This is a genomic window from Nodosilinea sp. LEGE 06152, from assembly GCF_015207525.1.
GTDB lineage: Bacteria > Cyanobacteriota > Cyanobacteriia > Phormidesmidales > Phormidesmidaceae > Nodosilinea.
Genome location: NZ_JADEWR010000007.1, coordinates 21821 through 136723, shown reverse-complemented (window position 1 = coordinate 136723; position 114903 = coordinate 21821). Strand labels below are relative to the sequence as shown.

At 57.6% G+C, this 114903-nt stretch carries 102 protein-coding genes and 2 tRNA genes (1 of these 104 running past the window's edge); 47 read left to right on the top strand and 57 right to left on the bottom strand.

All coding sequences use genetic code 11. The features are described 5' to 3' along the window. The 6 genes from IQ265_RS11700 to IQ265_RS11675 form a co-directional block, all read right to left on the bottom strand. Positions 1-328, bottom strand: partial view of an ABC transporter ATP-binding protein gene (locus IQ265_RS11700; protein WP_194053625.1) — the 5' end (the start) only. It extends 488 nt beyond the left edge of the window; only the first 328 of its 816 coding nucleotides appear in the window; its start codon is at positions 326-328; its stop codon lies off the left edge, out of view. A gap of 134 nt (positions 329-462) precedes the next feature. Then, positions 463-1509 (bottom strand): iron ABC transporter permease, encoded by a 1047-nt coding sequence (locus IQ265_RS11695; protein WP_194053915.1) that lies wholly within the window; start codon positions 1507-1509, stop codon positions 463-465. Positions 1510-1639: 130 nt separating this feature from the next. Further along, positions 1640-2635 (bottom strand): iron ABC transporter permease, encoded by a 996-nt coding sequence (locus tag IQ265_RS11690; protein ID WP_194053623.1) that lies wholly within the window; start codon positions 2633-2635, stop codon positions 1640-1642. A gap of 44 nt (positions 2636-2679) precedes the next feature. Next, positions 2680-3084, bottom strand: coding sequence for a biopolymer transporter ExbD (locus IQ265_RS11685; RefSeq protein WP_194053621.1), 405 nt, complete (start codon positions 3082-3084; stop codon positions 2680-2682). Between the two features lie 167 nt (positions 3085-3251). Further along, positions 3252-3899 carry a MotA/TolQ/ExbB proton channel family protein gene (locus IQ265_RS11680; RefSeq protein ID WP_194053619.1) on the bottom strand — a complete coding sequence of 216 codons (648 nt, stop codon included), beginning with the start codon at positions 3897-3899 and terminating at the stop codon, positions 3252-3254. Between the two features lie 143 nt (positions 3900-4042). Then, on the bottom strand, positions 4043-5968 hold the full coding sequence (locus tag IQ265_RS11675) for a TonB-dependent receptor (RefSeq protein ID WP_228037817.1): 1926 nt from the start codon (positions 5966-5968) through the stop codon (positions 4043-4045). A gap of 473 nt (positions 5969-6441) precedes the next feature. Between IQ265_RS11675 and IQ265_RS11670 the strand changes: the two genes are divergently transcribed. Further along, positions 6442-7947 carry a TonB family protein gene (locus IQ265_RS11670; RefSeq protein WP_194053617.1) on the top strand — a complete coding sequence of 502 codons (1506 nt, stop codon included), beginning with the start codon at positions 6442-6444 and terminating at the stop codon, positions 7945-7947. A 268-nt stretch (positions 7948-8215) separates the two neighbouring features. On the opposite strand, the gene IQ265_RS11665 is transcribed toward IQ265_RS11670, so the two are convergent. Next, positions 8216-8428 carry a hypothetical protein gene (locus tag IQ265_RS11665; RefSeq protein WP_194053615.1) on the bottom strand — a complete coding sequence of 71 codons (213 nt, stop codon included), beginning with the start codon at positions 8426-8428 and terminating at the stop codon, positions 8216-8218. Positions 8429-8916: 488 nt separating this feature from the next. Here IQ265_RS11665 and IQ265_RS11660 point away from each other — a divergent pair, with 488 nt between their 5' ends. From IQ265_RS11660 to IQ265_RS11645, 4 genes are all read left to right on the top strand, one after another. Beyond that, positions 8917-9204: a hypothetical protein gene (locus IQ265_RS11660; RefSeq protein WP_194053613.1), complete on the top strand. Its 288-nt coding sequence runs from the start codon at positions 8917-8919 to the stop codon at positions 9202-9204. A gap of 209 nt (positions 9205-9413) precedes the next feature. Further along, positions 9414-10262 (top strand): hypothetical protein, encoded by an 849-nt coding sequence (locus IQ265_RS11655; RefSeq protein ID WP_194053611.1) that lies wholly within the window; start codon positions 9414-9416, stop codon positions 10260-10262. Positions 10263-10381: 119 nt separating this feature from the next. Further along, the gene (locus IQ265_RS11650; RefSeq protein ID WP_194053609.1) at positions 10382-10666 is read left to right on the top strand and encodes a hypothetical protein; all 285 of its coding nucleotides are present in this window, start codon (positions 10382-10384) and stop codon (positions 10664-10666) included. 49 nt (positions 10667-10715) lie between these two features. Next, positions 10716-11339 (top strand): Uma2 family endonuclease, encoded by a 624-nt coding sequence (locus tag IQ265_RS11645; protein WP_194053607.1) that lies wholly within the window; start codon positions 10716-10718, stop codon positions 11337-11339. A 54-nt stretch (positions 11340-11393) separates the two neighbouring features. Here IQ265_RS11645 and IQ265_RS11640 read toward each other — a convergent pair whose 3' ends face one another. The 4 genes from IQ265_RS11640 to IQ265_RS11625 form a co-directional block, all read right to left on the bottom strand. Next, complete coding sequence (locus IQ265_RS11640; protein ID WP_194053605.1) at positions 11394-11672, bottom strand: UPF0175 family protein; 279 nt, start codon at positions 11670-11672, stop codon at positions 11394-11396. A gap of 43 nt (positions 11673-11715) precedes the next feature. Next, positions 11716-11787 (bottom strand) — tRNA-Gly (locus IQ265_RS11635). A gap of 52 nt (positions 11788-11839) precedes the next feature. Continuing rightward, positions 11840-14986, bottom strand: a complete 3147-nt coding sequence (locus IQ265_RS11630) for an efflux RND transporter permease subunit (protein WP_194053603.1) — start codon at positions 14984-14986, stop codon at positions 11840-11842. A 249-nt stretch (positions 14987-15235) separates the two neighbouring features. Then, positions 15236-16492 (bottom strand): efflux RND transporter periplasmic adaptor subunit, encoded by a 1257-nt coding sequence (locus IQ265_RS11625; RefSeq protein ID WP_194053601.1) that lies wholly within the window; start codon positions 16490-16492, stop codon positions 15236-15238. A 427-nt stretch (positions 16493-16919) separates the two neighbouring features. Here IQ265_RS11625 and IQ265_RS11620 point away from each other — a divergent pair, with 427 nt between their 5' ends. From IQ265_RS11620 to IQ265_RS11610, 3 genes are all read left to right on the top strand, one after another. Next, the gene (locus tag IQ265_RS11620) at positions 16920-17768 is read left to right on the top strand and encodes an Npun_R2479 family HD domain-containing metalloprotein (RefSeq protein ID WP_194053599.1); all 849 of its coding nucleotides are present in this window, start codon (positions 16920-16922) and stop codon (positions 17766-17768) included. 7 nt (positions 17769-17775) lie between these two features. After that, on the top strand, positions 17776-18819 hold the full coding sequence (locus IQ265_RS11615) for an ABC transporter permease (RefSeq protein ID WP_194053597.1): 1044 nt from the start codon (positions 17776-17778) through the stop codon (positions 18817-18819). 70 nt (positions 18820-18889) lie between these two features. Continuing rightward, positions 18890-19360, top strand: a complete 471-nt coding sequence (locus tag IQ265_RS11610) for a hypothetical protein (protein ID WP_194053595.1) — start codon at positions 18890-18892, stop codon at positions 19358-19360. A 15-nt stretch (positions 19361-19375) separates the two neighbouring features. Here the strand turns inward: IQ265_RS11610 and dtd are convergent, their stop codons facing one another. Genes dtd through IQ265_RS11590 form a run of 4 tightly spaced genes read right to left on the bottom strand, consistent with a single transcriptional unit; the run spans position 19376 to position 21966 of the window. Further along, complete coding sequence (gene dtd / locus IQ265_RS11605; RefSeq protein ID WP_194053593.1) at positions 19376-19828, bottom strand: D-aminoacyl-tRNA deacylase; 453 nt, start codon at positions 19826-19828, stop codon at positions 19376-19378. Further along, positions 19816-20319 (bottom strand): diadenosine tetraphosphate hydrolase, encoded by a 504-nt coding sequence (locus tag IQ265_RS11600; protein WP_194053591.1) that lies wholly within the window; start codon positions 20317-20319, stop codon positions 19816-19818. Before IQ265_RS11600 ends, dtd begins: the two co-directional genes overlap by 13 nt. Before the next feature lie 59 nt (positions 20320-20378). Continuing rightward, entirely contained in the window at positions 20379-20804 is a 426-nt protein-coding gene (locus IQ265_RS11595; RefSeq protein WP_194053590.1) for a Rieske (2Fe-2S) protein, read from the bottom strand. 7 nt (positions 20805-20811) lie between these two features. After that, on the bottom strand, positions 20812-21966 hold the full coding sequence (locus tag IQ265_RS11590) for a GTP-binding protein (protein ID WP_228037816.1): 1155 nt from the start codon (positions 21964-21966) through the stop codon (positions 20812-20814). A gap of 179 nt (positions 21967-22145) precedes the next feature. Here IQ265_RS11590 and IQ265_RS11585 point away from each other — a divergent pair, with 179 nt between their 5' ends. The 3 genes from IQ265_RS11585 to IQ265_RS11575 all read left to right on the top strand — a co-directional run bounded on the left by IQ265_RS11585 (position 22146) and on the right by IQ265_RS11575 (position 24868). Then, positions 22146-22727 (top strand): DNA-3-methyladenine glycosylase I, encoded by a 582-nt coding sequence (locus IQ265_RS11585; RefSeq protein ID WP_194053589.1) that lies wholly within the window; start codon positions 22146-22148, stop codon positions 22725-22727. Positions 22728-23242: 515 nt separating this feature from the next. Then, on the top strand, positions 23243-24448 hold the full coding sequence (locus IQ265_RS11580; protein ID WP_194053588.1) for a sodium-dependent bicarbonate transport family permease: 1206 nt from the start codon (positions 23243-23245) through the stop codon (positions 24446-24448). Between the two features lie 87 nt (positions 24449-24535). Beyond that, on the top strand, positions 24536-24868 hold the full coding sequence (locus tag IQ265_RS11575) for a hypothetical protein (RefSeq protein WP_194053587.1): 333 nt from the start codon (positions 24536-24538) through the stop codon (positions 24866-24868). 306 nt (positions 24869-25174) lie between these two features. On the opposite strand, the gene IQ265_RS11570 is transcribed toward IQ265_RS11575, so the two are convergent. The 5 genes from IQ265_RS11570 to IQ265_RS11550 all read right to left on the bottom strand — a co-directional run bounded on the left by IQ265_RS11570 (position 25175) and on the right by IQ265_RS11550 (position 28070). Beyond that, positions 25175-26065 carry a nucleoside monophosphate kinase gene (locus tag IQ265_RS11570; protein ID WP_194053586.1) on the bottom strand — a complete coding sequence of 297 codons (891 nt, stop codon included), beginning with the start codon at positions 26063-26065 and terminating at the stop codon, positions 25175-25177. Positions 26066-26258: 193 nt separating this feature from the next. Next, the gene (locus tag IQ265_RS11565; protein ID WP_194053585.1) at positions 26259-26564 is read right to left on the bottom strand and encodes a hypothetical protein; all 306 of its coding nucleotides are present in this window, start codon (positions 26562-26564) and stop codon (positions 26259-26261) included. Positions 26565-26695: 131 nt separating this feature from the next. Next, entirely contained in the window at positions 26696-26995 is a 300-nt protein-coding gene (locus tag IQ265_RS11560; protein ID WP_194053909.1) for a hypothetical protein, read from the bottom strand. Between the two features lie 68 nt (positions 26996-27063). Further along, entirely contained in the window at positions 27064-27804 is a 741-nt protein-coding gene (locus IQ265_RS11555; protein ID WP_347404951.1) for a Ycf66 family protein, read from the bottom strand. Positions 27805-27947: 143 nt separating this feature from the next. Next, complete coding sequence (locus IQ265_RS11550; RefSeq protein ID WP_194053584.1) at positions 27948-28070, bottom strand: photosystem II reaction center X protein; 123 nt, start codon at positions 28068-28070, stop codon at positions 27948-27950. A 214-nt stretch (positions 28071-28284) separates the two neighbouring features. Here IQ265_RS11550 and IQ265_RS11545 point away from each other — a divergent pair, with 214 nt between their 5' ends. Further along, the gene (locus IQ265_RS11545; RefSeq protein ID WP_347404950.1) at positions 28285-28569 is read left to right on the top strand and encodes a YggT family protein; all 285 of its coding nucleotides are present in this window, start codon (positions 28285-28287) and stop codon (positions 28567-28569) included. Positions 28570-28705: 136 nt separating this feature from the next. On the opposite strand, the gene accC is transcribed toward IQ265_RS11545, so the two are convergent. Then, complete coding sequence (accC, locus tag IQ265_RS11540; RefSeq protein WP_194053582.1) at positions 28706-30055, bottom strand: acetyl-CoA carboxylase biotin carboxylase subunit; 1350 nt, start codon at positions 30053-30055, stop codon at positions 28706-28708. 266 nt (positions 30056-30321) lie between these two features. Between accC and IQ265_RS11535 the strand changes: the two genes are divergently transcribed. Then, positions 30322-30403: transfer RNA gene (locus tag IQ265_RS11535), tRNA-Leu, on the top strand. A 179-nt stretch (positions 30404-30582) separates the two neighbouring features. Here the strand turns inward: IQ265_RS11535 and IQ265_RS11530 are convergent. Next, positions 30583-31137: a phycobiliprotein lyase gene (locus IQ265_RS11530; protein WP_194053580.1), complete on the bottom strand. Its 555-nt coding sequence runs from the start codon at positions 31135-31137 to the stop codon at positions 30583-30585. Positions 31138-31442: 305 nt separating this feature from the next. Here IQ265_RS11530 and IQ265_RS11525 point away from each other — a divergent pair, with 305 nt between their 5' ends. After that, entirely contained in the window at positions 31443-31979 is a 537-nt protein-coding gene (locus tag IQ265_RS11525; RefSeq protein ID WP_194053578.1) for a phycobiliprotein lyase, read from the top strand. Positions 31980-32197: 218 nt separating this feature from the next. Here IQ265_RS11525 and IQ265_RS11520 read toward each other — a convergent pair whose 3' ends face one another. Beyond that, positions 32198-33211, bottom strand: a complete 1014-nt coding sequence (locus tag IQ265_RS11520) for a two-component regulator propeller domain-containing protein (protein WP_194053576.1) — start codon at positions 33209-33211, stop codon at positions 32198-32200. Positions 33212-33704: 493 nt separating this feature from the next. On the opposite strand from IQ265_RS11520, the gene IQ265_RS11515 reads away from it, so the two are divergent. From IQ265_RS11515 to IQ265_RS11505, 3 genes are all read left to right on the top strand, one after another. After that, positions 33705-35135, top strand: a complete 1431-nt coding sequence (locus IQ265_RS11515; RefSeq protein WP_026072509.1) for a form I ribulose bisphosphate carboxylase large subunit — start codon at positions 33705-33707, stop codon at positions 35133-35135. Between the two features lie 188 nt (positions 35136-35323). Beyond that, positions 35324-35752 carry a chaperonin family protein RbcX gene (locus IQ265_RS11510; protein WP_194053574.1) on the top strand — a complete coding sequence of 143 codons (429 nt, stop codon included), beginning with the start codon at positions 35324-35326 and terminating at the stop codon, positions 35750-35752. Between the two features lie 80 nt (positions 35753-35832). Continuing rightward, positions 35833-36180 (top strand): ribulose bisphosphate carboxylase small subunit, encoded by a 348-nt coding sequence (locus tag IQ265_RS11505; protein ID WP_106921642.1) that lies wholly within the window; start codon positions 35833-35835, stop codon positions 36178-36180. Positions 36181-36270: 90 nt separating this feature from the next. Here IQ265_RS11505 and IQ265_RS11500 read toward each other — a convergent pair whose 3' ends face one another. Continuing rightward, a complete protein-coding gene (locus IQ265_RS11500; RefSeq protein WP_228037814.1) occupies positions 36271-36903 on the bottom strand; it encodes a TetR/AcrR family transcriptional regulator in 633 nt (210 codons plus the stop codon). Positions 36904-37201: 298 nt separating this feature from the next. Between IQ265_RS11500 and psbA the strand changes: the two genes are divergently transcribed. Further along, the gene (gene psbA, locus IQ265_RS11495; RefSeq protein ID WP_194053572.1) at positions 37202-38302 is read left to right on the top strand and encodes a photosystem II q(b) protein; all 1101 of its coding nucleotides are present in this window, start codon (positions 37202-37204) and stop codon (positions 38300-38302) included. Positions 38303-38386: 84 nt separating this feature from the next. On the opposite strand, the gene IQ265_RS11490 is transcribed toward psbA, so the two are convergent. After that, positions 38387-39022 carry a Uma2 family endonuclease gene (locus tag IQ265_RS11490; protein ID WP_194053570.1) on the bottom strand — a complete coding sequence of 212 codons (636 nt, stop codon included), beginning with the start codon at positions 39020-39022 and terminating at the stop codon, positions 38387-38389. Between the two features lie 108 nt (positions 39023-39130). Next, a complete protein-coding gene (locus IQ265_RS11485; protein WP_194053568.1) occupies positions 39131-39625 on the bottom strand; it encodes a hypothetical protein in 495 nt (164 codons plus the stop codon). A 124-nt stretch (positions 39626-39749) separates the two neighbouring features. Here IQ265_RS11485 and IQ265_RS11480 point away from each other — a divergent pair, with 124 nt between their 5' ends. Continuing rightward, positions 39750-40463: a histidine phosphatase family protein gene (locus tag IQ265_RS11480; RefSeq protein ID WP_194053566.1), complete on the top strand. Its 714-nt coding sequence runs from the start codon at positions 39750-39752 to the stop codon at positions 40461-40463. 62 nt (positions 40464-40525) lie between these two features. Here IQ265_RS11480 and IQ265_RS11475 read toward each other — a convergent pair whose 3' ends face one another. After that, positions 40526-41350 carry a photosystem II manganese-stabilizing polypeptide gene (locus IQ265_RS11475; RefSeq protein WP_194053564.1) on the bottom strand — a complete coding sequence of 275 codons (825 nt, stop codon included), beginning with the start codon at positions 41348-41350 and terminating at the stop codon, positions 40526-40528. Between the two features lie 40 nt (positions 41351-41390). Further along, positions 41391-41585 (bottom strand): hypothetical protein, encoded by a 195-nt coding sequence (locus IQ265_RS11470; protein WP_194053562.1) that lies wholly within the window; start codon positions 41583-41585, stop codon positions 41391-41393. A gap of 182 nt (positions 41586-41767) precedes the next feature. Here IQ265_RS11470 and IQ265_RS11465 point away from each other — a divergent pair, with 182 nt between their 5' ends. From IQ265_RS11465 to IQ265_RS11455, 3 genes are all read left to right on the top strand, one after another. Beyond that, the gene (locus IQ265_RS11465; RefSeq protein ID WP_228037813.1) at positions 41768-42136 is read left to right on the top strand and encodes a hypothetical protein; all 369 of its coding nucleotides are present in this window, start codon (positions 41768-41770) and stop codon (positions 42134-42136) included. Between the two features lie 59 nt (positions 42137-42195). Continuing rightward, a complete protein-coding gene (locus IQ265_RS11460) occupies positions 42196-43746 on the top strand; it encodes a hypothetical protein (protein WP_194053560.1) in 1551 nt (516 codons plus the stop codon). Between the two features lie 226 nt (positions 43747-43972). After that, entirely contained in the window at positions 43973-44587 is a 615-nt protein-coding gene (locus tag IQ265_RS11455; protein ID WP_194053558.1) for an antibiotic biosynthesis monooxygenase, read from the top strand. Between the two features lie 19 nt (positions 44588-44606). On the opposite strand, the gene treS is transcribed toward IQ265_RS11455, so the two are convergent. Beyond that, entirely contained in the window at positions 44607-48140 is a 3534-nt protein-coding gene (treS, locus tag IQ265_RS11450) for a maltose alpha-D-glucosyltransferase (protein ID WP_194053555.1), read from the bottom strand. 436 nt (positions 48141-48576) lie between these two features. On the opposite strand from treS, the gene malQ reads away from it, so the two are divergent. Next, the gene (malQ, locus tag IQ265_RS11445) at positions 48577-50085 is read left to right on the top strand and encodes a 4-alpha-glucanotransferase (protein ID WP_194053547.1); all 1509 of its coding nucleotides are present in this window, start codon (positions 48577-48579) and stop codon (positions 50083-50085) included. Between the two features lie 83 nt (positions 50086-50168). On the opposite strand, the gene IQ265_RS11440 is transcribed toward malQ, so the two are convergent. Beyond that, positions 50169-51005, bottom strand: coding sequence for a lysophospholipid acyltransferase family protein (locus IQ265_RS11440; RefSeq protein WP_228037811.1), 837 nt, complete (start codon positions 51003-51005; stop codon positions 50169-50171). Positions 51006-51274: 269 nt separating this feature from the next. Between IQ265_RS11440 and IQ265_RS11435 the strand changes: the two genes are divergently transcribed. Continuing rightward, positions 51275-52471 carry a sensor histidine kinase gene (locus IQ265_RS11435; RefSeq protein ID WP_194053543.1) on the top strand — a complete coding sequence of 399 codons (1197 nt, stop codon included), beginning with the start codon at positions 51275-51277 and terminating at the stop codon, positions 52469-52471. Between the two features lie 531 nt (positions 52472-53002). After that, positions 53003-54085: a hypothetical protein gene (locus IQ265_RS11430; protein WP_194053541.1), complete on the top strand. Its 1083-nt coding sequence runs from the start codon at positions 53003-53005 to the stop codon at positions 54083-54085. A gap of 139 nt (positions 54086-54224) precedes the next feature. On the opposite strand, the gene IQ265_RS11425 is transcribed toward IQ265_RS11430, so the two are convergent. The 5 genes from IQ265_RS11425 to IQ265_RS11405 all read right to left on the bottom strand — a co-directional run bounded on the left by IQ265_RS11425 (position 54225) and on the right by IQ265_RS11405 (position 61320). Then, positions 54225-55865, bottom strand: a complete 1641-nt coding sequence (locus tag IQ265_RS11425) for an alpha-amylase family protein (RefSeq protein WP_194053539.1) — start codon at positions 55863-55865, stop codon at positions 54225-54227. A gap of 496 nt (positions 55866-56361) precedes the next feature. Further along, on the bottom strand, positions 56362-57432 hold the full coding sequence (locus tag IQ265_RS11420; protein ID WP_194053537.1) for a 3-deoxy-7-phosphoheptulonate synthase: 1071 nt from the start codon (positions 57430-57432) through the stop codon (positions 56362-56364). A gap of 100 nt (positions 57433-57532) precedes the next feature. Then, positions 57533-58030, bottom strand: coding sequence for a GNAT family N-acetyltransferase (locus IQ265_RS11415; protein ID WP_194053535.1), 498 nt, complete (start codon positions 58028-58030; stop codon positions 57533-57535). A gap of 377 nt (positions 58031-58407) precedes the next feature. Next, positions 58408-59013: a CPBP family intramembrane glutamic endopeptidase gene (locus IQ265_RS11410; protein ID WP_347404949.1), complete on the bottom strand. Its 606-nt coding sequence runs from the start codon at positions 59011-59013 to the stop codon at positions 58408-58410. Positions 59014-59199: 186 nt separating this feature from the next. Beyond that, on the bottom strand, positions 59200-61320 hold the full coding sequence (locus IQ265_RS11405; RefSeq protein ID WP_194053533.1) for a PAS domain-containing protein: 2121 nt from the start codon (positions 61318-61320) through the stop codon (positions 59200-59202). A gap of 260 nt (positions 61321-61580) precedes the next feature. On the opposite strand from IQ265_RS11405, the gene IQ265_RS11400 reads away from it, so the two are divergent. Both IQ265_RS11400 and IQ265_RS11395 read left to right on the top strand, forming a co-directional pair. After that, positions 61581-62297: a response regulator transcription factor gene (locus IQ265_RS11400; RefSeq protein ID WP_106921913.1), complete on the top strand. Its 717-nt coding sequence runs from the start codon at positions 61581-61583 to the stop codon at positions 62295-62297. 135 nt (positions 62298-62432) lie between these two features. Next, entirely contained in the window at positions 62433-62834 is a 402-nt protein-coding gene (locus tag IQ265_RS11395) for a DUF2294 domain-containing protein (protein ID WP_194053527.1), read from the top strand. A 169-nt stretch (positions 62835-63003) separates the two neighbouring features. Here the strand turns inward: IQ265_RS11395 and IQ265_RS11390 are convergent, their stop codons facing one another. Further along, positions 63004-63456: a response regulator gene (locus IQ265_RS11390; RefSeq protein WP_228037810.1), complete on the bottom strand. Its 453-nt coding sequence runs from the start codon at positions 63454-63456 to the stop codon at positions 63004-63006. A 584-nt stretch (positions 63457-64040) separates the two neighbouring features. On the opposite strand from IQ265_RS11390, the gene IQ265_RS11385 reads away from it, so the two are divergent. From IQ265_RS11385 to IQ265_RS11375, 4 genes are all read left to right on the top strand, one after another. Continuing rightward, positions 64041-65525, top strand: coding sequence for a TldD/PmbA family protein (locus IQ265_RS11385; RefSeq protein WP_194053525.1), 1485 nt, complete (start codon positions 64041-64043; stop codon positions 65523-65525). A 40-nt stretch (positions 65526-65565) separates the two neighbouring features. Then, entirely contained in the window at positions 65566-65766 is a 201-nt protein-coding gene (locus tag IQ265_RS11380; RefSeq protein WP_194053523.1) for a hypothetical protein, read from the top strand. A gap of 1 nt (position 65767) precedes the next feature. Further along, entirely contained in the window at positions 65768-65977 is a 210-nt protein-coding gene (locus tag IQ265_RS30100; RefSeq protein ID WP_278002740.1) for a hypothetical protein, read from the top strand. 126 nt (positions 65978-66103) lie between these two features. After that, positions 66104-67447 carry a TldD/PmbA family protein gene (locus IQ265_RS11375; RefSeq protein WP_194053521.1) on the top strand — a complete coding sequence of 448 codons (1344 nt, stop codon included), beginning with the start codon at positions 66104-66106 and terminating at the stop codon, positions 67445-67447. Here IQ265_RS11375 and IQ265_RS11370 read toward each other — a convergent pair. Further along, a complete protein-coding gene (locus tag IQ265_RS11370) occupies positions 67431-67967 on the bottom strand; it encodes a hypothetical protein (RefSeq protein ID WP_194053519.1) in 537 nt (178 codons plus the stop codon). The two genes, IQ265_RS11375 and IQ265_RS11370, sit on opposite strands and share 17 nt — an antisense overlap. Positions 67968-68050: 83 nt before the next feature. On the opposite strand from IQ265_RS11370, the gene IQ265_RS11365 reads away from it, so the two are divergent. The 4 genes from IQ265_RS11365 to IQ265_RS11350 all read left to right on the top strand — a co-directional run bounded on the left by IQ265_RS11365 (position 68051) and on the right by IQ265_RS11350 (position 72752). Next, the gene (locus IQ265_RS11365) at positions 68051-69040 is read left to right on the top strand and encodes a hypothetical protein (RefSeq protein WP_194053517.1); all 990 of its coding nucleotides are present in this window, start codon (positions 68051-68053) and stop codon (positions 69038-69040) included. 15 nt (positions 69041-69055) lie between these two features. Beyond that, positions 69056-70177, top strand: a complete 1122-nt coding sequence (gene cbiD, locus IQ265_RS11360; protein ID WP_194053515.1) for a cobalt-precorrin-5B (C(1))-methyltransferase CbiD — start codon at positions 69056-69058, stop codon at positions 70175-70177. Positions 70178-70526: 349 nt separating this feature from the next. After that, positions 70527-72074 (top strand): glutamine-hydrolyzing GMP synthase, encoded by a 1548-nt coding sequence (gene guaA / locus IQ265_RS11355; RefSeq protein ID WP_194053902.1) that lies wholly within the window; start codon positions 70527-70529, stop codon positions 72072-72074. A 105-nt stretch (positions 72075-72179) separates the two neighbouring features. Further along, positions 72180-72752: a Uma2 family endonuclease gene (locus tag IQ265_RS11350; protein ID WP_194053513.1), complete on the top strand. Its 573-nt coding sequence runs from the start codon at positions 72180-72182 to the stop codon at positions 72750-72752. Between the two features lie 97 nt (positions 72753-72849). Here IQ265_RS11350 and rpe read toward each other — a convergent pair whose 3' ends face one another. From rpe to IQ265_RS11330, 4 genes are all read right to left on the bottom strand, one after another. Beyond that, complete coding sequence (gene rpe, locus IQ265_RS11345; RefSeq protein ID WP_194053511.1) at positions 72850-73560, bottom strand: ribulose-phosphate 3-epimerase; 711 nt, start codon at positions 73558-73560, stop codon at positions 72850-72852. 152 nt (positions 73561-73712) lie between these two features. Next, entirely contained in the window at positions 73713-74894 is a 1182-nt protein-coding gene (locus IQ265_RS11340) for an aldo/keto reductase (RefSeq protein WP_194053510.1), read from the bottom strand. Positions 74895-74975: 81 nt separating this feature from the next. After that, positions 74976-76646, bottom strand: a complete 1671-nt coding sequence (gene ctaD / locus IQ265_RS11335; RefSeq protein ID WP_194053508.1) for a cytochrome c oxidase subunit I — start codon at positions 76644-76646, stop codon at positions 74976-74978. Positions 76647-76759: 113 nt separating this feature from the next. Continuing rightward, positions 76760-77719: a cytochrome c oxidase subunit II gene (locus tag IQ265_RS11330; RefSeq protein ID WP_194053506.1), complete on the bottom strand. Its 960-nt coding sequence runs from the start codon at positions 77717-77719 to the stop codon at positions 76760-76762. A gap of 418 nt (positions 77720-78137) precedes the next feature. Here IQ265_RS11330 and IQ265_RS11325 point away from each other — a divergent pair, with 418 nt between their 5' ends. Further along, positions 78138-78992 carry a manganese catalase family protein gene (locus tag IQ265_RS11325; protein WP_194053504.1) on the top strand — a complete coding sequence of 285 codons (855 nt, stop codon included), beginning with the start codon at positions 78138-78140 and terminating at the stop codon, positions 78990-78992. 484 nt (positions 78993-79476) lie between these two features. Here the strand turns inward: IQ265_RS11325 and IQ265_RS30665 are convergent, their stop codons facing one another. From IQ265_RS30665 to IQ265_RS11300, 5 genes are all read right to left on the bottom strand, one after another. Next, positions 79477-82527: an ATP-binding protein gene (locus IQ265_RS30665; protein WP_194053502.1), complete on the bottom strand. Its 3051-nt coding sequence runs from the start codon at positions 82525-82527 to the stop codon at positions 79477-79479. Positions 82528-82683: 156 nt separating this feature from the next. Then, the gene (locus IQ265_RS11315; protein WP_194053500.1) at positions 82684-84327 is read right to left on the bottom strand and encodes an MFS transporter; all 1644 of its coding nucleotides are present in this window, start codon (positions 84325-84327) and stop codon (positions 82684-82686) included. A 15-nt stretch (positions 84328-84342) separates the two neighbouring features. Beyond that, on the bottom strand, positions 84343-86175 hold the full coding sequence (locus IQ265_RS11310; protein ID WP_228037808.1) for a mechanosensitive ion channel family protein: 1833 nt from the start codon (positions 86173-86175) through the stop codon (positions 84343-84345). Between the two features lie 236 nt (positions 86176-86411). Beyond that, positions 86412-87119 (bottom strand): ribose-5-phosphate isomerase RpiA, encoded by a 708-nt coding sequence (gene rpiA, locus IQ265_RS11305; RefSeq protein WP_194053499.1) that lies wholly within the window; start codon positions 87117-87119, stop codon positions 86412-86414. A 105-nt stretch (positions 87120-87224) separates the two neighbouring features. Then, complete coding sequence (locus tag IQ265_RS11300) at positions 87225-87887, bottom strand: TetR/AcrR family transcriptional regulator (protein WP_194053496.1); 663 nt, start codon at positions 87885-87887, stop codon at positions 87225-87227. 137 nt (positions 87888-88024) lie between these two features. Here IQ265_RS11300 and IQ265_RS11295 point away from each other — a divergent pair, with 137 nt between their 5' ends. Together IQ265_RS11295 and IQ265_RS11290 are read left to right on the top strand one after the other, a co-directional pair. After that, positions 88025-88993: an NAD(P)-dependent alcohol dehydrogenase gene (locus IQ265_RS11295; protein WP_194053494.1), complete on the top strand. Its 969-nt coding sequence runs from the start codon at positions 88025-88027 to the stop codon at positions 88991-88993. Positions 88994-89234: 241 nt separating this feature from the next. Beyond that, on the top strand, positions 89235-90167 hold the full coding sequence (locus tag IQ265_RS11290; protein WP_228037807.1) for an alpha/beta fold hydrolase: 933 nt from the start codon (positions 89235-89237) through the stop codon (positions 90165-90167). Between the two features lie 101 nt (positions 90168-90268). Here the strand turns inward: IQ265_RS11290 and IQ265_RS11285 are convergent, their stop codons facing one another. The 3 genes from IQ265_RS11285 to IQ265_RS11275 form a co-directional block, all read right to left on the bottom strand. Continuing rightward, on the bottom strand, positions 90269-91354 hold the full coding sequence (locus IQ265_RS11285; protein WP_194053492.1) for a serine/threonine-protein kinase: 1086 nt from the start codon (positions 91352-91354) through the stop codon (positions 90269-90271). 405 nt (positions 91355-91759) lie between these two features. After that, entirely contained in the window at positions 91760-93487 is a 1728-nt protein-coding gene (locus IQ265_RS11280; protein WP_194053490.1) for an ATP-binding protein, read from the bottom strand. A 202-nt stretch (positions 93488-93689) separates the two neighbouring features. Beyond that, on the bottom strand, positions 93690-94232 hold the full coding sequence (locus IQ265_RS11275) for a hypothetical protein (protein ID WP_228037806.1): 543 nt from the start codon (positions 94230-94232) through the stop codon (positions 93690-93692). A 279-nt stretch (positions 94233-94511) separates the two neighbouring features. On the opposite strand from IQ265_RS11275, the gene IQ265_RS11270 reads away from it, so the two are divergent. The 3 genes from IQ265_RS11270 to IQ265_RS11260 are packed head-to-tail and all read left to right on the top strand — an operon-like array spanning position 94512 to position 95591. Further along, positions 94512-94931 carry a nucleotidyltransferase substrate binding protein gene (locus IQ265_RS11270; RefSeq protein WP_194053488.1) on the top strand — a complete coding sequence of 140 codons (420 nt, stop codon included), beginning with the start codon at positions 94512-94514 and terminating at the stop codon, positions 94929-94931. Then, the gene (locus tag IQ265_RS11265) at positions 94928-95299 is read left to right on the top strand and encodes a nucleotidyltransferase domain-containing protein (RefSeq protein ID WP_228037805.1); all 372 of its coding nucleotides are present in this window, start codon (positions 94928-94930) and stop codon (positions 95297-95299) included. Before IQ265_RS11270 ends, IQ265_RS11265 begins: the two co-directional genes overlap by 4 nt. After that, positions 95286-95591 (top strand): transcriptional regulator, encoded by a 306-nt coding sequence (locus IQ265_RS11260; RefSeq protein WP_194053486.1) that lies wholly within the window; start codon positions 95286-95288, stop codon positions 95589-95591. Before IQ265_RS11265 ends, IQ265_RS11260 begins: the two co-directional genes overlap by 14 nt. Before the next feature lie 63 nt (positions 95592-95654). Here IQ265_RS11260 and IQ265_RS11255 read toward each other — a convergent pair whose 3' ends face one another. From IQ265_RS11255 to IQ265_RS11240, 4 genes are all read right to left on the bottom strand, one after another. After that, positions 95655-96008 (bottom strand): VOC family protein, encoded by a 354-nt coding sequence (locus tag IQ265_RS11255; protein WP_194053484.1) that lies wholly within the window; start codon positions 96006-96008, stop codon positions 95655-95657. A gap of 233 nt (positions 96009-96241) precedes the next feature. Further along, entirely contained in the window at positions 96242-96475 is a 234-nt protein-coding gene (locus IQ265_RS11250) for a hypothetical protein (RefSeq protein WP_228037804.1), read from the bottom strand. A 31-nt stretch (positions 96476-96506) separates the two neighbouring features. Next, positions 96507-99626, bottom strand: a complete 3120-nt coding sequence (gene ppc, locus IQ265_RS11245; RefSeq protein WP_194053479.1) for a phosphoenolpyruvate carboxylase — start codon at positions 99624-99626, stop codon at positions 96507-96509. Positions 99627-99910: 284 nt separating this feature from the next. Next, positions 99911-100144, bottom strand: coding sequence for a hypothetical protein (locus IQ265_RS11240; protein WP_194053478.1), 234 nt, complete (start codon positions 100142-100144; stop codon positions 99911-99913). Between the two features lie 348 nt (positions 100145-100492). Between IQ265_RS11240 and IQ265_RS11235 the strand changes: the two genes are divergently transcribed. The 4 genes from IQ265_RS11235 to IQ265_RS30090 all read left to right on the top strand — a co-directional run bounded on the left by IQ265_RS11235 (position 100493) and on the right by IQ265_RS30090 (position 106415). Continuing rightward, entirely contained in the window at positions 100493-103654 is a 3162-nt protein-coding gene (locus tag IQ265_RS11235; RefSeq protein ID WP_194053477.1) for a DUF1574 domain-containing protein, read from the top strand. After that, the gene (locus IQ265_RS11230; RefSeq protein WP_194053476.1) at positions 103651-105132 is read left to right on the top strand and encodes an MBOAT family protein; all 1482 of its coding nucleotides are present in this window, start codon (positions 103651-103653) and stop codon (positions 105130-105132) included. The genes IQ265_RS11235 and IQ265_RS11230 overlap by 4 nt, the downstream gene beginning before the upstream one ends. Before the next feature lie 53 nt (positions 105133-105185). Then, the gene (locus tag IQ265_RS11225) at positions 105186-105764 is read left to right on the top strand and encodes a GNAT family N-acetyltransferase (RefSeq protein WP_194053475.1); all 579 of its coding nucleotides are present in this window, start codon (positions 105186-105188) and stop codon (positions 105762-105764) included. Positions 105765-106226: 462 nt separating this feature from the next. Then, positions 106227-106415 carry a DUF2283 domain-containing protein gene (locus IQ265_RS30090; protein WP_194053894.1) on the top strand — a complete coding sequence of 63 codons (189 nt, stop codon included), beginning with the start codon at positions 106227-106229 and terminating at the stop codon, positions 106413-106415. 58 nt (positions 106416-106473) lie between these two features. On the opposite strand, the gene IQ265_RS11215 is transcribed toward IQ265_RS30090, so the two are convergent. Continuing rightward, positions 106474-108189 (bottom strand): RluA family pseudouridine synthase, encoded by a 1716-nt coding sequence (locus IQ265_RS11215; protein ID WP_194053474.1) that lies wholly within the window; start codon positions 108187-108189, stop codon positions 106474-106476. A 274-nt stretch (positions 108190-108463) separates the two neighbouring features. Between IQ265_RS11215 and treZ the strand changes: the two genes are divergently transcribed. Both treZ and treY read left to right on the top strand, forming a co-directional pair. Beyond that, on the top strand, positions 108464-110299 hold the full coding sequence (treZ, locus tag IQ265_RS11210) for a malto-oligosyltrehalose trehalohydrolase (protein ID WP_194053472.1): 1836 nt from the start codon (positions 108464-108466) through the stop codon (positions 110297-110299). 71 nt (positions 110300-110370) lie between these two features. Next, positions 110371-113163 carry a malto-oligosyltrehalose synthase gene (gene treY, locus IQ265_RS11205; RefSeq protein ID WP_194053470.1) on the top strand — a complete coding sequence of 931 codons (2793 nt, stop codon included), beginning with the start codon at positions 110371-110373 and terminating at the stop codon, positions 113161-113163. A gap of 95 nt (positions 113164-113258) precedes the next feature. Here treY and IQ265_RS11200 read toward each other — a convergent pair whose 3' ends face one another. From IQ265_RS11200 to urtE, 3 genes are all read right to left on the bottom strand, one after another. After that, on the bottom strand, positions 113259-113537 hold the full coding sequence (locus IQ265_RS11200) for a hypothetical protein (RefSeq protein ID WP_194053460.1): 279 nt from the start codon (positions 113535-113537) through the stop codon (positions 113259-113261). Positions 113538-113711: 174 nt separating this feature from the next. Continuing rightward, complete coding sequence (locus tag IQ265_RS11195; RefSeq protein WP_194053458.1) at positions 113712-113939, bottom strand: hypothetical protein; 228 nt, start codon at positions 113937-113939, stop codon at positions 113712-113714. A gap of 199 nt (positions 113940-114138) precedes the next feature. Then, entirely contained in the window at positions 114139-114891 is a 753-nt protein-coding gene (urtE, locus tag IQ265_RS11190; RefSeq protein ID WP_228037803.1) for an urea ABC transporter ATP-binding subunit UrtE, read from the bottom strand. Positions 114892-114903: the final 12 nt, after the last annotated feature.

Genomic DNA, 114903 nt, shown 5'->3' with positions numbered 1-114903 from the left:
AGCGGCCCTGGGCCACCAGTTCGCGCACGGTTAGCCCTTCGGGGGCAGCGGGGCTTTGGGGCAAAATGCCCAGGCGCTTGGCCAGTTCTTTGGTGGGCAGATGGGCGATCGCATCCCCATCCAAATACACCGTACCGCCCTGGGGCTTGAGCAGCCGCGCCAGCCCCCGCAGCAGAGTGGACTTACCGCAGCCGTTTGGCCCCACCAGCGTGGTGACCTGTCCCTGGGGAATGGCGAGATCGAGCCCTTGAATGATCACATTGCCGTCGTAGGCCAGCGTGAGCTTGCGGGCGGTGAGGGCGATTTGAGTGGCGGTATTGGTGAGCATGGGGGAGGGGGGGAGGGGTGGATGGGTAGGTGGGTGGATGGGTGGGAGAGTTGGGGTTTCGGGTTTCAGGTTTCGGGTTTACGGTTCTGCCTTGCACCTTGCACCTGACTTTTTTGCCTTCTGTCTTCTCTGGATTACTGGTTACGGTCGCGGTACAGCAGCCACAGGAAATAGGGCGCGCCGACGACCGCTGTAATCACCCCGCAGGGTAGCTCAATGGGGGCAAAGGCCAGTCGCCCCACCAGATCGGCCAGCTCTACGATGCATGCCCCGGTCAGCGCCGCCACCGGAATTAACCCCGCGTGGGATGGCCCTACCAACTGCCGCCCCAGGTGCGGAGCCATCAGCCCGACAAACCCGATGGTGCCCGCCGTGGCCACTGATGCCCCGGCCAGAGCTACGGTGCAGAGCAGCAGCAGGCTGCGGGTCCACTCCACCCGGCTGCCCAGCCCCTGGGCCAGGCTGTCGCCCAGATTCAGGCTGTCCAGATCCCGCGCTAGCACCAGGGTCAGGGGCAGAAAAATGATCAGCCAGGGCAGCAGCGGCCAGAGGTGCTCCCAACTGCGGCCGTAGACGCTGCCGGTGAGCCACACCAGGGCTTGGCTGACATCGTAGATGTTGCCGAAGGTGATCATCAGGGTGGTGAAGGCTCCGGTGAGCGAAGTCAGGCCGATGCCGATCAAGATCAGGCGCATGGGCGAGCTGCCGCCGTTCCAGGCCAGCAGGTAGATGGCGATCGCCGCCCCCAATCCGCCCAAAAACGCGGCGATCGGTAGCCACCCCACCGCCACCTGCGGGAACAGCACGATCAGCGCCACCGCCACCAAACTCGCCCCTGAATTAATGCCGATGATTTCTGGAGCCGCCAGCGGGTTGCGGGTAATGCCCTGCAAAATTGTCCCCGCCGTCGCCAGCCCCATGCCCACCAGCAGCGCCACCAGGGCGCGGGGCAGCCGCAACGTATTCACCACAAAGGCGTAGTCGGGGCTGGCCGGAAAGCCCAGAATGGTTTTGACCACCTCCAGCGGCGGCACCGGGTACTCTCCCTGGCTGACGTTGAAGATGAGGGAGAGCAGGGCGATCGCCACTAGCGCCACCAATACCGCAGGCACGCGGCGATCGACCCGTAGGGAGACTGGGAATTGGCGGGGACGGATGGAGAGCCAGGGTTTGGTGGGCATGGTGGGCGGGTAGGCGGGTGGATGGGTAGATGGGTGAGGGGGTGTAGGGTGCATCCGCGTAGCGATGCACCATTCCAATGCTGTTTGCTGCCTCTCGTAGGGTGGGCACTGCCCACCATTAACCTGCGCCTCACCGTTTGATCTTCGACCGCGCCAAATAGATAAAGAACGGTGCCCCCACGATCGCGGTCATGATCCCCACCGGCAGCTCCTGGGGGCGAATCACCAGGCGAGCGGCGGTATCGGCCACCGAGAGCAGGATGGCCCCAGCGATCATGGAGTAGGGCAAAATCCAGCGGTAGTCGACGCCGACGGCGAAGCGCACCACGTGGGGCACCACCAACCCGACGAAGCCGATGGGGCCAGCCAGGGCCACGGCGCTGCCCGCTAGCAGAACGACGGCGATCGCCGATCCCACTTTCACCCAGGCGGTTTGCAGCCCTAAGCCCTGGGCCACGTCTTCGCCCAGGCTCATCAGCGTTAGCTGTCGCCCCAGGGCCAGCGACGCTGCTAGCCCCACGGCGATGTAGGGCAGCACCGGCAGAATAGACGCAATATCTTGCCCGGCCAGCGACCCGGCCAGCCAAAAGCGAATCTCATCCAGCGTGCGCTGACTGAGGATGAGAATGCCCGTGGTGAGGGAGCTGAGCAGGTACGACAGGGCGGCTCCGGCGATCACCAACTTGAGGGGCGTGAGACCGCTGCGACCCATAGAGCCAAGCCAGTAGACGGTAAGGGCTGCGATCGCCGCTCCCCCAAAGGCAAACCCCACGTAGCTGCCGCCGCTGCCCCGCAAAAACACCGCCAGCACCATCGCCAGCGCCGCCCCGACATTGATGCCCAAAATATCAGGCGCGGCCAGCGGGTTGCGGGTCAGCCCCTGGGTAATGGCTCCAGCCACCGCCAGCGCCGCCCCCACCACCACCGCCAATACCGCCCTAGGCAGCCGCACCGTGCGAATAATCAAATGCTCCGTCGAGCCATCAAATTGAAAGATGGCTTGAAACACCGTATCGGGTGCAATATCGGCGGCCCCCAGCAAAATGCTCGTCAAAAGACAGACCAGCAGCACCAAACCGCCCAAAAATAGCCCCAACACCAGCGACAGAGGCGACTGAGACAACATTGGAGAAAGCTTTGGCCTGTCTGACTGAAGGGATGACACTAGTGCTAATTCTCCCGTTGCGTTGCAATCCCCAGGGTGGCTCCCTCGATCGCCCGCAGTTCGTCCATCACCGCAATCACGCGACCGTGGTTGACGGCTTCATCGGCGTTGATCACAATCACCGATTCCTGGGTGGTACCCATCAGGTCGCGCACACTCGATTGCAGGTTGTCTAGCGCAATGGATTCTCGATTCAGCGCGATCGCACCAGAATCCTCAACCGAGACCGTAATCTGCGTGCGCTGCTGCACCTCGGAGCTATCGGCCTTGGGCAAATTTACCGGCAATGACTCAGAACGAGTGAGAAACAGGCTAGAAATAATGAAAAACGTCAAAATCGCAAAGATGACATCGATCATCGGCACGATGTTGAGTTCAAACTCTTCTTCGGGTTCTTCGGGGAAGTACATGGTGGGAGGGTGGATGAGTGGGAGGGTGGATGAGTGGGAGGGTGGATGAGTGGGAGGGTGGATGAGTGGGAGGGTGGGCGAGTGGGAGGGTGCAGTCCATGCGCTATGAATAGACCCATCTACCCATCTACCCATCTACCCATCTACCCATCCACCCATCTACCCATCTACCTCACCAAAGACTCTTCCCTAAGCTGGCTCTGCCGCTCGTAGTGGGTTTCGTACAAAATCTCAAACTGGCCGCCGTACTCCTGAATCAGCGCGATCTGGCGTTTGTAGAAGCCGCGAAAGAGGTTGGCAAATAGCAGCGTGCCAATGGCGACTACCAGCCCGGCGGCGGTGGATACTAGGGCTTCGCTGATGCCGCCGGTAACGGCGTTGGCATTGGAGCCAATGTCGCCGAGCTGAATGGCGGAAAAGGAGGCGATCAGGCCAAGAATAGTGCCGAGCAGGCCGAGCAGCGGCGCGACGCTGATGATGGTGGCAAAGACGGTGTTAAACCGACGCAGGTGGGGCAGCTCAGCCTGCATGGCGCTGGCCAGGGCCAGGTGAAACTGCTTGGGGCTGGCCCCTTCGATGTCCAGCGCTTCGAGAAAAATGCGGGCAATGGGCAGGTTGACGTTCTGCCGCAGCTTGGGGTACACATCCACAGGCGCTTGCCGATAGGTGCGCAGAATGTCTTGCATCACCGGGCGCTGGCGGCGGTTGATGCGAAACCAGAAGAGGGAGCGCTCGATGATGAGCGCGATCGCTAGGATTGAAAACCCTAGCAGCGGCCACATCACAATGCCGCCCGCCGCAAAAATAGTACCCATAGACCTAGTTGCAAATTGGTGTCATTAGATTAACCCTTGTTTGCGGTGCCCTGTCAAGACAAATTTGACGGCAGCCCCTGCCTCAGCAACCCACTGCTCAGCTAGCGTCTCCGCTCCTCAGGCCGAGGGCGGCGGGGCTGAGCCTAAAAAATAGACTCCACGCCAATGCGAAACGCTGTGCCGGGGTGGTAGATGCGGTTTGACTTTTCGTACTGGCGATTGGCCAAGTTCTCGACATAGATCACCAGCCCCAGGTTTTGCAGCACGGGCACCCGCGCCGTGAAATCGAGGTTGAGCCAAGACTCCGTGAAATCTAAACTAGTGTCGCCGGGGTTCACAAAAAAGGCCCGTCGCGCGCCGCTGTTGTAGCTGGCCAGCACGGCGGCCTGCCATCCGTTGTGGCGATAGCCCACGCCCATCTGCCCCACCGAAAATGGAATCATCCCAAGCTGTAGCCCTGCCTCGGGGCCGTCTTTAATTTGGGCGCTGGTGTAGGTGTAGTTTAAGAACGTGTTCCACTGAGGGCTAACCTGCCAGTTGAGGGCCAGCTCTAGGCCATTGGTGCTGACCAGGCCAATGTTTTCCCAGCGACCGGTCCGAATGCCCAGGCGGTTGTTGAGCTGGCTGCCGAAGTAGGTTACCTGGCCGCTCAGGTTGGGGGCTAGCTGCGTATCGACCCCAATCGTCCAGGCTGAGCCTTGCTCGGGCACCAGATCGGGGTTAGCCAGCCAGTTGTGCACCGTATCGAACAGATAGAGCTGGTCAAGGCCGGGGTTGCGCTGCACCGAAACCCAGCTGCTGCGAAAGTTTACCCCTGGGGTGGCGGCCCAGTTGAGGCCCAGGCTGGGGTTGGTGTAGGCTCCAAATTCGCTGGTCAGGTTTTGGCGCAGCCCCACCTCGGTTTGCAGGGTGTCGGTGAGGCGCAGGGTGCCGAGGGCAAACACCGCCCCCTCAAACCGGCTGCGATTTTCAACGTCGTTGAGCGGGGCCAGGGCCGGGGCGGTGGAGCTGGCTTCGCCGCTAAACCAGGTCTGTCTGAGGTCGCCCCCCCACTGCAACTGTAGGCGATCGCTCAGCTGCCAATCGTGCTGCACTCGGCTGAGCAGAGTTTTGGTATCGAGCACGCCCGTGCGCGAGAACACCCCCTGGGTGGGGCCAAAGGTGTTGAAGTAATCGCTGTTGTAGCCTACCGAGACTGCCAGCTGCGAGTCATCCCCAGCGCCCAGCGCCGCCTCCCAGGTGAGGCCCAGATTGAGGCCATCGTGGTGGAGGCGATCGCGCTGGAGCGGAAAGCCAAAGTACAACAGCCCCTTGCGGCTGCTGAGGTGGCTGGCGCTAAAGTCGAGCTGGTTGCGATCGTCGATGGCAAACCCCAGCCGTCCATAGATATTGTCCACCGCTGTATCGCCGTTAAAGAGGCGGCCATCGGGGCCACGGTTGGCCGCTCCCACGGGTACGACATAGTTGTTCTCGGCCCGGGCGCGTTCGTAGCCCAGACTAAAATCTACATCGTTAAAGCTGCCTCCAAATCGCCCCCGATAGTTCGATAGCCCGTAGGAACCCAGCTGCGCCGCCCCCGTAAAGCGGGGTATGCCCGTGCCTAGCCGCGTCACAATATTTACCACGCCGCCAAAGGCTTCAGACCCGTATAGGGTGGCCGCCGTGCCGCTAGACAGCTCCACCCGCTCAATGGCGTCGGTGGGAATGCTGTTGAGATCGGTGCCGCCGTGGTAGGTGCTGATATTGGTATTAAAGGGCCGCCCGTCGATCAGAAAGACCGACTGATTGATCGAGTGCCCCCGGTAGGCCGTGCCCGTGTGAATATCGGCCCCAAACCCCACATCGTTGATGGCAAAGCCGGGCAAACCGCGCAGAATCTCTGACAGCGTATCGGCCCCCGACTGCTGAATCTGCTCAGCGTCGATCACATAGACCGGCGTAGACTGCACCGGCATGTCTTCGGTGACAATAATCCGTAAAATGCCCTCATCATCGGGTTCAGCCGACCCCGGCTGCTGAACTATCAGGTCGCTGGCGGAGCCGCAGGTGGTACAGGCCAGCTTCGGCAAGGCAGCGGACGCAGCTGGGGCAGGGTCTGCTCGAACAGGGCGCAGGTCAACCAGTCCAGTACTGCCAATACAGCTCCCCAACGCCAGAGCCGCGAACCACTTCAACCCACTCCTGTTCACTGTGCGCCCCTCGGATATGGCTTTAAGACTCAGCTATTTGCCTGGTCAATATGGCAGGGGGGATAGCGGCCTGTCTAAAGACAAGCCGTCTTTCTACCCCAGGGTGGCGGACACCTGCGCCCCTGATTGACCGACAAAACTCACGAAATCTTGATCAACTGGGTGGGTAGGTGGCGCGATCGCAGAACCCGCCCACCCTAGCTCTGGCGCTAGGTTCACTGCGTTTCAACCCAACCTCTAAAGCGCTGTCAGTAACCTAACTTGAGCACTTCAGTTTCCCCAGCTAAATGCTATTGACTGTCAATTGTGTAATATGATTAAAACCGTTTTGCCGTTTCCCTGGGCAAGTGCCAATGAGCCTTTCAGAAATCTGCGTCCAACAGCATGAGCACGAGCAGAAAAAGCTGAAACGACTTCTGCTTTGGGGCCTGTTGGGCTCCCTGGGTGCCCACGGGGTGGGGCTCAGCCTGAGCCAGTTCAACTTTTGGCAAGCCGCCACCGATGAGCTAACGCCCATCGAGCTGATCATCACCGAGTCGGTAACCGAGCCGCTGCCCGACGAGCCCGAGGTCTTGCCCGACCCCACCCAGCCCGCCGAACTCAGCACCCAGACCAATGACCCCGCTCCCGCCCCAGCGGCCCCGGCCCCACCCCCTCCAGCCGCCATTGTTGCGGCACCCCAGCCAGTTGCGGTAGCCGAGCCTGAGCTTCCAGAACCGGTCGAGCCCGAACCCCTGGTCGAAACCGAAGTCGAGTCAGAGCTAGAGGTGCCAGAAGAGGAGGAAGAAACCCCCGAGGCCGATCTACCGCCCGAAACCGTTGAACCCGAAGAGGCCGTCGCCGAAGCCGAAACCGAAGCCGAGCCGACAGAGCCCGACCTAGCCACTGCGGCAGAGGAGTCCTCCCAGTTCGAGCGCCTGCGCGACTTTCTACAGCAGCGGCGAGAGGCCGAGGGTGAGGTTGCCGCTGGCACTTCAGCAGATGGTAGCCCTGACTCAGCTGGGCCTCCCGCTTCTGACTCAGCGGGGGCTGGCGAAACTACCGCTGCCCGCCCCGGCACTGGCACCACCAATTCCTCTGGCGGCAACGGCCAGGGCCAGGGCTCGCGCACGGTGGCCTGCCAAAATTGCGTGCGTCCCAGCTATCCCCAAAGCGCCCTAGATGCCGGGGCCGAAGGTCAACCCATGGTCAGCGTTGACATCAACCCCGACGGCAGCGTTCGCAGTGTGACTCTGACCCGCTCCAGCGGTAACCCGGCGATCGATCAGGCCGCTATTCAGGCCGCTCGAAACTCACGGTTTCAGCCTGTCAATGGCGGAGCCAGCGTTCCTATTGAGTATGACCTGACCATTGAAGGCTCACGCCGAAACCGCGATGCTCGCCGTCGGGGCGAGCGCCAGGCAGTAGAGCTGCCATCAGAACCAACCCCAGCGACTGAATCGGCCGCAGAGCCCAACCCCACGCCAGAATCAACGGCTGCCCCTACCGAACCCACTGAACCCGCCGAGACTGAGCCACCGGCATCTGCTGAAACCGATTCAGAACCCGCCAGTGCTCCCGCCGATCCCCTCATTCCCGAGCCTGAGAATGCAGCACCTGAATCTTCACCAGAACCTGCGGTAGCCCCACCAACGCCAACCCCAACCCCAACGCCGACACCAACCCCATCATCCCCAGCCCCAACCCCGACGCCATCATCGCCACCGCCAACCCCAACGCCAGCGCCACCAGTCGTGGCTCCAACCCCAGCGACCCCGCCCCCTCAGCCTGCTCCGGCAGCTCCCCCAGCTCCGGCGGCTCCCCCCCCGGCGGCCACCCCGCCCCAGCCAGAAGCCCCCGCTAGCGAAGAAGCCCCTTAACCATGATCAGCCTCGGTTTTGGCAGACTCGGCCAAAGTGGTGTCCGTATCAGAGCTAAGCTTTAGCGCCTCACCCAGGTAATCCAAAGATTTGCTGGGCGGATTGATAATGATCTGCATGGGCGAAAGAAGCTTACCCGAAGTCAAAAGAATGACCTGCGGGAGTGAAGGAACCTTACCCGAGGTCAAAAGAATGATCTGGGGGGGTGGAGGAACCTTTTGGTTGGGCAAAGGCAAGATCGTAGCGAGCTGAGGCTTTTACCGAGCGCTCAGAAGAACTTTGCAGCAGGTGAAATAAAGGTTTCACGGGGGCGAAGGAAGGTTTGCCGGGGTTGATGAGGGTTTTGGCGTTGCGGATGAACCTTACCAGTGGCGAAAGCAAGGGTATGGAGCCGGAAACCGGGTTTCTCTCGGGCAGTAAAGGAGTTAATACCAATCGTCCATGCTGCTAGCGCGGCACCCCCAAAGATAAAAATAGCCATAGCCGGTCCCTGAGCGAAGTCGTTGGTGAAGCCGCCCCAAAGGGGCTAGGGACGGCTATTTATAGAGCAAATCCGAGTCACACAACCCCGATTCATAACCGGTACCTCGTAGGGGCATTGCACTGCAATGCCCCTACAAATAGGGGGTATATAGACAGGATTTAGTATAAATACCCCCAGGCAAAGAAATCCGGTTTCTAAATCCAGAGTTTCGACCAATGGTAACAATTCTTACTTGCGCCCGGTGCGCGATTGGACTAGATTACTGAGCTAAGGCTGTGTGCGTGCAGTCTGAACGTCCCAAAAATTTAGTCAAACGCCACTGGAAGGAGATTAGGCCCTCCAACCAGCGGCTAACCCCTTCGACAGGTCTGAGCTGTCTCGGAGGCTAGGGCTATTATTGCCCAGGCCGCCCCGAACTGCACAACGTCAGGGCGGCTAAATTTTTGGGTTTCTTCCCCATCGTTTCATTGGAAAGGAACCCGATTATGTTGTGTTTTACCCGCCAAGATCCCCAAGTTCTTCAAGAACTCGGGGATCTGAGTCCCCTACGCCTTGCAAACCCTAGCCCCCAGCCGGGGCGCGAGCGTTTGCGTCATTTGGTAATCGGCTCGCCGGAGGGGGTGCGAGCGACGATCAACCTGCTGCATGTGCTGACCTATGCCGAGCAGCGGGAGTGGAGCCGGTTGGTGACGATACCACCATCTGGGATTTTGATTACCCCAGAGCAAGGCGAGGTGTTTAGTCTACTGAGGCGCGATCGGCAGCTAGATTGACGCCACGTCTAGGGGGTCAGCCGTAGATTGGGTTAGCGATAGCGTAATCCAACGAAACCATTGCTGCTGTTGGGCTTCGTTACCTCAACCCAACCTACGAGGACTGGCATTACAAAAACCCCGGTATCATTCAGCGAGTGCTTAAGGCTATACCAAAATAATTAGAAAGAGGGTAACTTAGCGGTAATCAACTTTTCGAGCTTATTATCGTGTGGCAACAGATATTAAACTTTCTAAACCAGGGTTGGGTGGGATCCTTACTCGGTATTTTAGGAATACTTACAGGCTTATATTTTTATTTGGCTTCTACAAAACGTAAAATCCTAAAATACCAAATATATTCTGAGAAGCTTATAGAAGATTTCCAGAATGAAGTAGATGGGCTAAAGATAACTTATTACGCTCAGCCTATTAGTAATCTAGCAATTTCCCATGTGTATGTCTGGAATGCTGGAAGAGATGTCATTCGTAGAAATGACATCTCAGAATTTGAACCAATAGAGATTCTGGTTAACGGTAAATTGATGGGTGCCATAAAGCTGCTTTCTTTGAGAAACGGCAAAAATAACGGATTCCTTCCGGAAAGGGCCGAGGATAAAATTTTGATAAACTTCTCATATATTGGTCATCGAGATGGTTTTAATATTAGATTTTTTCACACCTGGAAAGATTCCATTATTGTTAATGTGAGAGGAGATGTTATAGGTGAGCAGAAACCAAGCAGAGGGGACTATTACAGGTTGCATAAAATATTTGAAGCTGTTTTCGGTTTCTCTGCATTTATTCTGATTGCTTTTATTCTACCTTCCTTTTCACTTGTTTCAGTGCAAGTATTAGTTTTTGAAATTTTTGATATTAGTGACGGTGTTAGCAATTCCCCCAGTTCGCCAGAGTTTTCTCTTCTGCACTTCTTTATAACGTATTCTTTTTTAATAGTTGGCTTAATATACTTTTTCCTTGTATTGCCAAGACTAGATAGATTCCTCTCTAGCAATGAAAATATGATTCGCCTCAGAAAAAAGGCTGTCATTTTTTTTGCACGGCTTTTTGGTCATTGAAAAACATTGTCATACTTCACCGTGACGGGAAACCACGATGAATAAGACTTGGTGCTACACTAAACTGTCCAATGATACCAATTGAGTTGGCCTAATGATAGGAGAGTTGAATCTAAAGCATGAGTGACATAATACAAGAAATGCCTGAAAAGCATGTAAGAGCTATTCAATATAAAAATAAAGAAATCAGAAAGCAAAGCTATGTTATAGCTGGTTTGGTTTTGTTTTCTCTTTGGATGATTTTATTGTGCCAACGCTCAAGCGTTGACACAGCCTCCTCTGACGCTCCAGCGTCTCCTCAATATGGGGCGCAGGAGTACCATCGTGGGCATTCCACGCGAAGCGTAGGAACAATAAAAGACAAACCGTTGATCGCCCTGCATCAGACGATCGCGATAGACTGAGCAAAGCTAACCTTCGCCCACAACATTACGCAGGGGAGCCAGAGCAACTATGGCACTCGCAAACGATCGCCCCTTACAACTGATTTTCCTGAATTTTGAGGAGTTTCTCGCTCAGTACGGCGATGATAGTCGCTACGAACTCATTGATGGAGAACTCTTTGACTTGGAACCGACGGGGCCTCATGAGGAAGTGGCGGCGACCATTGCCCGCTGGCTCAATTACGACATCGTGCAGCAAGGGGCCGATTACTTCATCCCCCATCGCTGCTTAATCAAACCCCTGGCCAACCAAACCGGGTTTCGCCCCGATGTGATCGTCCTAGACCGCACCGCCCTCTCCCAAGAGCCGCTGTGGGCCAGCCAGCCTGTTGTCACCCTCGGCAGCACCATCAAATTTGTGGCGGAGGTCGTCAGCAGCAACTGGCAAAACGACTACGCCCGCAAACTCGAAGACTACGCCCTGCTAGGCATTCCGGAATACTGGATTGCCGACTATCAGGGGCTTGGCGGCGAATTCTTCATTGGTCGGCCTAAACAACCTACGCTAACTCTCTGTACCTTGAATCCAGAGGGGCGTTACGACCGGCAATTGCTGCGCGGCGACCAGCGCATTACGTCTTTTGTCTTTCCCAATTTGAATCTGACCGCCAAAGCCATCCTGAGGGTTGAATGAGATCGATCCCCAATTTTGGCAAATGCAATCAGGGGTGTGGCATTGCAGATTATGTCAGTCACGGTCTACCAGTTCAGCAATGCCAGCTAAATCTGTTGTAGGGGCAAGCTTATCGTAGTCAAACACCACAATGCCCCGTTGAGCTAAAAGATCCATAAACGTCAGGCGATTTAACCCTGCCAGCTCAGCAGCCTTGCCCAAAGAGAGCTGCTTCTCCTGAAAAAATGCGATCGCAGCCAACAACCGAATCCGCTCACCCAAGTCAGTTGCCCCCATCTTGAGAGCTGCCAGCATATCCTGTGAAACCTCAAGAGTAATTGTTTCTGTACTCATGAGTTTCACCTTCTGTAATCAAACCTGGGTCTTTATGTTTTAAAGCGGGTGATGAGACTCGAACTCACGACATTCAGCTTGGGAAGCTGACGTTCTACCACTGAACTACACCCGCAGAGGTGCCGCTGGGCAAGCACGTTGCCAACGGACTCCCATTATACGGCTATTTATTTGCTCAACGTATATTCCTTCGGCGAAGTTTCTGGGGCAGAGGGCGGGGTGGGGCCGCCGTCGTGGCCCCTAAAGCGGGCAAACAGCTTGGCGATCGCGCCATTTAGCCCAGCAATGTAGGTAAACAGCACCGGCACCACCACCAGAGTCAGCAGGGTGGAGGTGGTAAAGCCGCCCAGCACCGCGATCGCCATTGGGCTGCGGGTTTCGCCTCCGGCTCCTAGCTCTAGGGCGATCGGCACCATCCCCGCCATCGTCGAAATCGACGTCATCAAAATTGGCCGCAGGCGGGTTGTCCCCGCTTCTATCACCGCTGCTTTAGACGATTTGCCCTGCTGCTGAGCCATCAGGGCATAGTCCACCAGCAGAATGGCGTTTTTTGTCACCAGGCCCATCAGCAGCACAATACCAATTAGAGCAAACAGGCCCAGGGGCTTTTGGGTAATCAGCAGCCCCATCAGCGCCCCGCCTACCGAGAGGGGCAGGGCCGCCATTACCGCCACCGGGTAAATAAAGTTGTTGTAGAGCAGTACCAGCACTGCAAAAATCATCAGCACCGCCGTCCCCAGGGCGAGGGCAAAGCGGCTGAAAATGTCGCGCATAATTTCGGCGTCGCCGGCGGGTTGTTGGGCTACGCCAGCCGGAAGGTTTTGCATGGTTGGCAACTCGCCTACAATCTCTAGGCCTTGCCCCAGGGTTAGGCCCTGAAGGTTGCCGCCAATGGTGACCTGGCGAGCGCGATCGAAGCGATCGATCTGGGCTGGGCCACTGCCGTAGCGCACGTCGGCGACAGCGACCAGGGGCACTAACCCATCGGTCTGGCTGGGTACGCGCAGGGTTTGCAGAATCTCTGGGTCATCGCGAAAGGCGGGATCAATCTGCACGCGAATGGGAATTTGGCGCTGGCCTCCGGCTGCTCCTTCAGCATCACCCAGGTTGAAGTCTGCTAGGTTTGCGTCGGTATCGCCCAGGGTGGCCAGGGAGGCGGTGGCCGCGATCGCCTGTACCGTCACCCCCTGGTCGGCGGCGCGGGCAATGTCTGGAATAATCTGCACCTCAGGCCGCACCAGGCTCGCGCTAGAGTTGACATCCACAAACCCCGTAACTTCGCGCATTTCGCGGGTCAGGGCATCTGAAGCCGCGCGCAACGCTGCCGGGTCCTCACTTTTTAGCACTACGGTTAGGTCTTTGCCTTCGCCAGAGGCACCCTGGCTCTGCACACTAACCCGCGCCCCAGGCACTTGCTGAAAGATGTCGCGAGCCTGTTGCTCAAATTCGGCTTGGGAAAGATCGCGATCGCCCTTCGGCAGCAGACGGGCGTAGAGCGTTGCCGTATTCACGCCACTGTCGCCCCCTTCCGTCGCCAAAACTGCATCCACCGCTGGGTTCGCCAACAGGCCCTCGGTTACCTGAGTCGTGGCGCGCTCAGTATCGGCCAGGGTAGCCCCCGGCGGCAGCTCCACAGAAATAGTCGAAAGGCTGGAGTCGCTGCTGTCGAACAGGTTGGTGGGAATGTAGGGCACCAACTGCAGGCTGCCCACAAAGAAAATCAGCGCCAGGGCCATCGTTAGCCCCCGGTGCCGCATCGCCCAGCCCAGCAGAGAGCGATAGGGGCCACGTCGCGGCCCTCTGCCGTGGCCATTTAAGGAGTCGTCAGCAGCCGACCCGATCGGCTTGAGCAAGTAGGCCGCCATCATCGGCGTCACCAGGCGCGCCACAACGGTCGAAAACACCGTCGCCGTGGCTACCGTCACGCCAAAAGGCTGAAAAAACTGGCCCGGAATGCCTCCCATAAAGGCCACGGGCAAAAACACCGCCACAATCGTCGCCGTCGTGGTCAGCACCGCCAGCCCCACCTCAGCCGTCGAGTCTAGCGCCGCCTGAAACGGGCGCTTGCCCATGCGCATGTGGCGCTCAACGTTTTCAATTTCTACGATCGCATCGTCCACCAAATTCCCCACCGCCAGGGTGAGCGCCAGCAGGGTCATGCTGTTGAGGGTGTAGTCAAACCACTGCAGCACCAAAAAGGTCGGAATAATCGACAGCGGCAGAGCCGTAGCGGTAATCAGCGTTGCCCGCCAGTCGCGCAGAAATACGCCTACCACCACGACCGCCAGCACGCAGCCCAAAATCAGCGAGTCAATCGAGGCCTGGTACGAGTCACGAATTTCGTCGGCGCGGGTAAAAATCAGCTCAATGTCAATGTCGTCAGGCAGGGTTTCTTGGAGCCGCGCCACCGCTGCCCGCACCCCATTTTCCACCGAGACCAAAACGCTGCCCGTGCTGCGATAAACCGAAAAGGCCACCACCGGCTCATTGTTGAGCTGAGCCGAGCGACGGGCCTCCCCAAAGCCGCTTTCGACCGTGCCCAGGGTGCTGAGGGGTACCGTGCTGCCATTGGGTAAGGCAATGCGGTAGGCCTGCAGCGTCTCTACCGTAGCGGCGCTGCCCAGGGTGCGAAAGCTCTGCTCCTGCCCGCCCAACGTAGCCCGACCGCTGGGCAGGTTGACGTTTAGCGCCCGAATCTGATCATTCACCTGGGTAGCGGTAATGCCCAGGGCATTGAGCTGGGCCGGGTCAAGGTCAACGCGCACCTCAGGGTCAACGCCCCCCACCCGGTCCACCCGCGCCACCCCTTCTACCGTGAGAATTTCTTGGCTGATGGCCCGATCGACCAGGTCGCTAAGCTCTTCTACCGATCGCTGCTCAGAGTTGACGGCGTAGGTCATGATCACGCCGCCGCTAAAGTCTAGCCGCTGAATCACCGGCTCCTGAATGCTGCCGGGCAGATCCTGGCGAATGCGGGTAACGGCATCGCGCACGTCGTTGGTGGCCCGGTCTACGTCGGTGCCCAACAAAAAGACAATCGATGTCGTAGACGAGCCATCCCGCACGGTAGAGCGCAGCTCGTCGATATTGCCCAACCCGGCTACAGCATCCTCGATCTTTTTGGTCACCTGGCTTTCCAGTTCCTCAGGCCCGGCCCCGGTCTGGGTCACGGTCACGCTGACCGCAGGTAGGTCAATATTAGGGTTTTCATCGATTCCCAGCTGCCCAAAGGCAATCAGCCCCCCCAGGGTCAACACCAGGAAGAGCACGATAACGGGAATGGGGCGACGAATGGACCAGCCGGAGAGGTTCATGGAGGGGAGGGGTAGTTGGGTGGGCGGGTGGATGGGTAGGCGGGTAGGCGGGTGGGTGCGTCGGTAGGGTGCATTAGGCCCTAAGCCAATCAATACTCTAGGCAATGATTCTGGGGCTGGCCGTAATGCACCGCTGCGAGGATGGGGAGCATAAGGTATAGGTCACGTCATGGGTGGGCGGTGCATTGGCGGGCGGGGGTTGAAAGAGATGGAGCAGAGGTGAGGGGCCGCCGAATGCACCCTACGGGATCATTCCACTACGGTGACGACGTCGCCGTCTTGTAAGAACCCGACGCCGGAGGTCACCACCTGTTCCCCGGCTTGCAGTCCCTGAAGAATTTCGACCCGGGCAACCGCATCCCCGCCCGCAGTGATGCGGTTGCCGACTTCTACCGTGCGTGCCGTAACCTGGTTGCCTTCACCCAGCACAAACACCTGGGTGTCGCCGTCGGGCTGAGGCTGTAGCGCCGCAGCCGGAATGGTCAGCCCCTGGCGCGAGCTGGTGGTAATTGCGCCGCGCAAAAACATGCCGGGCTTGAGCAGTTCGCTGGTTGGCAGAGAGATATTCACCGTCGCCACTCGGGTGGCCGCATCGACGACCGGGTCGATGGAGGCTACCGTGCCCTGGAGCTGAATCCGGCTGTCGGTGTTAGAGGTAATCGCTACCGGGGCTCCGATCGCGACCTGGTTGAGCTGGGCCTGGGGCACCTCACCGGCCAGCTCCAGCTGGTTGTTTTGAATCAGCGTCACGATGGGCGTACCCGGCGACGAGACATCGCCCACGGTGGCCAGGCGCTCGGCAACCACGCCCGCGACGGGAGCCCGCACGGTGGTCTGGCTGAGCTGGGTTTGCAGTCGCTCAATGGCCGCCTGCTGCGATCGCACCCCCGCCTGGGCGCTCTCCACCTCGGCGCGGGCCAGCGCCACCGATTCGCCAGCATTGACGGTCTCAGTGCGCTGACGAGTCAGCTCCTGCTGGCTGACCGCCCCGCGATCGGCTAAAGACTGAATGCGATCGAGGTTGGACTGGGCCTCGGCCAGGCTGGCCTGGGCCTGGGCTAGCGAAGCCTGCTGCTGGCTGACCTGGGCCTGCGATACCGTCAGCTGGGCTTGGGCCTGGCGCAGATCGGCCTGCAGGGTGGCGTCGTCTAGGGTGGCGATCGCCTGCCCAGCGCTGACGGCATTGCCCTCGCGCACTAAAATTTGGCGAATCTGTAAACCGCTGGCCTGGGGCGCGATCGAGAGCAGATCAATCGCTTGAACCGTGCCGTCAACGGCCAGCTTATCGGCAACGGCAGCCGGTGTGGCAGAGTCTACCGTCACCGTTTGAGTAGCCACTGCGGCTGTCTCAGCCGGTTCTGGCGGGGCCGCCTCTCGCCCACCCAGCAGGCGAGTTCCGGCCAGGGTCAGCAGTACCCCCGCCCCTAAGCCCAGCAGTATTCCCGACCATCGGGCCGACTTTTGCGGTGGTGTGCGGCCCGCAGCGGTCTCGCTATAGTGAGTCATATCCTTCTCGGCAGATGAACCAGTCGTCTCCAAAGACGTTTCCAAAGGGTCAGAATAAGGGAGTTGCGGCACGAGTACACCCTCAGGAACAACGCCTGGATAGGTTACAAAATGTTTATTTTCCCATTATGGCTTAAACCCTTCCACGGTTGGGATCGCTTGATTTGTCAAGGAAGTTGCCCCTTTCCTCGGGTTTGTGCGACTAATCTCATCATTTCTACTGACTCGAATCACACCCCTGAATCGGGAAGGTTTGGTCTAATAGCAGGATGTACCAAGTTCAGCTCGGGATTTAGTAGTTTTCCCACCGGCAAAACTTCACTGCTGGACTTGGATTTGATTCATCTACCGCGTGAGCTTTGTTTAGCCCAGTCGTCACTGCTCCCTCACGCCATCGGCTCGACTCTCAAAAAGGCAGGTCTTGGGAATGTTTAACGCTACGGAAATCCTCATCAGTGACTTTGTAGAAAAACTGCGGACTGGGTATCACCGCACCTACGGTGGCCAAAATCCAGACTACGAAGACATCATCGCCTGGGCGGGCAGCATGGCGCTCGAAAATATCGCCAACAGCGATGCGCTCTACCACAACGTTGAGCACACCGTCCTGGTGGCGCTGGTGGGCCAAGAAATTCTGCGGGGTAAGCACATCCGCGAGGGCGGCGTCACCTGCAAAGACTGGATGCACTTTATTATTTCCCTGGTCTGCCACGACATTGGCTATGTCAAAGGCGTCTGCCGCAGCGACCAAGACCGCAACCACCTCTACTCCACGGGCAAGGGCGACGAAATGGTGCCGCTCAAGCCCGGAGCCTCCGACGCGGCGCTCACGCCGTACCACGTTGACCGGGGCAAGCGGTTCATCGAAGAACGCTTTGGCAACAACCCCGTGATTGATGCCAGCGTGATCAAGTACAACATCGAGCTGACTCGCTTTCCGGTGCCCAAAGAGGAAGACCACCAAGATACCCACAACTTTCCCGGACTGGTGCGGGCCGCCGACCTGATTGGGCAGCTCAGCGACCCCCGCTACCTGAAGAAAATTGGGGCCTTGTACTACGAGTTTGAGGAAACCCGCCAAAACGAGTATTTGGGCTACGAGCACCCCGGCGATCTGCGGGCCAACTACCCCAAGTTCTACTGGAACGTGGTGCATCCCTACATTCAAGATGCTTTGCGTTATCTGTCGCTGACCCAGGAAGGTAAGCAAATTATTGCTAACCTCTATTCAAATGTGTTTATGGTGGAGAACGAGCAAACCGTAATCCACACCTGATGTAGCTATGACCTGGTGGCGCAAGCTTAAAACCAATCGCCTGGCCCAAATCGGCGCAATCTTGCTGATCGGCCTCTATGGCGTGGCGCTGGGGGCCGACTTTTTTGCCCCCTACAGCCCCTACGAATCTCAGCTGAATGGGTCGCTACTGCCGCCGACCCAGGTGTACTGGCGCGACGGTGAAACCGGCAGGTTCTTTCCCCACGTCTACCCCACCACCCAGGGGCCAGTAGATATCAATACTGGGGAGCGTAAAATTGTGGTCGATCGCAGCCAGCCCTCTGCCCTCCGCATTTTTCACCGCAACGACGACGGTCGGCTCACCCTATTTGATACCGCTGGCCCCGCCCGCATCAACCTGCTGGGCACCGATGAACAGGCCCGCGACCAGTTTAGTCGCCTTATCCACGGCAGTCGGGTCAGCCTCAGCGTGGGGCTGATCGGCATCGCCATTTCGTTTCCGCTGGGCATGCTGGTGGGGGGGCTGGCCGGGTATTTTGGCGGCGCGGTCGATGCCGTGCTGATGCGCTTTGTCGAAGTGCTGATGACGATCCCCAGCATTTACTTACTGGTGGCCCTGGCGGCGGTGCTGCCTGCGGGCATCTCCAGTACCCAGCGGTTTTTGCTGATCATCTTAATTACTTCGCTGGTGGGCTGGGCCGGGCTGGCGCGGGTGATTCGCGGTCAGGTGCTGTCGATTAAAGAGCAGGAGTTTGTGCAGGCCAGTCGGGTGATGGGCGGTCGGCCGTTGTACATCATCACCCGCCACATTCTGCCCCAGACGGCAACCTACGGCATTATTGCCGCCACCCTGGCGATTCCTGGCTTTATTCTGGCCGAGGCGGTGCTGAGCTTCATTGGCCTGGGTATTCAGCAGCCCGATGCCTCCTGGGGCAACATGCTCACCCTGGCGACCAACGCGTCTATTCTGGTGCTCCAGCCCTGGCTGGTGTGGCCCCCGGCCATTTTGATCGTGGTGACATCGCTGGCTTTTAACCTGCTGGGCGACGGCCTGCGCGATGCACTAGATCCGCGCACGCTGAAGCATTAGCTTGATTTGGCTTTCTCAGCGTCCCCGAAAGCAGTAGCCTGAAGGTAGGGGCTTGAGCAGGATGTGCCGAATGGCAATGTTAACCTTCAAAAAACTGGGGCGACTCGTCGCGATCGCAGTGCTGTGCCTGTCACTGTGGAGTTGCGGCCTGGTGAACCCGCGACCGCCGAGGGCCGTGGTCGAAATGGCGATCGCCCAAAAGCTCTCCCAAACCCAGGCGGTGCTCTACCGCCAGTTAGAGTCTGCTATTAGCTCCAGCGAACTGGCCCAGGTGGGCAGTATTCGCATCGCCGACCACCACTGGACTACCCTGGCCAACCAGCCAGCGGTGGAGGTTGCGGGCACCTATCACCTCAAAGGGGGGCAGCTCACCGCCGCTCAGCGCCGCCAGACCAGGGCCTTTGACCTCTACCTACGGCGCGGCGACAGCAAAGACCAGTGGCTGATGCTAGAGCCTGTGCTGGGGCGATCGGGTGAGGCCTTGCGGTGGCAGTCGACGCCGTTGACTCAACCGCATGTCGCTAGCGTTGACCCAGCCTAGCGGTCAGGGATAGTGTTAGCCAGCGAAATCGCGCTCTAAAATCAAGGTTACAGGCCCGTCATTCTGAATGTCGACCTGCATCATCGCGCCAAATTTTCCCGTCTCAACCCGCAGACCACTGGCCCGCAGGAGGGTCACAAATTCTTGGTAGAGCGCTTCGGCCTGGCTGGGCGGCGCTGCCCCGTCAAAGGAAGGTCGGCGGCCCTTGCGGCAGTCGCCGTAGAGGGTAAACTGGCTGACCACCAAAATCTCGCCCCCAATGTCTTGAACGGAGAGATCCCAGCGGTCACTGCCCGGCGATGGAAACAGCCGCAGGTCCAGACACTTGCGTGCCATCCAGGTCAGTTCGGCGGTGGTGTCGGTTGGCGCAATGCCCACCAGTAGGTTGAGCCCTCGGCCAATCTGGCCCACGCACTGCCCATTGACGGCCACGCTGGAGGCGGTCACTCGCTGAACTACGACTCGCACGGCAACTGGGAAGCAAACTTTTGCTGCCACACGGTGCGGATGCGATCGGCAGCCTTGGCCATTTCGCTTTGGCTAGGAGGTTTGCCCAGGGTGCGAAACACCTGTAGCTCTAGCCCCTTTAACCCTAGCTCCTCAGGATGGTGACCGTCGGGATAGCGGGGCTGCAGCACGAAATGCACGTGGTAGGGCGGCTGGTCGACCCAGAGGCCAACATAGACGCGCTCGGCCCCCATCGCCAGGGCGATCGCCTCCGACATCTGCTGCAAAAAAGGCCCCATTGCAGCTGACTCCGCCACCGTCAGCTCCCACAGGTTTTCGCGGTGGGTTCGGGTTTTGATTACCACCGACCCCACACCGTAGGGGCCAACGCAGTGGTCGGCTACCCACCAGGGGTTCTCGGCGATGGTGCCGCCGGGTACCGTCTGAGTGCCGGCTAAAATTTGGCAGGCGAGGCAGTCGGGGTGTTGCTGTGGGGTGCCGTTGTCGGTCATAGGGCAATAAAGATACCGATACGATGACATTGCGCCTGGGACATTGCGCCTGGGTTAGCTCAGACCCTGACCATGATCTGATCACCCTCAATCTTGGCTTCGAAGGTAGTCAGCGGCTTGGGCGGCGGCCCGGCGTTCACCGTGCCGTCTGGGTTGAAACGTCCACCGTGACAAGGGCAGACAAACAGCTCATCGGCGCGGTTCCAGTCCACCGTGCAGCCAGCGTGGGTACAGATCGGGCTCACCGCCAGCACCGCGTCTGGCAGGCTGGAGTCGCGTACAACGACGAGGTCTTTGCCCCTGACTGCCCCCGTTACGCTGCCCTGGGCAACTAGGTCAGCCAGGCTGCCCAGGGTCGTAAACTCGCTGCTGCCTCCCCCCTCAGTGTCAGATGCTGACTCAGACTGGCAGGCGGCGATCGCGATCGGTAGAGAGCTGGCCAGCAGCCCCAGACCAAGCAAGTTAGTAAACTCTCGCCGCTTCATGCCCCCCTTACTTGCCAAATCCTTGGCCCCGCTTCGTCGAGGGAATCCCCAGGCAGGCGTTGAGCTGCGATCGCAGGGCGTCGTGGTCGAGGTTTTGGCCAATCAGCACCAGCTGGTTTTTGGGTTCGCCCTTCCACTGGTCGTCGTCTAGCGAAAAGCGCTTGCCGCTGAGGTGAAAGATGTGGCGCTTGGGGCTTTCGTCAAACCAGAGAATGCCCTTGGCGCGAAACACCGACTCGGGCAGCAGGTTGTCGAGAAAGTGCTGAAACTTGCGAATGGCAAAGGGGCGATCGCTGGCAAAGGACAGCGACGTAAACCCATCGATAGCCAGGTGGTCAGAGTGGTAGTGCCCGTGATCGTGGGTATCGTGGTCGTGCTCACAGTGGCCGTGGTCGTGGTCGCAATTGGCGTGGTCGTGGGCCTCGTGGTCGTGGTGGTCGTGTCCGTGATGGTCGTGGTCGTGGTCGTGCTCGGCCTCAGCGCTGTCGCTGCCGAAGTATTTATCCGACTCAAACAGCCCCACGCTGAGAATCAGCGGCAGGGGCACCTGCGACTTGGTGGTACGGAGAATTCTTGCCCCCTCTTTGACGTCGCGAATTTTGACCTCCAGCAGATCGAGGTCGGCGTCATCGACCAGGTCGGCTTTGTTGAGCAGAATAATGTCGCCGTAGGCAATTTGGTTGTGGGCGGCCTGACTGTTGAAGAGGTCCAGGCTGTAGTTTTCGGCATCGACCACAGTGACAATGGAGTCGAGCCGGGTCATGTCGCGCAGCTCGGTGCCCAAAAAGGTCAGCGCAATGGGCAGGGGGTCGGCTAGCCCCGTGGTTTCTACGACTAGGTAGTCAATTTTGTCCTGGCGCTCCAGCACTTTGTACACCGCTTCCATCAGGTCATTGTTGATGGTGCAGCAGATACAGCCATTGCTGAGTTCGACCATGGTGTCGTCGCTATTTTCGGTAGCAATTAGCAGGTCGTTGTCGATGCCAATTTCGCCAAACTCATTCACCAGCACGGCGGTTTTCAGCCCTTCCTGGTTGGCCAAAATGTGGTTGAGCAGGGTGGTTTTGCCGCTGCCCAAAAAGCCGGTAATGATCGTGACGGGCAGGCCGTGTTTGGTGTCATCCATCGCCTGGGGCTGGATGGGGGGAGCAGCGGTAGACATAGGTGCTCTCTGAACGCAAGGACATTTTCCATACTAGCGATGAATTGGAGTCGTGGCGGCTCGGGTTGGGATTGTTTAAGGAAGCGCCTCAAGGAAGCAAACCATTGTCTGGGCTAGTTTTTGACCATCGCACCGCTCAAACCAGTACAATTGCATTGATTCGTTCTTGGCAACGACCTATGCCCCTCGCCCCCGACGGTCTGCCCCGCTGCAGCTGGGTTCACGCCGACCCGATCGAGATTGCCTACCATGATCAGGAGTGGGGCGTGCCGCTCCACGATGACCTCAAGCACTTCGAGTTCATTATTCTCGATGGCTTTCAGGCCGGGCTGAGCTGGATTACCATTCTGCGCAAGCGCGAGAACTTCCGCGCCGCCTTCGATGGCTTTGACCCCGAGGTCGTTGCCCGCTACGACGCCCTTAAGCATCAGGAACTCCTGCAAAACGCGGGCATCATCCGCAATCGCCTCAAAATTGCCGCCGCCACCCGCAATGCCCAGGCGTTTTTGCAGGTGCAGGAAACCTTCGGCAGCTTCGATCGCTACATCTGGCAGTTTGTCGATGGCGAAACCGTGCAAAATGCCTGGTCTACCCTGGCTGACGCCCCCACTCGCACTGCCGCCTCGGATGCTATGAGCAAGGACCTCAAACAGCGCGGGTTTAAGTTTGTTGGCACCACCATTTGCTACGCCTACATGCAGGCAGCAGGCCTGGTCAACGACCACACCACTGATTGTTTCCGTCACCAAGCATTGGCCTAGCTGCGAAGTGCAGCGGCGGCAGACCGCTTCAAACCCCCACCCCCACCGCTGTCCTGCCCGCACCGACGAGTAGTAGACGGCTTCAGCGGCTGCAAGGATTGTTTTGGGTAGGCAAACCGGGCAGGTGCAGATGGGTACGTCCCATTGAGAAAACTCTGCGATCGCGATTTATATCAGCCAGAAATATACCGAAAAGCGCCACCCAAAAGAAAACCTTATGTTTTGGATTTGACATTATGTTGCAAATCCGGGTTCGGGGGACGCAAAAACCTGTGCTTTTCAGGATAGACTCAAGCACATAGAGATTCAGGTCTTGATAGAGAGAGGTCTATGAGGGGCGCTGCAGAACAGCAACACCTTCCAGCCTCATTCGGAGAGCGGCTATCTCTGAACCCCCTGTCGACAGGTTCTCCCGTAACACCTGTGGTGTAGAGGTGAAGCGCTTCACCCCTACCTTCCAAAGCTCACTTATCCCAATAGTCACCCCTCCTTAGAGGAGGCGGAAGGAGGTTCTCGTGGATTTCTTGTCAGAGTTCATAACAAACTTTGGGGCGCAGTTGCAGTCCCCCACGCTCGGTTTTCTAATTGGCGGTATCGTCATTGCCGCCCTCGGTAGCGAACTGGCCATTCCCGATGCGATCTACAAGTTCATCGTTTTCATGCTGCTGATCAAAGTCGGCCTAACCGGCGGCATGGCCATTCGCAATGCCAGTCTGGCAGAGATGCTGCTGCCCGCATTGTTTGCCGTGGTAACGGGGATCGTGATCGTGCTCATTGCGCGCTACACGTTGGCTAAGCTACCGGGCATTAAGACCTTGGATGCGCTTGCGACCGGGGGATTGTTCGGCGCTGTGAGTGGTTCGACCATGGTCGCCGGCATCACTGTGCTAGAAGCGCAAGGTATGGAATACGAAGCCTGGGCCGGAGCACTCTATCCCTTCATGGATATCCCAGCCCTCGTGACTGCGATCGTCGTCGCTAGCATCTATACCAACAAGCAGAAGCGCGACAAGTATCTCAAAAATGAGAAGTATATCGGCAAGGATGGCTATGTTGGCATGCAGCCGGTTGCCGCAGGTGGGGCTCCCATTGACCAGCCCATTCCCGCAGGCGGGGTTCCCGTTGACCAGCGCAGCGGTACTGCAGGCGGGTACCCCGGCCAGTCGGGTGGTTCCGCAGGTGGGTATTCCAGCGGGTCGGGCGGTTCTGCAGGTGGGCGGGTCAAGATCTGGCCCATTGTGAAGGAAAGCATCCAGGGATCTGCCCTGTCGGCACTGCTGCTCGGCCTCGCCCTAGGCATCCTAACCCGGCCTGAAAGTGTCTACGAAAGCTTCTACGATCCCCTCTTCCGCGGCCTGCTTTCGATTCTGATGCTGATCATGGGTATGGAGGCTTGGGCAAGACTCAACGAGTTACGCAAGGTAGCCCAGTGGTATGCCCTGTATGCTTTTGTGGCCCCCTTTCTGCACGGGTTTATTGCCTTCGGCCTCGGCATGATTGCCCACTATGCTACCGGATTCAGCCCTGGCGGCGTCGCGCTCCTGGCCGTTATTGCCGCTTCCAGTTCAGACATCTCAGGGCCGCCCACGCTACGGGCTGGTATCCCCTCGGCCAACCCCTCCGCCTATATCGGCGCATCTACAGCCATCGGCACCCCAGTTGCGATCGCCTTGTGCATACCGCTCTTCGTCGGGCTTGCCCAGGCCATGATGGGTGGCTAATCCCAAATGGCTCCGGTCTGCCGGTGCTCCCCTAGCCCGGCAACCAAGTGGTTCAATGAATACACAACATGTAAGGAGGTAACTTATATGGGCAAGATAGCCAACAAACTCGTCATCATCACAGAAAAAACGCTGCTGAAAAAGGTCGCCCAGATCATTCACGAAGCAGGCGCTACCGGTTACACAGTATTGGAAACGGGTGGTAAAGGTAGCCGCAGCGTGCGCTCGTCGGGACAACCCAGCGTTTCTGACACCACCGCAAATATCAAGTTCGAGGTGCTCACCGAAAGTCGGGATATGGCTGAGAAGATTGCAGATCGGGTCGCCGTAGAATTTTTCAACGACTACGCGGGCATTTCCTATATCTGTGAGGCAGAGGTGTTGTACGCGCACACCTTCTGCGGGCCAGACGGCTGTTAAATCGAGATGACACAGCGCTAAAAAGCCGGGGCATGACCCCGGCTTTTTGGTAGCCGTATTTCTGGCCGGCTGCGATCGCCTTGTGCATACCGCTCTTCGTCGGGCTCACCCAGGCGAAGACGGACGACTGATTCACAGACGGGTGGCGGTCTGCCGGTGCCTCTTGGCCTAAGGTTTGCGGTTTCGAGTCAACTTTGATGAACCGAGGGGCAGCGCTCCAGAGATCCGGTCTCAAAAGCCTCCAACTTCCGAGAAGGTACGTTACCTGTACGACAGCCTGACGGGCATAGACTGCAGCGGTTAGCCTCAAGCCAGCAGGCGAGTTACCGCCGCACTGTATTCCTGGTAAGACTTGATGCCGGTTAGGGTCTCTAGCCGTTCGCCGTCTTTAAAGAACATCACCGCTGGGATGCCCTTCAGCTCAAACCGCTTAGTGATCTGCCGATTGGTGTCAAAATCGATCTTTCTCACCGCAACCGAATCGCCATAGGTCTCGGCCAGCTTGTCGATCGACGGCGTTACCTGTTTGCAAGAGCCACACCAAGACGCCATGCAATCGACCACCAGCAAGGGTTCACGGGCCAACAGTGCATCGAGTTCGGCCTCGTCGCGAATTAATTTAGCCGCACCCGTGTCCTCTTGGCCTAGCTGGGCCAGGGCGCTGGCGACCTCCGCAAAGGGCAGGCTAGCGTTAATGGTGGCGAGCTGAGACTGCTGCTGATAGTACTTAATTAGCGGCTCTAGCGCCTGTTGATACCGCTCTAAACGGTCTCGAATAGCAGAAATCGGCGGTTTGTCACCGGCTTCATTGAGAACTCGGATAATCAAAAACTCGGTTGTCGCTTTGAGATAGGCCACTGTCGCTGGTGGCTGGCCCACGGCGGTCCACCACTGATCAAACTCCTGAGCCTGGGTCAGCGTGCGCGGAAACCCGTCTAAAACCCAGCCTTTGAGCATGGTATCGGGCTGCTCAAACCGCTTGCGGATCAGCTTCGTCACCAGCGCATCGGGTACCAGTTCGTCGGCGTCCACGTAAGGGCGAGCCTCAACGCCAATGGCGGTCTCTTTAGCGATCGCCTCACGCAAAAGCTCTGCCATAGAAACATAGGGTACCTGCCAGCGCTCAGCTAGTGCCGCTGCCTGGGCTCTTACCCCCACCCTAGGCAGCCCCAAAAGGATCAGTTGCTTAGGTCTCATAAAATGGCAATACCCTACTCCCGCTGTTCAACTCTAGACTCATCATCTAGGGGAAAGCGCCAAAGCCTGAGTTTGTTAAACTCATTTAACGCCAGTTGAGCGTAAGGCAGACCAAGGGATGAGATAGCCTACAACTACCCAATAGTTTTAGTTGTTTACTAAATCTTTTACTCTACAGTCAAGCGTTAGGTTTTTAGTCGTCATTGCGTTTCTTTTTGCCTTTCCCCTTAGATGACTCCTCGTTTTGATCTTCATCAATGACTGGGAGGGTTGCAGCAGAGTCTACTTGTGGAGACGAGTTGGGCAGTGGAGATATTTGAGCTGGAGAAACTGGAGCCACTGCATCTGAGCTAGCTGGGGCTATAGGTGGGGCCTGCAAGGAACGCTGAACCACGATTGGAATAGCAGTGGTGCCAACCAAAGCGACACTACCGACTAGCCCTTTGATCAGCAGTGATTTAAAGCTGTCCTTTTCGGGAGCAGAGCCAGAATTACTCATAAATTTAGGAATTGTTTATTCAAATAGAGCTTTAGGACAATGCACTTTTCGGGTAGAAGCCCTGTGTCGCTCGCTAAGTTGACTATCCTGAGTCATTTTTAGTTCCGGCCGCCCGGCTCTTTAAAGACACTCTATTCAGACGCCTGACCGTCGCGTCGTCCCAGCTCGTATACGCCACAGCCTATGGCAGAGATAACGCCCAGGCTGACCGCCCAGCTGCCGCCTAAAGAGATGGTCAAACCGTAGTAGGCAAGCCCACCTACCAGCAAAAATGGCACGATGCTGAGCAGTGATGCCGCTGGAGACCCGGCACCCAGCCAGCCCTCGAAGGTTGTGATAGTGCGATCGGCCAGCGGTGAGCAGCCTAGGTAAAATGCGATCGCCCACAGAGCGGTACCGGCAATAGTAGCGGTGTCGAAGGTAACGGGCAAAGGCGACAAAGCAATTACCGAAATAGAGCCAGAAAATAGACGAACCACGAAGCTGAACTATCGCGCTCCTAAAGCTGATCGCGATCGGGACGATAGTCACGCGGTGGTGGGCCAGGGTCAAGGCGGAAGCGATCGTTATACTCGCTGCGGCTCTTGGGGGGGCGGCGACGGCGCACGCGATCGTCGCCGGGGCGAGGGTTGTTGTCGTAGTAGGGCTGGCCGTCGGGGCCGTTGAAGGGGCGATCGTTCATCGGGCGTCCGTCCGCTGGGCGCTCTGTGGGCCGATCGGTGGGGATGTCCTCGCGGCGCATTGGGCGACCATCGCCATAGACATCGGGGGTGTAGGGAGGGCGACCGCTAGGCTCACCCCGGCCCTCAAGCATGGGTCGAGGCCGACTGTAGGGGTCGGCGGGGCCGTAGTCGCGACGGTCTAGCTCAGCCCGCAGGTTAGTGCGGTTGTCAGGAGCGTACGCCGGGGGGCGCGTGCCTCGGGGCGGGCGATAGCCACCGCCACCAAAATCGCCGCCATCGCCTTGAAACCCAGTTCTGGCCAGCGGCGTTCTGGAATTAATGTTTTGAATCATCAGCGACACCAGCATGCCCACCATCAGCATTTGCTGAAAGGAGGGGATGATGTCCATGGTCAGGTTGCCGAGCAGAAACACCCCTGACAGCAGAAACAGAATGGCATAGACCTTGTCAGAGTCGCGCTCATAGCCGGGCTTGAGCCGGTCTAAAAAGAACAGCGCCACGCCGCAAATCACCATAAAGATGCCCAGCAGCAGGGGGACGGGGGTACCAAAATTCACGGCAAATTCCTCTTAAGACGCCTCTGCCAACCGAACACGTTAATTCTAGCCGACTTAACGAAAAAATCGGGAACGCCCGTAGGGTTCCCGACCGCAAAGCTAGTAAGTTGTGCCCCCAGACCTATATCTCGGGGGCCAACCCTTTACCTGCTGCGCTGAATCTTATCGCGCTGGCTAACAAAAAACAGGAAAGCGCTAGCCGGTACAACAATAATCACGGCCCCAGCTAAAAGGCTGAGTAAGAAGTTGGTTAAAGACGGTGTCATATGCCCTTGTCCTGATAATGATTTAGACAAATTGTTACCAATCATTATTGATCAACTTATGCCCCCTGCCCATAGCTCTGAAGGGGCGATCGCAACAAATTTGCCCCAATTGACCAAGCTTGGCGGTGTCAGGAGCACCTCAGCATCAGGAATAGGGTGAGTAAGGCTTTAGAATTGTACATAATTGCAACGGTGAGTTTTTGGAGGGTTAACTGTGGCCGCTACACAAGTGCTGACTATTGGCGTGGGCCTGCTGCTGGGGCTGATGACCCTGCTGTTTATCTTTCGCATTGTGCTTACCTGGTATCCTCAGGCCAACCTCGCCAAGCTGCCCTTTGCCCTAGTTGCCTGGCCGACCGAACCGTTTCTGGTGCCCATGCGCAAGCTGGTGCCCCCCATTGGCGGCGTCGACATTGCCCCGGTGATTTGGGTGGGCATCGTCACCCTGCTGCGCGAGATTTTGGTCGGGCAGCAGGGGCTGCTGAGAATGATTGGTTAGGTTCGCCTCAGCTCCTTACGAGTTCCTTGTAGGGTGGGTTAGGCTTAAGACAGGCTCTGGCTTAGCCCTCCATCCTTTGAAATGGCCGCAACCCACCACAGCTCTGACAGAGAGAACTCTACTGTTTCCGTTTGAGCTACTTGATCGCCATCATCTCGGCGACAAAGTTGGTGTAGACATCACCGCTGAGGAAGTTGGCGTTTTCGAGCACCTTCTGGTGAAAGCCGATGGTGGTGGGTAGCCCGGTGATGGCGCACTCCCGCAGGGCGCGGCGCATGCGGCTAATGGCGGTAGGCCGGTCTGGCCCCCACACGATTAGCTTACCCACCAGCGAGTCGTAGTAGGGCGGAATTTCGTAGTCGGTGTAGACGTGGGAATCCATGCGGACGCCCATGCCACCTGGGGCCAGATAGCCGCTAATACGACCGGGGTTGGGGCGAAAGTTGTGGTCGGGGTCTTCGGCATTGATGCGGCACTCGATCGCATGGCCGCGAATTTGAATATCTGATTGGGTGAAGGGTAGCTTTTCGCCCTGGGCAATGGTGAGCTGGGCGGCAATCAGGTCAATGCCGGTGATCATTTCGGTGACCGGGTGCTCAACCTGAATGCGAGTGTTCATCTCCATAAAATAGAAGTTGCCCCGGCTGTCGACTAGAAACTCGACGGTGCCCGCCCCCACATAGTTGATCGATTTGGCGGCGAGGACGGCGGCGGCTCCCATTTTTTCGCGCTGCTCTGGGGTTAGGCGAGGGCTCGGGGCTTCCTCGAGCAGCTTTTGGTGCCGCCGCTGAATCGAGCAGTCGCGCTCGCCCAGGTGCACCACGTTGCCGTGGCTGTCGGCCAAAATCTGAAACTCAATGTGGCGGGGGCGATCGATAAACTTTTCCATATAGACGCCGGCGTTGCCAAAGGCGGCCTGGGCCTCGCCCTGGGCGGCCATAAAGGCTTTAACTAACTCAACTTCGCTGTTGACCAGGCGCATGCCGCGCCCGCCGCCCCCGGCGGTAGCTTTGATCATGACTGGGTAGCCAATCTCGCTGGCCACCTTGTAGGCCTCGGTCTCGTCAGTGAGCAGGCCGCCGCTGCCGGGCACTGTGGGCACTCCCACCGTTTGCATAGTCTCTTTGGCAGTCGACTTATCGCCCATTTTGCGAATCGAGTCGGGGGAGGGGCCGACGAAGACAATCTGGTGGTCGGCGCAGATTTCGGCAAAACGGGCGTTTTCGGCCAAGAACCCGTAGCCAGGGTGAATGGCGCTGGCGTTGCGGGTTAGGGCCGCAGCAATAATATTGGGAATGTTGAGGTAGCTTTTTTGGCTGGGCGCTTCGCCAATGCAGACGGCCTCATCAGCCAGCTGCACATGCAGGGCGTGGCGATCGACCGTGGAGTGAACTGCAACCGTGGCTATGCCCATTTCTTCACAGGTCCGAAGAATGCGTAACGCAATTTCTCCCCGGTTGGCAATCAAAATCTTGGAAAAGCGCATGTACGTAGGGCAAATAGCAAGAGACCATTGAGTTTTGGCGTTAGCAGCCTAGCTAAGCAATCCCAGCCCACTACTGCAACCGACCATAACCAGCATCATACGATGATGACGGTCGCTGATTCTATCACGGCGCTAGCACGACAAATTTTGCCAAGAATGTGCGACGACAAGGGGACCGTTATGGTTTACTCTTATATATCTGAGCAGTGCTTGGGCGACAGTCTTCCCTCAGGTTTGCCCGATTGGCACCGTTCAGAATATCACCAGCGGATGTGGTGGAATTGGTAGACACGCACGCTTGAGGGGCGTGTGGCTAACGCTGTGCGAGTTCGAGTCTCGCCATCCGCATTTTGAAAGTTGAGCCAATGTCTCGGTGTGGGCCAGGTTCGGTTCTGATCACACAGAGTCCCGTCGGGGAGTGCTAACAAGCGTTCATGCTCCTCGGTGGGATGGGTTGAATTTACCTGAAATAAGCTTTAGGGTATCTGCCGCGCTAGCTAACTGTTAGCTAGCGCGGCTTAAAACCCTTAGCCCACTTTTTGCTCGACCCCAAACCCGACTAGCACCAGGGTATCCATAGCCTCTCCCTCAATGGGGCGCTGGTAATTGAGAATGCGGCGAATGCGCATGCTGGGGTTGACCAGCAGAATGGAGTCGACCGAAACGACCTTTGTGTAGGGGGTGGTCATGAGCAGCTCGCGGTTGCCCTGGTCGTAGGTGAAGCTGGACACGATGGGTCGGTCTTCTTCGTAGGCGCGATCGCGCAGATAGTCGCCGCTCAGCAGCGTTCCCTCCTGCTGCTTGGGCACAAACAGCGCTCGCAGCTCCTGGGAGACTTCTTCGCCTTTGTCAGACAGGGTGTGAAAGGCGAGCTGAAAGCCCGGCAGCTGATCAATATTCTCGACTGGGTCGTAGCCGTTGTCGGCTAGCACCTTGCGCCGCAGCTCGGGGGTAATGGCCTCGACGCGAAAATCGGTGTGCGATCGCTCGATCTCCTGGTGGGTGAGGTAGTGGTAGGTGCGCTCGATCGACCACTGACCCATGCAGCAGTCAAAAAAGTAGGTGATGTCGGCCAAATCCATCGTGGTAGCCCCAGGGATGCTCAGCAATTTATACGGTACCAGGGTTTAGAAGACCCTGACCCAGCCGCCACAGCCTTACTCCCTGCGATCGCACCCCTCAAGTATTAATGCTTACAGAATTTGCCCATAGACGCCGTAGTATGAGCGGCAGATTGAGCTAACGGCTCGAACTAGATGCCCCTGCCGGGTGATTGCCGGACCCCTACTAGCCGACTATGATGTAGAAATTGGATTAAGAAAATTAACAAATCCATTTTATCGGATTGACTTCTGTCACCTTGTGCCCCTTGCCTGGATGAGTGATTATGCCCTTCTCCGCTGATACTGCCCGCATTTTAGCTGAACCTCTGGTCCAGGCTTTCTTTCAAGACACTGCCGGAGACTGGCGCTCGGAACGTCGCTACTACACGCTCAAAAGTGGCGAAACTCAGGAAGTAGTTAGTCAGATCACGATCGCATTTTTAGAGGCTGGCGCACCCCAGCTAATCGAACTGGCTCAAATGCACCAGCTAGACCCTGCCAAACCTCTGATCTGCGGCACGACCGTCACTTGGGAGAGCGACTACGTGGGCACCGGCAAAAAGCCGGTGAAGGGTAGCACTATTTTTGGGGTGCGGGGCACGACCCTGTACCGCGATCGCGGGTTTGCCACGTCTAAGCCCGTCACCGCCCAGTACCACTTCAACGACAACCGCACTCTGGTGCTCAAAACCCAGTACAACGACTCCAGTTTTGAGGAAGAGCTGCGGCTGATCGGCCAGCGCTACCGTACCCGCCAGACCGTCATCTCCCGCGCTGGGGAAGAAATCATGATCGGTCAGTACTTAGAAACTCGGGTCTAGCGCGCCGAATCTAGCGCGACTAAGAAACTGGTTTCTTCTTTGGCTAGCGCCAAACGTTAGCTACTGAACAAGAGACCCGGTTCCTGAGGGCAGGTCTGTTGGTCTCATTGAGTCAAACCACGTTGATAGGCAGAACCTTCCGGTAGGGGCATTGCACTGCAGTGCCCCTGCCTCAAATCTGTCCTAACCTAATAGACTTTGCAACACGCAACCGTTGTCTAGCGCAGGGCTTCGACCACGGTGGGGCTTACTAAGCCCCAGTGGAGGTTGCCTTCGCCTGTGGTTAGACTGACCCAGCCCAGGCCCTGCGTGGTACCGGCCCAGATTTTGTTGCCAGTGTTGGGCGAAAGCGCCAAAACCTGCCCCGAGGGTAGCGAAGGCACCTGGCCCAGCAGCTCACCGCTGTCGGGCTTGAGCTTAAACAAGCCGCTGGTGGTGCCCACCCAGACGTTGCCAGTGCGGTCAAACTCGACGGTTTGCACACTGCGGCCCCGCATCGGGCCAACCGATCGCACCAGCTCAGACCGCACCGGATCGACAACCAACAAGCTGCTGGCTGTGCCAACCCATAGATTGCCCTCGGGACCAAGGGTGAGCGACTGCACCGCGCCGCCCGGCAGGTTACCGACCTCACGAATGGGGAAAGCGCTGGCGGTATTGATCTGCACTAGGCCATCGAGGGTACCGACCCAGAGATTATTGTTGCCGTCGAGGGCCAGGGCGTTAGCGCTCACGCCGGGCAGGTCTCGCACGGTAGTCATGAGCAGGCCGCGATCGGGGCTGATCATCACCAGGCCGCGATCGGTACCGGCCCAAAGAAAGCCGCGGCTGTCAATCAAGAGCGACAGCACCCGGTTGGAGGGCAGCGTGAAGTTTTGGGCTGTAATTGCATTTGTGCGGGGGTCGACACGCACCAGGCCGTCGAAGGTGCCGACCCAGATCCGCCCGACCCGGTCCTGGGCTAGGGCTTCGAGGGTGCGGCTTGGCATTCTAACCCGCTGTAGTATGCGCCCCGTCTCAGGATTGATGCGGGAAAGCCCCGCCCAGGAACCCACCCAGAGATCGCCCGTAAAATCGGGCTGGAGGGCGGTAACGCGGTAGTCGTTGGCAATGGGGGCCTGGGCCAGAGTGGCGGGTTGAGCGGAGARGGGGAACGGGTAGGGGCTAGAAGGTAGGGGATGAAAATTCCCTAGCGACAGCGTTAACGACGATAGAACCAGCAGGCTTAACATATTCTCTCCCCACGGTTTGCGGTGGCGTGCAGCAGCCCCGAATGGATTGCCCCCAAACGCTCTAGGGCGCTTTCGAGCATCTCAAGCGTTACAGTATATCGACAATCGCTGGGGTTGGAGTCTCTGAGCCAATTTTGTTAACCAGCATCCCTGGGGGCCAATTGGCGGCCTGCTTCAAGGAACTTGAGAAACCCACACCTTGGTTCACTTTCATTCATAACTTTGAGTTATGAATGTATACAGATCTTCCAAAATTAAACTTATCCAATCGCTGATAGTATGCTAACCATAAGGTAATGAAGGATACCTAAAGCGCTTGCGGAACAGCTGTTTTGGTAGTCGCTTTTGGTATCTTCTATCGGCTCGAATTGGCGTGGACTGACCGGGGCTTAGGCTGAGCAAGGGCTTCCTTCGTTAAGGAAGCTTGTTTGTGTGCGGCTGGGCTGCAGGGGTTCGCTTGAGGGATTTCTTAGATTCACGAGGAAAGGGAGACATGTCTTACTCTCAGACAACGACTCAATCAAAAGCTGGCTACAGCGCCGGGGTTAAGGACTACAAACTGACCTACTACACTCCGGACTACACACCTAAAGATACGGACATCCTGGCGGCGTTCCGGATGACCCCCCAGCCTGGCGTGCCTCCCGAGGAGTGTGCTGCTGCTGTGGCCGCAGAATCGTCTACCGGTACCTGGACCACGGTGTGGACCGACCTACTGACCGACATGGATCGGTACAAGGGTCGCTGCTACGACATCGAGCCCGTGCCCGGCGAAGACAACCAGTACATTTGCTACGTGGCCTACCCCCTCGACCTGTTTGAGGAAGGCTCGGTCACCAACCTGCTGACCTCCCTGGTGGGTAACGTGTTTGGTTTTAAGGCTCTGCGCGCCCTGCGTCTCGAAGACCTGCGCATTCCCGTAGCCTACCTAAAGACCTTCCAAGGGCCTCCCCACGGTATTCAGGTAGAGCGCGATCGCCTCAACAAGTACGGTCGTCCCTTGCTGGGCTGCACCATTAAGCCCAAGCTGGGTCTGTCGGCGAAGAACTACGGCCGCGCCGTGTACGAGTGCCTGCGCGGTGGTCTCGACTTCACCAAAGATGACGAGAACATCAACTCCCAGCCCTTCCAGCGCTGGCGCGATCGCTTCCTGTTTGTGGCCGACGCTATCCACAAGTCCCAGGCTGAAACCGGCGAGATCAAGGGTCACTACCTGAACGTCACCGCCGCCACCTGCGAAGAGATGATCAAGCGGGCCGAGTACGCCAAAGAACTCGACATGCCCATCATCATGCACGACTTCTTGACTGGCGGCTTTACCGCCAACACCAGCCTGGCTCACTGGTGCCGCGACAACGGTGTGCTGCTGCACATTCACCGCGCCATGCACGCGGTAATCGACCGCCAGAAGAACCACGGTATTCACTTCCGCGTGCTGGCTAAGTGTCTGCGCATGTCCGGTGGTGACCACATTCACACTGGTACCGTCGTGGGCAAGCTAGAGGGCGATCGCGCCGGTACCCTGGGCTTCGTTGACCTGCTGCGCGAAAACTACATCGAGCAAGACAAGTCTCGCGGTATCTACTTCACCCAAGACTGGGCTTCCATGGGCGGCGTCATGGCCGTAGCCTCCGGTGGTATCCACGTGTGGCACATGCCCGCACTGGTTGAAATCTTCGGCGACGACTCCGTGCTGCAGTTTGGTGGTGGTACTCTGGGCCACCCCTGGGGTAACGCGCCTGGTGCTACCGCTAACCGCGTGGCTCTTGAGGCCTGCGTTCAGGCCCGTAACGAAGGCCGCGACCTGGCCCGCGAAGGTGGCGACATCATCCGCGAAGCCTGCAAGTGGTCGCCCGAACTGGCCGCGGCCTGCGAACTGTGGAAGGAAATCAAGTTCGAGTTCGACACCGTTGACACCATCTAAATGGCTAGTGGGTACTGCGGTACCCGCTGGGCGGCTTCGGGCGCGTTGGTCAGTTCACCAATTTGCAGGGTCTCAAAATTCCTTGGGAATGCTGCACAAGTTACCGAATCTTCATACCGTTCGGGCTTAGATCAGGGCTACCAACCTCCCTCGCGGCGGGGTCTACGTCAATCGTTCGAGAGACACCAATGGACCTTAAGCAAACGGCTAAAGACACCGCTAAGGTGCTCACTAGCTACCTGACCTTTCAGGCCGTGAAAACGGTGCTGAACCAGCTGAAGGAAACCAACCCCGCTCGCGCCTATTGGCTGAATGCGTTTTCGACCAAGGAGGCGCTTCAGGATGGCGAAGCCTACCTGAGTGCTCTACTGGCCGAAAGTCCAGATCTGGCCATTCGGGTGATGACCGTGCGGCAGCACATCGCGGAGGGTATCTGCGAGTTTTTGCCCGAAATGGTCGTCACCAGTATTCAGCAGGCCAATATGGAACACCGCCGCCAGCATTTAGAGCGCCTGACTCAGCTCGGAGATGCTGACCACGCCGTAGATTCAGAATTAGTTGAGGACGCTGATGTCCCGCGAGAATCTACGGCTGACGCTGACCCCTCCCCTGAGTAGGCGATTGACCTCAACTCTGTTGCTCATTTATTTGTTCACGGCGTCAGCCGATCGCACCCTAGTTAACCTAACGAGGATCTATGAAAACTCTGCCTAAAGAGCGTCGTTTTGAGACGATGTCCTACCTGCCCCCGCTCACCGATGCCCAGATCGAGCGGCAAATTGCCTACATTCTCAAGCAGGGCTATTTCCCCGCTGTAGAATTTAACGAAGCCTCGAACCCCGAGGAGTACTACTGGACCATGTGGAAGCTGCCCCTGTTCAACGCTACTTCTACCCAGGAAGTGCTAAGCGAAGTGCAGGCCTGCCGTTCTGAGTACTCGAACTGCTACATTCGCGTAGTGGGCTTTGACAACGTTAAGCAGTGCCAGATCGCTAGTTTTATCGTGCACAAGCCAGGCGCTAGCAGCAGCGGCTACCGCTACTAAAGTCTTGCCTCTAAGGGGTTAGACAACGAGACAAAGGGCGGAGAGGATATCCTCTCCGCCCTTTGTGTTTTGGAGGTCTGCCAGGTTGAGTTAGGCCTTTAAACCGGCTAGCACCATAGCGATCGCCGATTCGGTAAAACGCTCAATTGCCTCTGGTGTAAACCATTCAAACTCAGGCTGTACGTTGCGCATATTGGCCTGGGCATTGAAATAGAACGTGCAAATTCCCATCGTGTGGTTGACGGCTAACCAGGGGTCTACCGAACGAAAGACGCCTGCCTGGATGCCGCGCTCTACCACCGCGACTACGCGATTGATGGGGTTAACCCAGCCGGTCAGCTTAAAGTACTGGCCCTGATTCTGCATCGCTTCGTGCAGCAGTACGCGGCCGTAGTGAGGATGGCTGATCTCGTGGGCGATCGCCACCTTGATTACCGTTTTCAACGCTTCCTCGGGCGGCATAGTCTCCAGTTCCAGGTCGCCAAAGGCGTTGACAAAATCTTCGGCGGGCCGCTGAATGACGGCTTTGTAGAGTTCTTCTTTGCTGCCAAAGTGATAGTAGATCATGGCTTTGGTTACGCCGGTTTTGGCCGCGATCGCCTCGGTCTTGGCTCCGCTAAAGCCAAATTTGGCAAACTCTTCCTCCGCAGCATCCAAGATTTCGGTCTTAGTAGCTTCGGCGTCGCGGGTTTGCCGGAGGGGTCGATTAACTTTCGCAGCCAAGGGTATTCGGGTGTTACACCAATCTACCCGTCTAGCATACAGCGCCAAATTGGGGCACAGCCGCCTTTGCAGCAAGCATACCAAAAAAACTTGTTAACTAACAGGTTAGTTAATTGTTGACACGAGTCAATGCGGGCGCTAAGCTAACTAACAGGTTGGTCAGTTAAGAATCTTCTGGCCAATCTGGCCTAGTCAGCGTTTTATAGCTTAAATGCTGCTTCTCCGAAGTCAGGAGACGCCATAGTCTGTAACGCGCTTGCTGACGGCTACTCTTGCTGTTTTTTGTGTTTTAAATACTATGACAACTATCCTGCAGGGGCGCTCTAGCGCCAGCCTGTGGGAGCAGTTTTGCAACTGGGTTGTCAGCACCGAGAACCGACTTTACGTGGGTTGGTTTGGCGTGCTGATGCTGCCTACTCTGCTGGCTGCAACCACTTGTTTTGTGATTGCCTTTATTGCCGCGCCCCCGGTAGATACCGACGGCATTCGGGAGCCTGTGGCGGGCTCGCTAATGTACGGCAACAACATCATTTCTGGTGCTGTGGTGCCGTCCTCCAATGCCATTGGTCTACATTTTTACCCCATTTGGGAGGCAGCCTCTCTTGACGAGTGGCTGTACAACGGCGGCCCCTACCAGCTGGTGATTTTTCACTTTTTGATTGGCGTGTTTTGCTACATGGGTCGCGAGTGGGAGTTGAGCTACCGCTTAGGTATGCGCCCCTGGATCTGCGTGGCCTACTCTGCTCCGGTGGCCGCCGCGACCGCCGTGTTTTTGGTCTATCCCATTGGTCAGGGTTCTTTCTCGGATGGAATGCCTTTGGGTATTTCGGGCACCTTCAACTTCATGCTGGTGTTTCAGGCGGAGCACAATATTTTGATGCACCCCTTCCACATGCTGGGGGTCGCCGGGGTGTTTGGCGGGGCGCTGATCTCGGCCATGCACGGCTCGCTGGTAACCTCAACCCTGGTGCGAGAGACCACCGAAAACGAATCGCAAAACTATGGCTATAAGTTTGGCCAGGAAGAGGAAACCTACAACATTGTGGCTGCCCACGGCTACTTTGGCCGCCTGGTGGGGCGCACCAATGAGATTCTGCTTGGTGTGAATGCTAACAGCCGTAGCCTGCACTTCTTCATGGCCGCCTGGCCGGTAGTAGGCATTTGGTTTACAGCCCTGGGCATTAGCACCATGGCGTTTAACCTCAACGGGTTTAACTTTAACCAGTCAATTCTCGATGCTCAGGGTCGGGTGATTGGCACCTGGGCCGATGTGATTAACCGGGCCAATCTCGGTATGGAGGTGATGCACGAGCGCAATGCCCACAACTTTCCGCTCGATCTGGCGGCAGAGGGTGAGGCGACTCCGGTGGCGCTAGTTGCCCCCGAACTGGTGAGCTAGAGCGTTTGGCCTTGGTCCTTGGTACTTATATAGAGCAGCCGCTGCGATCGCTCGCAGCGGCTTTTTGTCTAGGAGATCCTGTAACTACTGCCCTGCTGCAAAGATCTGATCGGTCGTCAGTCGCAAACTTGCAAATCCTGGCGAGACTAAAGTGTCTCCTTGCCGAAAAAGCCGGGTTTCGTAGACGCCATCCACCCAGCGGCAAACGGTAATCGTGGGTTGTTTGGGGTTGCCGATGTAGCGCCGTCCGCCTAAGCCTAGGTAATCGACAATCCAGTACTCGGGAACGCCCATAGCTTCGTAGTCTTCAAACTTGCGGGCATAGTCATCGGGCCAGTTAGTGGAGACAACTTCCACCAAAAGCTTAACCGAACTGGCTAGAGTAATCACCGATTCTCGCTTCCACAGCGGTTCTTGCGCTAGCGCAGCACTATCAACAAGCAACACATCCGGTTTGTAACTGCTCTCAAAACCCAATGGCTGAACCAGCACTGTATTGGGAATGAAATAGTTAAGGTTCTCTTGGTCAATCAGCACATTGAGCTTACGGTTTAGTAATCCCACTACCTGTTTCTCCTGCGGAGACGCTTCGCGAACATGTGCCCCAGTTGGCTGCATTTCAACGACTATTCCATCGTGCAGCTCGTAGCGCCCGGTTTCTGGCAGCCAGGTCAAAAACTCCTGCAGGCTCATGTATGGCTGAGATAGCGCCTGAACCATTGGTTTGCCCCCTAGGTATTCTTAGAGGATGTGTGCGATCGCAAAATGTCAGAGCAGCTTCTCTTTCGCGATCGCCCTGCTTTTAACCTGATTCTACCTCCGGCCAGCCTAGCTAGGATTACAGGCGGCCAGCAGCTGTTGGTCTAGCTCTGAGAGGGTGGCGATCGCATACATGCCCTCTAGCTGGGCTGGCGCGCTACCGCCGCTGGTGCTGGCTACGGCAGCGTCTCCTACCAGGGCTACCGAGTAGGGCGATTCGCTTTGGTCATAGGCGTCGGTGATCACTAAGTTGAGAGCGCCATTGGCCACGGTGCCGCGCACGCAGTCGAAGGAAGAAGAAGGCTGGTACAACGCTCCGCTCAAGCGGCCTTCCCTGGCTTCAAACACAAAGTAAACTGACCCAACCGTATTGGCCACCGGCGACTCACCGTAGAGGTAAGTGCCATCGGGCAGACCGGGGGTGCTGCCCGACGCGCCGCTAGCCATCGCCGAAAGCCCAATCACAGCGGCGGCGGCGGTGGCTAAGCGGCACAGGTTGGTTCGAATGTGGTTTCCCCAAGTGAGGGTTGCGGGCTGATTAGAGCGGAGGGGGGAAGAAGCCATGACGAGGGGTTTTCACGCGACATAAGTAATATCCCCCACAGGGCTGATGCGCGTGGTGATAGCCCCCTCTGCGGAGGGTGATGTTGGTAAGGTAGGGGTGTGATCTAGATCAGTCTTGCTTGCCATGCTCAGGCCTCTAAAGAACAAGCCCCTCCCCTGGTCGCTGTGGTGGAGAGCGGGGCTGCTGGGCCTGGCGCTAACTGGGTGCTCCGCAAGCCAGCGCGATCGCAATGCCCTGATACCAATAGCACCAGCCCTGGCGTTGCCGACCCTGACCCAGGCCGCTCCAGCCGACTTAGCCCTCAGCCCCGCAGCGCCTCGTTCAGCCCCGGTCACCCTGTGGGACCACCTGCAGCGGGCTGATGAGCAGCTTTATGTGGTGCTGCTGCGCCATGCGATCGCCCCCGGTACGGGTGACCCGGCCAACTTTCGGTTAGACGACTGCGCTACCCAGCGCAACCTGTCGGCGGTGGGGCGATCGCAGGCGCAGCAGATTGGGGCCGCCTTTCGGCAGCGCAATATTGCGGTGGCGCAGGTGCTCTCTAGCCAGTGGTGTCGCTGTCTAGAAACCGCTGAACTGATGGATTTAGGGCCAGTGGAACCCTACCCGCCGCTGAACTCATTTTTTCGCGATCGCAGCACCGCCGCATCACAAACCGCACAGGTGCAGGCGTATGTGCGCAACCAGCCCAACCAGGGCGTGCTGGTGATGGTGACTCACCAGGTAAATATCACTGCGCTAACCGGAGTGGTGCCGGGGTCTGGTCAGGCGGTAGTGATGGCGCTGAACGAGGTGGGGGATCTAGCGCAGGTGGGCCTGCTGGATGCGGGGCAATAAAAAAGGAAGGAGCTAGGCTCCTTCCCGGTTAAAACGTTTAGGGGTTTAGATCAACGCTAGGCTTAGGCCTCTTCAAGGCGAGCGTAGAAGACGCCCTGTACCTTGATGTCTACGGGTTCAGCCGTGCCCATGTCGGTGTCAGAGGGCTGCTCGGCCTCAAAGGTGCCGCCAATTTCGCCGGAGTTGCCGTCAATCTTAGAAACGCGTAGAGAAATATGGCCCTGGCCCACGTCAAAGGCTTTGGTATTCTCCTTAACATACTCTTCGCTGTCGCCGCTGGCGGGCAGAGCCACCGCCGTGTCATAACCCGTAGCCAGACCGCGACCCTTAGGATCCAGGAAGTTGGAGGTGCGGTAGGAGGGCACTGTATAATCGCCCTCAAAGTCGGTGGAGGTGGTCAGAGCGTTTTGACCAGGTTGTGACTGAGCAGCCAGCCCCTTAACCGTGAACAAGAAAGGCTCTTGCTGACCACCGGGAAGCTGCACGGTAATGGCCTGGAAATCCATGCCGCCGGTTTCAGAGAACAGCAGACTGCCGTCGGATTGCAGGGTCAGATCGCCGCGCACCTGGTCGAGGCTGGAGGTGTAGCGAGTCAGCACCTTGCCAGGAATGTAGGTGGCATCTTGGCGCTTTGAGGCTTCTCCTTTGACGAAGTAAGCCGTGGGCTCGATGCACATGCCCACCAACTGATAGGTTTTGCCGTCTTCCAGGGCAATGCTGCCCCGGGTCATTTCAGAAAGCTGTGGGCACTTGTTAGCCAGGCCCGTATTGCGGATTTGGTCGTAGGTCAGGGGCACACTACTGGTGGCACTGGGCGCTTCGCTACAGGCTGTCAGTACACTCAGGCAGATGGCCAAGAATGCAACTAAGAGGGCGCGATACCTCATGGTCTACCTCAAAAATTAGTATGTAAAAGGCGCTGTCAAACTACTCAAATAATGCGACAGCCGTTGGCTCTGGGCTCATGACGCTGGCCAGAATAGCCCTGGCGCGATCGCCCCTAGGGGCTGGTCTAACTCCTCCGGAGAGGCTGCGCCAATGACCATTGCGAGCGGCGGGAGTAATTTGCTCCTGAAGCCCGGCAACAATGCTGGGCCTGCCCTCAGCCGAGTAAAGCCTCAAGTAAGCATTCTACATGGCTCTGCGCCTCTTTCCTAAGATTTAGAAACCCCTGGCATTGACAAGCCCAAGCGGCTCAGTCCGGGCACAAATCGTAGACGGGGCGGGCTTTACAAAAAACTGACGCGGCTTTTACGGCTTGACAGCTAACATTAAGCTATTTAACAGAAGTTTGGCCTAGCCCCATGACCGACTACCCGCTTGGCGATCGCCGTGAATGTCTATCAGAAGACCTCAAAGCCTTGTCACAATCGATCGATCGGGCCGCCCTAGCTCGCCGAGGTCAGACGCTCAACCTTTTGGCGCTGCTGCGGCTGCTAGAGCAGCAGCACCGAGACATTTGCGAGACGCTCTTTCGCGATGCCCTGCCCGACAACCGCCAACACCTCTACGCGTTGCTCAGGGATATCGAAGTCAGCGGCGGCTGGCCCTACATTCAGCGCATGAAGCTCCAGGCCCTGCTCGCTAACGTTCCTGACCTAGATTTTGATACGCTTTTTCCAGCTACCGTACCCACTATCGAAGAAGATCGGTTTCCGGGGGAAGAAAAGTAGAGCGTTTTTTCGTCTCAAACGTTACCCTAAACGTCGATACCGCAAGGTTTCCATTACCTATGGTCAGCTATTTGTCTCCAGCTCGGCTTCCTGGTTCACTCCGGCGACTAACCAAACCCCTGCTTCTGCAGGGACTGGCCCTGCTGACCGGGCTGGCGGGGTTAGGCGTTATTCCCCTGGGTGGAAGCCGCGCTCTGGCCCTCAATGCCTACTGCCAGGTCACCCAGGCCGATGCCCTGGCCAAAGAGAATCTGCGCAAGGCCGCGCTCGAAGGCGATGCGACGGCTCAGCAGCAGTACCAGACCATGGTGCGTCAGCACACCGAAGCGTTGAACCAGTGCCGCAGCCGCACCTGGCCCCAAAAGCAGGCGGTGTGGCTGCGCCTGTACCCCTGCGATTTGCAGCCCGGCATTTTAGACGCCCTGTTCGATCGCGTCGTCAACCTGGGCTACAACGAGGTTTATGTCGAAGTCTTCTACGGCGGTCAGGTGCTGCTGCCCCAGGCCGACAACCCTACGGTGTGGCCTTCGGTGGTGCAAACCCCTGGCTTCGAGCGCCGCGATCTGTTTGCTGAGGCCCTAGAGAAGGGTCGCCAGCGGGGGCTTAAGGTCGACGCCTGGGTGTTTGCGCTCAACTTTGGCTATTCCTATGGGCTAAGAGCCGATCGCGAGCAGGTGCTAGCCCTCAACGGTCGCGGCCAGACCACCTATACCTATGCAAAAGCTGGGGCCTCTAGCAACCCCGACGAAGTCTTCGTCGATCCGTATAATACCCAGGCCAAAGACGACTACAGCCGCATGCTGGGGGCGGTGCTGCGCCGACAGCCCGACGGCATTCTGTTTGACTACGTGCGCTACCCCCGTGGTGTTGGCCCCAACTCGGTAGTGGATAGCGTCGACGACCTGTGGATCTACGGCCAGGCCTCGCGCGACGCTTTTTTGCGCCGGGCGGCCAACCAGCAGGGGCAAGAGCTGATGCGGCGCTACATTAGCCGGGGGCACCTGGTCGATCGCGATATTCAAGACGTGCGCGACCTTTACCCCAGTGAGCCAGAACCCCTCTGGCAGAGCCGCACCCCGTCGCCACCCCTGCAGCCCGGCCAGGCACCGCCCACCCCGGCCAGCCTGCGGCCCCGACTTCAGGCCGAACTGTGGCAGTTAAGCGTCGCCCACGCCGTACAGGGTGTGGTTGATTTTGTCGAGCAGGCTGGGGAGCAGGCCCGGCGCACGGGCATTCAGCCTGGAGCGGTGTTTTTCCCAGAGGGTAACCAGACGGTGGGAACAGGCGGCTACGACTCACGCCTGCAGTACTGGGAGCGCTTTCCCACCTGGATGACCTGGCACCCAATGGCCTATGCGGTGTGCGGCCAAACGGGCTGCATCTTAGACGGCGTGCGCCGCGTGCAGTCGATGATACCCAGCGGCACCTCTCCCACCGTGACCCCAGCGCTGGCGGGTATTTGGGGACAGGCGACCTACAACCGCCCCGCCCTCGAAACCCAAATGGAAGCCCTACGGCGGGCGGCTCCAGCCATTACCTCGGTCAGCCACTTTGCCTACTCGTGGCAAGACCCTGAGTTTGACCGGGTGCGAAAGTTCTGCTCTCTCTAGGGGCTGTCATCAATTAAGGGCTGATAGCCCAGGAATCAACGGTCACAGCCCCTAGCCTGTTCTTTGGGTCGGGCGTGGCAGCGCTAATGGGCTAAGGGTTTTGGCCAGAATTGATGATACGCCCTAGGGGATAGGCCGACCCATAAAAAGCTGAGCTGAGCAAATGGCGCAAACCCTTGATGTTCTATACTCTTGAGGTTTCTGTGTGACGCATTGGCTTGGTCCTATGGAAGCGACTCAGCTGCAGTCTGGTCCGGTAACGCTGGTAATTTCAGAGGTCGTTGACCCCAGCAAAGTACCCGCCTACGAAGCCTGGGCGAAGGGAATCAACCGCGATGCCCGTACCTTTGCTGGTTTTGTGGGGGTTGACGTCATTCGTCCCCGCGACCATGACCATCCCGAGTACGTGGTGATTGTGAAGTTTGAAACCTACGAACACCTGCGCCGCTGGCTGATCTCGCCTACCTACCGCGACTGGATAGAGCAATCCTACGGGTTGATTGCGGCCCGATCGCAGCAGCAGTTGCCCAGCGGGTTAGAACTGTGGTTTACACTGCCCCAGGCTCAATTTGGGAGGCGATCGCCCCTGCCCAGTCCGCCCTACTACAAGCAGGTGGTGCTGGGGGTACTGGCGGTTTATCCACTGATTTTATTGGCTAACGGACTGCTGGGACCGCTGCTGGCAGGGCTGCCGCCGTTGCTGGCTCTGCTTATTTCGGTAGTGTTTGTCTCGGCCTTGCTGACCTACCCCGTCCTGCCGTGGTTGAGCAAGGGGCTGGCGTTTTGGCTCTACCCCAAAGCGCGGCGATCGCGCCCGTATAGCCATCGCCAGAACAGTTAGGACGTACGGCTCTCTAAGGCTAAGCATTGCTTAGCGGTTTGGAGCTTGACGAAACATCCTCCTCTAGAGCTTCAGGACTTGGCAAAACCTCCTCTGGGTCGATCGCCAGAAGATGCAGAATACGCCGCAGGGGAATGTTTATGTGGGTCGATCGCTCAACCAGCTCTCGGCCCAGTGTGTAGATGGCCTGCTCGATCAGGTAGTTGTCGAGCAGCACCTCTAGCTCTTGCTGGGTCTGGGGTAAAAAGCCATCGCGAGAGGCTGTGCCTAAATAGGCTTTGATAAACGTCGTGCTGACCCAGCGATACCAAAACTCGGCCCATCGCTGCAGTTGATGCCGCTGTTCGGGCTGGCTGATGCCGCTTTCGATCTCATCGTCAAGGGCGATGTTGACGGCGTAGTAAAACGATTGCAGCATGCCCGCTACGTCTCGCAGGGGCGATCGCTTCATGCGGCGCTCGTTGAGACTGCGTGCCGGGTCGCCCTCAAAGTCGATGATAAAGAAGTCTTTGCCCGTGTAGAGCACCTGTTCGAGATGGTAATCGTTGTGGCAGCGAATTCGCAGGGCGGTAATTTTCTGGTCTAAGACCGCCTGAGACCGCTGGAGACAGACATCCTGCTGGTCTAAAACGACTCTGGCCAGCGATCGCGTATCGGAGGGCAGCGTATTCAATCGGTTTTTGAGCAGTAAAAAGACCTGCCCGGTCAGGTTGCGGCTGTACTGATAGATCGATCGCTGGTAGAGCGAGGTAAACGGCTCGGGCGCAAAGGCTGGGTCGCTGTCGGCATCAACGGTGAGGGCGATGTGCAGTTCGGCGGTGCGCTGCCCCAGCAGCTGCATATTGGCCAAATAGCTGTTGATCGCCTTGCAGGCCGGAATTTGAGACTCAAGGGAGGGCAGCGGACAGTAGGGCAGCGGAAAAAAGACCTCGGTGGGGTCGCCCGCGGGTTTGGGCTCTAGGGCCAGGGGCGACCCCGTGGGCATGGGCGCTTCGGTCACATCGGACTGATCCATGACGACGAGGTCAAAGAAGTCGCGCAGATGGTCGAGGGTGTACTCCCAGGCGCTGCGGGTATCGGGGATAAACTCCTGCAGAATACCGATCGTAATTGGCTCGGTGGCGGGCCGCTGGTAGATCAGGGTGCCTGCGATCGAGGTGATGTTGGTAAAGCGGTGATGGTCGTCTAAAAAGCGGCGAACTTCTAAGTCGGGGTGCTGGCCCTCATCCACTTTTTGAAACAGCTTGAGAATCAGGCGATTTTGGGCCGCCACACCGCTGGCCCTGGCGTAGGCGATCGAGGTGTTGTTGTGAGCCCCTTTGATCAGGGTKGGTTCAAAGGGTGGGCTGGGCTCACCGGACGCATCGCTGGGTTCGCCCCCGCTGAGCTGATCAAACAGCGCCGTGGTGGTAGAAACCAGTCTACCGGCAGAATTTTCGTAGATTTGGTGACGCGCAATGCCGTCGAGCAGAGTGGTTAGAAATGGCTTGTCGGCGATCGCATCGAACAGCACGGCGACATCGTCGCTCTGGGCCAACTTCAGGCGGGCCACGACCGCGCTGGGGTTTTCGGAGAGCAGATGCAGCGCCTGGTCGCCCTCGGCCACGGCCAAAAACAGCACGTAGGTCTGCGGATTGCCCTGAATGTAGTCGACGTGCAGCTCCACCATTTGGGCATGGCTGTGGCCGTAGGGAATGGCGATCGCCCCCACAATGCGAGCCGCCTGCACCGTGCGGGTTCTGCCGCCAAACCAGCGGTGGTTGGCCAAATAGTGGGGCAGCAAATTCTCCAAACTCGCGGCAAAGCGCCGGGTAGGGGCCGACTGCAGCCGGGCAAAGGCCCCGTGCCACGCCCCGTCGAGCACCAGCGTGGGCAGCTCGGTCTGCGGATCGGTGGCGGGCAGGGGCACCGCCTGAGGCTTGAGGGTAAACCAGTAGACCGCGTAGGCCCCAATGCTGAGGAAGTAGGGCAGCTCGTCAATGGGCGGAAACTCGGTGCGGCCAAAAATCTCGACCGGCACCCACCCCTTAAATGCCCCAAGCTCAAGCTCGACGGTCTGCACAAAGCGCGACAGGTTGGCGACGACCAGAATTTTCTCGTCTTCGTAGGTGCGAGTAAAGGCCAGCACCTTGCGGTTTTCGGGGTGCAGAAGCTGAAAATCGCCGCTGCCCAGGGCGCGAAAGTGCTTGCGCATGGCAATCAGCCGCTTGGTGGCGTTGAGCAGCGAGGTGGGGTTGGCCCGCTGGGCCTCCACATTGACCGTGGCGTAGTGGTACTCGGCTTCGACAATCAGCGGCAAAAACAACCGCTGGGGGCTGGCACTGCTAAAGCCCGCATTGCGGTCGTAGTTCCACTGCATGGGGGTGCGCACGCCGTTGCGATCGCCCACGTAGACGTTGTCGCCCATGCCAATTTCATCGCCGTAGTAGAGCACGGGGGTGCCGGGCAGCGACAGCAGCAGGCTGTTGAGCAGCTCGATCTGGCGGCGATCGTTGCCGAGTAGCGGCGCTAGCCTGCGCCGAATGCCCAGGTTTACCCGCATCTCAGGGTCTTGGGCGTAGACGCGATACATAAAGTCGCGGTCTTCGTCGGTGACCATTTCCAGGGTTAGTTCGTCGTGGTTGCGCAAAAACAGGCCCCACTGGCAGTTGTCGGGAATAGCGGGCGTTTGCTGCAGAATATCGGCGATCGGAAAGCTGTCCTCCATGCGCAGGGCCATGAACAGGCGCGGCATCAGCGGAAAATGAAAGTTCATGTGGCATTCGTCGCCATCGCCGAAGTAGGCGGCGGCATCTTCGGGCCACTGGTTGGCCTCGGCCAGCAGCATCCGGTTGGGAAACTTTTCGTCGATGTGGCGGCGCAGCTGCTTCAAAAAGGCGTGGGTTTCGGGCAGGTTTTCGCAGTTGGTGCCCTCGCGTTCGTAGAGGTAGGGCACGGCATCCATACGCAGGCCGTCGACCCCCATCTCCAGCCAAAAATCCATCACGTCGAACACGGCCTGAGCCACCGCCGGGTTGTCGTAGTTTAAATCGGGCTGGTGAGAGTAAAAGCGGTGCCAGAAGTAGGCGTTGGCTACCGAATCCCAGGTCCAGTTGGAGGTTTCAAAATCCTGAAAGATAATCCGGGCTTCCTGGTATTTCTCGTAGGTGTCGCTCCAGACGTAGAAATCGCGCTCGGGGCTGCCTTTGGGTGCCCGCCGCGCCCGCTGAAACCACGGGTGCTGGTCGGAGGTGTGGTTGACAATCAGCTCGATGATGACGCGAATGCCCCGCTGGTGGGCCGCCTGCATCAGCTCCTTGAAGTCGTCTAGGGTGCCGTAGATGGGGTTGACATTCATGTAGTCGGCAATGTCGTAGCCATCATCGCGCAGCGGCGACGGAAAGAACGGCAGCAGCCAGATGGCCGTCACGCCTAAATCTTGAAGATAATCCAGCTTCCCGGTCAGGCCCCGAAAGTCGCCAATACCATCGCCGTTGCTGTCGGCAAAGGCGCGCACCGGCACTTCGTAAATAATGGCGTTCTTAAACCACAGGGGATCATTCTTCAAAATCAATGGCTTCCTTCACGCGCAATGTCAGCCCCTACGCTAGCGGAAATGGTGAAGGGCGTCATCGTCCGGTGGTAAGAGCGATCGCGCCTTAACCGCAACTTAAAGGCAGCTTTATAAACGCTTGATCCAGCCTGCTTTGCTATCAGCATAGCCTTCAGCAAAGCAGGCCACCGTCTTCTTCAAGCAGGAACTGCCGATCAGGAGCTAAAGGCGGATTGTGCTCATACTCAAGTCTCTGCAGCCATACCTTGGGTGGATGTTCGCAGTTAGCATTTTCTTCTATGAATAGCATTGCTGATCCTGTTGCCAATTCTGCAGGCGGATTCTTTCTGCAGATAGTTTGCTGCATCTTAAGTGCAGGCGGCTAAACCAGCTTTATGCAGCTCAGATTCGGCGCGGCTCAGATTCGGCAGTTATCCCAATCCAGTAGCGAATTTGTATGAGTTTCCAACGCGCCAGTGGTGTTTTACTGCATCCCACCTCTTTGCCGGGCCGCTTTGGCATAGGCGATTTGGGCCAGGCCGCCTACGCCTTTGTCGATTTTTTGGCGCGCAGTGGTCAAACGCTGTGGCAGGTTTTGCCGCTGGGGCCGACCGGCTACGAGCATTCGCCCTACATCATGAACTTCAGCACCTTTGCGGGCAATCCGCTGCTGATTGATCTGGAGCAGCTGGCCGCTGAGGGGTTGCTGGAGGCCACTGAGCTAACGCCATTGACCGATGTGGACCCCGAAAAAGTTGATTTTGATAAAGTCATTCCCCATAAAACCCATTTTCTCAAGCTGGCCCACGATCGCTTTTTGAGCAAGCAGTCGCCCGATCAGCAGGCCAAACTGGACCAGTTTTGCCAAGAGCAAGCCTCATGGCTGGACGATTTTGTGCTGTTTATGGCCCTGCTAGAGGCCAACGAGGGCAAAAGCTGGAACTACTGGGAACCCGCGATCGCCCGCCGCGAACCAGAGGCACTTGCAGCCCAGCGCGAAGCGCTAAAAGACGCCATACAGTACCACCAGTTTTTGCAGTTTAAGTTCTTTGAGCAGTGGCAAAACCTGCGCCAGTACGCCAACGATAAAAACATCAAGATCGTGGGCGATATTTCAATCTACGTGTGCCACAACAGCTCTGATGTGTGGGCCGACCCAGAGATCTTTAAGCTCAACCCCGACACCTTTGAACCCGCCTTTATTGCCGGCGTGCCGCCCGACTACTTCAGCGCCACCGGGCAGCTCTGGGGTAACCCGGTCTACAACTGGGAACAGGTCGAAAAAACTAACTTTGCCTGGTGGATTAAGCGCTTTCAGGTGACGTTGCAGTACGTCGATATTGTGCGCGTTGACCACTTTCGCGGCTTTGAAGCCTACTGGCAGGTGCCCGCTGGCGAAGAAACCGCCGTCAACGGCGAATGGATTGAAGCACCCGGAGAACGGTTTTTTACCGCCTTAGAAAAAGCCCTGGGCACGCTGCCGATTATGGCCGAAGATCTCGGCATTATTACCCCCGAAGTAGAAGCTCTGCGCGATCGCTTTGACTTTCCGGGTATGCGTATTTTAATGTTTGCCTTTGGCGACGACCCCCACAACGCCTATTTGCCGCACAACTACACGCGCAATACCGTCGTTTACCCCGGTACCCACGACAACGACACCATTATCGGCTGGTGGCAGCAGGCCAGCGACAGCGAGAAACAGTTTTTGGCCCGCTACGCTGGCTACGCCTCGCCCGAATCTATTGAGGCGATCAACTGGCTGCTGATTCGCACGGCGCTGGCCTCGGTGGCCGATTTAGCCATTATTGCCCTGCAAGACCTCCTAGACTTAGACGGTCGCGCCCGCATGAACGACCCCAGCCGCAACGACGGCAACTGGCGCTGGCGCTACCGCAGTTCAACGTTGCTTACCCAAGCGCTCAGCGATCGCCTGCTGGCGATGACTCAGCTCTACAGCCGCTAGTGGCTCACCGCCACCGATTTAAGGCAACTTTTGAAAAGCAATTTTCCAGTGGTGGGCAGTGCCCACCCTACGGCTGGCTGGATTTAAGGTGCAGATCGCCTGTCGTGTTTAGCGATCAGATCATTGAGGTCTTGCTGCATTTGGTCGCGGACAAGGCGGTAGCAGACCTCGACGTAGGGGCGATCGCGGGCGGCCTCAGCCCCATAGCGCTCAAAATAGATGGGCGTGCCGACGTGGGTGGCGATCGCTCTGGGCCAGGGAATATTGGGCACGGGTCCAAAGGCAATGCCCCAGGGTAGCCCCAGATACACCGGAAAAACCTCCGGATCGATGCCCAAAAACCAGGGCATGCCCCAGTCGTGTAGCTGCCGCACCAGGGGGTAGATGTCGGCTAAGACCAGCAGCGTGTCGTGGGCACCCCAGGACACGACTGGAACGATCGGTAGCTGGCGCTGTAGGGCAATTTTGACAAAGCCCTGGCGATCGCTCAGATGAATGCGATCGCGCTGGCTAAACGGGCGAAAGATATCTTGAGCGCCACCGGGATAGACCAAAATGCTGGCCTTGCGGTCGAGGGCCGTCAGCGCCACCTTTGGGTGCGCCGCGATCGCCCCAGCCCGTTCTGCCAGGTTGGCCAACGGCGGTGCCGCCTGCCACACCTTGGGGTGCATGAGGCCATAGACGGGGCGATCGGGGCCAAACCGCCTGACCCAGTCGTAGATCATCATGAACATATCGGGGGCCGCCAATCCGCCGTTGTGGGAGCCCACCAGTATCACCTGGCCCTCAGGAATCTGCTCCCACCCGTCGGTCTGAACCTGAAAGTAGTGCTCGTATAACCAGCGCCACAGCGGCTGAAAAGCCTGAATGAAGTGAGGATCTCGACGATCTAAAGACCATCCCGGACGATGGGTCGCCATAGGGCCGTAAGCTTTCATCTAAAAGGCATTTTCAACCATACTCTAGAGATGCGTAGCCGCCCGAACTGATCTGTGCCGGTAGAGTCTGTGCCGGTAGGGTGCTTGCCCCTGCGGGCGTCTCGCCTACCCTGTACGTTGGCTACTGCGCCCCTAGTTTTGATTCCAGGCCTTTTGGCTCTATGTCTTTTACTAGATGCACCTGTTGCTTGCCCTGGGGTAATGTTATGTCGCTTGCCCCATTTCGGCATCTTGCCTCAGCATCTATGAAGATGGATTTCAGCACAATTCTAAATCAAAAGCGCGACACAATTATTGATTTGTGGATTGGTGCAGTTTTTGAAGATCAGCAAATTGAGGCGACAAACGAGTTAACTTTCAACGCAGTGCGTGACAGTCTGCCTAGGGTGCTAGCATCCCTTGCCGACATGATGGCCCACAGCGATCCAGAAAATTATCAAGTTATTGACGAAGCCAGTTTAGAACATGGTTTAATTCGGGCCGAACAAGGGTTTGAACCCGCTGAAATCGCGCGAGAATATCGTCTGCTGCGATCGGTCATTTTTTCAGAACTAGAAGCCGATTTGGTTCAGGCCTCCCCGGCTGATGTGTTGTGGGCCATTCGGCTAATTGATACCGTGGTGGATGAGGCGATCGCCCGCTGCTTTGACAGCTATACCCAGAGCCGCATGGAGGAGTTAGACAAACTCAGAACTCAAATGCAGCTCACCAATCAAGAGCTAACCCGCCTGGTGCGGGCTAGCCACGACAATATGTCAAAGCTGACCCACGAACTCAAAACTCCGCTCACCTCAATTATTGGCTACGCCGATCTGTTTTTGCGGCAGCAGCAGCAGGCTGACCTCAACGATTCTTACGCCCATCTAGAAAGTATTGAGCGGGTTCTGCGCAGCGGGCGACTCCTGCTGCGGCTGATTAACGATACTTTGCAGCTGCAGCAGGGCGACGGACAAATTAAGTTGAAGGTGGTTACTATCACCCCGCAAGATCTCATTCAGTCGGTGATAGAAATTGTCGAGCCACTGGTTCGCGATAAAGGGCTGGAGCTGAAGGTAGACTGCGATCGCGCCCCTCAAATCGTGCAAACCGACCCCCTGCGCCTGCAGCAAATTGTCACTAATCTACTGAGTAATGCTATTCGCTACACCGAAAAAGGCTATGTCTCTATCTCTGCCGAAACCCTTGATCACAACCGCTGGTCAATTGTGGTTAGCGATAGCGGCATTGGCATAGCCCAGGCCGAGCAAAAGTATATTTTTGAACCCTACTACCGCGTTCACCACGGCCCTACGCCCGCCAGCGATCAGGGCACAGGGCTGGGGTTGGCCATCGTCTCGCAACTGGTGGAGTTGATGCAGGGCGAAATTCTGGTGTCGTCCCTGGTTAAGCAAGGCTCAACATTTACGGTGATTATGCCGGTTGAGCAGCACGAGCTTAAGCACAATTAGGGTTGTAAGACGTGAGGCGATCGCCCTTCTAATCCTGATCGTCCATGCTCCTAGCGCGGCACCCCCAACGATAACAACAGCTATCGCTGTTCCCTAAGCGAAGTCGTTGGCGTTCGCGAAGCGAGTTCTGAGCACTCAGCTACCCCAGGGGGGCTAGGGGATATTAGCGGCGTCGACAAAAGAGAACCGTTGTAACCCCCGATTGGTCAAGGGCACAACCGTTTGCCCCTGCGGGATGCCTGTTTTGATCTAGCGGTTTTAAACCGGCTTATAAACTCCCAATGAATCTGCACATTCTAGATAGGTCAGAGCCTTAAAGATTGCGTGAAGTAACTTACTAGGGGCTAACTGACCGAAACTTTTAGATGTGGGAAACATCTATGATACGTAGACCTGCCTATTCGTAGGGTTCGTCATGAACGTGAGTGACGTAGCAAAGCTAGGCCTAATGGTGATGTTGGGCGATCGCCACAACACATTCTTTAGCATCGTTTAATTAAAGCTTTTACTTATACAAGCAGTTAGACATTTATGGAATCAAGAGCAATGCGTAGATCAGTATTGTTTCTATCAAGATTTATGGCCGGTCTATGGGTAGCCCTAGTCGGTGCTTTTCTATTTTTGCTTCTGTCGAATGCTCCAAGCGTACCTGATGCTGCACCGTTTGCGAGTGTATCAATTAAAGCCGAAGACGGCGCTATCGTTCACTTGCCCAATAAAATTTTTTCCTGTACTGAAACAGAACAGCAGTTTCAGTGCCAAACAAACATTCAGAGTCGTTTGCTGAACCTTAGCTTAACAAAGGGAAATGCCGATCAATATTACTTCAGCGATTGTCGTGCCCTGTATGACGACCAAGCGATTGGCTGTCAGAAGGTGGGGCAAACCTATGCCCCCATACTCTCAGACATCTATGAGATTACCGATCTAAATTTAAGCTCTCAGCAGCTACAGGTTGTCAAACAAAAGTATTGGGGCATTAACACCCTTATGCGGCTGGGTGAACTGCGCTTAACGTGGATCTGTGCAGGACTATCTATTGGAGCGGGCATTATTGCTACTCTCTTAACCTGGTTTAAACCAGGGGAACTGAGCAAAGTTTTTACAAGCCTTGCCTGTGGATTTGGCGTATATCGCTTAATTTGGAGTTTGCTTGGTGGTGTGCAGTACGACCTGGTAACACCGTACGGATTTACGCCGGTCACTTGGGGCTGGGTTGTCAATGGAGCTGCGATCGTTTTGGGTGTCGGAATGGCCCTTGCCACCGCTCTTCTGCTTTGGCAAAGGTTAAACCAGTTCACCAGAACTCTCATCAGCATAGGCATTAGTGCCGGAATTTTTAGTCTTTGCTGGCTATCCCTAACGTGGAATTTTTATAATGTGCTCTCTTTCTTAGGTTTAGAAGATAATGCTCTTGTGCAGCAGGGGTATCCGTTGATGTGGCTCGCTACAGCTATTTCAATTGTTCTGGCAGTTGCCGCTGCTATTTTGCTTAAGGTGTATAGCTATCAATCAATTAAAAAATTTCTCTCCCTGGGTAGCGGCATTGGTTCAGTAGCTCTAACCACAAACTTTTTCCTGTTCGTTCTATTGAGCCTGGGTTACGCAGATTAAGTGCTGGCCAGTCTGCTTAGGGCAGTACTAAGCATCTGTAGCCAAGACTGGGGCAGCGAGCTGACGTATAGCCATTGCCTATGGGTTTTCAGTAAAACGTCTAACCTTCGCGGCGACGGCTATACATGCCAGTTTTGACCTAGAGATGAAAGCTGCCCACCCGAAACCAGCGATACCCGTACCCTTCTAACTGAATATCATGGGAACCTTGCTGAATCGATTCATAGGGCTGGTCGTCTAGCAGATCGATGAGGGGCGTTGTCTTATCGTCTAGTTTTAGAGTCACAACGCAAGCCTCCCTCGACAGGTTGTGAATGGCAATTACGGTGCCGTCTTTCCACTGGCAGCGATGGGCAAAGACAGCCGAATTGTCGGTATCAATGATTTCCCAACTGCCCCAACCAAATTCAGGGCATTCCTTACGCATCCGAATGGCACGTTCCATCCAGTTAAGCAATGATTCAGAGTCCCGTCGTTGGTTAATGACATTGAGTTGTTGATAGCCATAGGGACCTTCATCAATAACCGATCGCACCAGAGCTTCGGGGTCAGCCGTTGAAAATCCACCGTTCTTCTGATCTGACCACTGCATTGGTGTGCGCAGAGCGTCGCGGGCTTCGAGGGACAAATCATCTCCCATACCAATTTCTTCGCCATAGAACAAAACCGGCGTTCCGGGTAGGGTCAACATCAGACTGTACACCAGACGAATGCGCCGCGGATCGTTGTCCAGCAGTGGTGGAAAGCGGCGGCGAATACCGCGATCGAAAACCCAAACTTGGTCTTTGTCCTGGTTAAACCGCTGCAAAATTTCGTCTTGTTCTTCATCCGAAAGTTTGTCTAAGGTCAGCTCATCATGGTTTCGCACAAAGTACGCCCATTGCCCAACATCAGGCGGCTGGGGTTGTATCTTTAGGCCATTGATTAAGGGACGAGCATCTTCTCGGGCCATCGCCAGGGTAAGCGTTTGATTGCCCATAAAGCTGAACAGAAGCTGCATGCGATCGCCATTGCCAAAGTAGTCAGCAATCTTGTCCATCGGCTCGTTAACTTCTGCCAGAACGATCGCATCGCCTCGCCGCCAGGATAGAAAATCGCGAATCTCCTTCAGAAACAGCAGCGGATCTTTGGCTTCGGCGGTATCTTTGATGCCTTCTAGCTCGATCAAAAAGGGAACCGCATCGACTCGAAAGCCAGATACCCCCATTTGCAGCCAGAAGCCCATGACTTTGTAAATTTCCTCCCGTACCTGAGGATTGGCGACGTTTAAATCTGCCTGATGCTCATAAAAGCGGTGAAAATAATAGGCTCCGGCTGATTCGTTGTAGGTCCAGGTGCTGTCTTGATACCCTGGAAAAATAATGCCCTCCTCAGCATTTTCTGGCTTTTCCTCAGCCCAGACGTAGTAGTCTCGGTATTTAGAGTTCTTGTCTTGGCAAGCCGCCTGAAACCACGGGTGATCAATCGAGGTGTGATTCACCACTAAATCTACAATTACCCGCAGTCCACGCTGCCCGGCTTGGCGGGTAAATTCAACAAAATCGCCTAACGTGCCTAACCGTTGGTCAACACTGTAGTAATCGGTGATGTCGTAGCCATTGTCCCGATTGGGTGACGGGTAAAACGGCATTAGCCAGATACAGTTAACGCCCAAACCGGCGATGTAATCAAGGCGATCGATTAACCCGACAAAGTCTCCAACACCGTCTCCGTTCCCATCCATGTAAATTTCTACATCAAGACAGTAGATGACGGCATCTTTGTACCAAAGATCTAGCATGATCGCTTGCAAATAGGGGGCAGTAGCAACCCCACCGTCACAAACAATAGCCTCAGCAGCATCTATCAGCAGATACATTTGAGTTCAATAGATTTTGCCGGGTTTTGCTATAGAGTTTCTCGAACTGGTGAGGTACGCACTGGTTCGGTTCTAAATCCTTCCAGTGTTTAAGTAAGTAGGTTTGAGAATCTATAGGACGCATTCCGACTCCGCTCAATGCTCGATCCGTTGCTGGGCAGAGGGTTGGCGGAGTCGTTCACGAAGTGTCTCCCAAAGGGAGACCGGAAACTTAAGCTGGGTTTAGTTTGGCCCTTCTACTTAGCTGTATAAGATCCACGCTGTAACCCCTCTTATATAAGGGGGCAGCGAGAATTATTGCGAGGTACTTCACGCGATTGAAACTTGCTATAGCGCGTCGCTCAATTTACAGAGGTATGAAAGTCTATAGGTTGGGCTAGCCAAGCCTAACCGTGACCCAAGCTGTGAGTGCTCAAGCTTAGCTAAGGGGCGCGGCCTGCATCGAGGGCTCTACCGCGCTGGCCAGTTTGCGCAGCATGGCGGCGGTGGTGTCGAAGTCTACGCAGGCATCGGTAATGCTCTGGCCGTAGGTGAGCTGTCGCAGGTCGTTGGGGATGGGCTGACTGCCCGCCTTGATATGGCTCTCGATCATGACGCCGAGAATATGGCGCGAGCCGTTGCTCACCTGAGCCGCAATGTCGTCGAGCACCGTGGTTTGGCGGTTGTGGTCTTTGTTGGCGTTGGCGTGGCTGCAGTCGACCATCATGCGGTGGTTGAGGTTGAGCTTGGCCATTTCTGCGGCGGCTTTGGCGACGTGGTCGCCGCTAAAGTTGGGGCCGCCCTTGCCGCCGCGCAGCACCAGGTGCCCGTCAGGGTTGCCGGTGGTGGTAACAATGCTGGCCAACCCGTGGTGGTTGATGCCCAAAAAGTGGTGGGGGCGGCTGGCGGCCACCATGGCGTTCATGGCGGCCTGCAGGCTGCCGTCGGTGCTGTTCTTAAAGCCGATAGGCATCGAGAGGCCAGAGGCCATTTCGCGGTGGGTCTGGCTCTCGGTGGTGCGGGCACCGATCGCAGTCCAGGCAATCAGGTCGGCAATGTACTGGGGGGTCACCGGGTCGAGCAGCTCGGTGGCGGCGGGTAGCCCCAGCTGGGCCAGGTCGAGCAGCAGCTTGCGGGCCAGGCGCAGGCCGGTGTTGATGTCGTAGCTGCCGTCGAGGTGGGGGTCGTTGATCAGCCCCTTCCAGCCCACGTTGGTGCGAGGCTTTTCAAAGTAGACCCGCATAATAATTTCGAGCTGGCCCGATAGCTCGTGGCGCAGGTTGACTAGCTTTTGGCCGTACTCGTAGGCGGCGTCGATGTCGTGCACCGAGCAGGGACCAACAATCACCAGCAGGCGGCGGTCTTCGTTGTAGAGAATGTGGCGAATGCGATCGCGGGCCTCGGCCACCAGCGTCGCGGCCTCAGCCGACATGGGAAACTCATGGTGCAGCAGCGCCGGGCTGACGAGGGGGCGAGTCTCAACAACGTGAAGATCCTGGGTTTGGTGCATTGAATTTGGCCTATGTAATGTGGGCTCCACCCCGGAGCCATGCCTACAAAATGGTAGCGTACCTTACTCCCTGCTAGGGTTAGACGACGGTAATGGGTTCTTAACCAACCGTGATTTCAGTCAGCACCTCGGGCAGCACCTCAGCCGGTGAGCCCAGGGGCGGCAGCATTTCGATCTCAGCGCTGTTGTAGAGCACCATCGTGGTTGAGGCGTTTTCTTCAAAACCAATGCGCTTATAAAAGCCCTGCTGATGGGTCGTCATCAGGTAGACGCGCTCTACCCGGCTCATGTGGGGGTGGGCGACCAGGGTTTCGACCAGCCTGCGGCCCAGCCCACCGCCCTGATAGTCAGGCGAAATCACCACATCCCAAATGGTGGCGCGAAACACGCCGTCGGAGGTGGCGCGGGCAAAGCCAATCAGCTGGTCGCCATCCCAGGCGGTAACGACGGGGTAGCTGTGGGCGATCGCGGTTTCCATATCAGCCCGGGTGCGATCTTTAGCCCAAAACGCCGCCGCCTGAAATAGACTCACCAGCTGATTTAGGTCAGCCGCAGAAAATTGATTGGTGTACTTAAACTGAATAGCACTGCAATCCATCGACAACCTCTGTTCACATCCCGACTAGGGCTAAGGGTTTAGTAGGAGTTAGCTAAATCGCAAATATCTCTTTGGGTTTTGCCCCTGGCTTGGGTGATTCAGCTAACGCAGCCAGTCGCTAACCCCCGCCAGCTAGCCGGTGATCAACGGCACTCGGCTGACTGGCTACCTATTTGCGAGAGCAACGTCGAGGGTGCGCCCAGCGCCATGCTCTCTAGACAGAATAAACAGATTTTTTGAATAGCGGTATACCAAAACCCGAATTCTATTGACATTGCCAACAAGCCCTGACAACTGCATGCAGCAGGGGCTAGGGTTTACGGCTTAGGGTATGTGGTCTGAGGGTGCTTCTGTAACCCAAAACCCAGAGCCCGAAGTTATGCCGGGGTGCGCTGCTGGCGCAGCTTCCACACGACGCTGGAGACCAGGTTGGTCACCGTATGGGCCACAATGGGCACCAGCAGATTGCCCGTCAGCACCGCCCCGATCGCCAGCACCAGGCCAATGGCCGTAGCCCACACCACGTAGGTCCACTGCTGCAAACTGCTCAGGTGCAGCACCCCAAAGCTAGCCGCCGACACCGCAATGCCCAGGGCATTGAGCCCGATCGCAGGCAGCATCACTCCGCGAAACAGCAGTTCTTCGCTCAGCCCCGGCAGCAGCCCCAGCCAAATTAGGTCGGGCCACTGTAAGGGCTGTAGCACCATAGTCAGGTAGGTGTCGGCACTGTGGCGGTAGGCGGGCCACAGCCGGTAAACAACCCCACTGGCCAGGGTGATCGCCAGGCCCAGGCCTACGCCCAGCAGCCCGTCCTGCAGCGACAGCCGCAGCGGCAGCAGGCCCGCCGAGTCAAAATACAGCCAGATTTTTGAAATTAGCAGCAGCACGACCGCCGTTACGCCCATAGCGGCCAGCACCTGCATTCGGGTCAGCGGTTCGAGGGGCGGGTTGGGCTGCGGGTCGTTGGCGGGCGGCTGGGTCACAATAGGTTAAAGCTTGAGCGGGTAGGGCATTGCTATCTTAGCGAAGCGATCGCGGGGAATCCGGTTTAATTCGGTGGTTGTGGGTCTGTCTAACGTCAGATTTGTAGGGGCGTTGCACTGCAATGCCCCTACCAGGTATCAGCTGCCAATCAGAGTTTTGTAAGTTGGATTTGGGATTAAGTTGCTTTAGTCCTGAGCGGGTGGGGTTTTGGTGAAGGGCCAGGTGAAGTAGAAGGTGGTGCCCTCACCCACGGCAGAGGTAAGCCAGACGCGCCCCTTTTCGGCTTCGATAATTTTTTTCACTACGGCCAGGCCCACGCCAGTGCTTTCAAAGTCATCACGGGCCTTGAGGGTTTGAAAAATGGTGAAAATTTTGTCGTGATACTGGGGCGCAATGCCGGGGCCATCGTCGGCGATGGCAAATTCGAGCCACTTGCCGCGATCGCGCCAGCTGATATGCACGGTGCCCTGGTCGCGATGGTGGTGCTTAATGGCGTTGTTGATCAGGTTGGCAAATACTTGGCCTAGGGCGGTTTTGTGGCTGTAGAGCGTGGGCAAGTCGGTCGGGAGGTCAACCACAAACGATTTGGGTGGGGCCAGAGAGTCGACTACATTGGTCAGCAGTTCGTTGACATCGATCGCCACAATGCTGCGCTGGCGGCGACCCACCCGCGAGTATTCCAGCAGGCCGTTGATCAGCGCTTCCATACGGTCTACCCGGCTGCGCAGTAGCTCTAGCTGGCGCTGGTTTTCGGGCGGTAGCTGGTTGCCCAGGTCTTCGCCAATCCAGTCGGCCAGGTTAGAGATGGCGCGCAGAGGCGCTTTGAGGTCGTGGGAGGCGACGTAGGCAAACTGGTCAAGCTCAGCGTTACGCTGCTCTAGCATGGCGGTGGTATGGGCCAGTACCAGGTTGGTGTTGGCCATTTCGTCGGCTCGGTGCAGCAGCTCCTCGCGGGCGGCTTTGCGGTCTTCGATGTCCTCAATGATGGCAATAAACGCTGAGGGACCGTCGGTGTCATCGCTTTCGACTGAAACCGTGGCCAGTGTCCACAGGGGGGTGCCGTCTTTGCGCAGGTAGCGCTTCTCAAACTGACAGGGGGTGCGCTCGGTGATCAGTTTCTGGTAGTAGTACTCATCCTGAAGTCTGTCGCCCTCGTAAGTAATGGATTGAAAGGAGCGATTGATAAGCTCTTCGGGCCGGTAGCCCAGAATATCGCAAAACTTTTGGTTTACCTGTATCCACTGTCCTTCCCAGTTGAGTCGGGCCATGCCCACTGCGGCCTGCTCAAAGACGGCTCGAAATCGCCTTTCGCTGGCCCGCAAGTCAAGCTCGGCCTGCTTAGCTGCGGTGATGTCTTGCAGTACTCCGACCATGCGCTGGCTGCACCCGTCTTTAGCGTTGACCACGCGACCGTAGGCGCTCACCCAGTGCATGGTGTTGTCGGGCCAGCGCAGGCGATACTGCCCGGCAAACTCGCCCTGGGTTGCGATCGCCTCCTGCACCAGCCTTTCGATGGCGGGCAGGTCGTCGGGGTGCACCCGTTCGGCCCAAACCACCGCTGTCTGGGGCGTGGTACCCGGCTCCAGACCCAAAATGCGCTCGATCTGAGGCGACCAGATCTGGGTGTCGCTGTCGAGGTGCCAGTCCCAAGACCCCATCTGGGCGGCACCAAGGGCCAAATTGAGCCGCTCTGCGGTGTCTTGCAGGTCGTCTTTGGCTCGCTGTAGGGTGGCGCGATCGCGCCGCTCCTGCTCCAGCAGGGTTTCAATCTGCTGATTGGCCTCCTCCAGCTGAGCGGTCCGGTGCTGCACCCGCTCCTCTAGGGTTTGGTTCAGCTGCCTGACCTCCATCTCGGCGGCGCGTAGGCTAGCCTCGGCCTGCTTGCGATCGCTAATTTCGCTCTGCAGCGCCTGGTTCATATCCATTAGCTGAGTCAGGTTAGGCAACGCCAGCGCCAGCGGTAGCCGGGGCACCAGTTCTAGCGCCGTAGCAAGGGAAACCAGCGCGGTCAACGCCTTCACTGCTCCCGACACCCAGTAGGTCGGAAACCACAGCGTCCACACCTCTAGCAGGTGAGTGGCACCGCAGGCGGCAATAAACGCCGCAAATAGCCAAAACAGCGGCTTAAAGGGCAGATCGGACCGCCGCTGCACCAAATACACTAGTGCCCCCGCGATCGTCCAGTACGACAGCGCAATCAGGGCATCCGACAGGAGATGTAGCCACACCAGCCCCGGCCGCCACAGGTAGCAGTGCCCGTGAGGAATAAATGGCCCCGACAGCAGAGACTGCCAGTAGTCAACCATGGCACCATCCTTTCTACGGCGAGTTGAGGGAGATATGAGGTTAGAGAGAGACGGGTCTAAGGAGAGACAAATAAGCTGTTAACCTTCCTGAAATACCACGTCCTTTGGCCGCCCACAGTCTATCTTTGGAGAGAGGCCGAAGGCATAGTAGGTCAGCCCGAGGATACGTGCCACCCTTCTAGAGTTGGCGCATAATCAGAGGACCTCGGGCACTAGCATAGCCCGTAGTTTTTTACAATGCCTCATTTAGGGGGCCACCTATGACAGATATTCGCATCGTATTGATTGAAGATCATGACCTTACTCGCTTAGGTCTAAAGGCGGCGCTCCAGCGAGTACCTGGTATGACTGTAGTGGGCGAAGCCGCCAATGGGGCACGGGGCCTCAGCCTGCTCGAAACCGAACATCCCGACATTGCGATTGTGGATATCGGTCTGCCCGATATTGATGGTATTGAGCTGGTAGAGCGGCTGCGCCAGAGCCAGGGCGAACTCGATGAAAACCCCACCCGCGTGCTCATGTTGACCATGCACGACAGCGAAGCTGCGGTCATGGCCGCCTTTGCTGCAGGGGCAGACTCCTACTGCATGAAGCAAACCGAGCTAGACGACCTAATTGTAGCCGTTCGCGAAACCAACGAAGGCAACTCGTGGATTGACCCGGCCGTCGCCAGCGTGGTGCTGCGTCAGGTGCGCAAAACCCCGGCTGGAGCCATGGCAGCCAGCAACCGCACCGTCGCGATCGAGGCGGTAGAGCCTGAGTTTGAGCAGATTTTAGAATCGTACCCGCTGACCGAGCGCGAGCTTGAGATTCTGGAGCTAATTGTTGGTGGGTGCAGCAACGCTGAGATTGCCGAGCGCTCTTACATCACCGTAGGTACCGTAAAAACCCACGTGCGCAGCATTCTTAACAAGTTAGGGGTAGACGATCGCACCAAGGCCGCCGTGCGAGCCCTGCGATCGGGGCTGGTGACCTAAGGCTGCGCGATGGCTCTAGGGTTGCTCAAATTTTAGTTAGCCGTGTCCTCTAGAGTCATGGTTAAATAATTTCACAACCGTTCATAACTCTCAAGAATTGACTTGCGAGCGGTTGTCAAACCCCGAAGCACCCCTATGGACACCACCCCCTCTACTCTGCTACCCACCCTGGGTCAGCTTCAGCGTCGGCTGACCCAGCGGTTTCAGCGGTTGTACCGCGACAAGCTCAATCACACTCCTGGAAAGATCACGTGCCAAATTTTAGAAGAAAAGCTGCTGTTTGTGATTGAAGACTCGGTTACTAAGCCCGAGCAGCTGCTGGTAGATGAAGGTCAGGCAGAGTTGGCAGAACAGGTAAGAAGCGACCTGGCCATGGCACTGCGCCCGCAAATCATTGAGATGACTGAAGCCGTCCTCGATCGCGAGGTTGTTGACGTTTTAACCGATGCCACTCTGGCCACTGGCCGCACCAGCGTAGTCATCATTCTCTCTGAGCCACCGGAGGCGCGCCCTGCGGCCAAAGACTCCTCAAGCTAGTGCCCGTCAGGTTCAATCATAAGGATTCCGTAGGGTGCATAGGGCTACCCCAGCGCAAAGCCACAGGCCACTCAAGGCCGACGCCAGGACTAACTATAATTCCACGACAAAGCGGTTGGGTCATAAGATCCAACCGCTTTGTCGTATTAGGATGCCGCCGCTTAGGCCACTAAGTTGCCGACCGAGGCACAGATGTGCTGATGAAGCGATTGATCAGGTGCTCCAACGGCTCGATCAAAAAGGGCTTGCTGATGTAGTCATTGAACCCTGCCGTCAGAATTCTTTGGCGATTTTCCTGCCCTGCCAGGGCCGTTACCGCGACTACAGGAATATCTCGGGTGCCTGCATCGGCCCGCAGCTGCTGAATAAGACTGTAGCCATCGACCTGGGGCAGATGGATATCCGACAATATGAGCTGGGGATGGTGCTGTCGTGCAGCGACCAAAGCGGCTAAGCCATCAGCCACAAAGCAAGTCTCGCACGATAGCTGCTCTAATATATAGGCCATCAGAGTGAGGCTGTCGTCATCGTCGTCTACCACCAGTACCATTGGGGGCTGGGGTCGAGTAGCGAGTGAAACAGAGGCTGAGTTTTGCACCACCACAGGCGGAGTTCTCCACATAGAGACCACAAAATGCAGGGCTAGCTATTGCTGGAGCCTGCTAGGGAGGCATTCCGCCCGTGGTCAAAGAGCACGCGAAAGGACTGGCTTAAGGGGAGAGTTAAGGTCTGCTGAACCGTGGCCTGGATGAGTCAGGTAACGTTTAGCAGAGCTAAGAAAACAAAACTTTTCTTTAGTTTTGCTTAATCTTTTGCCCATCTTAGCACAGCCCCTCTAAGGGTGTAGAGAGGAAGGCCAAACTGGAGTCACCTTCTTAATTTCTCTCGGTAGATAGATTCTCTTTGTTAAGAGTTGCGGCCGTGCGAATGAGGAAGACGTTTTCGAGCGGTGACGGACGCGAAACGTCCCATCCAGCCCAGTAACCTTAACAGCATAGAAGGGCGAGGGGGCGGCGCGATGTGCCCGCTACTACGAACAGCGCCAGGAAATTTGGCCGCCAGCAAAAAATAGAGTTGGGTGGGGGCGATCGCGGTTCGTGGCTCTTGTTTCCCCAGTCCCGGCCTACCCCAGTTTCACCGCGCTGGGTTTGTTAGACTATGGGAGTCCTACTGGCATTTCCCCTCACCCCACAAGGATTCTTTGGCATGACGGTTGCACCCTTACCGACTCCTTTAATTAAAACTAGCGACCTGCTGCAGCGCGACTACTCAGCCCCCCGCGATCGCTTCGATGCCGCCTGGGAGGCGACTCTATCTACGCTGCTGGGCTTAGGTCGCTCTGCTGGAGCCGACTTCGTTGAATTTTTTCTAGAGCGCAACAACTACATCAGCTGTCAGGCCGAAGACGACGCCATTACCAGCCTCTCGCCGCGCCTGGTGACCGGGGCTGGGGTGCGAGTGTTTGTGGGCAAGGCCGACTGCTACGTCAGCACCAACGACCTCACCTTTAACGGACTCAAGGCCGCTCTCGACAAAGCCCTGGCTATTATGGGGCTCACCTTACCCGGCCCCCACGCCAACCTGGCCGAAATCAACCTAGAGCTGCTGCGCGACTACGCCACCGCCAAGGGCAAAGACGACTGGCTGGCTCAGTGCAGCTCGATGCAGGAAATGGGCGACGTGCTGCTCGCCGCCAATACCGCCTTGGCCAAAGATGCCAGCCACGTGCAGTCGCGCCGCGCCGTCTACTTTCGCGACTGGCAGGAGGTGCTGGTGGCCGCCAGCGACGGCACCTTCGCCCGCGACATTCGCCTCACCCAGTCGGTAGGCTACAACCTGCTCTGCGCCGATGGCGAGCACCGCTCCTCCATTGGCCAGCGGGCGGGCGACACCAGTGACCCCGCCTTTTTGCGCAACTGGGACTTTCGCTCGGCCTCGGCGGATGTGGCCGAGTCGGCGGGCAAAATGCTCTACGCCGACTACGTGGAGTCGGGCAGCTACCCGGTGATCATGGCCAACAAGTTCGGCGGTGTGATTTTCCACGAAGCCTGCGGCCACCTGCTGGAGACTACCCAGATTGAGCGCGGCACCACCCCCTTTATGGACAAGAAGGGCCAGAAGATCGCCCACGAAAATCTCACCGCCTGGGATGAAGGAATTTCGCCCGACGCCTTTGGCACCATCGATATGGACGACGAGGGTATGCCCGCCCAGCGCACTCTGCTGATCGAGAACGGCGTGCTGAAGAACTTTTTGAGCGATCGCGCCGGCTCCATGCGCACCGGCCACCCCCGCACCGGCAGCGGTCGTCGCCAGGGCTTTACCTACGCCGCCGCCAGCCGCATGCGCAACACCTACATCGCCCCCGGCGACTACTCCCTCGACGAGCTGTTTGCCTCGGTCGAAAAAGGCATCTACTGTAAACAGATGGGCGGCGGCAGCGTTGGCCCCACCGGCCAGTTCAACTTCGCCGTCTCTGAAGCCTACTTAATTGAGAACGGCAAAGTCACCAAACCTCTCAAGGGTGCCACCCTGATCGGCGAAGCCACCGAAATCATGGACAAAATCTCCATGTGCTCGAATGACCTGGATCTCGCCGCTGGCTTCTGCGGCTCGATCAGCGGCAGCATCTACGTCACCGTGGGGCAGCCCCACCTGAAGGTGGACTCGATCACCGTCGGTGGCCGTTAGAAAAGCGGGTGGGTGGACGAACCAGGGAGGTAATGCGCTGATGTCAAATCTTGAGCAAATTGAGGCAGCGATCATTTCGCTGCCATCTAGTGAGTTTGAGAAATTGAGAGTCTGGTTTTTTGATCTGGACTACGAGCGTTGGGATCGGCAGCTAGAGCAGGATGTTTCAGACGGTAGGCTAGATGCCCTGGCTCAAGAGGCGATCGCTGAGTTCGAAGCGGGCCACCGTCGAGAACTTTGAAATGCACTATGCCACCCAGCGATTTTGGCAATGCTACAACTCCCTCCCCGAAAACGTACAGCGCACTGCTGATGAATGTTACACGTTGCTTAAAGCCGACCCGTCTCATCCCTCTTTGCACTTTAAGAAATTAGGCAAAAAGTACTGGTCTGTCCGGGCAGGCTTGAGCCATCGAGCTTTAGGTGTGGACGTTGAAGGCGGCATTTCTTAGTTCTGGATTGGAACCCATGCTGAGTATGACAAGTTGATTAGCCGCTTGTAGCAACCCACCGTGTAACCCTTCCACTTTTTTACCCATCCACTCTCACACTCATCCATCCCTTACTTATCAATCACTATGCCCTCCATTCAAGACATTGCCGCCTACGCGGAATCTAGCGCCAAGAAACTCGGCATTTCTAAATACGACGTCTACGGGTCTTCCGTGGACGAAACCAGCGTGCAGGTCGACAAGGGCGACCCCAAGCAGGTCAAGGCCTCGAACCGCTCCAGCGTGATCGTGCGGGTGTGGAACCCGGACGGCAAGGTGGGGGTGACCTCCACCAGCGATGTCGACCCACTGGGTATGGATTTGGCCCTGCAAACGGCTCAGGAGGCCAGCGCTTTTGGCGTTAGCGACCACATCCCCGACTTTAGCCCCGAGTCGGTGGCCCCGACTGCCGATGTGCAGGTGGAGACGGTGCCTCCGGCCCCGGTGGGTGACTTAATTTCGACCCTGATCGATGTGGAGAAGCAGCTGCTGGCGGCTCATCCGGCGATCGCCAGCGTGCCCTACAATGGCCTGGCCCAGCGCAGCATCGATCGCTTTTACCTCAACAGCGCTGGGGCCTTGCGCCAGGAGGCTCGCTCCTACGCCTCGCTGTACCTGTACAGCAAGACCGAGCAGGAGGGCCGCAAACCCCGCTCTGCCGGGGCCATGCGGGTGAACCGGGGCCTGCCCCTGCTCGACATTGACGGCTGCCTCAAAGAAGCTACTGAAAAAACTATCAGCCACCTCGACTACAACAAGGTGGCCTCGGGCAAGTACCGGGTGGTGTTTTCGGGTGAGGCGTTTTTGAGCCTGCTGGGCGCGTTCTCGAATATGTACAACGCCCAGAGCGTGCTGGACAACCGCAGCCTGTCCGATAAAGACTCTTTGGGCAAGGTGGTGGCTTCGCCGCTGCTGTCGGTGTACGACGATGCCCTGCACCCCGAGAACGTCAGCGCCGAAACCTTTGACGGCGAGGGCACCCCCACCCGCCGGGTGTCGATTATTGAGCAGGGCGTGCTGACCCAGTTTTTGCACAGTGCCGGAACGGCCAAGCGCATGGGGGCCAGCCCTACGGGTCACGCCAGCATTGGCGCTAAGGTGTCAGTCAGCCCCAGCTACTACCACGTGCTGCCGGGGGCTGAGGCTTCGACCGAGTTCAGCCTAGACAATGCTCAAAACGTGATTTTTATTGACGATTTACAGGCGCTCCATGCTGGGGTAAATGCGCTCCAGGGGTCATTTTCGCTGCCCTTCGACGGCTGGTTGGTGAACGGGGGGGAACGCGTCAGCATTGAGTCGGCTACGGTGGCGGGCGACTTCTGCGACCTGCTCAAGGCGATCGTGCATGTGGAGCCTGAGGTCGAGATTACCCCCGGCGGCCTGTGCCCACGCGTCTGGGTCGATGCTCTATCGATTACTGGAGAAGGTTAGGGGCAACCCAGTTCTGTACGCCTTCCTGCACCAGGCCAATGCCGACCTGCATCAGGGTAAAGCCCACTCCGGCTAGCAGGGTTGCCTTTGCCAAGCCAATATTCAGCCCGGCCCGCACAGCGGCGATCGCTCCTAGCAGCGTCCACCCGGCTAGGGTCAGGGTAATTGGTCGGCCCAGCAGCGGAATCACTGTCAGCAGGTTGAGCATCTGGGGCGCGTAGGCAAACCCCACCGGCACCAGTAGTTCTCGGTAAGGGGGCACGGGGGTCAAATAGCTGTTGATCTTCCAGAGGCCGTAGGTCCACAGGTAGTACCCGACTACCACGCTGAGGCCATTGATCAGCACACCTGCGACCAACTCCAGAAAGGAGGGTTTGTAGAGCAGCAAAATGAGGCCACTGCCCAACCCGTGGGACAGGCCCGCCAGCGCCACAATGCTGCGGGCATACCGCGCCGCTGCCGGGTACTGGTGGCTATGCTCATAGAAATCTTGGTTGAGGGTGAGGGCATCTGCCAGCACCTGTCTCAACCACCTGATAGAATGCCGCTGACCCATAGCTGTATCTATGACTACCTGGCCCAGTCTACCGCTGGGGCGTGCCAATGAAGTCTTTCCTGCAAACTCTGATCGCGCGATCGCTCGGCGATACCAGTAAGTTGCTAACCGCCCTGGGGCTGTTCTTTTTAGCCTGGGGCACCATAGCGCCGATTAGCACCCTGTCGTGGTGGCTGCGCGACGGCAACCGGCTGGCTCAGCAGCGGCCCGAACTGCCCGCAGACAACGTCGCGACTGGGACAGGGCCGCCGTGCTACCTGGTGTTTTTGGCGGGGGTGGGCAACGTGGCCGACGTCGATCTGGCCCCAGGCGAAGACGTCTTTTTGACCCAAATGGCGGCGGCTGTACCCAACTGCGTCGTGGTGCGCGAGGTGTTTCCCTACTCGGCGGTGAGCGATAACGTGGGCGGTCAGCCGTTCTTTCGCTGGGTATGGCGACTCAGCGAGCGCACCGGCGGCGACGATGCGCCCGCCCGCATCGTCCTCAAGATTCGCAATCTGTGGCGCATGGCCCTCTCCGCCGACAGCCGCTACGGGCGGGCCTACAACCGGGGGGCAGCGGCCACCATTCTGGAGCGCATGGCCGCCACCGAGGCCGTTCCACTGGAGGCCGACGAGCCGTTTCAACTGGTGTTGGCGGGCACCAGCGGTGGTGCCCAGGTGGCTCTGGGGGCAGCTCCCTACCTGCAGCAGTGGCTGCCGGTTGAGATTACGGTACTGTCGTTTGGCGGCGTGTTTGACGGTCAAACGGGTTTTACTGCCGTTGAGCAGGTCTACCACTTCTACGGCCAGGATGACTGGATTGATAACCTGGGCGTCGTGCTCTTTCCCTCGCGTTGGGAGTGGACGTTAGGCTCAGCCTTCAACCAGGCCCAGCGGGCGGGGCGGTATGAGGCGATCGCAATTGGCCCCCACGCCCACGACGGCGATCGCGGCTACTTTGGCCAGGCCCTGGTGGGGGGTGAAGCCCCAGGTGATACCTACCTGGATCTGACCCTGGAGCAGGTTAAGTCTCTGCCAATCTGGCCCAGCCCTTAGTTTCAAGGTGTAGCGATGGATTCTGCTCTATCAACGCCGCGCTCTGGCTACACGCTGCCGGTGTTTGCCTGCGCCGGGGCCGTCGCCGCGCTGCGGTGTCTGGTGGCGACTAGCGATCGCCCCCAAACCGTTACCCTCGACCTGCTCAACCCGCCCCGGCTCGCCGAGATTGCTATCCATCAATTAGCGCCCCTGCCCGATGGCTCGGTGCTGGCGATCACTCACAGCGACCCCGGCGACAACCTCGACCTCACCCGCCATACGCCTCTGTGGTCGGTGGTGGCGTGGGCCAGCGACGCCCAGATTGAACCCATTCACATCGACGGCGGCGAGGGCATTGGGCGACAAGTGGACCAGGGAAATGCGCCCGCCATCTACCGCTACGCCAAAGAGCTGATATTGCACAACCTGACGCCCCTGCTGCCTGCGGGTAAAACTCTGCGAGTCACGATTATTCTGCCGGAGGGCCGGGCACTGGGCGATCGCACTTCCAATGCCGCTTTTGGGGTGGTCGAGGGGCTGTCGCTGCTGGGCACCGCCGGTATTTCTGAGCCCCTCAGCGCCCCCGGCCAGCTTGACCAGTCGAGGCAAGTGCTAAGGGACAAAGCTGCTCAGTACCGCCATCTGGTGTTTTGCCTGGGCGAAAACGGGCTAGACCTGGCGGTGAAGTTGGGGATCGCCTGCGATCGCCGGATCAAAACCGCTAACTGGCTGGGGCCAATGCTGGTAGAGGCGGGGCAGCTGGGGGTAGTTGGCGTGCTGCTGCTGGGCTACCACGGCAAGCTGGTGAAGCTGGCCGGAGGCATTTTTCACACCCACCACCACGTTGCCGACGGTCGGCAAGAAATTCTCGCCGCCTGCTGCGCGGCAGTAGGGGTAGAGTTACCTGTTATTCAAAGCATCTTGGCCGCTAAAACCGTCGAGGCGGGGCTAGCAATTCTGCGCCAGGACGAAACCCTAGTCCAGCAGGTGTATCAGCACATGGTTGAGCGCATTGACGAGCGGGCCGCTGCCTACGTCTATGCTCATACGGCTCACTCCCTAACCGTAGGGACGATGGTGTTCGATCGCCAGCGTCAGATCGTCGCCCAGAGTCATCTAGCTAAAGGCCTGTTCAATCAAGTTTTGGTAGACTAGAAAGAATAACTTTTTATAAAACGTCCTTAATAGCTCTGCATACAACCTCTACCGTGTCTGCCGCCCAAGGGCAGCCGGTTTTCCTCTCTATCCTTTGTTTTTGCTCTGTTGCAGCCCTTATCTGGACGTCGATCAGCTTTGAACGGTAGCCACTAGGAGACTATCAGGGCCAAAGTTTAGGCTCTGAATCGCTTAGCTTCTTCCGTCTTCTCTCGCCCCCCAGCAGCTGATTCTCAGTTCCATCGTTCAACGCCCCCAGCCCACCATCCGCAGGATTTAACCCGTGACCCTTCAAACTGAACCCACTGCCAACCTTGGGGAAGACTCCCTGCCAGAGGTCAACCGCCAGATGCTGGTCATTCTCGACTTTGGCTCCCAATACTCTGAGCTGATTGCCCGCCGCATTCGCGAGACCGAGGTGTACTCAGAGGTGCTCTCCTACCGCACCACCGCCGAGCAGCTCAAGCAGCTCAACCCCAAGGGCATTATTCTCTCGGGCGGCCCCAACTCGGTCTACGACAACGGCGCACCCCACTGTGACCCAGACATCTGGGAACTCGGCATTCCGGTGCTGGGGGTGTGCTACGGCATGCAGCTGATGGTGCAGCAGCTCGGCGGCCAGGTCGACCGGGCCGAGCGGGGCGAGTACGGCAAAGCCGACCTCTTTATTGACGACCCCACCGACCTGCTCACCAACGTTGAAGAGGCCACCACCATGTGGATGAGCCACGGTGACTCGGTGACTCGCCTGCCCGATGGCTTTGAGGTGCTGGCCCACACCCACAACACCCCCTGCGCCGCCGTGGCCGACCACGCCCGCAAGCTCTACGGGGTGCAGTTTCATCCCGAGGTGGTGCACTCCAAGGGCGGCATCGCCCTGATTCGCAATTTTGTCTATCACATCTGTGAGTGCCAGCCCACCTGGACCACCGAAGCCTTTGTAGAAGATGCCATTCGCGAGGTGCGGGCGCGGGTGGGTGACAAGCGGGTGCTGCTGGCTCTCTCGGGCGGGGTAGACTCGTCAACCCTGGCCTTTTTGCTGCACCAGGCCATTGGGGATCAGCTCACCTGTATGTTCATCGATCAGGGCTTTATGCGCAAAGATGAGCCCGAGCGCCTGGTGAAGCTGTTCGCCGAGCAGTTTCACATTCCGGTGATTCACATCAAGGCGCGCGATCGCTTCCTGGCCAAAGTAGAGGGCATCACCGATCCCGAAGAGAAGCGCAAGCGCATTGGCCACGAGTTCATTCGTGTCTTTGAGGAAGAGTCGAAGCGGCTTGGCCCCTTCGACTACCTGGCCCAGGGCACCTTGTACCCCGACGTAATCGAGTCAGCCGATACCAACGTCGACCCCAAAACCGGCGAGCGGGTGGCGGTGAAGATCAAGAGCCACCACAACGTCGGCGGTCTGCCCAAAGACCTGCAGTTCAAGCTGGTGGAACCCCTGCGCAAGCTCTTCAAAGACGAAGTGCGCAAGGTGGGCCGCTCCATCGGGCTACCCGAGGAAATCGTTCGCCGTCAGCCCTTCCCCGGCCCTGGTCTGGCGATTCGCATCATCGGCGAAATCACCGAAGAGCGATTGAAAATTCTTCGCAATGCCGATTTTGTCGTCCGTGATGAAATCGCCAAACAGGGTATGTACCACGACTTTTGGCAGGCTTTTGCGGTGCTGCTGCCGGTCCGCAGCGTCGGCGTCATGGGTGACCAGCGCACCTACGCCTACCCCATTGTGCTGCGCCTGGTCAGCAGCGAAGACGGCATGACCGCCGATTGGTCACGGGTGCCATACGACCTACTAGAGACGATCTCTAACCGAATCGTCAACGAGGTGGAAGGGGTGAACCGGGTCGTTTACGATATCACCTCCAAACCGCCTGGCACAATCGAGTGGGAATAACGGAGGGTTGTAGGGGCGCAGCATGCTGCGCCCCTACCTGGAACTAGAATTTAGCCGTAGGGCAGGCTTTGCCTGCCAAGATGACGTCATTGATAGATAGCTGAGATGACCCAGGCTAAGGCTAAACTCATCACGTTTGCCGACTATCTAGCCTTTGACAATGGCTCAGATCGTCGGTACGAACTCACCTACGGAGACCTGATCGAGGTGCCGCCCGAATCTGACGAGAATGTGCTGATTTCTCGCGCCCTCGATCGCGCCCTTTCAGACCTGGTCGGTTTTCGCCGCGTTCGCACTCACCAGCTGGCAATCGAGGTGATGGGGCAGCCCAAAAACCGCTTTCCAGACCTCACCGTTCTGCAACCCGAGCACCTGGAGCAGCTCCAGAGTCTAGGCCAATCAGCTATCACCTTAGAGATGGCACCGCCCCTGCTGGTGGTCGAGGTTGTCAGCCCTGGGGTCGACAACCGCCGTCGTGACTACCTTGACAAGCGCAATCAGTACGAATGGCGCGGTATCGCAGAATATTGGATCGTAGACCCCCAGGAGCGGCGCGTCACTGTGCTGGCGATGGTAGAAGGAACCTATAGAGAATCAGTTTTCGTCGCCAAAGAGGTGCTGATCTCGCCTACTTTTCCCAACTGGTCGTTGACCGTAGACGAAATGCTGTCGCCATGACCGCTTTGGGCTTTCACCCAAAGACAAAACGGGTCAGGATAGTCCTCCCAAGACTATTCTGACCCGCTTTAGCAGTTCAAATTAAGCCCGTCGCCAGTTAGACAGCAGCTAACTCAGGCGCGGGGCGCTTGCTGTTGCGAATGCCCTCGATCGCCGCTGCATAGTCAGGCGCGTTGAACACCGCCGAACCTGCCACGATCGCGTTGGCCCCGGCTTCCAGCACTTGCCAGGTGTTGTTCACCTTGAGGCCACCGTCCACCTCAATCCAGGGGTTGAGGCCGCGCTCGTCGCACATGGTGCGCAGGGCGCGTACCTTGTCCACCATGGTGGGAATGAAGCTCTGACCGCCAAAGCCGGGGTTGACGCTCATGATCAGCACCAGGTCGCAGAGGTCGAGCACGTTCTCGATTAGCGATAGTGGGGTGCCGGGGTTGAGCACCACGCCCGCCTCTTTGCCCAGCTCCTTGATCTGGCCCAGGGTGCGGTGCAGGTGGGGTGAGGCATTGTGCTCGCAATGCACGGTGATGATGTCGGCACCAGCCTTGGCAAAGTCGGCCACATACTTCTCCGGCTCGACAATCATCAGGTGCACGTCGAGGGGCTTTTGGGTGACCGGACGAATGGCATCGACAATCAGGGGGCCGATGGTAATGTTGGGCACAAAGCGACCATCCATCACGTCTACGTGAATCCAATCAGCGCCAGCTTCGTCAACAGCTTTGATTTCTTCGCCCAGGCGGCTGAAGTCTGCCGACAAAATTGACGGGGAGATCACGACAGAATTTTTGTTGGAAGAGGTATGCGGCATGGTGGATGGTTCTCCTGTGCGTTTGTGTACATCGTAACAAAGTCTTAAAATCACTTCTCACAAAACTTGAGGAATTGCTGCAATTCCCCATCAATATATGGTGAAGCCCTGGGATCACTAGCGCGGTAGGGTGGGCACTGCCCACCATTCAACTACGCATTCGACAGCCGCGCCATCGCCTGCCCCGCCAACGCTGCGTGGGCCTCCGCCAGCAGGTGCGGAATTTTGTCGGCGTGGGGGCTGCGGCGCAGGCATTCAGACAGATCCACCTGATCCAGGTTTTCGGCCTTCTCGCCGGGGAACCAGTGACCGGCGTTGCCCAGCATGTTGTACCGGGCCTTGCCGTAGTCCTCCATATCAAAGGCGAGCAGCAAATTCCGCAGCCGCAGAATGGCAGGAATGTTGATGTTGCCGGGGGTTTGCTCAGGGCTCGGCAGGCCGATTGCCCAGGTGCGCAGCCAGTCTTCGCCCAGTACGGTTTGGGCGTGGCGGTGCAGGCGATCGCACACGGGCTTCAGGTGCACATCAGCATTCCCCAGCAATGGCAGGGTCTTAAGGTGCTCGTCAAAATCGCTGGGTCGCGCCGCCCCAATGCTGAGGGTGTGCACCTGTGAATGGCTGAGGCAAAACAGGTTGTTGAACACAATTGGGCTGAGCGGGTTGCACAGCTCCACAAGCCTAGTGGGGGGATTGTACAGATGCCCGCCTTTGTCTGACGGGCTGATAATAAACACGCCCAGGTCGTGGCGCTGGGCCAGGTTGATCGCAGGCCAGTTGTCTTGATTGATGTAGTACCAGTGCAGGTTGACGTAGTCGAACGCATCGGATGCGATCGCCTGCTGAATCACCGCCGTCGGCGCGTGGGTCGAAAAGCCAATAAAGCGCACCCGCCCCTGGCGCTGAAACTCCCGCGCCACCTCCATACAGCCGCCGGGTCGCAGGGTCCAGTCCAAAATTTCGGCGGTGTTGATGCCGTGGATGCCGAGCAGGTCAACGGTGTCGAGCTTGAGATTGTCCAGGGACTGAGTGAGGTGTTGGCGAAACTCAGTGGGGTCGGCGGTGGGGGAGACTTTGGTTTGCACAATCAGGCGGCCACGATCCAACTTCGGCAAAATCTGCCCCAGCTGAATCTCTGAGGTGCCATAGCCCCGCGCCGTCTCAATATGGTTAATGCCGACATCCAGTGCGCGGCGAATGGTGGCCTCCAAATTCTCCTGATTCTTTTGGGGAATCTGGGCCAGAGGCACGTCTTTCCAGGAGTGCTGATACCGCATGCCGCCGCAGGAGAACACGGGCATCTGAAGCTCAGTGCGACCAAAGCGTCGGTACTGCATAGGGAGGGAATTCGCAAAACGGAGGGCTATCCCCTACGGTAAGCAAGGGATTGCTCCTTGTAAAGGATGACACGCGCTCTTTCAGCCCCCTTCCACCCTAAGATTTGCCACTAGCGGTTCATTTTTGCCGTAGCCGTAGGGGGGCGCAATCACCACCGGAATTTCCTCAAAGTTTTCGACCGGCGGCGGCGATGTGGTTAGCCACTCCAGGCCAATGGCGCGCCAGGGGTTGTCGCCCGCCCGCTCTCCCCGAATCCACGAACTCACCATATTCAGAATAAACGGCAGCGTTGAGACGCCCAGCAAAAAACCGCCAATGCTGGTGATCACGTTCAAATAGGCAAACTCAGGGTCGTAGGAGGCCACCCGGCGGGGCATGCCCATCAGCCCAGCGGCATGCATCGGAAAAAAGGCCAGCGTGGTGCCCACAAACGTCAGCACAAAGTGGAGCTTGCCCAGCCCTTCGTAATACATGCGCCCGGTCATTTTGGGAAACCAGTGGTAGATCGCGGCGTAAATCGCCATCACGATCGCGCCGTAGAGCACGTAGTGAAAGTGCCCCACCACAAAGTAAGTATTGTTGACGTGAATATCCAGCGGTACCGACCCCAAAAAGATGCCGGTAATGCCTGCAAACAGCCAGTTGGCAATGCCCCCCAGAGAAAACAGCATGGGCGTAGTAAAGCGAATTTTGCCGCCCCAAATCGTCGCCACCCAGCCAAACACCTTAATGCCGCTGGGCACCGCCACCAGCATCGTCGTCACCATAAACAGCATGCGCATCCAGGGCGGGGTGGCGCTGGCATACATGTGGTGTACCCAGACAATGCCGCTAATGAAGGTAATCAACAGCGACGACACAGCAATTACCCGGTAGCCAAACAGCGGCTTGCGGGCGTGGACGGGCAGCAGTTCAGAAAAGATGCCAAAGGCGGGTAGCACCATTACATACACCGCCGGGTGAGAGTAAAACCAGAAAAAGTGCTGGTACATGATCGGGTTGCCCCCCCGATCCGGGGCAAAGAAACTGGTGCCAAAGCCCAAATCGAGCAGCAGCATAATCGCCCCTCCGGTGAGCGCTGGCAGCCCGTAGAGCTGAATCAGCTGGGCCGCCAGCACCGACCACACAAAGGCCGGCATTCTAAACCAGCCCATCCCCGGTGCCCGCATTCTAAAAATGGTGGTGACAAAGTTAATCGCCCCCATAATCGACGACACCCCCGAGATCGCCACCGCCAGCAGCCACAGCATTTGCCCATTTAGCCAAAAGCCCGTAGGGTTTTGCAGACTGACCGGTGGGTAGGCCCACCAGCCCGACTGCGACGGCCCCCCCGGCACAAAAAAGCTGCCAATCATCAGCACCCCCACCACCGGCACCATCCAGAACGAGACAGCGTTGAGGCGCGGAAAGGCCATGTCTCTGGCCCCAATCATCAGCGGTACCAGGTAGTTGCCCAGTCCCACCAGCACCGGAAACGTCCACAAAAACAGCATGATCGAGCCGTGCATGGTGAACAGCGCGTTGTAGACGGTGCGATCGATCAGGTCGGCATCGGGGGTAATCAGCTCTCCCCGCATGATCATGGCGAACAGCCCGGCGATCAGAAAAAAGATGAACGAGGTGACGATGTACTGAATGCCAATCACTTTGTGATCGGTGCTGAAGGTAAAAAACCGTTTCCAGTTGTCCGGTGCCCCAGGGTAGGGCTGGGAGGTGTTGATGCTGGCGGGGGTGACGGTGACGTCGGTCATGGGAGGGTGGATGGGTAGGCGGGTGGATGGGTGGGCGGGTAAGCAACGTAGCAACGTAGGGTGGGCACTGCCCACCAATTAACCTTGGCCAGTGTTATGGAACCTAAAACGGTTTAAGCAGGCGGGCTCTCTAGCGATCGCTTAGGGGCATAGTTCACCAATGGCGGCGCAGCCGGAGGTACGCTCCGCCATCCTTGAACGGCCCTCCCCTGGTAGGTGCTAAACTCGGCAGCGGCGGGGTTGTAGGCGGCGGTGGGGGTTTGAGTGGCGGCATCGGCGAGCCACTGCTCGTAGTCGGCGAGAGATTGCACGACGACATCGGCCTGGTTGGCGGCAAAGTAGGTGCCGCTAAACAGCGAGTCGCGCAGGCGGTAGGTGCCGGGGCGGGTAGGGGTTAGCTCCAGGTCGATGTCGTGGTTGGGCACCACATCTTGCTTGAGGCGAAAGGCAGGGACGTAGAAGCCGTGTAGCACATCGTCAGAGTGCAGGGTGAGGCGGACGCGGCGATCGCAGGGCAGGTGCAGCTCGGTACTGGTGACATTCTGGTCGGGGTAGCGAAATACCCAGGCCCACTGTTTGGCGGTTACGTCGATGGCTTCGACGGGGGCCGTGTTGAGCGCCCCTTTGATCTCTTCTTGTGGGGTGCTGTCGAAGGGGGCTGCGTAGGCCGACTGCATGAGCTGCGGCTGGGGCAGCGTAACCAGCTGCTGCGGCCCCTGGAGGGCCATTTTTTCGTAGGTGCGGTAGCTTACCGCCGACAGGGTCAACACCAGCACAATCGGCACCGCCGTCCAAACCACCTCTAGCGCGGTGCTGCCCTCGATCGGGGGGCCGTCGCTAAAGTCGTATTTGCTGGCGCGGTGAAAAACGAGCGCATAGAGAAAGGGGCCAATTACCCCCAAATAGACAAAGGTGCCCAACCCGGTAAACAGGCTAAACAAGTCGTCAATTAGCTTAGCCTCAGCAGTTGCCTCAGGCGGAAACCAGCCGTAAGACTGCTGCGCCATCCACCAGCTGGCCAGCACGGCAAAAATGGCATAGACCGCAAGCGCTAAAATCGCACGGAGTTTCATGGGTTGCGCCAGGCTGAAGAGAAATCTCAAAGAAGGCGGGCGATCGCACCGACTTGTCACAGCAATCGTTGGTTGGAGCGTAGCGCCATCGTCAACCCTACATCTCTATCAAAAGGGGTAAAGTCTGTCCTTAGGCAGATCGGGCTGCCAGTTGATCTGTAGGGGTGATCAAGAACGATTGAATTTGGCTCAGATTTATCAACCAGGGGATGAAACTTTAAACCGATACCCTGCTAAAGCAGGACAGAGTGTTGATCTATAGCAAGAGACGCTCCACAGCGATAGAAACAGATTTTTGGAAAATCTATTTTGATGCCCCTTTTGAGAGAGGAGGAACCTGTTTTATCTCGTGACCATGATAGGCAAGAAGGAGCGAATTTTTCGCTGCTCTTTCTACGTTGATCACTAGGAAGATTTCATGTTTTACCATAAGAAGCGTCTGCAATATTTCACCAAACCAGAAAAGCCCGATCCGATCTACGCCAAACAGCTGCAAGAGCTAATCGGTGGGCCTTTCGGCGAAATGTCTGTGATGATGCAGTACCTCTTTCAGGGCTGGAATTGCCGAGGCCCTGCCAAGTACAAGGATATGATGCTTGACATCGGCACTGAAGAAATTGGCCACATTGAAATGTTGGCCAATATGATTGCGCACCTGGTTGACAAGGCCCCTGCGGATATTCAAGAAAAATCTGCTCTAGACCCCATTGTGGAAGGGGTAATGGGCGGCATGAAAACCGAAGACATCATCATGGCCAGCATGAACCCCAAACACGCCATTGTAGGTGGGGGTGGTGCGCTGCCCGCCGACAGTGTGGGCTACCCTTGGAACGGCAACTACATTGTGGCCTCGGGCAACCTGATGGCCGACTTTTTCTCTAACGTGCAGGCCGAAGCCCAAGGCCGTTTGCAGGCCGTGCGTCTGTACGAAATGTCTACCGACCCCGGAGTCAAAGACACCCTGAGCTATATGATCGCCCGCGATACCATGCACCAAAATCAGTGGCTGGCTGCGATCGAAGAACTCAAAGCTGATGGGCTAGAAAGCCTGCCGGTGCCCAGCCGCTTCCCTCAGTCTCAGGAGAAGCAGGACGCCTCCTACACCTTCTGGAACCTGTCGGAAGGCACCGAAAGCCAAGAGGGTCGTTGGGCAAAAGGCCCCGCTCCCGACGGCAAAGGTGAGTTTAAGTATCTGGAAAACCCGGAAGGCCAAAGCCCCATGGGCGAAGCTCCGATTCCCAACCCCAAGCTCTACTCCACGCCTAAGCAATAGAGGTTTGGCTCAGGGGTCAGGTGCCTTTATTTAGATGACAGCTTCAGCTTCTAAGTGGACAGCAGGCCCCTGAAGTAGCACCGAAGGCACCTGACCCCTAGGACCAGGTTTTGCTTGCCACGCATCTATCTGGCTTGTAGATGCGTGGCAACACCAGATCAAGAAACGAGCATCTGTTCATAACAAACGCTTTCGTGTTTCTTTGATTCATGAAAGCGTTGCTTATAGATGGGAAGGCAATATCAACAAACAGGTTCACAACATTGAGTGATAGACTCCCATTCATAACAACCGTCTTGGTCTTCCTTGATTCCGCCAAAGCGTTACTTATGAACGGGAAGGTAAATTCAACAAACAGGTTCACAACATCAAGTAACGCCTTAACAAACTCAATAAACGCCTTGGCTTTCCTCTAGAACAGCAAGCCATTCATCGTCATCGTCTAGATAACCCCTTTGGTGTAAAGCAACCGCTTACGGGATGCCTACGCTGACTTGTCTTTGCACATGCCTGGCTGGGGGTCTTGGCGCTCGACCCTGGCTGCAAAGCGAGGGGGAATGCGAACGGGTTTGAAGCCCTGTTCGATAGAGCCCTTCATAGCCTGATTCGAATATTGCAACTCTGGAAGAGGATTGCCATAGTAGTCATAACTCTCCTCGCTAATATTGCTGCTAAAATGCGCTCGCACAAAAAGGGTTTGAGTTGGGTCAACGGTAAGCGTAGTTTCGGTCGTAAACGGCTTTTCGAACTTATGGGGGGAGTCTAAAAGCTGGCGGGTGATCAAGTCACCCTCTTCGGTGAGCACTTCCCACCAGTCGGCGTGGCGATCGCAATCCTCATCGGGGCTTTGCAGGGTGACCGTAAATTTGTATTGCCCAGCCTTTGTTTGGGTTATGTTAACTGCCAGCATCTTAGGGCCATCGATCAGCTGAAGGGTTTTGCTTTCGGCATGGTGACTTAACATCTGAGCCAAAGCGCCTGCCTTGTCAGATTCAAAAGCGGTCTTTAATGTTTTAAGGGCAGCTCCCCAATCCTCATAGAGAACCTGGTAAGGCGCGATTTCTCTCAAAACGTAGGAAGCATTGCTCCCTTCAGCGACTTGCCGCACCCGTAGCAAAAGGGAGTGGATCGTCTGAATATCGCCTAACTGCCCACTAGCSGTRGCRATGGCCCTCAACGCATCCGCTTTGGAAGATGGATTATCGATGGTCTCGGTAGCGGCTAGGGCTTTGTCTAAGCCCGCCTGGGCCGCTGCCCCATCCTCTAGTTGCCCGYAANCGGYRGCRAWSACCCTCAACGCATCCGCTTTGGAAGATGGATTATCGATGGTCTCGGTAGCGGCTAGGGCTTTGTCTAAGACCGCCTGGGCCGCTGCCCCATCCTCTAGTTGCCCGTAAGCGGTGGCAATGACCCTCAACGCATCCGCTTTGAAATATGGATTATCGATGGTCTCGGTAGCGGCTAGGGCTTTGTCTAAGACCGCCTGGGCCGCTGCCCCATCCTCTAGTTGCCCGTAAGCGGTGGCAATGTCCCTCAACGCATCCGCCTTGGAATATGGATCATTGAGGGCTTCTGCGATGACTAGCGCCCTGCTGACAAGTTCAAGCGGCTTCTGCGTTTGGGGTAGTTTGGGTGCGATTTCTGCTACAGCGTTGATTGCGCTGGCTTTACCCTGGTTGCTGCTGATGTGGTTTTCTATTACCTCAAAGCCCTTAGCCCGCTGGTTATTTCTTATGAATGCTGCCGCCACCTGAGCCGTCGCTTCATCATCAGCCCGTTTCACCAGGCGGTTTAACTGCCACTGCACCTGCTGCACCTGGCCCTGGGGCGTAAAGTTCCACCAGCCCCAAAACAACACCCCTGCAACCAAACAAGCACCTACAGTCCCTGCTAGGCCGTAGGTGCGCCGTTTGCTTAGGGCAATGAGCCGCTCTTTTTGCTTGCGCTTTGGCCCCCATACCAGGTAAGGCCGCTGCCGCTGAATTTGCCATAGCTCCTTTAAGCCCAGCAAATAGCGGGGGTTTTGCTGGTTGCCCAGCCATTCATTTACCCGCCGCTCCAGCAGTTGATTGACCTTGTCTGCCGTTGTCAGCTCCTTATTGGCCAGCCGCATGAGGGCGGGTATCAGCCGCTCGTGGGCCAGCTCGTAGCCAGTTTGGGTGCCCTTGTCTTGGGGGGTGATCAGGCGCACATCGCTGCGGGCTAGCCAGGTCACGGCATCGGCAAGGGCAGTGGGGTCAACATCACCCTTGAGTTTGGTTTCCAGCTCTGTCGGGGTGAGTACCCCCGCTCGCACCTGGCGCTCTAAGTCGGTAAGCGCCAGCAGCGTTTTTACGGCGGCTTCTCGCTGGTTGGGCAGCACCCTAGCATCTAGAGTGCGTTCTAAAAAGCGGGTGAGTAGCCCTTCTACGCCACCAAACTTTTGAAACGCTTCTCGATTGAAGGCGCGCAGGTCGTCGCTTTTTTGGCGTTCAATCATCCAGGCCAAAATTTGCAGGTCTACGGGCGAAATGGTGCCGTCTTCCTGGCTAGCCAGTTCCTGGGTGGCTAAATCTTCTACAAAGCGGGGGTCAAACTCCAGGTTTTCGGTCTGGGCAATCACGCCGAGAATTTTGGCCGCTTCTTCAGGAGAAAATTTTTCGAGCTTGGTCAGGTCTTGGGGGCCAAGGTTGTACTTTAGGGCGGTGTGCAAAGCATATAGCTCGTGCAGCAAGTCGGCTCGCACCGAAACCAGCACCTTGACGCAGTCTAGAGCCGAGGTGCTGTACCAGGTAGTCAGCGCTTGGACAAAGGTTTCGCGGTCTTCTTTGCGCTTGTAGTGCACAAAGAACTGCTCAAACTGGTCGCACAGCAGCACAATCGGTTTGCCCGCGTTATTCACCGCCTGGTGGAGCAGTTCTTCAAAGGGTAAGCCCATCCATTCCAGCGGAATTTCGAGCTGGTCGGCGAGGGCTTTACGAATGGTCGCTAGTGGGTCTTGGTCTGAGAAGCGCACCAAAATACCCCGGTGGCTACAGGCTTCCTCTTGTAGCTTGGGCCACAGCCCCGCCTGCAAAAAGGACGTTTTGCCGCAGCCACTCTCCCCCATCAAAATGCCAAATTTGTAGTCGGGGCTGGTGATGGTTTCCAAACACTCCCACAGGCTGTTTTGGCGCTGGAGTTGGGCAAAAATTTCCACATCCTCTGGGCCAAAGGGGCGCAACCCTTTAATGGCCTTGCGCTCTTTGGTATCGGCAGCAGCTTCGCGGTCTGGAGGGGGGCGCTTAACCAGTGCCACCACAAACGCGCCTAGCAGAAACAACACTACTGCTGTCCACAGACTAATCCATAGGGCATTAGGGGTCGCATCTCCAGGCCACAGGTTCTCGATAAGACCTTTGAAAACGCTACCTAAGAGCGCCAGCACCACCCCACCCAGCACCAGCAACTTAAACCAATCATTGCGCTGAAACAGGGCCACCACCCAGACAATAAACTCAGCCACAGCATCGGTGGTTTGTTTGATCAGCTCCAAAAACGACGGGCCTGATGACATGGGTACTGAAGGTGACGACTCGCAAGTAACCTAACTATAGAGTTGACCACCCATTAAGCCCAAGATTTTCCAGAAAAATACGGGTATCTGTTTGTAATCCTTAAATTCTCTTATAAAGGAATCCAGTCTAAAGAATCTCGTTATTCTTCGGCTTTTTCACTCAATGGGTGCCTCAATCGTCTTGACGGTCTTGGGCAGCAGGAACGACAGGCCTAGACAGAGTAGACAGAGCGCCAAAATTACCAGCAGCGTGCTCTGCATGGCCTCGATCGCAGCCGTCTGCAAAATGCCGTTGAGGGCGGGCTGAACTGAGTCGGGGAGTTGGGTAAATAGATCACGACGATCGCTGCGCCGCAGGGTTTGAATCGCCACCTGGAGCGATCGCACCGCATTGCGCCGCACCGCTGGGTCTACCGATTGGCCAAGCTCGGCCACAATGCCATCGACAATTTTGTACGAGGCCGAACTCACCAGCAGCGTGCCCAAAATACCCCGCCCCAAAGAAGCCCCCAGGTTTTGAAACGGGCGGTACACCCCTCGGGCCTCAACCTTTTGGTCTTTGAGTGTATCGGCAAAGGTGAGGGAGGTAATGTAGGTAGTGAACAGCCCTGTGCCCGCGCCCATGATTACCAGGGCAGGCAGCAACCTCAGGGAAGACACCGGAGGGCGAACGGCCGTCACCAGCATGGCAATGCCCACACTCTTAACCAACAGCCCCGCCTGGAGCAGGTAGCGGGGCGGAACCTGGGGCCGCTGCTTGACCAGCATCAGCAGCACCGCCAGCTGGGCAATGGTAAAGGGCATCACCGCGATCGCAGTCTGCACCGGGTTTAGCCCCACCACGGTTGGAATAAATTGAAACAGGTTGAACTGCACCCCCACCGTGGTCATGGTGTGCAGGGTGCCAATGGTGAGCCCCAGGGTATAAATGCGCCGGTTAAACACCCCCAGGCGCAGCAGGGATGGTTCGCCCTGGCGCAGCCTGGCCCGTTCCCAGAACACCAAGATCCCCAGGCAGATCAGCCCCGCCGCGATTAGCACTGGGGCGACGGAAATGCCCAAGGGGGTCAGCGCAACGTTCAGGATTTGGGACCGACCCCTGGGCTGCCACCAGCCTAGCTCTGAGGCAAGGCTCAGCCCAACTAGCGTAAACCCAAACCCCGCTACCGACAGCAGCCCCCCCAGCCAGTCGATGGACCGAGTCTGGGCCGGGGCGGGCACCGCAATCGAGCGCACCAGCCACCAAATAATCGGAATCAACCCCAGCTCAAAGGCAAAGGCCCAGCGCCAGCTAAAGTCAAAGGCCATTACCCCGCCAGTGATGGAGCCGACCAAGGCACCGAGCACACCTGCGATCGCCAAAGCTACCAGCCCATACCGCTGAGTCAATTCGCTGGGATAGAGAACGTCCATCATGGCCACCGGGGCGCTCATCAACACCGCTCCAGCGATCCCAGTGCACCCTGCCAGCCCCAGGGTAAACAGCCCAACATCAGGGCTGAGAATAATTACGATCAGGCCCAGGGCAAAGAACCCCAGGGCGATCGCCAGCACCCGACGCCGCCCCAGTCGTCGGCTCAGGTTTTCTGCCGTGGGGGTAAATGAGGCCGTCACCAGCGACATCAGCACCAGGGCCGACTGCACGTAGCCCACGCTAGAGTTAAACTCCCGCACCAGGGGCGGCATAATCGGCTGCACCACACCGATGGTGTACGACAGCATAAACAGAATCAGGCACAGCCCCAGCGGTTGGCCCCAGGTTGCTAAAATTGGCTGCCGCAGGGCTGGTGGAGTGACCATCTGCATCTAGAGGGGTTAGGAACCGTTGGTTTCTGGCTTGATATCTGGCCTAGACTCTCTTGGCCGGGAGTCTGCCAAGGGCGGCTGACCGTGGGTGCCCTGCACCACAAATGGGGGAGCCTTGTAATCGTCGGGCAGGTAGTTGGCGGGGAGGGTAGAGTGGTTGCCGTCGCGCAGGGCCGAGAAGGTGGGCGACAAAATTTCAATGTCGGCGGCGTTGCAGTGGTCCTGAATGTTTTGGTGCAGCCGGGAGTAAATATCGGGCATTTTGGCGGGTGAGGCCGTGTAGGCATTGAGTTCGTAGCTGACGTTGAAATCGTTGAGGGCGGTTTGCAGCACAAAGGGGGCGGGCGCGATCGCAATATCAGCCGTGGCCCTCGCCGCCTCAATCAGCACCTCATGTACCTTGCGCCAGGGCAGGTCGTAGCCCAGGGTAACGGTGGTGTAGAGCAGCAAAAACCCTTGAGACTCGCGGCAGATGGCGCTGTAGTTGATCACGTTGCTGTTCAGCACCGACGCATTGGGAATGGTGACCGTCTCTTGCTTAGGGGTGAGCACCCGAGTCACAAACAGCGACTTGTCTTGCACCTCGCCCACAATATCGTTAATGCGAATAAAATCTCTGAGCTGAAAGGCGCGGGTGTAGATCAAAATAATCCCCGACAGGGCGTTGGCCACCGCCGAGGATGACCCCAACGTCAGCAGCGCCCCCAAAAAGATCGAAATGCCCTGGAATGCGGGGGAGCCAAACCCCGGCAGGTAAGGCCCCGCGATCACCATAGCGATCGCCACGATCAGCAGCGTTGCCAGCCGAATCGTGGGCTGAACCCACTCGGGGTAAAACCAGGGGTAAACATCGTGACGGCCCAGCTCGATAATCACCTGCCGGGCAAACTCAATTACGTAGTAGGTAACCAGACCAATCACGCCAATCATCGCCAGCTCGGGCAGGTAGGCGACAAACCCTTGAGCCAGCAGGCTGAGGCGAAAGGCCATGTCTTGCAGCAGACTGTCGCCAAACTCTGCCGTAGCCGGAAACTGGCTCAGCACGAAGGGCACGTACAGGTATAGCGCCAGCAAAATTAGGCCTGGGCGCAGCAGGCGCACTAGCCCGCCGAGCAGGTAGCTGGTGGCCCCAGACCCCAAAACCTGCACCGACTGAATCCGGATAGCCAGGGTATTGGCGTTTCGCCGCCGCCGAATGTAGGTCAGCAGCCTGGAGCTGCCAAACAAAATTCCCCTCAGCACCAGAAACACCACGATGGTGCTGAGCAGGGTCATGCTCACGCTGGTGACAATGCGCCGCAGACTGCGCTGCTCGCGGTAGTGCATCACCCCCTGCTGAATTCGCGCTACGGCCTCGGCGGCCAGCTCGGGGTGGGAGCTACCATAGGACTCAGCATCTTCCTGGCGCACGGTGAACAGTACGGTATCGCCCGCCAGCACCACACTTTGGTTTTCTTCAGTCTCAGCGCGAATGGCGTCTGGGGCAAGGTCGGAGTCGGTGGCGATCGCCTTCACCCGCTGGGTAATAATCGCGGCGCGCTCTGCAGCTGAGGTGACCCCCGCAATCCCCTGCCTAACGTAGAAAAGCGGCACCCCATCCAGCACCACTGGAAAGCCATCGACCACGTTGCCGACCGCCGCCTCTGAAGACGCTGGGCTAGCGTTCTCGACTCCAGCGTCTACCTCAGCCCGCTCCACCTCAGCGCTCTCTGAGGCCGGGGTTGATAGCTCCCCAGTGGCTAAGGTTGGCGGCACTATCACCAGCAGCACCATCGCTAGGCCCAGCAGCAGCCCGTGCCTAAGCCGTCGCCCCCGAATGCGCCAATCTGCTAAAAAAACCATAGCGCTAACTGCTAGCTGGTTGTAGAAAACCAAACCCTTCCCCAGGCTGGGCTGGGTATAAGCAGTGTATGACGGCTGAGTGCTGGGCCTACAAAATCATCTATTTCCTTAAAAAACGGGCGATCGCGCCCAAAGGCGATCGCCTTTGCCAACTCTGTCACCCTTGAGCACAAAAATAGCCGAGGGCTACGATTCCGCTGAGCCCTCGGCTATTTTTAAACTAGAATTTGCCGTCTCTACAGCTTGCGTACGCTGGCCTGGCCATCTTTGACTTCGCCCACCAGCACCTCGGTGGCCACGCCGACAAACAGGCCATTGTCGAGCACGCCGGGGATGTTGTTGATAGTTTTCTCTAACCCGGCGGGGTCATCGATCGCATCAAATTTCACATCCAAAATCATGTTGCCCTGGTCGGTGATAACAGGACCGTCTTTCTTAATGCCCATGCGTAGATCGGGCTTGCCGCCCAGGGCTTCCAGCGCTTTAGTAACGGGGGTAACGGCCAGGGGCATCACTTCCACCGGCAGGGCAAAGGTAGTGCCTAGCTTGTCCACCAGCTTCGAGCTATCCACCACCACGATAAATTCTTTGGCAAGGGAGTCTACAATCTTTTCGCGGGTGTGGGCCGCACCGCCACCCTTGACCAGGTTCATTTGGGGGTCAACTTCGTCAGCCCCGTCAATGGCCAGGGCGATGTCGTCAACTTCATCTAGCGTCGTTAAAGGAATACCGTACTGCTTAGCCAGCACCGACGCCTGAAAGGAGGTAGGCACGCCCTTGATATTGCTGATTTCGCCAGCTGCCAGCCGCTCGCCAATGAACTGAATGGCAAAGGCCGTAGTCGATCCGGTGCCCAGACCCACCACAGTGTTCGACTGCACCCGCGCCGCCGCCTGGCGACCCACTTCCTGCTTCATCAACTTGACAGGATCCATCTCAGCCATAGCTCTGTTTTCTCCATAAGCACTGCGTTTTCGGTCTCTAGCATGACCTAAAGCGGTGCGGCTGCATAGGGTTAGATGGCAGCACCACAGGGATAACTAACCAGGCTATTTTGGTAGCCTGTCTAGGCCGTTGAGAATGAGGTCAAGCCCAAACTCAAAGTCATGCAGGCCGTCATAGTCTCCCTGGATGACCTGGTGCGTGAGCTGATTCATATAGGGATATTGATCGGCAGGGATCTGCGAGAGGTAGTCTGCGGCTATCTCCGAATAGTCTGAGGCCTCAATGGGAAAGTTGAGTTCCTGAAGCGTAAACCCATAGATATGGCTATCGATGGCATTCCACGCATGGTCGGCCATTTCAAAGGAAAAACCGGCCTCTCGTAGGCAGCCGAGGGTTGAATCGACGTAGCGCAGCATCGCTGGCCCTACATTGATCCGCGACACCAGCGGCATCGTAGCCCAGGGATGCCGCAGCAGAACTGCGTGGGCAGAAATTGCCCGCCGCCGCATGGCCAGCTTCCAATCAGCGCCGGGTTTGGGCACTTCTATTTCACTCACTACGCTGTCGACAATGCCATCGATTAAATCGTCTCTATTGGCAATGTGGTTGTACAGCGACATGGCCTTAACGCCCAGAGCCTGAGCCAGCTTTCGCATGGAGAGGGCTTCAAGCCCGCCTTCATCAGCCAAATGGAGCGCAGTCTGCAATATCCGTTCTCTACTCAAGGGAAGGCGTTCGGGCTTGTTTGAGCGGTTTTCCTTGGCCATTCTTGTCGTCTTGTCTTGCAGCGGAACAGCTCAAAACCAGGCTCAGTGCCGAAGGTTTTGTTGTTCACAGGCTATTCTTACATACGCTGTAAGTCTGTGCTAAGCTTACGGCGTAAGTTTGGCGGAGAAGTTATTCAATGAAAGCGATCGCCCAGACCGAATATGGTCCGCCAGACGTGTTGAGGCTCACCGAGGTCGATCGGCCCGTGGTTCGCGATGACACTGTGCTGGTGCGAGTGCGGGCAACATCTGTCAATGCGGGCGACTGGCATTTGATGCGGGGCCGTCCGCTGATTGCCCGTCTGATGATGGGGGGACTTTTGAAGCCAAAAATTAAAGTGATTGGGTTTGATGTGGCGGGGACGGTTGAAGCCGTCGGCAAAAATGTGGCGGGCTTTCAAGCTGGTGATGCAGTGTTTGGAGATCTGTCGGAGTGTGGGTTTGGGGCTTTTGCTGAGTATGCTGCTGCAACAGAAGCCGCTTTGAGCTTAAAGCCCGCCAATCTAACCTTCGAGGAGGCCGCTGCGGTTCCGGGCGCTGCGCTTACGGCCCTACAAGCCCTACGCGATACGGGCAACGTTCAGCCGGGGCAGCAGGTGCTAATCAACGGCGCTGCCGGGGGCGTTGGCTCGTTTGCGGTGCAAATTGCGAAGGCTTCTGGTGCTAACGTAACCGCCGTGTGCAGTCGTTCAAAAATGGAGCGCATCAGGTCACTGGGCGCAGACTGTGTGATCGATTACGACCAAGTAGATTTTGCGCAGAAAGAGGCCTACGACTTAATTGTTGATGGGGCGGCCTATCGTCCAGTGTTCGACTATTTGCCGGTCTTAAAATCGGGAGGTACCTACGTTTTGGTCGGGGGTGCGATCGCCCGATTGTTCCAGGTGATGATTTTAGGATCGCTAATCTCAAAGATAAGTGGTCGCACGGTGAAATCCTTCATGGCTAAGCCCCATTCAACAGACTTAGCCACCCTGAGAGAACTGATTGAGGCGGGCAAAATTGTGCCGCTGATTGACAGTCTTTACGACCTGGCAGACGTTCCCGCTGCCATTCACCGCCTTGAGCAGCGGCAGGTGGTTGGAAAATCTGTCATTCGGGTTTGATGCCAAATCCTAATTGCCTACCCCCAATTGGTCGAGGGCAAACAACCGTTTGCCCCTGCGAGAGACGCTGCAGTTTTGATTCATCCCTGTATCCAGCAACGTCGGCAATGGCTATACGCCAGTTCGCTGTCCCAGCGGCTACAGGCAGTAGTACTGTCCTAGGCAAACTGGGCCAGCGCTATAGTTGTAGAACGCGTTATGCATAGGCTGCGCCTACCCGCCCCAGGCCAACGCTTCTAACATGGTTTCCTCTGTGCCCCAACCCCCGACATTACTCAGCAGCCTGTCTTCTACCCTCAGCCAGGCGGGGTACCAGCGCTTTTGGTACTGGCGGGGCTGGCGCATTCGCTACTGGTTTCACCCCGGACCGCCGGAGGCAAACCTACCGCCGCTGCTGCTGATTCACGGGTTTGGGGCCAACTTGAACCAGTGGCGACACAATTTGCCTGCCCTCAGCCGGGTAGCTCCGGTCTATGCCATCGACCTGCTAGGCTTTGGCGATTCTGAGAAGGCGGCGACCCTCTATGGTGCAGAACTTTGGGCGGCTCAGGTGGCCGATTTCATTCAGGGTGTCATTGGTCAGCCGGTGGCGCTGGTCGGGCATTCCCTGGGGGCGCTGGTGGCGATGACGGTAGCCCACAACCACGACAATTGGGTAAAGCAGCTGGCGCTGATTACGCTGCCGCTGGAGGGCAACCGCGAAGATTTGGTGGCGGGCTGGATAGCGGCCCTGTCGCTGCGGGTCGAAAGCCTGGTGGCCAACCCGCTGATGATGCGATCGCTCTTTGCCCTCATCCGCCGCCCCGGCTTTCTGCGTCGAGCGCTGGCGGGTATCTACACCGTGGCCGATCGTGTCGACGACGATCTGGTGAACCTGTTTGTGCTACCCACAGGCGATCGCGGCGCGACCCGTACCCTCTGCTACCTGGTGCGATCGCGCACGACACTCAGCTTTAGCCCCTCGGTCAAAGACATGCTGGCCACGCTAGCGGTGCCTACTCTGCTGCTGTGGGGCGACCAAGACCGCGTGGTGCCCGTCGCTCAGTCGCAGGGGCTAGTCGATCTCAGCCCGTTGCTGAGCCTTGAGGTGCTGCCAGGGGTGGGCCACTGCCTCTACGACGAAACCGACGCCGACTTTAACCAGCGCCTGCTGGCCTGGCTTAGGAAGAGCTAGTCGCCTGCTGTGCCCCAAGATGACGGGCTGGTGAGGTGTACGGTTCGAGGTGTATGGTTCAATATCTGCCTTGAACCATACACCTCGAACCCTGAACCTGCTTAGGGCAGCGACACTGGCCCCGCCGGACGGCCCTTCTGCCCCTGGCTCAGCGATCGCTTGGTGCGCCACTTGCGAATTGCCTGGGCCTCGCGCTGAATGGGGGTGAGATAGGCGTCGGGGTTGAGCACAACCGGATCGCCATTGGCGGCATAGGTGGGGCGATCGCGGGTGTTCATACAGCCCGCCAGGGCCTCCAGGTGGGGCTCTAGCTCCAGGGCGCGCTCTAGCTCGTCAACGGTGGTATAGCGATCGCGGGCATCGGGCATGAGCATTTTGTCGATCACCATGGTCAGGTGAGGGCTCACGGTGGCGGTGTGATGCCAGCGAATAGCGCCCGTATGGGGATCTTGGTCAAACTCGATCGGGGTGCGGGCGGTCAGCAGGTAGAGGCTGGTAATGCCCAGGGCGTAGATGTCGCTGGCGTAGCAGGGGCGCAGGGCGAGCTGCTCGGGTGGGGCAAAGCCGGGGGTGCCCACAAACTGGGTTGCCGGAGCCTGCTGCGAGACCTGCTCTTCAACATCGGAGAGAAACTCGCGCACGGCCCCAAAGTCGATTAGCACCAGGCGGCGATCGCGCCCGCTGCGAATGATGTTGGGGGGTTTAATGTCGCGGTGAATGATGCGGTTGCGGTGGATGAAGCGCACCACCGGAATAATTTCGCGCAGAAAATACTTCACCTGGGCCTCAGTCAGCCGCCCCTGTCGACGCACCTCCTGGGCCAGGGTTTCGCCGTGGATGTAGTCTTGCACCAGGTAAAACTCGCCCCCGGTGGTGAAGTAGTCAAGCAGCTGCGGAATTTGCGAGTGGCTGCCCAGGTTGGCTAGCGCCCTGGCCTCGCGGCGAAACCGCACCTTGGCCCGCTCCAGCGACAGCTCGCTGCCGGCCTTGGGGCAGAGCTGCTTGATCACGCAGTAGGGCTCACCCGGCAGGGTCGCGTTTTGGGCCAGATAGGTGACTCCAAAGCCCCCCTGACCCAGTTTCTTGAGCACGCGATAGCGATCGCGAAACAGCCGATGGGACTGGTAGTAGTGGCGAATTTCAGAGTTGGCTGCGCGGTCTAAGGATTGTCCTGGTGGATTAGCCATAGTGTGTGTTCCTGGCCTCAAGCGAGGGGAAGATGCCTGTTTCCCAGTTTGATCAGTAGCCTATTGGGTGCTAGGCCCGACTGCGGTATAGAAATACATAGGAACTCAAAACGCAACAAACCAAAGGAGCCGACCGCAGCGCGGCATTTATCCCATCAGACTAGCAAGTTTCTCAACAATACTTAGAACTTTAAGGTTGTGTCAGCAGTAATGCTACGTTATCAGTGACGATTAGCACTCAGGGTACCACGACAAACCCACTCTACTTGAGTATAGATCCCTTCTCTATCCAGAGGTAGATTTTTGCTCCAGGGAAACTTTGAATCTCGCTCTAAATAAGTTGTTGACGTGCTTCCCGATCGCTGCCAACCGCTTCACGAGGCTGGTTTGCCCTCGCCCGTTGACCTAAAATCCCAGATCGGCGCGGGCCATTTCTGAGGCTTTAAACACTACCTCGTCGGGCAGTTCTTCCCAGGCGGTGGCCCCCACCTGGGCATAGAAGGTGCTGTCGTAGGGGCGGGTGCGCACTACCACCGGCATCGGCACGGCGTGGCCCAGCACCAGGGCCTGCTGCTTCGAGTCGAGCTTGGCCAGCACCGATCGCAGGCTTTGCCCCCCCGACACCCCAGTAAAGATCGCGTCAATGTCTTTTTCGTCGTTGAGCAGGGCCGTAATGCGGGTGCCAATCTGCGACATCACCTCGTTGTCGATGCCCGAGGGCCGCTGGTCAACCACCAGCAGGGTGACGAAGTACTTGCGCATTTCGCGGGCGATGGTGCCAAAGATAGTCTGCCGCGCCGTGGCCGGGTCGAGAAAGCGGTGAGCTTCTTCAATGGTGATCATTAACTGGCGAGGCCTGTCGACTACGTTTTTGGTCTGGAGGTAGCGATCGGCCTTTTTGACGTAGCTGGCGTGGATGCGGCGAGCGATTACATTCGTGGCCAGCATGTAGGCCAGCATGTTCGACTGCGAGCCAAACTCGACTACCACGTGCTTGCCGTCGTCGATGGCGGCGAGAATCTGCTGAATATAGTTGGTGCCGCTGGCCGCCTTCATATATTTAATGTCGGCCAGCCGGGTGAGCTTGCGCTGCAGCGCCATAATCGACGACTTGCTGCCCATTTTGGTTTCGCAAAACTCTTGAATCTCCTCGTTGGTCATGGTCAGCAGGCGGTTGATCCAGCTCTTGCCAAACTCATTGCGCAGAATGATGGCGTTCTCCAGGCTGGCCTCGGAAAGGTTTAACTCGCCCCGCACCAAATTCAGGTCTTCCACATCGATCTGGTCAAAGCTGATGTAAAGCTCCTGGGCATCGCGCACCCCCCGCCGCTGGGTGGCCTCGGGGTCAAGGGTAAACATCTGCACCTGGCCGGGAAACAGCTGCCGCAGCCCCTTAACAGTGCTGAACTGCTTGCCCTCGCTGACCGCCTCCCAGCCGTACTCGGAGTGCATGTCGAAGATCAAATTGACCGCCGCCCCCCGCTGAATGGTGCCCGCTAGCAGCAGCCGGGTAAGGAACGATTTGCCCGTGCCCGACTTACCAAAGATGCCGTTGCTGCGCTCCACAAAGCGGTCTAAATCGAGGCACACCGGCACCTCCATGTCGATGGGCTGGCCGATCGCAAAATTGCGCCGATGGGGGTCGTCTTCCCAGCCAAAGATAATTCGAAAGTCGCGATCGCTGGCGTCGTACACCTGGCTAAAGTGGGCCGGAATGGTCTTCACCGGCAGCAGCTCCACATCGGCACTGCTCTGCACCGCCAGAGATCCGTAGGTACTAGCCTTTCCCTTCCCTTTTCCCTTTTCCCTTTTCTCGCTTCCCTCTTTCTCCCCTTCCTCCTGGGTAAACATCAGCATCGGCGTCAGGTTAATCGTGCCGTAGGTGCCCGTCCCGGCCAGCACCTCCTGCAAAAATAGGTTCGACGGTTCCGGCGGGTGGGCCAAAATGCGCTGGCTGCCGGTGCCCAGGGTGACATCGGTGAGCATGCAGAAAAACTGCGATCGCCGCCCCTGCACCACCAAAAACTTGCCCACCCGCATATCTTCCACTGAGATATCGGGGTGCAGACGCACCTCTAGCCCCTGACTCAGCGAACCCTGGATGACCGATCCTAGCGGCTGACTCATCCCCATTGGGTAATCCTTTGTGTGAGTTCAGTTGATTTTAATACATCTGTCCTGGTTGAGGATAGGGGAATGGCTATTGGGTTATTGGGTTTTGGGTTCACGGTTCCGCCTGACACCCGCCACCTGATACCCGATACCTAAAAAATCGCCCATGCAACCTTTAGGTTCACGGGCGATTTCAAGCTTTGTTTGAGGCTCGGTGTAGGTTCTAGAACTGAATGCCGACGCCGCCTTGAACTGAGATTGCCATATTGCCGCCCTGTCGGTAGGCATCGAAGGCAAAAATAGCATTGCCAAAGGCCACCAGGTTGCTGTTGGGGAACAGGTAGTCAATCCCCGGCTGTAGCACAAACGAGGTTTTGTCGCCCACATTGGAGGGGTTGTCGTCGCCGCCGCTGACAAAGGAAGCCCCTGCCCCGACATACACGTCGGTGTTCCAGCTCAGGGGCACGTCGTAGGAAACGGTGGGCACAAAGGCAAAATCGCCGCCGAAAAGAAAGGCCTGGGCCCGCACCGAAACGGGGTACCGCAGGAGTCGGTAGCGACCCGAGATCACCCCCTGCACGCCGCCACCCTGTCCGGTGGCGGCATCGCTGGTGACGCCTACCCCAGCGCCCACCCCCACATAGCTACCGTAGGCCACCTGGGCCTGGGCGGCTTCAGGCGCGATCGCCGCCCCTGTAACGGTCGCCGCTGCCGCTAGCAGGGCGGCCCCTGCCGTATGCCCCATCCAACGCCCTAAGCTTTTCATGGAGTTACTCCTCAAACCTTCAAACTAGTGATGTTGGCCGTTTGTGCTGGGCCTATTGATACCGACCTGAACCTGTCGCCGTGGGGCAATTTCAGCCACCATGACCCTCAGCCTGCCGTAAGCTTACTGCATGGTTCAGATTTCAACACACTAAATTTTTCTGTGGGGTAAGAATGGCGCGGAATATTTGGGGAGACAGGTTGATGGGATGGCCGGAGGCGTTATCAAAGGCGTTGTCTGGCGGGCGATCGCAGCATTGAACCTTATAACTATGTAACGATGGACAGCAATCTACGCTGGGTACAGCGATTTCAAAACTTTGACGACGCCTACCAAACCTTTAGTCGGGTGTTTGAGCGCTACCAGACCACCCCCAACGATGAAGTCACTCAAATCGCGCTGATTCAGGCGTTTGAGTTCACCTTTGAGATTGCCTGGAAAACCATGAAAGATTATTTGGAGTACGAAGGCTATAGCGGTGTTGGCAACAGTAAACAGACGGTGCGAGTAGCCTTTCAGGCGGGGCTAATTGCCAATGCTGAAGGCTGGATGGCTGCTATTGCCCGCCGTAATATGACCAGCCACGTTTATAACGCAGTAGTCTTGCAGGAGACAATCGATTTTATTCGAGATGAGTTTAGGCTTTTGGTGCAGGCGCTCTACAGCAAACTCAGTGTCGAACTCAACGCGAAACAATGAGCTACGGACTATCCGATCGGCAACTTGAGGAAATCATCCAGTTCATCGCCGCCTACCCGCAGGTGGAAGAAGCCATTTTGTTCGGCTCCCGCGCGATCGGCACTTATAAACCCGCCTCCGATGTGGATATTGCTATCAAAGGCGATGGGGTGAACTCAGCCCTAGCCGCCCGACTCAAGTTTGATATTGAAGAAGATACCTACCTGCCCTACTTCTTTGACTTCGTGGCCTATGGCACCATCACCCGCGAGGCCCTGAAGCAACACATCGACGAAAAGGGCATTTCTATCTATTGTAAAACTCAAGATATTATGGGAGCCAAGCAGTACTGGACAGACTTTCAGGAGCGGTATGATGCCAACTCATAAAAGCTATCAGTCCTATCTAGTGCAGTCCTTAGAAGACCCAGCTGAGGCAGCGGCTTACCTCGATGCGGTGCTGGAGGACGGCGACTTTGAGCATATTCTGCTGGCGCTCAAGCATGTGGCTGAAGCCCGCCGATGGGTTGTCAAGCCGTCAGGTCAGCTTAATGACAGCTGGGATACTTGCTATCGCTTGATTGATAAAGGAGAAGTGCCAGGGTTTCCCCTAATCGCAAACCTCTTAAATAGCCTGGGGCTAAAGCTTTCTGTCACAGTTCAAGGCAAGCAAGCCGCATAACTATCTAACAACTTAGGCAATTTGGAAAAGCATTTTTCCGAAAGGTGGGCATTGTCTGAGTATTTAAATCTGCGTTAACTCTAGTCGATGTCTATCTGGATCTGCTACCACTGCCCGCCGCCCCCAAATTGAATCAGCCGGAGGGGAAATAATTTGGGCACCATACCGTTCGAGTTCATGGACAAGATCATCCACAGATAACACTTGAAATCCTAGCCGAACTGCCGTCGTTGGAGCTGTTCCAGGACGACGTGGATAAATCTCAAATGTCACACCGCCTAGCTCACTGGTAAAATGCTCTAAACCGTTGCCATGCTTGTGTTTGATGAAAGACAAGCCTAGGCGTTGATAGAACATGGCAGCTTGTTCGATGTTACTCGATTGGATAACAACTAAGTTGAGTTGAACTTTACTCATTTTCAGCGTACGATACCGGGGCTCTCGTTTGAGACGAACGGTGCGTTCCGGCCAGCAGAGCACATTGAGCTATCGCAGGGTTAGCCTGGGCCGGGAACACACCCTACGCATAATCAAGCTTTTAGCGCTTCAACGGTGTAATATTTACCCCTTTCAAACCACCTTGACAGGACTGGCAGTGCCTACGCTATACAACTTCAAGTCTCTCAAGAAGAGCTTTCGATAGGCAATCTTCAATCAACATCCTCCGCCTCTAAAAAAGCTAAAGCTTCTTCTCGATTCAGCAGAGGGGTTTCCTGGGCATCATCCATAGCTTTGTTCAGGCAGTAGTCTTCCAGATTTTCGGCTAACTCTTGCATAGAGTCGCCACCTTGGGGCAGCAATCGCCGCCATAGGTCAATAGGAATCACTACGGCTTTAGGATTGCCGTCAGCATCGGTGAGGTAGTCAATAGCGCTGTTGGTCACGGTAATTTACCCACTGCGTTTAAGGGTTAATTTAGCCCGTATTTCGCATTCCCGCCGCGATGCCGTTGATAGTAAGCAGTGCGCCGCGCAGTAATTCGCCCTGGCTGTAGCGCGATCGAATTACCCCCGTGGCAGCCTGATCTTTGTACTGGCGCAGGCGCTTGAGCAGGGCCACCTGCAAAAAGCCCAGAGGTACGATGGTGCCGTTGCGCAGGTAGACCGATCGCTGTAAGTCGGGGTCGCTATCGAGCAGGCGATCGTGGCCTGCAATGCGCAACACCATGTCGCGGGTCAGGTAAAACTCCTGCGAAATGGTTTCAAAAAGCTTCAAAAAGCGCTCTTTGTCCTCGGGGCTAGTGAGTTCGCGCACGTAGTGCTCGGCAATTTGCAGATCGACCTTGGCCAGGGTCATCTCGACCTTGGAAATCACCATTTTGAAGAAGGGCCATTTGTTGTAGAAGTAGCGCAGCACCTTGAGGTGCTCTTCGGGGGCTTCGTCGAGAAACTCTTGCAGAGCGGTGCCGACGCCGTACCAGGAGGGCAGCAGAAACCGCGCCTGGGTCCAGCTAAACACCCAGGGAATGGCCCGCAGGCTGCCGAGGTCTTTTTTGCCGCCGCGCCGCGAGGGGCGAGAGCTGATCTGGAGCTGGCTGATCTCTTGAATGGGGGTGACTTGATGGAAGAAGTTGACCAGGTCGGGCTGCTCGTAGATCAGCTGGCGGTAGTGGCTACGGGAGCGGGTGGCCAGCTCCTCCATAGTTTCATTCCAGGGCTGAATGTCATCGACGCTGTTGCTCAGCAGGCTGGCCTGCATGACAGCGGTAGTGACGGTTTCGAGGTTGTAGAGGGCTAGATCAGAGAGGTTGTACTTCGAGGCCAGCACCTCGCCCTGCTCGGTAATTTTGATTCGCCCCTTGATGCTGCGCCCCGGCTGGGCCAAAATCGCCTCGTAGGCGGGGCCGCCGCCGCGTCCCACCGAGCCGCCCCGACCGTGGAAGATGCGCAGCGACACCCCGTAGCGATCGGCGGTGGTTTGCAGCGACTGCTGCGCCTTGTGAATCTCCCAGTTGCTGCTGAGAAAGCCGGAGTCTTTGTTGCTGTCGGAGTAGCCCAGCATCACTTCTTGCAGCGGCACGGCGCGAGGAATGGCGACACCCCCTGGCCCCTGGTCAACGGGCAGGGCCGCCTGCCCCTGCAGCATGTTGAGGTATAGCGGGGTTTCAAACAGGGCCTGCATTACCGCCGGGGCACGCTGCAGGTCTTCGACGGTTTCAAACAGCGGCACGGGCTGCAGGCTGCTCAGCTCGGTAGTGGGGTCGTAGAGGCCTGCCTCTTTTGCCAGCAGCAGCACCTCCAGCAGATCGCTGACGGTGTGGCTCATGCTGATCACGTAGCTGCCGCAGATGTCGGGGCCAAACTCAAGGTGGAGCTGACGCACCATATGCATGGTAGCCAGGGTCTCGCGGGTTTTATCAGAGAAAGGCAGATCGCGGGGGGTGAGTGGGCGACGGGTCTGCAGCTCGCTGACCAGCCAGGCCACTTTGTCGGCCTCGGCCAGCTCGCTGTAGGGCTGGGGCAAAATGCGCAGGTACTGGGCAATCTCATCGAGGGCGTCGGAGTGGCGCGAGCTTTCCTGGCGCAGGTCGAGCTGGGCCAGATTAAATCCAAAAATCTCCACCTGGCAGATCAGGGTGCTGAGGTCTTGGCAGTTGAGGCCAGTGGCCTCCAGGTTGCGCTGAATCAGCCGCAGCTCGGCCAGAAACTCGTGGCCATAGCGGTAGATGGGGCTGCCGATCGCGTCGTTTGAGTGGTCGGCAAAGGGGTCGCTGTGGTAAAGGCGCTGGCTGCGATCGAGGGTGTTGCTCAGTCGCTGCTTGATGTAGGCCAGCTTGAGGCGGTAGGGCTCCTGGCGGTAGCGAATGGCCAGGTCGTCGTAGACGTCGGGCATTTTGACCTGGTCTTGCTCTAGCGATTCCAGCAGCTCGGGCAGCACTTCGCTCCAGTGCAGCGACAGGCTGAGCAGGTCGACGAGGCGATCGACGGAGGCGATGTACTTGCTCAGCACCAGGTTGCGCTGGTAGCAGGCGGTCTTCCAAGTGACTTCGGGGGTGACCGAGGGGTTGCCGTCGCGATCGGCCCCCACCCAGGAGCCAAACCGACAGAACCGATGGCGGGGCGGGTCTAGCTCGGGGAAGGTGGTGGCGATCGCGCGATCGAACCGTTGGTACAGCTGGGGCAGCGCATCAAACAGCACCACCTGGAAGTAGTGCAGAGTGTAGTCGACCTCGTCGAGTACCGAGGGCTTGAACTGGTGCAGCTCGTCGGTGCGCCACCAGAGGCGAATTTCCTCAGTGAGCTGCTCCTTGAGTTCTTCCATTTCCCACGACGAGGCCAGGCCCAGACCCTGGGCGCTCTCTTCGGCCTGATCCATCTGGCGCAAAATGCTGGCAATGCGGCGCTGCTTGTCGCGGATGGTGTGGCGCACAATTTCGGTGGGGTGGGCGGTGAACACCAGGCGCACGTCGAGCTGGTCGATCAGGTTTTGAATCACCTGGGGCGGCACGTTCAGCCGCTTGAGCGTGGGAAACAGCCAGTGAAAGGTGCCCGCCTCTTTGCGCCCGCCGGGGGCATCGGCCACGCTGCGACTGAGCAGATCGGCCTGGAACAGGTTGCTGGCGGGTTCTCCGTCGCTGCCGTTGGCTGAGCCAAAGAACGACTGGCCCGCCCGCTGGGCCAGTTCTGAGGTTTCATAGGCGGCCCGGTACTGCTGCTGCTGCCCCCGCTGCTCGTAGTGCTGCTCCACAATGTTGATCAGCTGAAAGTAGAGGGCAAAGGCCCGCGAGGCCCGAATGGCGTCTTCGAGATCGAGCGCTTCGACCACCTCAACTACGGCCTTGACCCGCGCCTCGGCGGCGGTTGGGGCCTGGCCCTCGGGGGAGCACATCTGCCGCAGCTGCTGCAGCAGTTTTAGCAACTCGGGGCCGCAGGCGTGCTCCAGCACGTTTTCCCACAGATCTTCGACCACTCGCAACCGATGACGCAGCAGCAAATCCTGCCGGGAGGGCTGGTCATCCACCGTGGCAGGAGGGCTGGATAGGTCGGCTTCAGCTGCGGGCCGGGTATCCCCGGAGGAGTGGAGCGTTGAACTCATGGGTATAACAGCAGAGAGAACGGGGATATCGCAAAGATTCTATAGGATTACCCTAGTCTGAAGAAGTTTATCTAGATGAACAAATTGAAAACGTTACAGCGGTACGGGAGCTGAGCCAGGGCGCTAAACTGCTCGCTGGTAAGGATCTTAGAAATTTTATCAAGGATTGGTCGGCGGGCCTAAAGGCCTAGTGCTCTGTGGCGCAAATACAGCAACTTCGATGGGAGTTTCAGGTGCCAGGGTTCAGGTGGCGGGAACAGTTGGCCGCTGGATGCGAAGTTGTATTAGTCTGTTACCTCAGCTGTGGAGGGATGGGGCGACGTGGGCGGCATGTTCAGGTGGGGGAGCCGTTCTCCGGCAAAGAGCTGCTCACTGGATAGCCCCGCTTGGGTGAGACCGTCGGCCAGGGCGCGGCCAATGGCAATGCCGATCAGCACGGGGGGCACCAGCAGCCCGACGATAATTTCGGTGGAGAGGCGAGCGACTGGGGCAGAAGCGGAGGGGCTAGACGATGTCATAGGTCGGCAGCGGGGAGAAGGAACCGGAGCTGAGCGCAGGCCTGCCCAGCGATGCAGTTGCCCTAGAGCCATACCCTAGGAGCCACTGCCCTGGGGGCCACCATTGGCACGTTTGATCTTTAATATAGTAAACGTGGCCTCAGCCCGGCCAGGCAGATCGAGGGGTTTTGGTGGAGGCGTTTTGGCTATCGTGCGGGCGGGGCAGTCAAGTTTTTGAAAATTGCCTGCCAAGAAATCGCCTGATTAGCGCTGGAGTTGGTATAAATTAAACCGACTGCGCCGCCGTTCGGCACAATCATCCCTGGGAACATGGCTTTGGCTTCGCTGTTACCCTGACCTCCTATGTCTGTGTCTTTATCACACCCGACTTTTAGCCCCAATTCGCCAGCGGCCAACGTGCTCAGCTGGCTCAGGGAGGCTATGGGGTTGCCCGAGGCCGAGCTGCACATCAAGCTGCGGGGCAACATTCTCCACGTGCTGTGCGAGACCCCAGCGGCGCTGGAGCAGTCAGCGGTGCTGCTCAAACTGGTGCGCTCGCTGCTCGACGGCGGCGACGACCTGGTGCGCCAGCACTACCCCCAGGTCTATCAGCTCTACGTCTACAGCCGCCTCACCGGCAACCCTACCCCCGACTGGACGGCTCCTATCTATCTCAACCGGCTGGAGCGCCACCTGGGGCAGTTGGTGCTCGAAAACCAGGATGAGGCCGATATGAAGGCCACCCAGTCGCTGCTGGAGCAGTACACCCAGGGCCAGCCCGAGCTATCACTGGGGGGCGAGGGTGGCAGCGGCGCGATCGTGCTCTCAAACCTGAGTTTGGCCCGCAAGGGCGACCCGGAGGCGATCGCCTGGTACCTGAGTGAAACCCTCAGCAGCCTGGATGTGGGGGTGTGGGTCAGCATTAAGGCGATTCCCGGCACCGCCCACTTGCACCGGATGGCGATTGCCCTCGACGGTGATTCGGCCAAGGTTGACGAACCGGCTGGTGCTGATACGACCATTTCGCGCCTGTGGATTCTCTGTGAGGCGACCTACAGCCCCGACCCCTCGCTGATTGCCCGCCCCACCGCCGAGCGGCTGCGGCAGCTGCAGCTCACCCAGTTCAAAGACGCCGTGCTGCTGCTGCAGGTGCGGGGCGAAACCAAGCCCGACTGGAGCCTGCGCATTGACCTCACCCCGCCTGAAGAAATGCTGCGGGAGTGGGGCCGCTGGGGCGATGCCGACGCGATCGCGAGGCTGCTCTCGGCGGCGGTGGCTAGCTGGCACCTGGGGGTGACCGCCGAACTCACCAACGGCACCCTGCACCTGATTTGCTCGCCCCAGAGCGGTGACCACGACACCCAGCAGGCCGAGGGGCTGGCGGCTCAGGAGGCCGTAATCGCCGCCCTGGCCACCCCCCTAGAAGACCTCGCCCCCCAGGGCATTCACCGAGCGGTGATTTACGGCCAGGCCGGGGCCGACGCCACCCCTGCCTGGGTGCACTACCTCGACTTGCCCGCCACGGAGCACAGCGCCCTGGCCGACACCCCCGAGTACCTGGGCCAGACGGGCGATTTGCCCGCGATCGCATTCCTGCTCACCCGACTGCTCAACCCCAGCCTCGACGATCGCCTGGCGACTGGGGGCTACCGTGTCCAGCTCCTGCAGCGCGACGGACTGCTGCACGTCATGGTAGATGGTCCGGTGGCCCCCCGCCGTCGCCTGGTGGCACCACCCATTACCGACTACCTGAGCGACCTCAGTCCCATGGGCCTGGAGGGGGTGCGCATCTACGGTAGGCGATCGGGCCAGTCGCAGCCCGCCTGGAGCTACGGCCAAGACTTTTTGGCCCGCCACCGCCGTCTGGTGCCCGAGTCTACCCCTGAGTTCACCGCCTCCGATACCTACGTCAACGAGCTGCTGGTGCGCCCCGAAGGCCCGGTTACCGCAGCGGAGATGGAGGCTGAGCTAGAAGAAGACATGGCCCTGGGCCAGTGGGTGCAAGACCTGCTGAGCCAGGGCCGCCAGCTACTCCTGCGATCGCAGCTATTGACCAGCGCTGCCCCCGACTCTGGCGATCGCACCGACAGCCTGGCCGACCTGGGCCGCTCTGACGGGCTCAAAATTGCGGTGGTGTGGGCGGCGGTGGGGGTGCTGGTGGCGCTCCAGATCGACTGGCTGCTGGGGCAGGTAGTTAGCCCCCCTGCAGCCCAGCAGGCCAAGGCCGAAGTCGTTGCTCCTGAGGCTGTCCCCGAAGCGGTTTCTGAAGCCGCCGATCCCTTTGCTGAGGACCTGGCCGAGCTGGACTGGCCTACCGCTGGCAGCGATAGCAACTGGGCCGGTGGCGGCTTCACCAGCGGCGACGACAACGGTGGACAGCTGACCACCAGCCCCAGTCAGCCGATCGTGGCGATTGACGACCTGGTCGATCGGGCGACGTTTCCCACCTTCAACAGCCAGCAAATGAACGAAAAGCTGGCCCTCTACTACCAGCGCCTGGAGCAGTCTGGCCCCCCCGACGTAATTATTGTGGGCAGCTCCCGCGCCCTGCGAGGGGTAGACCCGGTGGCGCTGCGCAAGGAGCTGGCCACCATTGGCTACGACAATATCAGCATATTTAACTTCGGCATTAACGGGGCCACAGCCCAGGTGGTCGATCTGGTGATTCGCCAGGTGCTAGAGCCCGACCAGCTGCCCAAGCTAATTATCTGGGCAGACGGGGCGCGGGCCTTTAACAGCGGCCGGGTCGATGCGACCTACAACGCCATTGCCGCCTCTCCCGGCTACCGGGAGGTGGCCAACCGGCGATCGCAGGAGGGCGAAGTTGCCACTGATGCTGCGCCCGATGCCGTCCCCGCCGCTGGCGATAGCACGACCTCCACAGGGTCACTGCCCAGCAGCTACGCCGCTATGGATGAGTGGCTGAGCGAGCAGTTGGCCAGCGTTTCGGCTATTTACCCCGAGCGCGATCGGCTGAAGGGCTGGTTTCAGCAGCGGCTGGTGGCGGCCACCCCCAGCCCCGCCGGCTCCAGCCAGGAGGCCCTCGATGCCGCCATGCCCGAGGGCAGCACCATCGACTTTGACGGCTTTTTGGCCCTCTCGGTGCGGTTTAACCCCGCCACCTACTACCAAGACTTTGCGCGAGTTTCGGGCCGCTACGACGGCGACTACGACAGCTTTCGCCTGGAGGGGCAGCAGTCTGAGGCCTTTGCCAACCTGCTCAGCTTTACTCAGGCCCAGGGCATTCCGGTGGTGTTCATCAACACTCCCCTCACCGACGAATACCTCGACGACTACCGCCGCGAGGCCGAATCTGAGTTTCTGCGGCACATGCTCACCCTCTCCACCACCGAGACTGGGTTTCTCTTCCGCGACTTTGCCCAGCTCTGGCCCGATCGCTACGACTATTTCTCTGACCCCAGCCACCTGAACCGCTACGGCGCGTACCAGGTATCTAGCGAACTGGGGCAAGACCCGCTGATTTCCTGGCCCCGCCCTGCTGCGCCCCCCGCGCCCCCTGCCACCCCATGACCCTGCCCTCCCTGGTCTACGCCCTCTTTTTGTTCAGCGTTGTCGGCGTCTTTTGGACACTGGAGTCGCTCCAGGCGCGCCTGTGGCTACTGGTGGTGGCCAGCCTGATCTTCTACGCCTCGCTGCAGGTGCAGTACCTGCTGCTGATGGTGGCGGTGCTGATCGTGACGTTTTTGATTGGCAATGCGATCGCCGCTCCCCTTGACTGGCGCATTCCCAACCCCCGCTGGCAACTGGCCGAACGCGGCTGGAACCGCCGCCGCACCCATCTGCTGTGGTTGGGCATTGGTCTTAACGTAGCGCTGCTGGTGGGCTTTAAGTACGCCGAGGGCCTGCTGCGCTGGCTGGGCTTTGAGGTGGGCAGCGCCCCCAGCGACACCCTGACCCGCATTATCATGCCTCTGGGGCTGAGCTTCTTTGTCTTTGAGTGCATTGCCTACCTAATCGATGTCTATCGCGGCTCTCCGGCCGCGCTCAACTTCTCTGACTTTGCGGCCTACAAGCTCTACTTTCCCAAGCTCATCTCTGGCCCCATCACCCGCTTTCACCCCTTCATTGACCAGGTTGAGCAGCAAAAGCCGCCGGGCCTCAACACCGCTGTCGAGGGCTTGTGGCTAATCGCCTATGGCGCGATCAAAAAGCTGCTGATTGCCGACCACATCGCCATTTTGGTCAACCTCAGCTTTGACAACCTGGAGCGGGCGGGCAGCGCCGACATTTGGCTCGCCACCTTTGCCTACGGTCTGCAGCTCTACCTCGACTTCAGCGCCTACGTGAATATTGCCCGCGGCAGCGCCCTGCTGATGGGCATCACCCTGCCGCAAAACTTCGATGCTCCCTACTTCACCACCAGCCTGGCCGACTTTTGGCGACGCTGGCACATGACCCTCGGCGACTGGTTGCGCAACTACCTGTACTTTCCGCTGGGCGGGTCACGGCGAGGGCTGGTGCGCACCTGCCTCAACCTGCTGACGGTGATGGTGATTGCGGGCATCTGGCACGGCAACAACTGGGGCTTTTTAATCTGGGGTGCCATTCACGGGGCGGGGCTGGTGGCGCATCGCCTCACGCAGTCGTGGAGCAAAGCGGTGCCAAAGCTGAAGGCCTTTTGGGCCACACTGCCGGGTACCGTGCTGGGCTGGCTGCTCACCCAGGCGCTGGTGTTTGCCAGCTGGCTGTTCTTTCGGCTGCCCGAGCCCGATCGCTATACTCTGGCCCTGCAGCGGGCCTGGGGCACGCCCTCAGATGCTCAGTTCAGCCAGCTCGTCTATTTAGAATCGCTGGGCTTTACCTTTAGCCAACTGCTGCTGCTGCTGTGGGGCGTGGTGGGGCTGATGGGCCTGTCGTACCTGATGAAGCGCGGCTTTAAGCTGGAGCTGAGCTGGCCGGTGAAGCTGCTGCTGGTGCCCCTGTTTAGCCTGCTGGCCTGGCTGCTGGCCCCGGCGGAAACGCTGCCGTATATTTATTTCGACTTCTAGAGCGGTAGATTTTGGGGTTGTAGGTGAGTGGGTGAGTAGGTGGGTAGGCGGGGATGGTAGAAATACTGCTGCCTGAGGTGCAACCGACCCTAACGACCGAGCGGCTGGTGCTGCGACCGTTCGACCTGGGGGATGTGGCGGGTGTGGTAGCGCTGGCGGGCGATCGCGCCCTTGCTGAAAATACCCTGGCCATCCCTCACCCTTATACCGAAGCGGATGCCAAAAGCTGGATCGGCGAGCAGCCGATCGCCTATGGCGAAAATAAATCTATTACCTATGCCATTACCCAGGCCGACAATACCCTTTGCGGTGCGGTGGGCCTCAGCTTGTACTCGGCTTACAACATGGCGGAGCTGGGCTACTGGGTGGGTCGCCCCTTCTGGGGCCGGGGATATGCCACCGAAGCGGGTGCTGCTCTGATCGCTTTTGGCTTTGACACCCTAGGGTTAAACCGCATTAACGCTATTCACTTTGGCGACAACCCGGCCTCGGGCCGAGTGATGGAAAAGCTGGGCATGGCAAAGGAGGGCTATCGGCGGCGGCAAACGCCGAAGTGGGGCGTGTATCGCGACGTGGCCCTCTACGGCCTGCTGCGGGAGGACTGGATGAATGCGAAGCAATCCAGTGGGTGAGGGCGAAGGGCAATCGCCCAGACCTCTCGATTTTGGTGAGCGGTGCGGTGCGGCTAGTGGAGAGGTCTGTGGGTGGCAGGGCTGGGGTGGAGCCGCGACGGCACCCTACGATTGACTGCAAGATTTTGAAACGTCTTAAAGGCAGTCATAGGTAGGCACAGCCATCATTCCCCGATTCTCTTTAATGCCCTCAAGCCCCCGTAGCTTCCGTAGGATGGGTAAAGCGAAGCGTACCCATCATTCCTCCACCGCGCCGATTTGGCTAGGCACGGGCCATGCCCTTTGCCCAGCCTACGAAGGACACCTGTTCGCTGCCAGCAAAATCGTTGGGGATTTCATCAACCGATTGAATGTTCAAAATACTCATCAACGCTTTCCACTGCTGGGGGCGCAGTTTCGCCTCAGTTGCTCCGGCAACCCAGCGCTGATACGTTCGCAGCGGAATCCCGCAGTGAACGGCGAATTCAGCTTGGGACAGATTCGTCCGCTGAATTACTGGTTGAGCTATCGCAAGAACCTATTGTCTATGCAGAGGAGGAGGGGCAAGTCATTCTCCACTATTCCCCCGATGACAAGCTGGTTCTGGTAGAGACTCTGGATTTTAGGCGCTTTATGTCGAAGGATGCAGTTGCCGCTCTGCTCGCTTCATAGGTACGTTTTGCCCCTATTACAGTAAACAGCCGCGATTGCGCACCTGTACTGAGGTGGCTCAGAAGGGGAGGGGAGAATTGAAGCTGATTGCATCCTGTTTATGGGGATGAATGAATTGCAGCCGCTCGGCATGGAGGTGCAGGCGCTGCCCCGGTTTGCTGTGGCTGTAAAGGCGATCGCCCCAAATCGGCGCATTCAACCCCTGGGGATGGGCGGCATGGACGCGCAGTTGGTGAGTGCGCCCCGTCAGCGGGTAAAAGGCAATTCGCGCTAGTGCTCCCTCGCGGTGTAGCACCTCAAACTTGGTCTGGCTGGGCTTGCCCTGCTGCCAATTCACCTGCTGCCGGGGTCGCTGCGTCGGGTCGCCCCACAGCGGCAGGTCAATAATCCCCGACGATTTGGCAACAGTTCCCACCACGATCGCCTGGTAGGCTTTTTGCACCTGGCGCTGCTCAAACTGCTGGCAGAGCTGGCGGTGGGTTTCGGCATCGAGCGCCAGCAGCAGCACGCCGGAGGTGTCCTGGTCGAGTCGGTGGACGGGTTGCAAAAACGCTCCCTCAGGTAGGGCCGATCGCAGGCGGGTGAGCACGCTATCCTGGCGATCGCTGTAGCGCCCCGGCACCGACAGCAGCCCCGCAGGCTTATCCACCGCGATCAGCCATTGGTCTTGGTATAGAACGGGAATCTCAAACCCTGGCGGCATGTTCCCAACTTGTAGGGGCGCAGCATGCTGCGCCCCTACAGGGATGTCTGCTGCTGCCAATACCTGAGCCGACAACCCCGACAGCAGAAACCCCATAATTGGCTGGCAGCGATCGGTGCAGGCACCGTAAAATTTCCCCGGCTGTTTGTCGCCCTGGTGTGGCCCCCACCAAAACTCGGCCATGGCCAGGGGCACCAGGCCGAGCTGAGCCGCCGCGTGCAGCAGCTTGGGAGCACAGCAGTCGCCTGTGCCCGTGGGCAGATTGCCCTGCGCCGCCAAATTTTGAATGGCCAGGGATTCACCGGCAAAGTTAGTGAGGGTGTAGGCGGCGTGCATCTCAGCTTGGAGCTGGCGGGAGAGATCGCGGCGCTGCTGCTTGAGAGCGACGATTTCGGCATCGGCAGATTGAATGGTGGCTTCTAGGGAGGCGAGGCGATCGCGCCACCGCTGCTTAAACTGTCGCAGCTCGGCCTTATCGCCGCGGCTCTCCTGCTCTAGGGTGGCTAGGGCTGACGTAAGGGATTCTCCTGCTAGGGTGCAGACTAGGGTTTGGCGGTGGCGATCGCGGGCCTGTTTGCGATCGCGGTGCTGCTGGTTTAGGGTCTGGCGAGCCTCAGCCTGCTCTTGCTGCCACCGAGCGTAGCTCTCCCGCTCAGGCAAGTTCTGTAGAACCAACAGGCGGTCTTTAATCGTCTCCAGCGCATCGAGGGTGCGGGCCTCTTGCAGCGCCACCTGCGATCGCCCCGGTATCGGCGGCACCCAGCCGGGCACCTGCGCCTGTCCCTGCCACAGGCCCGAAAACGCTTTCAGCACCCCGATCCCGGTGGGGGTTTGCACCACCAGCACCCCGTACATTTTGCCTTTCCCCGAGTCAGGGGCTGGCAGCTGCGCCATCAGCCGCTGGGCCGCAGCCTTAGCTAGCGCCGTGCGGGGTAGCCCGTAATGCTGCCTGGTACGGGGGCAATAGCCCTGGTACCAGTAGTCGGCTGTCTCTGTTGCCTCTGTCGGGGCAGAGGCAGGCAGTGCCGCGCCTAACCAGGTATCGAGGGGGTGCAGCAGCAAGTCGAGCACGGCCAGAGTGGGGGATTAATGGGAGGCTTAATAGGGTCGCTAATCTCTCAATGTAGTCTAGGCAGCCAAATTTAAGCGTCGTAGGGGTAGCCGCCTCAAAACCCTGGAAGGTGGCTCCTTTCGCCGCTTTTACCACAGGGCCATAGCGGCTATTGCAGCAACGCTCATAATCTACCTAAAAGAAGATTGGGAATGAATAGAGCACTGCTAAAGTGACGGAGCATGATTTTTGATCAATGCAACACCATTCACCTCATCACCCAAAATTATTCCTATGCGAGCAGACCTTGAAGTTGGAGCTATTCTCCAAACTGATGGACGGTGCCATTTTACACTTTGGGGGCCTGAGCTCGACTCGGTAGAGCTACAGCTACTATCGCCTAAAAAAGAAGCTTTTCTAATGGAGAAAAGTGAGCAAGGCTACTGGACTCAAACAGTAGATAACGTAGCCGAAGGAACACACTATCTCTACCGCATTAATGGGGGCGATCTGCGGCCCGATCCGGCCTCTTTTTATCAGCCAGAGGGGGTGCATGGCCCGTCGGCTGTCGTCAACCTCAACACTTACAGCTGGGGCGATGCCGCCTGGAAAAATATTCCCTGGTCTGACTACGTTATCTACGAAGTTCACATCGGCACGTTTACGGCTGAGGGAACGTTTGATGCTGCGATCGCGCAGCTGGCCGACCTCAAAGCGCTGGGCATTACCGCCATCGAAATTTTGCCGGTGGCGCAGTTTCCGGGGGAGCGAAACTGGGGCTACGACGGCGTGTTTCCCTACGCTACCCAAAACTCCTACGGCGGCCCCGAAGGCCTAAAGCGCCTGGTCGATGCCTGCCACCAGGAAGGGTTGGCGGTCATTTTAGATGTGGTCTATAACCACTTTGGGCCAGAGGGTAATTACACCGGTAACTATGGCCCCTACACCACCGACAAATACAATACGCCCTGGGGCAACGCGATCAATTTTGACGACACCTGGTCCGATGGCGTGCGGCAGTACTGCATTGAAAACGCGCTTTACTGGCTGCGAGAATTTCACATCGACGGGCTGCGGCTCGACGCTATTCACGCCATCTATGACTTCAGCGCCAAGCACATTTTGGCGGAGATAGCAGAGGCGGTAGTTGAGCTGTCTGACCATCTGGGTAAGCCCCTCTACGTCACCGCTGAAAGTGATCTAAACGACGTTCGCATTATTCGCCCCGTTGAGCAGGGTGGGTTTGCCCTCCAGGCCCAGTGGAGCGACGACTTTCACCACGCTCTGCACACGGTGATTACGGGAGAGCGCTACGGGTACTATCAAGATTTTGGCACCTGTGAAGCGCTGGCAACGGCCATCCGCGATCGCTTTATCTACAGCGGCACCTACTCACCTTTTCGGCGGCGGCGACACGGCAACTCAGCCACCGAGTTGCCCTCCCATCAATTCATTGTTTGTGCCCAAAACCACGATCAAATTGGTAATGCCAAAGGCTGCGATCGCCTTTCCAAGCTGGTGCCCTTTGATGCCCTCAAACTAACGGCATCGATTTTAATTACTTCTCCCTACATTCCTCTGCTGTTTATGGGCGAAGAATACGGTGAAGTAGCCCCCTTTAACTACTTCATTGACCACAGCGACCCAGATTTGGTGGAGGCCGTGTACCAGGGCCGCAAACGCGAATTTAAAGAGGCCCACGGGTTTGGTGAACCCGCCCCCGCCCACGAAGTAGCCACCTTTGAAGCCTCAAAGCTGAACTGGAACTTGCGCAACGAAGGGCAGCACAACACCATTTTGCGGTACTACAAGCGGCTGCTTGAACTGCGGCGACAGCTAAAGCTCAGCACGCCCTCCTACTCTAAAGACATCAAGATCACCAGTGACGACGAAACCAAGACCATTATGTATGAGCGCACCCTAGCAGAGGGGCCGCTGCTGTGCCTAATGAATTTCAATCAGGCCGTTAGCATTATTGATGTTTTGCCGACCGATCGGCCCTGGTTGCTTAAGCTAGACTCGGCCGCCCCCGAATGGGATGGGCCTGGGTCATCTCTACCCGAAAAAATTACCGAAGCGCAGTCGCTAGAGCTGCCTTCTCTAAGCTTTGCGCTATATTCGGCGGCATAGCTACGCGGGTGTTTCTCGCCCAACTAAAGGTTCTAGTTTGTTGAATCTTTCATCCTTTTTTGGAACTCGCCATGCGTATTCCCACCGCCACTTACCGCATTCAGTTTAATTCAGAATTTGGCTTTGCTGCGGCCCAGGGCATTGTCGACTATCTCAAAAGCTTAGGCATTTCAGATATCTATGCGTCGCCAATTTTTAAGGCGCGGCAGGGCAGCACCCACGGCTACGATGTCGTCGACCCCACCCAGCTCAACCCCGAACTCGGTGGGCAAGAGGCATTTCAGCCGCTGATCGACACGGCGCACCACCACGGGTTGGGCTGGCTGCAGGACATTGTGCCCAATCACATGGCCTACGACGGCCAGAACCGCTACCTCATGGATGTCATGGAGTACGGTACCAACTCGCCCTACTTCGACTTCTTTGATATTGAGTGGGAAGGGCCTGAGGAGCTGGGCGGCAAGGTGCTCGCGCCTATGCTGGGGGATTTTTACGATCGCTGCCTGGAGCGGGGTGAAATTCAGCTCAGCTACGACGAATCGGGCCTGAGCGTCAACTATTACGGCCTTCAGTTTCCGGTGCGAATTGAGTCCTATGGGCGATTTTTGAGCTACCAGTCGGGGCGGCTGGCGCAGCATTTAGATCGGCGCGATCGCACCTTTATTAAAATTTCTGGCATTCTCTACCTGGTCAAAAATGCCATTGTCGATCTGCACGGACGCGAGTACCGCGACCAGGCTCAGTTTGCCAAGAGCCTGCTGTGGGATGTCTACCAGGAAAGCGATGAGGTACGCGAATTTATTGATCAGAATCTAGTGCTGTTTAACGGCACTCCCGACCAGCCCAGCAGCTTTGATCTGCTCGATGAGCTGCTGGCAGAACAGTTTTACCGGCTCTCGTTTTGGAAAGTGGGGGCAGAGGAACTCAACTACCGGCGGTTCTTTACCGTTAACGAGCTGATTTGCCTCAAGGTAGACAACGAAGATGTCTTTGATCAGACCCACGACCTGATTTGCCAGATGGTGAAGGGCGGTCAGTTTAACGGGGTTAGAGTTGACCACATCGACGGACTGTACGACCCCACCCGCTACCTGGAGCGGCTGCGCCATCGCCTGAATGACACCTACATTGTGGTAGAAAAAATTCTGGAGATGGAGGAAACGCTGCCTGCGGGCTGGCCTATTCAGGGCACCTCCGGCTACGACGCGCTGACCCAGCTCAACGGCATTTTTTGCCAGCAGGAAAATCAGGATGCGTTTAGCCATATCTATCAGCAGCTAACCGGTGAAACGACGCCCTACACTGACCTGGTGAGGCAGAAAAAACAGCTAATTGCTGACACCAACCTGGTGGGTGATATCAACAACCTGGCCCGCTTTCTCAAGCGGGTGTGTCAGCAGTACCGCTACGGGCGCGACCTGACGCTGTATGGTTTGCGCACCGCCATTGAAGAGGTGCTGATTGCCTTTCCGATCTACTGCACCTACGCCAACGAAAAGGGCATTTCTGAGCGCGATTTGGCCTACGTGCAGGAGGCGATCGAAGCGGCCCGCAGGCGTATTCCCCAGCTGGTCAACGAGCTAAACCTGATCGAAAAATTTCTGTCGCTCAACTACGAAGGCTCTTTGCCGGACGAAGAAAAGGCCCAGTGGCTGCACTTTGTTATGCGCCTGCAGCAGTTTACCGGCCCGCTGATGGCCAAGGGTTTAGAAGACACGCTGTTCTACAGCTACAACCGCTTCATCAGCCTAAACGAGGTGGGCGGATCACCGGGGCATTTTGGCCTTTCGGTGCGGCAGTTTCACCAGCGGCAGCAGCAGCGGCAGCAGCAGTGGCCCCACGCCATCAATGCCACCTCTACCCACGACACCAAGCGCAGCGAAGACGTGCGGGCGCGGCTTAACGTGCTGTCTGAACTGCCGACGGAGTGGGAGGCGGCGGTAAACAACTGGCGTAACCTCAACGGCAGCCACAAAACGGTGGTGCGCGATCGCGTGGTGCCCGACGCCAACGACGAATATTTTCTCTACCAAACCCTGGTGGGGGCCTTCCCGTTTGATGACAGCGAGCTAGCCAGCTTTAGCGATCGCATGGCCGACTACGTGGTCAAGGCCGTGCGCGAGGCCAAGGTGCACACCGCCTGGCTGCGCCCCGATGCCGACTACGAAGACGGCTACGTGGCCTTTACCCGCGCCATTCTCACCCCCGGCGAAAAGAACCTGTTTCTGCAGGAGTTTCGCCAGTTTCAGCAGCGCATTGCCGACTACGGCATCTACAACTCGCTGGCTCAGGTGGTGCTCAAGCTGATGCTGCCAGGGGTGCCCGATATCTACCAGGGCCAAGAGCTGTGGGATTTTAGCGTGGTTGACCCCGACAACCGCCGCCCAGTAGACTACAACCTGCGCCGCCACTGGCTGCAAGAGCTGCAGCACTGGGCTGAAGGCGATCGCCCAGGCCTGCTGCAAAACCTGCTGGAGTACCGCCGCGACGGGCGCATTAAACTCTGGGTGACTCACTGCGGTTTGTCGGCGCGGCAGGCCTACTCCGACCTGTTTGAGCAGGGCGACTACCAGCCCCTCTTTGCCCGGGGCACCGCCGAAGACAGCGTGGTGGCCTTTGCGCGGCAGCGGGGCAATCAGTGGGTGGTGGCGATCGCTCCCCGCTTTTTGACTCAGCTGACGGCTCCCGGCGACTACCCGATTGGTAAAGTGTGGGCCGATACTACCCTGGCCCTACCCGGCCACGTGCAAAGCTGGCAGAACTGGATTACCGGCGAAACGGTGACGGCGGCCGAAGACACCCCCCTATCGACCATACTGGCGACCTTTCCGGTGGCTATCCTCATTGGCGAAGCTGCCGAATAACCCCCATGCCAACAAAGAAGGCCGCCCGCGGGCGGCCTTCTTTGTTTAAGAGAACGATTTAGGAGAAGACTAATATTGCTGTGGCTTAAGGTTTTTTATCTGACTCCAGACATATCTTGATCAATCAGTTCTTTGACATGGGCGGGCTGAAGTTCTAGCCAATCAATCATTTGGTTCAAATTCCAGCCTCTATACTGTGCGATCGCGCGAATTTGCGCCAGCGTAATCGTTGGCGTAGGATCGATTAGCCACGATTTGATGCTGTGTTTTGGTATGTTTAACATAGCTTCTAGACGCTGTTTTTCGTGATAACAAGGTTCCTGTTTTAGCCACTCAATTAAAGCTGTGGTATTCCAGGGATAGTGATTTTGCATTGTGCAGAAGCTCATTTGCAATTGTCAGATATTGGGTTCAAGAATCGACAATTCCGATAGTAGGGCTCAAAAGTGACAGCTTTGTGACTAGCGTTTCTACATCAGTTCTTGTTGTTTGGAGCCGCTTTAAAACAAAAATTTTTTGGTTAAAGAATATTTTTTCAGCTATGACAATTACCGACAGGCGTTGCCTACGGCTCCATCAACTGCTGCGTGGCCCAGTAGCTGAAGGCGCATGTTGGGGTCGGTTGTAGCGATCGCCCAACGCACCGCCCCGTACACCCCTGGGGCAAAGTCAGGGCTTCTGATGGCGCGATCGAGGAGAATATCTCTCTTCAATGACTCTAGGCAGAGAATACGTGTAACAACACAAATACGTGAATTGTCATACGCAATGGCCATCGCTATAAATCTGAGAGTCATTGAAGAGCGATAACGTTACCCCTAAAGGCATCTAGTCTGTCTAGGGTAGTGCCGTTGTCTAGACCAAGCAGCAGGCGCGTCAAGATCCCAGGCCCGCTGCCGACCATCGACGTTTGTCTACATCCCGCCAACAGAAGCGACAGTTTGCTCTGGTATGAATAGATTGCGCTTAAGCCGGTTAAACCGCCAGGAACTCCTGAATAATGTCGTTGGTGAGCTCGCTGGTGGGGCCGTGGGCCACAATGCCACCTCGCTGCATGGCGTAGTAGTAGTCGGCCTGGCGCACAAAATGCAGGTGCTGCTCGACCAGCAGTACCGAAATGCCCGTGGTTTTCACAATTTTCTTTACCGCCGCCTCGATGTCGAGAATGATCGAGGGCTGAATGCCTTCGGTGGGCTCATCGAGCACCAGCAGTTTGGGCTGGCCCATGATGGCACGGGCGATCGCCAGCTGCTGCTGCTGCCCACCGCTGAGGTCGCCCCCCATGCGATCGAGCATAGTTTTGAGCACCGGAAACAGCTCGTAGATTTCCTCAGGTACCTCCTTGGCGGCCTTGCCCCGATTGCCCAGCGCTTCCTGACCAATGATCAGGTTTTCTTTCACCGTCAGCCGAGGAATCACCTCGCGGCCCTGGGGCACATAGCCAATGCCCAACCGCGCCCGGCGATCGGGCGAAAGCCCGTTTACGACCTGCCCCTCAAAGCGAATTTCACCCGTGCGGGGCCGCAGCACCCCCATGATGTTTTTCAGCAGCGTGGTCTTGCCCACGCCGTTGCGGCCAATTAGGCACACCATCTGCCCCTTGGGCACCGTCATCGCCACATCGCGCAGAATGTGGCTTTCGCCGTAGTAAAAGTTGAGCCCCGCAATGTTGAGCATGGGGGCCGTGAGGGGATCTTGAAGTGCGGGAGAGGGTAGGGTGGTGGTCATNGNGNNTNNGNA

What these genes read in the sequence shown, in the direction of transcription:
- IQ265_RS11390 (WP_228037810.1), bottom strand. Translation starts at nt 63,456, where the DNA reads ATGTGGAGAACTCCGCCTGTGGTGGTGCAAAACTCAGCCTCTGTTTCA.
- malQ (WP_194053547.1), top strand. Translation starts at nt 48,577, where the DNA reads ATGAGTTTCCAACGCGCCAGTGGTGTTTTACTGCATCCCACCTCTTTG.
- IQ265_RS11225 (WP_194053475.1), top strand. Translation starts at nt 105,186, where the DNA reads ATGGTAGAAATACTGCTGCCTGAGGTGCAACCGACCCTAACGACCGAG.
- treY (WP_194053470.1), top strand. Translation starts at nt 110,371, where the DNA reads ATGCGTATTCCCACCGCCACTTACCGCATTCAGTTTAATTCAGAATTT.
- IQ265_RS11295 (WP_194053494.1), top strand. Translation starts at nt 88,025, where the DNA reads ATGAAAGCGATCGCCCAGACCGAATATGGTCCGCCAGACGTGTTGAGG.
- IQ265_RS11600 (WP_194053591.1), bottom strand. Translation starts at nt 20,319, where the DNA reads ATGACCGACAACGGCACCCCACAGCAACACCCCGACTGCCTCGCCTGC.
- IQ265_RS11640 (WP_194053605.1), bottom strand. Translation starts at nt 11,672, where the DNA reads ATGAGTACAGAAACAATTACTCTTGAGGTTTCACAGGATATGCTGGCA.
- IQ265_RS11590 (WP_228037816.1), bottom strand. Translation starts at nt 21,966, where the DNA reads ATGTCTACCGCTGCTCCCCCCATCCAGCCCCAGGCGATGGATGACACC.
- psbA (WP_194053572.1), top strand. Translation starts at nt 37,202, where the DNA reads ATGACAACTATCCTGCAGGGGCGCTCTAGCGCCAGCCTGTGGGAGCAG.
- IQ265_RS11315 (WP_194053500.1), bottom strand. Translation starts at nt 84,327, where the DNA reads ATGGTCACTCCACCAGCCCTGCGGCAGCCAATTTTAGCAACCTGGGGC.
- IQ265_RS11285 (WP_194053492.1), bottom strand. Translation starts at nt 91,354, where the DNA reads ATGGCTAATCCACCAGGACAATCCTTAGACCGCGCAGCCAACTCTGAA.
- IQ265_RS11650 (WP_194053609.1), top strand. Translation starts at nt 10,382, where the DNA reads ATGAGTGACATAATACAAGAAATGCCTGAAAAGCATGTAAGAGCTATT.
- IQ265_RS11425 (WP_194053539.1), bottom strand. Translation starts at nt 55,865, where the DNA reads ATGCTAGATCTTTGGTACAAAGATGCCGTCATCTACTGTCTTGATGTA.
- IQ265_RS11670 (WP_194053617.1), top strand. Translation starts at nt 6,442, where the DNA reads ATGAGCCTTTCAGAAATCTGCGTCCAACAGCATGAGCACGAGCAGAAA.
- IQ265_RS11240 (WP_194053478.1), bottom strand. Translation starts at nt 100,144, where the DNA reads ATGACATCGTCTAGCCCCTCCGCTTCTGCCCCAGTCGCTCGCCTCTCC.
- IQ265_RS11615 (WP_194053597.1), top strand. Translation starts at nt 17,776, where the DNA reads ATGACCTGGTGGCGCAAGCTTAAAACCAATCGCCTGGCCCAAATCGGC.
- IQ265_RS11330 (WP_194053506.1), bottom strand. Translation starts at nt 77,719, where the DNA reads ATGAAACTCCGTGCGATTTTAGCGCTTGCGGTCTATGCCATTTTTGCC.
- IQ265_RS11475 (WP_194053564.1), bottom strand. Translation starts at nt 41,350, where the DNA reads ATGAGGTATCGCGCCCTCTTAGTTGCATTCTTGGCCATCTGCCTGAGT.
- IQ265_RS11265 (WP_228037805.1), top strand. Translation starts at nt 94,928, where the DNA reads ATGAGCTACGGACTATCCGATCGGCAACTTGAGGAAATCATCCAGTTC.
- urtE (WP_228037803.1), bottom strand. Translation starts at nt 114,891, where the DNA reads ATGACCACCACCCTACCCTCTCCCGCACTTCAAGATCCCCTCACGGCC.
- IQ265_RS11525 (WP_194053578.1), top strand. Translation starts at nt 31,443, where the DNA reads ATGCCCTTCTCCGCTGATACTGCCCGCATTTTAGCTGAACCTCTGGTC.
- IQ265_RS11490 (WP_194053570.1), bottom strand. Translation starts at nt 39,022, where the DNA reads ATGGTTCAGGCGCTATCTCAGCCATACATGAGCCTGCAGGAGTTTTTG.
- IQ265_RS11690 (WP_194053623.1), bottom strand. Translation starts at nt 2,635, where the DNA reads ATGTTGTCTCAGTCGCCTCTGTCGCTGGTGTTGGGGCTATTTTTGGGC.
- IQ265_RS11610 (WP_194053595.1), top strand. Translation starts at nt 18,890, where the DNA reads ATGGCAATGTTAACCTTCAAAAAACTGGGGCGACTCGTCGCGATCGCA.
- ppc (WP_194053479.1), bottom strand. Translation starts at nt 99,626, where the DNA reads ATGAGTTCAACGCTCCACTCCTCCGGGGATACCCGGCCCGCAGCTGAA.
- IQ265_RS11365 (WP_194053517.1), top strand. Translation starts at nt 68,051, where the DNA reads ATGAAGTCTTTCCTGCAAACTCTGATCGCGCGATCGCTCGGCGATACC.
- IQ265_RS11585 (WP_194053589.1), top strand. Translation starts at nt 22,146, where the DNA reads ATGCCCCTCGCCCCCGACGGTCTGCCCCGCTGCAGCTGGGTTCACGCC.
- IQ265_RS11695 (WP_194053915.1), bottom strand. Translation starts at nt 1,509, where the DNA reads ATGCCCACCAAACCCTGGCTCTCCATCCGTCCCCGCCAATTCCCAGTC.
- IQ265_RS11385 (WP_194053525.1), top strand. Translation starts at nt 64,041, where the DNA reads ATGACGGTTGCACCCTTACCGACTCCTTTAATTAAAACTAGCGACCTG.
- IQ265_RS11465 (WP_228037813.1), top strand. Translation starts at nt 41,768, where the DNA reads ATGACCGACTACCCGCTTGGCGATCGCCGTGAATGTCTATCAGAAGAC.
- IQ265_RS11480 (WP_194053566.1), top strand. Translation starts at nt 39,750, where the DNA reads ATGCTCAGGCCTCTAAAGAACAAGCCCCTCCCCTGGTCGCTGTGGTGG.
- rpiA (WP_194053499.1), bottom strand. Translation starts at nt 87,119, where the DNA reads ATGGCTGAGATGGATCCTGTCAAGTTGATGAAGCAGGAAGTGGGTCGC.
- treZ (WP_194053472.1), top strand. Translation starts at nt 108,464, where the DNA reads ATGCGAGCAGACCTTGAAGTTGGAGCTATTCTCCAAACTGATGGACGG.
- IQ265_RS11350 (WP_194053513.1), top strand. Translation starts at nt 72,180, where the DNA reads ATGACCCAGGCTAAGGCTAAACTCATCACGTTTGCCGACTATCTAGCC.
- IQ265_RS11680 (WP_194053619.1), bottom strand. Translation starts at nt 3,899, where the DNA reads ATGGGTACTATTTTTGCGGCGGGCGGCATTGTGATGTGGCCGCTGCTA.
- IQ265_RS11685 (WP_194053621.1), bottom strand. Translation starts at nt 3,084, where the DNA reads ATGTACTTCCCCGAAGAACCCGAAGAAGAGTTTGAACTCAACATCGTG.
- IQ265_RS11310 (WP_228037808.1), bottom strand. Translation starts at nt 86,175, where the DNA reads ATGGTTTTTTTAGCAGATTGGCGCATTCGGGGGCGACGGCTTAGGCAC.
- ctaD (WP_194053508.1), bottom strand. Translation starts at nt 76,646, where the DNA reads ATGACCGACGTCACCGTCACCCCCGCCAGCATCAACACCTCCCAGCCC.
- IQ265_RS11625 (WP_194053601.1), bottom strand. Translation starts at nt 16,492, where the DNA reads ATGACTCACTATAGCGAGACCGCTGCGGGCCGCACACCACCGCAAAAG.
- IQ265_RS11455 (WP_194053558.1), top strand. Translation starts at nt 43,973, where the DNA reads ATGGAAGCGACTCAGCTGCAGTCTGGTCCGGTAACGCTGGTAATTTCA.
- IQ265_RS11665 (WP_194053615.1), bottom strand. Translation starts at nt 8,428, where the DNA reads ATGGCTATTTTTATCTTTGGGGGTGCCGCGCTAGCAGCATGGACGATT.
- IQ265_RS11415 (WP_194053535.1), bottom strand. Translation starts at nt 58,030, where the DNA reads ATGGATTGCAGTGCTATTCAGTTTAAGTACACCAATCAATTTTCTGCG.
- cbiD (WP_194053515.1), top strand. Translation starts at nt 69,056, where the DNA reads ATGGATTCTGCTCTATCAACGCCGCGCTCTGGCTACACGCTGCCGGTG.
- IQ265_RS11260 (WP_194053486.1), top strand. Translation starts at nt 95,286, where the DNA reads ATGCCAACTCATAAAAGCTATCAGTCCTATCTAGTGCAGTCCTTAGAA.
- IQ265_RS11660 (WP_194053613.1), top strand. Translation starts at nt 8,917, where the DNA reads ATGTTGTGTTTTACCCGCCAAGATCCCCAAGTTCTTCAAGAACTCGGG.
- IQ265_RS11645 (WP_194053607.1), top strand. Translation starts at nt 10,716, where the DNA reads ATGGCACTCGCAAACGATCGCCCCTTACAACTGATTTTCCTGAATTTT.
- IQ265_RS11405 (WP_194053533.1), bottom strand. Translation starts at nt 61,320, where the DNA reads ATGGTTGACTACTGGCAGTCTCTGCTGTCGGGGCCATTTATTCCTCAC.
- IQ265_RS11275 (WP_228037806.1), bottom strand. Translation starts at nt 94,232, where the DNA reads ATGAAAAGCTTAGGGCGTTGGATGGGGCATACGGCAGGGGCCGCCCTG.
- IQ265_RS11270 (WP_194053488.1), top strand. Translation starts at nt 94,512, where the DNA reads ATGGACAGCAATCTACGCTGGGTACAGCGATTTCAAAACTTTGACGAC.
- accC (WP_194053582.1), bottom strand. Translation starts at nt 30,055, where the DNA reads ATGCGCTTTTCCAAGATTTTGATTGCCAACCGGGGAGAAATTGCGTTA.
- IQ265_RS11420 (WP_194053537.1), bottom strand. Translation starts at nt 57,432, where the DNA reads ATGCACCAAACCCAGGATCTTCACGTTGTTGAGACTCGCCCCCTCGTC.
- IQ265_RS11300 (WP_194053496.1), bottom strand. Translation starts at nt 87,887, where the DNA reads ATGGCCAAGGAAAACCGCTCAAACAAGCCCGAACGCCTTCCCTTGAGT.
- IQ265_RS11515 (WP_026072509.1), top strand. Translation starts at nt 33,705, where the DNA reads ATGTCTTACTCTCAGACAACGACTCAATCAAAAGCTGGCTACAGCGCC.
- IQ265_RS11200 (WP_194053460.1), bottom strand. Translation starts at nt 113,537, where the DNA reads ATGCAAAATCACTATCCCTGGAATACCACAGCTTTAATTGAGTGGCTA.
- IQ265_RS11630 (WP_194053603.1), bottom strand. Translation starts at nt 14,986, where the DNA reads ATGAACCTCTCCGGCTGGTCCATTCGTCGCCCCATTCCCGTTATCGTG.
- IQ265_RS11195 (WP_194053458.1), bottom strand. Translation starts at nt 113,939, where the DNA reads ATGGCCATTGCGTATGACAATTCACGTATTTGTGTTGTTACACGTATT.
- IQ265_RS11440 (WP_228037811.1), bottom strand. Translation starts at nt 51,005, where the DNA reads ATGGCGACCCATCGTCCGGGATGGTCTTTAGATCGTCGAGATCCTCAC.
- IQ265_RS11380 (WP_194053523.1), top strand. Translation starts at nt 65,566, where the DNA reads ATGTCAAATCTTGAGCAAATTGAGGCAGCGATCATTTCGCTGCCATCT.
- IQ265_RS11430 (WP_194053541.1), top strand. Translation starts at nt 53,003, where the DNA reads ATGGAATCAAGAGCAATGCGTAGATCAGTATTGTTTCTATCAAGATTT.
- IQ265_RS11340 (WP_194053510.1), bottom strand. Translation starts at nt 74,894, where the DNA reads ATGCAGTACCGACGCTTTGGTCGCACTGAGCTTCAGATGCCCGTGTTC.
- IQ265_RS30100 (WP_278002740.1), top strand. Translation starts at nt 65,768, where the DNA reads ATGCACTATGCCACCCAGCGATTTTGGCAATGCTACAACTCCCTCCCC.
- IQ265_RS11570 (WP_194053586.1), bottom strand. Translation starts at nt 26,065, where the DNA reads ATGAGACCTAAGCAACTGATCCTTTTGGGGCTGCCTAGGGTGGGGGTA.
- IQ265_RS11530 (WP_194053580.1), bottom strand. Translation starts at nt 31,137, where the DNA reads ATGGATTTGGCCGACATCACCTACTTTTTTGACTGCTGCATGGGTCAG.
- IQ265_RS11510 (WP_194053574.1), top strand. Translation starts at nt 35,324, where the DNA reads ATGGACCTTAAGCAAACGGCTAAAGACACCGCTAAGGTGCTCACTAGC.
- IQ265_RS11290 (WP_228037807.1), top strand. Translation starts at nt 89,235, where the DNA reads ATGGTTTCCTCTGTGCCCCAACCCCCGACATTACTCAGCAGCCTGTCT.
- IQ265_RS11620 (WP_194053599.1), top strand. Translation starts at nt 16,920, where the DNA reads ATGTTTAACGCTACGGAAATCCTCATCAGTGACTTTGTAGAAAAACTG.
- IQ265_RS11280 (WP_194053490.1), bottom strand. Translation starts at nt 93,487, where the DNA reads ATGGGGATGAGTCAGCCGCTAGGATCGGTCATCCAGGGTTCGCTGAGT.
- IQ265_RS11485 (WP_194053568.1), bottom strand. Translation starts at nt 39,625, where the DNA reads ATGGCTTCTTCCCCCCTCCGCTCTAATCAGCCCGCAACCCTCACTTGG.
- IQ265_RS11595 (WP_194053590.1), bottom strand. Translation starts at nt 20,804, where the DNA reads ATGAAGCGGCGAGAGTTTACTAACTTGCTTGGTCTGGGGCTGCTGGCC.
- IQ265_RS11255 (WP_194053484.1), bottom strand. Translation starts at nt 96,008, where the DNA reads ATGAGTAAAGTTCAACTCAACTTAGTTGTTATCCAATCGAGTAACATC.
- IQ265_RS11505 (WP_106921642.1), top strand. Translation starts at nt 35,833, where the DNA reads ATGAAAACTCTGCCTAAAGAGCGTCGTTTTGAGACGATGTCCTACCTG.
- IQ265_RS11575 (WP_194053587.1), top strand. Translation starts at nt 24,536, where the DNA reads ATGGGCAAGATAGCCAACAAACTCGTCATCATCACAGAAAAAACGCTG.
- IQ265_RS11565 (WP_194053585.1), bottom strand. Translation starts at nt 26,564, where the DNA reads ATGAGTAATTCTGGCTCTGCTCCCGAAAAGGACAGCTTTAAATCACTG.
- guaA (WP_194053902.1), top strand. Translation starts at nt 70,527, where the DNA reads ATGCTGGTCATTCTCGACTTTGGCTCCCAATACTCTGAGCTGATTGCC.
- IQ265_RS11460 (WP_194053560.1), top strand. Translation starts at nt 42,196, where the DNA reads ATGGTCAGCTATTTGTCTCCAGCTCGGCTTCCTGGTTCACTCCGGCGA.
- rpe (WP_194053511.1), bottom strand. Translation starts at nt 73,560, where the DNA reads ATGCCGCATACCTCTTCCAACAAAAATTCTGTCGTGATCTCCCCGTCA.
- IQ265_RS11325 (WP_194053504.1), top strand. Translation starts at nt 78,138, where the DNA reads ATGTTTTACCATAAGAAGCGTCTGCAATATTTCACCAAACCAGAAAAG.
- IQ265_RS11230 (WP_194053476.1), top strand. Translation starts at nt 103,651, where the DNA reads ATGACCCTGCCCTCCCTGGTCTACGCCCTCTTTTTGTTCAGCGTTGTC.
- IQ265_RS11435 (WP_194053543.1), top strand. Translation starts at nt 51,275, where the DNA reads ATGGATTTCAGCACAATTCTAAATCAAAAGCGCGACACAATTATTGAT.
- IQ265_RS11400 (WP_106921913.1), top strand. Translation starts at nt 61,581, where the DNA reads ATGACAGATATTCGCATCGTATTGATTGAAGATCATGACCTTACTCGC.
- IQ265_RS11550 (WP_194053584.1), bottom strand. Translation starts at nt 28,070, where the DNA reads ATGACACCGTCTTTAACCAACTTCTTACTCAGCCTTTTAGCTGGGGCC.
- IQ265_RS11395 (WP_194053527.1), top strand. Translation starts at nt 62,433, where the DNA reads ATGGACACCACCCCCTCTACTCTGCTACCCACCCTGGGTCAGCTTCAG.
- IQ265_RS11375 (WP_194053521.1), top strand. Translation starts at nt 66,104, where the DNA reads ATGCCCTCCATTCAAGACATTGCCGCCTACGCGGAATCTAGCGCCAAG.